This window comes from Streptomyces sp. NPDC005803 (genome assembly GCF_040630435.1).
GTDB lineage: Bacteria > Actinomycetota > Actinomycetes > Streptomycetales > Streptomycetaceae > Streptomyces.
In genome coordinates this window covers 166,437-281,779 of sequence record NZ_JBEXXO010000004.1, presented here as the reverse complement: position 1 = coordinate 281,779, position 115,343 = coordinate 166,437, and the positions used below count along the sequence as shown (strand labels likewise).

At 72.5% G+C, this 115,343-nt stretch carries 100 protein-coding genes (1 of these 100 only partly in view); 72 read left to right on the top strand and 28 right to left on the bottom strand.

Features of this window, described 5'->3' with window-relative positions; all coding sequences use genetic code 11:
- On the bottom strand, positions 1-411 hold the 5' portion of the coding sequence (locus ABZ454_RS08465; protein ID WP_356315147.1) for a carbonic anhydrase. Its footprint begins 153 nt before the window's first position; 411 of the gene's 564 nt are visible here — the first part of the coding sequence; its start codon is at positions 409-411; its stop codon lies off the left edge, out of view.
- A gap of 379 nt (positions 412-790) precedes the next feature.
- Here ABZ454_RS08465 and rsmH point away from each other — a divergent pair, with 379 nt between their 5' ends.
- From rsmH to ABZ454_RS08385, 16 genes are all read left to right on the top strand, one after another.
- On the top strand, positions 791-1,756 hold the full coding sequence (gene rsmH / locus ABZ454_RS08460) for a 16S rRNA (cytosine(1402)-N(4))-methyltransferase RsmH (RefSeq protein WP_148017733.1): 966 nt from the start codon (positions 791-793) through the stop codon (positions 1,754-1,756).
- Between the two features lie 130 nt (positions 1,757-1,886).
- The gene (locus ABZ454_RS08455; RefSeq protein ID WP_359536624.1) at positions 1,887-2,468 is read left to right on the top strand and encodes a septum formation initiator; all 582 of its coding nucleotides are present in this window, start codon (positions 1,887-1,889) and stop codon (positions 2,466-2,468) included.
- Between the two features lie 4 nt (positions 2,469-2,472).
- A complete protein-coding gene (locus ABZ454_RS08450) occupies positions 2,473-4,473 on the top strand; it encodes a penicillin-binding transpeptidase domain-containing protein (protein ID WP_356315140.1) in 2,001 nt (666 codons plus the stop codon).
- 17 nt (positions 4,474-4,490) lie between these two features.
- Positions 4,491-6,209 (top strand): UDP-N-acetylmuramoyl-L-alanyl-D-glutamate--2,6-diaminopimelate ligase, encoded by a 1,719-nt coding sequence (locus ABZ454_RS08445; RefSeq protein WP_356315137.1) that lies wholly within the window; start codon positions 4,491-4,493, stop codon positions 6,207-6,209.
- 4 nt (positions 6,210-6,213) lie between these two features.
- Entirely contained in the window at positions 6,214-7,620 is a 1,407-nt protein-coding gene (gene murF, locus ABZ454_RS08440; protein WP_359536621.1) for a UDP-N-acetylmuramoyl-tripeptide--D-alanyl-D-alanine ligase, read from the top strand.
- Entirely contained in the window at positions 7,617-8,687 is a 1,071-nt protein-coding gene (gene mraY / locus ABZ454_RS08435) for a phospho-N-acetylmuramoyl-pentapeptide-transferase (RefSeq protein ID WP_356315131.1), read from the top strand. Before murF ends, mraY begins: the two co-directional genes overlap by 4 nt.
- Positions 8,669-10,102, top strand: a complete 1,434-nt coding sequence (murD, locus tag ABZ454_RS08430; RefSeq protein ID WP_359536618.1) for a UDP-N-acetylmuramoyl-L-alanine--D-glutamate ligase — start codon at positions 8,669-8,671, stop codon at positions 10,100-10,102. The genes mraY and murD overlap by 19 nt, the downstream gene beginning before the upstream one ends.
- A 114-nt stretch (positions 10,103-10,216) precedes the next feature.
- Positions 10,217-11,659 (top strand): putative lipid II flippase FtsW, encoded by a 1,443-nt coding sequence (gene ftsW, locus ABZ454_RS08425; RefSeq protein WP_356315125.1) that lies wholly within the window; start codon positions 10,217-10,219, stop codon positions 11,657-11,659.
- A 6-nt stretch (positions 11,660-11,665) separates the two neighbouring features.
- On the top strand, positions 11,666-12,760 hold the full coding sequence (gene murG, locus ABZ454_RS08420) for an undecaprenyldiphospho-muramoylpentapeptide beta-N-acetylglucosaminyltransferase (protein ID WP_356315122.1): 1,095 nt from the start codon (positions 11,666-11,668) through the stop codon (positions 12,758-12,760).
- 50 nt (positions 12,761-12,810) lie between these two features.
- On the top strand, positions 12,811-13,605 hold the full coding sequence (locus tag ABZ454_RS08415; protein ID WP_359536615.1) for an FtsQ-type POTRA domain-containing protein: 795 nt from the start codon (positions 12,811-12,813) through the stop codon (positions 13,603-13,605).
- A gap of 276 nt (positions 13,606-13,881) precedes the next feature.
- Positions 13,882-15,096: a cell division protein FtsZ gene (gene ftsZ, locus ABZ454_RS08410; protein ID WP_359536613.1), complete on the top strand. Its 1,215-nt coding sequence runs from the start codon at positions 13,882-13,884 to the stop codon at positions 15,094-15,096.
- Positions 15,093-15,854, top strand: a complete 762-nt coding sequence (gene pgeF / locus ABZ454_RS08405; protein WP_359536611.1) for a peptidoglycan editing factor PgeF — start codon at positions 15,093-15,095, stop codon at positions 15,852-15,854. Before ftsZ ends, pgeF begins: the two co-directional genes overlap by 4 nt.
- Before the next feature lie 3 nt (positions 15,855-15,857).
- Positions 15,858-16,577, top strand: a complete 720-nt coding sequence (locus tag ABZ454_RS08400; RefSeq protein WP_359536609.1) for a YggS family pyridoxal phosphate-dependent enzyme — start codon at positions 15,858-15,860, stop codon at positions 16,575-16,577.
- A 124-nt stretch (positions 16,578-16,701) separates the two neighbouring features.
- A complete protein-coding gene (sepF, locus tag ABZ454_RS08395) occupies positions 16,702-17,313 on the top strand; it encodes a cell division protein SepF (protein ID WP_356315107.1) in 612 nt (203 codons plus the stop codon).
- Between the two features lie 71 nt (positions 17,314-17,384).
- Positions 17,385-17,669, top strand: coding sequence for a YggT family protein (locus ABZ454_RS08390; protein WP_018518688.1), 285 nt, complete (start codon positions 17,385-17,387; stop codon positions 17,667-17,669).
- A 49-nt stretch (positions 17,670-17,718) separates the two neighbouring features.
- Positions 17,719-18,858 carry a DivIVA domain-containing protein gene (locus ABZ454_RS08385; protein WP_356315103.1) on the top strand — a complete coding sequence of 380 codons (1,140 nt, stop codon included), beginning with the start codon at positions 17,719-17,721 and terminating at the stop codon, positions 18,856-18,858.
- A 775-nt stretch (positions 18,859-19,633) separates the two neighbouring features.
- Here the strand turns inward: ABZ454_RS08385 and ileS are convergent.
- Positions 19,634-22,783 carry an isoleucine--tRNA ligase gene (gene ileS / locus ABZ454_RS08380; RefSeq protein WP_359536606.1) on the bottom strand — a complete coding sequence of 1,050 codons (3,150 nt, stop codon included), beginning with the start codon at positions 22,781-22,783 and terminating at the stop codon, positions 19,634-19,636.
- Between the two features lie 546 nt (positions 22,784-23,329).
- Between ileS and ABZ454_RS08375 the strand changes: the two genes are divergently transcribed.
- The 5 genes from ABZ454_RS08375 to ABZ454_RS08355 all read left to right on the top strand — a co-directional run bounded on the left by ABZ454_RS08375 (position 23,330) and on the right by ABZ454_RS08355 (position 28,476).
- Positions 23,330-24,295 carry a TraR/DksA C4-type zinc finger protein gene (locus ABZ454_RS08375; protein ID WP_359536604.1) on the top strand — a complete coding sequence of 322 codons (966 nt, stop codon included), beginning with the start codon at positions 23,330-23,332 and terminating at the stop codon, positions 24,293-24,295.
- A gap of 222 nt (positions 24,296-24,517) precedes the next feature.
- Positions 24,518-25,162, top strand: a complete 645-nt coding sequence (gene lspA, locus ABZ454_RS08370) for a signal peptidase II (RefSeq protein ID WP_359536602.1) — start codon at positions 24,518-24,520, stop codon at positions 25,160-25,162.
- A gap of 79 nt (positions 25,163-25,241) precedes the next feature.
- Positions 25,242-26,183: an RluA family pseudouridine synthase gene (locus tag ABZ454_RS08365; protein ID WP_356315094.1), complete on the top strand. Its 942-nt coding sequence runs from the start codon at positions 25,242-25,244 to the stop codon at positions 26,181-26,183.
- Positions 26,180-26,650: a GNAT family N-acetyltransferase gene (locus ABZ454_RS08360; protein WP_359536601.1), complete on the top strand. Its 471-nt coding sequence runs from the start codon at positions 26,180-26,182 to the stop codon at positions 26,648-26,650. Before ABZ454_RS08365 ends, ABZ454_RS08360 begins: the two co-directional genes overlap by 4 nt.
- Before the next feature lie 239 nt (positions 26,651-26,889).
- Positions 26,890-28,476, top strand: coding sequence for a Na+/H+ antiporter (locus tag ABZ454_RS08355; protein ID WP_359536600.1), 1,587 nt, complete (start codon positions 26,890-26,892; stop codon positions 28,474-28,476).
- A 21-nt stretch (positions 28,477-28,497) separates the two neighbouring features.
- On the opposite strand, the gene ABZ454_RS08350 is transcribed toward ABZ454_RS08355, so the two are convergent.
- Positions 28,498-29,619 carry a mechanosensitive ion channel domain-containing protein gene (locus ABZ454_RS08350; protein ID WP_359536728.1) on the bottom strand — a complete coding sequence of 374 codons (1,122 nt, stop codon included), beginning with the start codon at positions 29,617-29,619 and terminating at the stop codon, positions 28,498-28,500.
- Between the two features lie 37 nt (positions 29,620-29,656).
- Between ABZ454_RS08350 and ABZ454_RS08345 the strand changes: the two genes are divergently transcribed.
- Positions 29,657-30,235: a dienelactone hydrolase family protein gene (locus ABZ454_RS08345; protein ID WP_359536598.1), complete on the top strand. Its 579-nt coding sequence runs from the start codon at positions 29,657-29,659 to the stop codon at positions 30,233-30,235.
- Between the two features lie 60 nt (positions 30,236-30,295).
- Here ABZ454_RS08345 and ABZ454_RS08340 read toward each other — a convergent pair whose 3' ends face one another.
- The 4 genes from ABZ454_RS08340 to ABZ454_RS08325 form a co-directional block, all read right to left on the bottom strand.
- Entirely contained in the window at positions 30,296-31,258 is a 963-nt protein-coding gene (locus ABZ454_RS08340) for a zinc metalloprotease (protein ID WP_359536597.1), read from the bottom strand.
- A 391-nt stretch (positions 31,259-31,649) separates the two neighbouring features.
- A complete protein-coding gene (locus ABZ454_RS08335; protein ID WP_356315079.1) occupies positions 31,650-32,465 on the bottom strand; it encodes a DsbA family protein in 816 nt (271 codons plus the stop codon).
- A 51-nt stretch (positions 32,466-32,516) separates the two neighbouring features.
- On the bottom strand, positions 32,517-33,248 hold the full coding sequence (locus tag ABZ454_RS08330; RefSeq protein ID WP_356315076.1) for a hypothetical protein: 732 nt from the start codon (positions 33,246-33,248) through the stop codon (positions 32,517-32,519).
- Between the two features lie 65 nt (positions 33,249-33,313).
- Entirely contained in the window at positions 33,314-34,639 is a 1,326-nt protein-coding gene (locus ABZ454_RS08325) for a DUF2252 domain-containing protein (protein WP_359536596.1), read from the bottom strand.
- Positions 34,640-34,876: 237 nt separating this feature from the next.
- On the opposite strand from ABZ454_RS08325, the gene dnaE reads away from it, so the two are divergent.
- Positions 34,877-38,413 carry a DNA polymerase III subunit alpha gene (gene dnaE / locus ABZ454_RS08320; RefSeq protein WP_356315070.1) on the top strand — a complete coding sequence of 1,179 codons (3,537 nt, stop codon included), beginning with the start codon at positions 34,877-34,879 and terminating at the stop codon, positions 38,411-38,413.
- A gap of 96 nt (positions 38,414-38,509) precedes the next feature.
- Here the strand turns inward: dnaE and ABZ454_RS08315 are convergent, their stop codons facing one another.
- Positions 38,510-38,689: a hypothetical protein gene (locus tag ABZ454_RS08315; protein WP_148017758.1), complete on the bottom strand. Its 180-nt coding sequence runs from the start codon at positions 38,687-38,689 to the stop codon at positions 38,510-38,512.
- 273 nt (positions 38,690-38,962) lie between these two features.
- On the opposite strand from ABZ454_RS08315, the gene ABZ454_RS08310 reads away from it, so the two are divergent.
- The 4 genes from ABZ454_RS08310 (at position 38,963) to ABZ454_RS08295 (ending at position 43,207) form a co-directional block, all read left to right on the top strand.
- Positions 38,963-40,294: an NYN domain-containing protein gene (locus ABZ454_RS08310; RefSeq protein WP_359536593.1), complete on the top strand. Its 1,332-nt coding sequence runs from the start codon at positions 38,963-38,965 to the stop codon at positions 40,292-40,294.
- Between the two features lie 154 nt (positions 40,295-40,448).
- The gene (locus ABZ454_RS08305) at positions 40,449-41,423 is read left to right on the top strand and encodes an ABC transporter ATP-binding protein (protein WP_356315274.1); all 975 of its coding nucleotides are present in this window, start codon (positions 40,449-40,451) and stop codon (positions 41,421-41,423) included.
- Positions 41,424-41,646: 223 nt separating this feature from the next.
- A complete protein-coding gene (locus ABZ454_RS08300) occupies positions 41,647-42,393 on the top strand; it encodes an ABC transporter permease (RefSeq protein ID WP_359536725.1) in 747 nt (248 codons plus the stop codon).
- A gap of 34 nt (positions 42,394-42,427) precedes the next feature.
- Positions 42,428-43,207 (top strand): ABC transporter permease, encoded by a 780-nt coding sequence (locus ABZ454_RS08295; RefSeq protein WP_359536592.1) that lies wholly within the window; start codon positions 42,428-42,430, stop codon positions 43,205-43,207.
- A 692-nt stretch (positions 43,208-43,899) separates the two neighbouring features.
- On the opposite strand, the gene ybaK is transcribed toward ABZ454_RS08295, so the two are convergent.
- From ybaK to ABZ454_RS08275, 4 genes are all read right to left on the bottom strand, one after another.
- Positions 43,900-44,403 carry a Cys-tRNA(Pro) deacylase gene (gene ybaK, locus ABZ454_RS08290; protein ID WP_356315060.1) on the bottom strand — a complete coding sequence of 168 codons (504 nt, stop codon included), beginning with the start codon at positions 44,401-44,403 and terminating at the stop codon, positions 43,900-43,902.
- Between the two features lie 22 nt (positions 44,404-44,425).
- Entirely contained in the window at positions 44,426-45,169 is a 744-nt protein-coding gene (locus ABZ454_RS08285; RefSeq protein WP_356315057.1) for an LON peptidase substrate-binding domain-containing protein, read from the bottom strand.
- Between the two features lie 5 nt (positions 45,170-45,174).
- Positions 45,175-46,212 carry a hypothetical protein gene (locus tag ABZ454_RS08280; RefSeq protein WP_359536589.1) on the bottom strand — a complete coding sequence of 346 codons (1,038 nt, stop codon included), beginning with the start codon at positions 46,210-46,212 and terminating at the stop codon, positions 45,175-45,177.
- 244 nt (positions 46,213-46,456) lie between these two features.
- The gene (locus tag ABZ454_RS08275; RefSeq protein WP_356315051.1) at positions 46,457-48,058 is read right to left on the bottom strand and encodes an oxidoreductase; all 1,602 of its coding nucleotides are present in this window, start codon (positions 48,056-48,058) and stop codon (positions 46,457-46,459) included.
- A gap of 146 nt (positions 48,059-48,204) precedes the next feature.
- Between ABZ454_RS08275 and hisD the strand changes: the two genes are divergently transcribed.
- The 9 genes from hisD to ABZ454_RS08230 all read left to right on the top strand — a co-directional run bounded on the left by hisD (position 48,205) and on the right by ABZ454_RS08230 (position 55,088).
- On the top strand, positions 48,205-49,527 hold the full coding sequence (hisD, locus tag ABZ454_RS08270) for a histidinol dehydrogenase (protein ID WP_359536586.1): 1,323 nt from the start codon (positions 48,205-48,207) through the stop codon (positions 49,525-49,527).
- Positions 49,524-50,681, top strand: a complete 1,158-nt coding sequence (locus ABZ454_RS08265; RefSeq protein ID WP_359536584.1) for a histidinol-phosphate transaminase — start codon at positions 49,524-49,526, stop codon at positions 50,679-50,681. The genes hisD and ABZ454_RS08265 overlap by 4 nt, the downstream gene beginning before the upstream one ends.
- The gene (gene hisB, locus ABZ454_RS08260) at positions 50,678-51,280 is read left to right on the top strand and encodes an imidazoleglycerol-phosphate dehydratase HisB (protein WP_356315042.1); all 603 of its coding nucleotides are present in this window, start codon (positions 50,678-50,680) and stop codon (positions 51,278-51,280) included. Before ABZ454_RS08265 ends, hisB begins: the two co-directional genes overlap by 4 nt.
- Positions 51,277-51,444 carry a hypothetical protein gene (locus tag ABZ454_RS08255; RefSeq protein WP_356315040.1) on the top strand — a complete coding sequence of 56 codons (168 nt, stop codon included), beginning with the start codon at positions 51,277-51,279 and terminating at the stop codon, positions 51,442-51,444. The genes hisB and ABZ454_RS08255 overlap by 4 nt, the downstream gene beginning before the upstream one ends.
- Before the next feature lie 10 nt (positions 51,445-51,454).
- Positions 51,455-52,096 carry an imidazole glycerol phosphate synthase subunit HisH gene (gene hisH / locus ABZ454_RS08250; RefSeq protein WP_359536581.1) on the top strand — a complete coding sequence of 214 codons (642 nt, stop codon included), beginning with the start codon at positions 51,455-51,457 and terminating at the stop codon, positions 52,094-52,096.
- On the top strand, positions 52,096-52,821 hold the full coding sequence (gene priA, locus ABZ454_RS08245; protein WP_356315034.1) for a bifunctional 1-(5-phosphoribosyl)-5-((5-phosphoribosylamino)methylideneamino)imidazole-4-carboxamide isomerase/phosphoribosylanthranilate isomerase PriA: 726 nt from the start codon (positions 52,096-52,098) through the stop codon (positions 52,819-52,821). Before hisH ends, priA begins: the two co-directional genes overlap by 1 nt.
- On the top strand, positions 52,818-53,216 hold the full coding sequence (locus tag ABZ454_RS08240; protein ID WP_356315031.1) for a RidA family protein: 399 nt from the start codon (positions 52,818-52,820) through the stop codon (positions 53,214-53,216). The genes priA and ABZ454_RS08240 overlap by 4 nt, the downstream gene beginning before the upstream one ends.
- Positions 53,213-53,968 (top strand): imidazole glycerol phosphate synthase subunit HisF, encoded by a 756-nt coding sequence (gene hisF, locus ABZ454_RS08235; RefSeq protein ID WP_359536578.1) that lies wholly within the window; start codon positions 53,213-53,215, stop codon positions 53,966-53,968. The genes ABZ454_RS08240 and hisF overlap by 4 nt, the downstream gene beginning before the upstream one ends.
- A gap of 235 nt (positions 53,969-54,203) precedes the next feature.
- Positions 54,204-55,088 carry an alpha/beta hydrolase gene (locus tag ABZ454_RS08230; RefSeq protein WP_356315268.1) on the top strand — a complete coding sequence of 295 codons (885 nt, stop codon included), beginning with the start codon at positions 54,204-54,206 and terminating at the stop codon, positions 55,086-55,088.
- A 123-nt stretch (positions 55,089-55,211) separates the two neighbouring features.
- Here the strand turns inward: ABZ454_RS08230 and ABZ454_RS08225 are convergent, their stop codons facing one another.
- Positions 55,212-55,988 (bottom strand): alpha/beta fold hydrolase, encoded by a 777-nt coding sequence (locus ABZ454_RS08225; RefSeq protein WP_359536576.1) that lies wholly within the window; start codon positions 55,986-55,988, stop codon positions 55,212-55,214.
- A 162-nt stretch (positions 55,989-56,150) separates the two neighbouring features.
- On the opposite strand from ABZ454_RS08225, the gene ABZ454_RS08220 reads away from it, so the two are divergent.
- From ABZ454_RS08220 to ABZ454_RS08200, 5 genes are all read left to right on the top strand, one after another.
- Entirely contained in the window at positions 56,151-59,225 is a 3,075-nt protein-coding gene (locus ABZ454_RS08220) for a LuxR family transcriptional regulator (protein WP_359536574.1), read from the top strand.
- Positions 59,226-59,446: 221 nt separating this feature from the next.
- The gene (locus tag ABZ454_RS08215) at positions 59,447-60,832 is read left to right on the top strand and encodes a helix-turn-helix domain-containing protein (RefSeq protein ID WP_359536572.1); all 1,386 of its coding nucleotides are present in this window, start codon (positions 59,447-59,449) and stop codon (positions 60,830-60,832) included.
- A gap of 498 nt (positions 60,833-61,330) precedes the next feature.
- On the top strand, positions 61,331-62,929 hold the full coding sequence (locus tag ABZ454_RS08210) for a cation acetate symporter (protein WP_359536571.1): 1,599 nt from the start codon (positions 61,331-61,333) through the stop codon (positions 62,927-62,929).
- Between the two features lie 39 nt (positions 62,930-62,968).
- Positions 62,969-63,556 carry a helix-turn-helix domain-containing protein gene (locus tag ABZ454_RS08205; RefSeq protein WP_359536569.1) on the top strand — a complete coding sequence of 196 codons (588 nt, stop codon included), beginning with the start codon at positions 62,969-62,971 and terminating at the stop codon, positions 63,554-63,556.
- A gap of 27 nt (positions 63,557-63,583) precedes the next feature.
- Positions 63,584-64,840, top strand: a complete 1,257-nt coding sequence (locus ABZ454_RS08200) for an MFS transporter (protein ID WP_359536568.1) — start codon at positions 63,584-63,586, stop codon at positions 64,838-64,840.
- A 17-nt stretch (positions 64,841-64,857) separates the two neighbouring features.
- Here the strand turns inward: ABZ454_RS08200 and ABZ454_RS08195 are convergent, their stop codons facing one another.
- A complete protein-coding gene (locus ABZ454_RS08195; RefSeq protein ID WP_356315007.1) occupies positions 64,858-65,490 on the bottom strand; it encodes a TIGR03085 family metal-binding protein in 633 nt (210 codons plus the stop codon).
- A gap of 84 nt (positions 65,491-65,574) precedes the next feature.
- Between ABZ454_RS08195 and hisI the strand changes: the two genes are divergently transcribed.
- The 11 genes from hisI to lgt all read left to right on the top strand — a co-directional run bounded on the left by hisI (position 65,575) and on the right by lgt (position 74,789).
- Positions 65,575-65,982: a phosphoribosyl-AMP cyclohydrolase gene (hisI, locus tag ABZ454_RS08190; protein WP_359536567.1), complete on the top strand. Its 408-nt coding sequence runs from the start codon at positions 65,575-65,577 to the stop codon at positions 65,980-65,982.
- 112 nt (positions 65,983-66,094) lie between these two features.
- Positions 66,095-67,618, top strand: a complete 1,524-nt coding sequence (locus ABZ454_RS08185) for an anthranilate synthase component I (RefSeq protein ID WP_359536565.1) — start codon at positions 66,095-66,097, stop codon at positions 67,616-67,618.
- Positions 67,619-67,624: 6 nt separating this feature from the next.
- Positions 67,625-68,284 carry a TIGR02234 family membrane protein gene (locus ABZ454_RS08180; protein ID WP_356314998.1) on the top strand — a complete coding sequence of 220 codons (660 nt, stop codon included), beginning with the start codon at positions 67,625-67,627 and terminating at the stop codon, positions 68,282-68,284.
- A gap of 131 nt (positions 68,285-68,415) precedes the next feature.
- Entirely contained in the window at positions 68,416-68,664 is a 249-nt protein-coding gene (locus ABZ454_RS08175; protein WP_356314995.1) for an HGxxPAAW family protein, read from the top strand.
- Between the two features lie 275 nt (positions 68,665-68,939).
- Positions 68,940-69,407: a DUF2752 domain-containing protein gene (locus ABZ454_RS08170; protein WP_356315265.1), complete on the top strand. Its 468-nt coding sequence runs from the start codon at positions 68,940-68,942 to the stop codon at positions 69,405-69,407.
- A gap of 115 nt (positions 69,408-69,522) precedes the next feature.
- On the top strand, positions 69,523-70,332 hold the full coding sequence (trpC, locus tag ABZ454_RS08165) for an indole-3-glycerol phosphate synthase TrpC (protein WP_356314992.1): 810 nt from the start codon (positions 69,523-69,525) through the stop codon (positions 70,330-70,332).
- Positions 70,333-70,379: 47 nt separating this feature from the next.
- Positions 70,380-70,556, top strand: coding sequence for a tryptophan synthase subunit(beta) (locus ABZ454_RS08160; protein WP_356315262.1), 177 nt, complete (start codon positions 70,380-70,382; stop codon positions 70,554-70,556).
- Between the two features lie 136 nt (positions 70,557-70,692).
- Positions 70,693-71,979, top strand: a complete 1,287-nt coding sequence (gene trpB, locus ABZ454_RS08155; RefSeq protein WP_356314989.1) for a tryptophan synthase subunit beta — start codon at positions 70,693-70,695, stop codon at positions 71,977-71,979.
- On the top strand, positions 71,976-72,788 hold the full coding sequence (gene trpA / locus ABZ454_RS08150) for a tryptophan synthase subunit alpha (protein WP_356314986.1): 813 nt from the start codon (positions 71,976-71,978) through the stop codon (positions 72,786-72,788). The genes trpB and trpA overlap by 4 nt, the downstream gene beginning before the upstream one ends.
- Before the next feature lie 75 nt (positions 72,789-72,863).
- The gene (locus ABZ454_RS08145) at positions 72,864-73,691 is read left to right on the top strand and encodes a thioredoxin domain-containing protein (protein WP_359536561.1); all 828 of its coding nucleotides are present in this window, start codon (positions 72,864-72,866) and stop codon (positions 73,689-73,691) included.
- Positions 73,692-73,790: 99 nt separating this feature from the next.
- Complete coding sequence (gene lgt / locus ABZ454_RS08140) at positions 73,791-74,789, top strand: prolipoprotein diacylglyceryl transferase (RefSeq protein ID WP_359536559.1); 999 nt, start codon at positions 73,791-73,793, stop codon at positions 74,787-74,789.
- A 206-nt stretch (positions 74,790-74,995) separates the two neighbouring features.
- Here the strand turns inward: lgt and ABZ454_RS08135 are convergent, their stop codons facing one another.
- Genes ABZ454_RS08135 through ABZ454_RS08105 form a run of 7 tightly spaced genes read right to left on the bottom strand, consistent with a single transcriptional unit; the run spans position 74,996 to position 82,935 of the window.
- On the bottom strand, positions 74,996-75,808 hold the full coding sequence (locus ABZ454_RS08135) for a CoA ester lyase (protein ID WP_359536558.1): 813 nt from the start codon (positions 75,806-75,808) through the stop codon (positions 74,996-74,998).
- On the bottom strand, positions 75,805-77,004 hold the full coding sequence (locus ABZ454_RS08130) for a CoA transferase (RefSeq protein WP_359536557.1): 1,200 nt from the start codon (positions 77,002-77,004) through the stop codon (positions 75,805-75,807). Before ABZ454_RS08130 ends, ABZ454_RS08135 begins: the two co-directional genes overlap by 4 nt.
- Positions 77,001-77,885, bottom strand: coding sequence for a ribokinase (rbsK, locus tag ABZ454_RS08125; RefSeq protein WP_356314972.1), 885 nt, complete (start codon positions 77,883-77,885; stop codon positions 77,001-77,003). The genes ABZ454_RS08130 and rbsK overlap by 4 nt, the downstream gene beginning before the upstream one ends.
- Positions 77,882-79,264 (bottom strand): ADP-ribosylglycohydrolase family protein, encoded by a 1,383-nt coding sequence (locus ABZ454_RS08120; RefSeq protein WP_359536554.1) that lies wholly within the window; start codon positions 79,262-79,264, stop codon positions 77,882-77,884. Before ABZ454_RS08120 ends, rbsK begins: the two co-directional genes overlap by 4 nt.
- Positions 79,261-80,463 (bottom strand): ADP-ribosylglycohydrolase family protein, encoded by a 1,203-nt coding sequence (locus tag ABZ454_RS08115; protein WP_359536552.1) that lies wholly within the window; start codon positions 80,461-80,463, stop codon positions 79,261-79,263. The genes ABZ454_RS08120 and ABZ454_RS08115 overlap by 4 nt, the downstream gene beginning before the upstream one ends.
- Positions 80,390-81,760: an ADP-ribosylglycohydrolase family protein gene (locus ABZ454_RS08110; protein WP_359536551.1), complete on the bottom strand. Its 1,371-nt coding sequence runs from the start codon at positions 81,758-81,760 to the stop codon at positions 80,390-80,392. The genes ABZ454_RS08115 and ABZ454_RS08110 overlap by 74 nt, the downstream gene beginning before the upstream one ends.
- Positions 81,757-82,935 carry an ADP-ribosylglycohydrolase family protein gene (locus ABZ454_RS08105; protein WP_359536724.1) on the bottom strand — a complete coding sequence of 393 codons (1,179 nt, stop codon included), beginning with the start codon at positions 82,933-82,935 and terminating at the stop codon, positions 81,757-81,759. The genes ABZ454_RS08110 and ABZ454_RS08105 overlap by 4 nt, the downstream gene beginning before the upstream one ends.
- A 264-nt stretch (positions 82,936-83,199) precedes the next feature.
- Here ABZ454_RS08105 and ABZ454_RS08100 point away from each other — a divergent pair, with 264 nt between their 5' ends.
- From ABZ454_RS08100 to ABZ454_RS08090, 3 genes are all read left to right on the top strand, one after another.
- Complete coding sequence (locus ABZ454_RS08100; RefSeq protein WP_356314959.1) at positions 83,200-83,934, top strand: VIT1/CCC1 transporter family protein; 735 nt, start codon at positions 83,200-83,202, stop codon at positions 83,932-83,934.
- Between the two features lie 417 nt (positions 83,935-84,351).
- Entirely contained in the window at positions 84,352-88,911 is a 4,560-nt protein-coding gene (gene gltB, locus ABZ454_RS08095) for a glutamate synthase large subunit (protein WP_359536548.1), read from the top strand.
- Complete coding sequence (locus ABZ454_RS08090; RefSeq protein ID WP_359536547.1) at positions 88,904-90,364, top strand: glutamate synthase subunit beta; 1,461 nt, start codon at positions 88,904-88,906, stop codon at positions 90,362-90,364. The genes gltB and ABZ454_RS08090 overlap by 8 nt, the downstream gene beginning before the upstream one ends.
- Positions 90,365-90,487: 123 nt before the next feature.
- On the opposite strand, the gene ABZ454_RS08085 is transcribed toward ABZ454_RS08090, so the two are convergent.
- From ABZ454_RS08085 to ABZ454_RS08075, 3 genes are all read right to left on the bottom strand, one after another.
- Complete coding sequence (locus tag ABZ454_RS08085; RefSeq protein ID WP_359536546.1) at positions 90,488-91,738, bottom strand: SLC13 family permease; 1,251 nt, start codon at positions 91,736-91,738, stop codon at positions 90,488-90,490.
- Between the two features lie 98 nt (positions 91,739-91,836).
- Positions 91,837-92,760: a rhomboid family intramembrane serine protease gene (locus tag ABZ454_RS08080; protein WP_359536544.1), complete on the bottom strand. Its 924-nt coding sequence runs from the start codon at positions 92,758-92,760 to the stop codon at positions 91,837-91,839.
- 492 nt (positions 92,761-93,252) lie between these two features.
- A complete protein-coding gene (locus ABZ454_RS08075; protein WP_359536543.1) occupies positions 93,253-93,540 on the bottom strand; it encodes a hypothetical protein in 288 nt (95 codons plus the stop codon).
- Between the two features lie 168 nt (positions 93,541-93,708).
- Between ABZ454_RS08075 and ABZ454_RS08070 the strand changes: the two genes are divergently transcribed.
- From ABZ454_RS08070 to ABZ454_RS08055, 4 genes are all read left to right on the top strand, one after another.
- Positions 93,709-94,215 (top strand): pyridoxamine 5'-phosphate oxidase family protein, encoded by a 507-nt coding sequence (locus ABZ454_RS08070; RefSeq protein ID WP_359536542.1) that lies wholly within the window; start codon positions 93,709-93,711, stop codon positions 94,213-94,215.
- 64 nt (positions 94,216-94,279) lie between these two features.
- Positions 94,280-94,891 carry a TetR/AcrR family transcriptional regulator gene (locus ABZ454_RS08065; RefSeq protein ID WP_356314938.1) on the top strand — a complete coding sequence of 204 codons (612 nt, stop codon included), beginning with the start codon at positions 94,280-94,282 and terminating at the stop codon, positions 94,889-94,891.
- 314 nt (positions 94,892-95,205) lie between these two features.
- Entirely contained in the window at positions 95,206-95,409 is a 204-nt protein-coding gene (locus ABZ454_RS08060) for a cold-shock protein (RefSeq protein ID WP_015607926.1), read from the top strand.
- Positions 95,410-95,669: 260 nt separating this feature from the next.
- Positions 95,670-97,346, top strand: coding sequence for a DEAD/DEAH box helicase (locus ABZ454_RS08055; RefSeq protein WP_356314935.1), 1,677 nt, complete (start codon positions 95,670-95,672; stop codon positions 97,344-97,346).
- Between the two features lie 279 nt (positions 97,347-97,625).
- On the opposite strand, the gene ABZ454_RS08050 is transcribed toward ABZ454_RS08055, so the two are convergent.
- The 3 genes from ABZ454_RS08050 to ABZ454_RS08040 all read right to left on the bottom strand — a co-directional run bounded on the left by ABZ454_RS08050 (position 97,626) and on the right by ABZ454_RS08040 (position 101,509).
- Positions 97,626-98,663: an ankyrin repeat domain-containing protein gene (locus tag ABZ454_RS08050; protein ID WP_359536541.1), complete on the bottom strand. Its 1,038-nt coding sequence runs from the start codon at positions 98,661-98,663 to the stop codon at positions 97,626-97,628.
- Between the two features lie 51 nt (positions 98,664-98,714).
- Positions 98,715-99,620 carry a hypothetical protein gene (locus ABZ454_RS08045; protein ID WP_356314929.1) on the bottom strand — a complete coding sequence of 302 codons (906 nt, stop codon included), beginning with the start codon at positions 99,618-99,620 and terminating at the stop codon, positions 98,715-98,717.
- An 86-nt stretch (positions 99,621-99,706) separates the two neighbouring features.
- Positions 99,707-101,509, bottom strand: a complete 1,803-nt coding sequence (locus tag ABZ454_RS08040) for a beta-galactosidase (RefSeq protein ID WP_359536540.1) — start codon at positions 101,507-101,509, stop codon at positions 99,707-99,709.
- 240 nt (positions 101,510-101,749) lie between these two features.
- Between ABZ454_RS08040 and ABZ454_RS08035 the strand changes: the two genes are divergently transcribed.
- Positions 101,750-102,628 carry an AraC family transcriptional regulator gene (locus ABZ454_RS08035; protein ID WP_359536539.1) on the top strand — a complete coding sequence of 293 codons (879 nt, stop codon included), beginning with the start codon at positions 101,750-101,752 and terminating at the stop codon, positions 102,626-102,628.
- 95 nt (positions 102,629-102,723) lie between these two features.
- On the top strand, positions 102,724-103,047 hold the full coding sequence (locus ABZ454_RS08030; protein ID WP_359536538.1) for a chorismate mutase: 324 nt from the start codon (positions 102,724-102,726) through the stop codon (positions 103,045-103,047).
- Positions 103,048-103,081: 34 nt separating this feature from the next.
- On the opposite strand, the gene ABZ454_RS08025 is transcribed toward ABZ454_RS08030, so the two are convergent.
- The gene (locus ABZ454_RS08025; RefSeq protein ID WP_359536537.1) at positions 103,082-104,512 is read right to left on the bottom strand and encodes an MFS transporter; all 1,431 of its coding nucleotides are present in this window, start codon (positions 104,510-104,512) and stop codon (positions 103,082-103,084) included.
- 334 nt (positions 104,513-104,846) lie between these two features.
- Between ABZ454_RS08025 and ABZ454_RS08020 the strand changes: the two genes are divergently transcribed.
- From ABZ454_RS08020 to ABZ454_RS07970, 11 genes are all read left to right on the top strand, one after another.
- Positions 104,847-106,328 carry an aldehyde dehydrogenase gene (locus ABZ454_RS08020; protein WP_359536536.1) on the top strand — a complete coding sequence of 494 codons (1,482 nt, stop codon included), beginning with the start codon at positions 104,847-104,849 and terminating at the stop codon, positions 106,326-106,328.
- A 41-nt stretch (positions 106,329-106,369) separates the two neighbouring features.
- Positions 106,370-107,329, top strand: a complete 960-nt coding sequence (locus tag ABZ454_RS08015) for a VOC family protein (protein WP_359536535.1) — start codon at positions 106,370-106,372, stop codon at positions 107,327-107,329.
- A complete protein-coding gene (locus ABZ454_RS08010) occupies positions 107,326-108,165 on the top strand; it encodes an aspartate dehydrogenase domain-containing protein (RefSeq protein ID WP_359536534.1) in 840 nt (279 codons plus the stop codon). Before ABZ454_RS08015 ends, ABZ454_RS08010 begins: the two co-directional genes overlap by 4 nt.
- Positions 108,162-108,959: an alpha/beta hydrolase gene (locus tag ABZ454_RS08005; RefSeq protein WP_359536533.1), complete on the top strand. Its 798-nt coding sequence runs from the start codon at positions 108,162-108,164 to the stop codon at positions 108,957-108,959. The genes ABZ454_RS08010 and ABZ454_RS08005 overlap by 4 nt, the downstream gene beginning before the upstream one ends.
- A 50-nt stretch (positions 108,960-109,009) precedes the next feature.
- Entirely contained in the window at positions 109,010-109,525 is a 516-nt protein-coding gene (locus tag ABZ454_RS08000; protein ID WP_359536723.1) for a cupin domain-containing protein, read from the top strand.
- Complete coding sequence (locus ABZ454_RS07995) at positions 109,525-110,283, top strand: SDR family oxidoreductase (RefSeq protein WP_356314902.1); 759 nt, start codon at positions 109,525-109,527, stop codon at positions 110,281-110,283. Before ABZ454_RS08000 ends, ABZ454_RS07995 begins: the two co-directional genes overlap by 1 nt.
- Positions 110,284-110,456: 173 nt before the next feature.
- On the top strand, positions 110,457-111,242 hold the full coding sequence (locus ABZ454_RS07990) for an SDR family oxidoreductase (protein ID WP_359536532.1): 786 nt from the start codon (positions 110,457-110,459) through the stop codon (positions 111,240-111,242).
- Positions 111,243-111,275: 33 nt separating this feature from the next.
- Positions 111,276-112,946, top strand: a complete 1,671-nt coding sequence (locus ABZ454_RS07985; protein ID WP_356314896.1) for a thiamine pyrophosphate-binding protein — start codon at positions 111,276-111,278, stop codon at positions 112,944-112,946.
- Positions 112,943-113,905 (top strand): PDR/VanB family oxidoreductase, encoded by a 963-nt coding sequence (locus ABZ454_RS07980; RefSeq protein ID WP_359536531.1) that lies wholly within the window; start codon positions 112,943-112,945, stop codon positions 113,903-113,905. The genes ABZ454_RS07985 and ABZ454_RS07980 overlap by 4 nt, the downstream gene beginning before the upstream one ends.
- Before the next feature lie 22 nt (positions 113,906-113,927).
- Positions 113,928-114,158 (top strand): recombinase-like helix-turn-helix domain-containing protein, encoded by a 231-nt coding sequence (locus ABZ454_RS07975; RefSeq protein ID WP_356314890.1) that lies wholly within the window; start codon positions 113,928-113,930, stop codon positions 114,156-114,158.
- Between the two features lie 7 nt (positions 114,159-114,165).
- Positions 114,166-115,230, top strand: a complete 1,065-nt coding sequence (locus ABZ454_RS07970; protein WP_356314887.1) for an aromatic ring-hydroxylating dioxygenase subunit alpha — start codon at positions 114,166-114,168, stop codon at positions 115,228-115,230.
- Positions 115,231-115,343 lie beyond the last annotated feature (113 nt).

Sequence of the window (115,343 nt, the reverse complement as noted above, 5' to 3'; positions counted from 1 at the left end):
CCAGGCCGGCCGCTGGCCGACCTCCATCTCCAGTTCCTGGCGGAACTCCTCGGTGATGGACTCCATGCCGCAGGTCGTGTGGTGGATCAGGATCACGCTGCGCGTGCCGAGGGCCCGCTGGCTGATCGACAGCGAGCGGATCACGTCGTCGGTGACCACGCCGCCCGCGTTGCGGATGGTGTGACAGTCGCCGAGCGCCAGCCCGAGCGCCTTGTGCAGGTCGAGCCGGGCGTCCATGCAGGCGACCACGGCGACGCGCAGCACCGGCTTGGCGTCCATTCCGGGATCGACGAACTCGGAGGCGTACTGGACGTTCGCCTCGACGAGTCGGTCGGTGACGGTGCCGCCGGTGCGGGCCTGGGTGGCGACGGCGGCGGAGGGCTCGGCGGGAGAGTGCGCAGAAGTCGACATGGTCACGACGTTAGCTTCCCCGGGCTGGTCCGGCGTGGTGGCGAAGCGGACAAAGAACGTCAACGTCGCTTGTTGTGAGGTAACCCACAAGCCTCACGGCCGGTCACCCGGCCGGGTGAACAAAGGGAGGCCGACGCGCTGTCGGGTTGATTGATCGGGAATCGATCGAATGGCAGGGTGGACTAAAGTGACGGGAAGTTACCGACACCCTGCACATTCCGATCTTTCCCCCGTGTGCGCGGCGTACGTACGGCCCGGCCCTCTCCCGCTCGCCGGTCGGCTGACGCCCCTTCCCCGGCGCCGGCGGGCCTCCCCTTCGCGAGCGGGCGGGGACCAGGCCGTACGTGCAGCGCCCCGGGACCTGAGCCTGAGAGGGCGCATGAGCCAGACCCGACACGTCCCGGTGATGCTCCAGCGGTGCCTGGACCTGTTGGCCCCGGCTCTGGAGGCCCCGGGCCCGCAGCCGCCCGTGGTCGTCGACTGCACCCTGGGGCTCGGCGGACACAGCGAGGCGCTGCTCTCCGCCTTCCCCACCGCCCGGCTGATCGCGCTCGACCGCGACAAGGAGGCGTTGCGCCTCTCCGGTGAACGGCTCGCCCCGTACGGCGACCGCGCCACGCTGGTGCACGCCGTCTACGACGAACTGCCCGAGGTGCTCGACCGGCTCGGCGTCCCCAAGGTCCAGGGCGTCCTGTTCGACCTCGGCGTCTCCTCCATGCAACTGGACGAGGCCGACCGCGGATTCGCGTACGCCCAGGACGCCCCGCTCGACATGCGGATGGACCAGACGACCGGCATCGGCGCGGCCGAGGTGCTCAACACCTACCCGCCGGGCGAACTGGTCAGGATCCTGCGCGCGTACGGCGAGGAGAAGCAGGCCAAGCGGATCGTCTCCGCCGTCGTGCGCGAACGCGAGAAGGAACCGTTCAGCAACAGCGCCCGGCTCGTCGAGTTGATCCGTGACTCGCTGCCGCAGGCCGCCAAGCGCACCGGCGGCAACCCGGCCAAGCGCACCTTCCAGGCTCTGCGCATCGAGGTCAACGGCGAGCTCACCGTGCTGGAGCGGGCGATCCCGGCCGCGGTCCGCAGCCTCGCCGTCGGCGGGCGCATCGCCGTCCTGTCGTACCACTCGCTGGAGGACCGCCTGGTCAAGCAGGTGTTCGCGGCGGGCGCGGCCAACACCGCACCGCCGGGTCTGCCGGTCGTCCCCGAGCGCTACCAGCCTCGGCTCAAGCTGCTGACCCGCGGCGCCGAACTGCCCACCGAGGAGGAGGTCGCCGAGAACCGGCGTGCCGCCCCCGCCCGCCTGCGCGGAGCCCAGCGGATCCGCGAGGAGGAGCGATGAGCGGCCGGTACCCGCAGGCCCCGCGAGGAGGAGCGATGAGCGGCCGGTACCCGCAGGCCCCGCGAGGAGGAGCGATGAGCGGCCGGTACCCGCAGGCTTCGCGGACCCGGCCCGAGGACGGAGTGGCGCGGTGAGCAAAACGGCCGGCCGGCTGAAAGGGCGTGCCGCGCGGCTCAGCCGGCTGATGCCGGCCGGGCCGAGCAACGCGGCCAGGGCCCCCTTCGTCCTGCTGGTCGTCCTTCTCCTGGGCGGGGGCCTGATCACCCTGCTGCTGCTGAATTCCGCGCTCAACGAAGGATCGTTCCGGCTGAGCGAGCTGAAGAAGCGGACCACGGACCTCACCGACGATCAGCAGGCCCTGCAGCGCGACGTCGACAGCGCCTCCGAACCCGACGCCCTGGCGCGCCGCGCACGGGAGCTGGGCATGGTCCCCGGCGGCAGCCCCGCCTTCCTCGACCCGAACGGCAGGGTGCGCGGCGTGCCCTCCGTCGCCAGCGCCCTGCCGACCACCGCGGAGCCGACGCCGCAGACCCCCGCTGCCGCCCTGCCCCACTCGCCCCTGCCGGGATCCGCCCCCGCGCCCACGGCGTCGGGCGCCGTCGCCGGGCCGGGCGCGTCCGCGACGGCGACCGGCGCCGCCCCGGTGGACCCGAGCCCTTCCGCGAACGCGGCTACCCCGGCAGAACAGACCTCCACGAGCCCCGGCAGGTGACGCAGTGCCTCCCCAGGAACCACCGCGCCGACGGGTGCCCGGTCCCGCGCGTCCGCGTAACGCGGCGGCCCGCTCCGGCCGCCCCCGGCCCGCCGCCCGCCCCGAGCCACGACGGCGGCCCTCGTCCGCCGCGCCGCGCGGACGAGCCCCCCGCGCCCGCTCCGGCCGGCCGCTGCGCCTGGGCAGCCCACGGCCCCGCCTGCGGCTGGTCAGCCTGGCCCTGACCCTCGTCATGATCGCGTTCGTCGTCCGGCTCCTCCAGGTGCAGGCCGTGGACGCCAACGCGTACGCGGCCAAGGCCGAGAAGAACCGCTACCTCAGCTACACCGTCGCCGCCGAGCGCGGCGAGATCACCGACCGCGGCGGCATCGCGCTGGCCACCAGCGTCGACGCGTACGACATCACCGCCGACCCCAAGATGTTCACGCCCGAGGACAGCAAGGCACCCGACGCCCCCCAGCAGGCCGCCGCGCTCCTCGCGCCCATCCTCGGCGTCGACGCGGCCGAACTGACCAAGAAGCTGGCGAAGCCCAAGAGCCGGTACACGGTGCTGGCCCGCAGGCAGACCCCGCAGGTCTGGACGCAGATCAAGGACCTCAAGTCCGTCTTCGCCGAGAAGGCCGAGAAGGACAAGGCGGCCGGCGGTTCCGGGGCCAACGTGCTGGCCGGTGTCTTCCAGGAGTCGACCACCAAGCGCGTCTACCCCAACGGGGGACTCGCCGCCGGGATACTGGGTTACGTCAACGCCGAGGGCAAGGGCGCGGGCGGACTCGAATCGCAGCTGGACAAGGAGCTCGCGGGCGAGGACGGCACCATCAAGTACGCCCAGTCCGGCGGCCGCCGGGTGCCCACCGCGGGCACCAAGGAGGTCCCGGCCGTCGCCGGCTCCGACATCGAGCTGACCATCGACCGTGACATCCAGTGGGCGGCCCAGAAGGCCATCGCCGACCAGGTCGCGAAGTCCCAGGCCGACCGCGGCTACGTCGTCGTGCAGAACACCCGCACCGGGGAGGTCCTCGCCATGGCCAACGCCCCCGGTTTCGACCCCAACGACCTCTCGCAGGCCGACGGCGCCTCGCTGGGCAACGCGGCGCTCCAGGACGTGTACGAGCCCGGTTCCACCAGCAAGGTCATGTCGATGGCCGCCGTGCTGGAGGAGGGGGTGGCCACACCCGGCACGCATGTCACGGTGCCCAACCGGCTGCACCGCGGCGACCGGCTCTTCAAGGACGACATCGACCACAAGACCTGGTACCTCACGCTCAACGGCGTACTCGCCAAGTCCAGCAACATCGGCACCATCCTGGCCACCGGCCAGCTGGGCAAGACCCAGGCCGAGTCGAACAAGGTGCTCTACTCCTACCTGCGTAAGTTCGGCATCGGCTCACCGACCGGACTCGGCTACCCGGGTGAGACCGCAGGCATCCTCGCCAAGCCGCAGGACTGGTCGACCTCGCAGCAGTACACGATCCCGTTCGGCCAGGGCCTCTCGCTCAACGCCATGCAGGCCGCCTCGGTCTACTCGACGATCGCCAACGGCGGGGTCCGGATCGAACCGACCCTCGTCCGTGGCACCAAGGGCGCCGACGGCCGCTTCACCCCGGCCCAGGCGCCCGCGCAGACGAGGGTGGTCAGCGAGAAGACCGCCAAGACGCTCGCCACCATGCTGGAGTCGGTGGTCGACGACGAGGAGGGCACCGGGACGAAGGCGAAGATCCCCGGTTACCGGGTCGCGGGCAAGACCGGCACGGCCAACCGAGTCGATCCGGTACGCGGCGGCTACCACGGCTACACCGCCTCCTTCGCCGGATTCGCCCCCGCCGACAACCCGCAGATCACCGTCTACTGCGCCATCCAGAACCCCACCAAGGGCCTCTACTTCGGCGGCCAGATCTGCGGACCCATCTACAAGCAGGTCATGGAATTCGCGCTGAAGACGCTGCAGACCGCACCCTCCGGCAGTGAGCCGGCCCGGCTGCCGGTGTCCTTCAAACCCGGCGAGTGAACTCGGGGAGACCCTCAGTGACAACCATCACCCCTGATCCGGGGAACCGGAACGGGAACCACCGCACCCCCGCCCCCTCACTTCGCGAGAGGCCGGGTGCGCCCGGTACGCTCACCGCCGTGCCCCACGCTGAACAGTCCCGAACCACCCCGAAGGACGCCCCTGTGAACTACCCGGGAGCGCCCCGCCCGGATCGGCTGCGGCCGACCTCCCTGGTTGAGCTGGCAGCCCGGCTGGGAGTCGAACCGCCGGGCAGTGGCGAAGTCACCGGCATCACCCACGACTCCCGGGCCGTGCGCCCCGGAGACGTGTACGCGGCGCTGCCGGGTGCGCGCCTGCACGGTGCCGACTTCACCGCCCAGGCCGCCGGTCTCGGAGCCGCCGCGATCCTCACCGACCCGGCGGGCGCCGAACGTGCCGCAGCCACCGGACTTCCGGTGCTGGTCACCGAGGACCCGCGCGGCCGGATGGGCGAACTCGCCGCCGAGATCTACGGACACCCCGGCGCCGGCCTGCTGCAGATCGGCATCACCGGAACGTCCGGCAAGACCACGACCGCCTACCTCGTCGAGGGCGGCTTCCGCGGCGCCGGACGCAGCACCGGCCTCATCGGCACCGTGGAGATGCGGATCGGCGACGAGCGCATCAAATCCGAACGCACCACTCCCGAAGCCACCGACCTGCAGGCCCTGTTCGCCGTCATGCGGGAACGCGGCGCGGAGGCGGTGACGATGGAGGTCTCCAGCCACGCCCTGGTGCTCGGGCGGGTCGACGGCTGCGTCTTCGACGTCGCGGTCTTCAACAACCTCAGCCCGGAGCACATGGAGTTCCACTCCGGCATGGAGGACTACTTCCAGGCCAAGGCGCGGCTGTTCACCCCGCAGCGCAGCAGGCAGGGCGTCGTCAACTACGACGACGCCTACGGCCGCCGGCTGGTCACCGAGGCGTCCGTCCCCATCACCACGTTCTCCGCCGAGGGGCACCCGGACGCCGACTGGCGGGCCGAGAACGTCGAGGTGGGCCGGCTCGGCTCCACGTTCACCGTCGTCGGGCCCAAGGGCGAGCGGGCCGCCGCGAAGGCCCCGCTGCCCGGCCCGTTCAACGTCGCCAACACCCTGGCCGCGATCGTCACCCTCGCCGTCGCCGGCATCGACCCGCAGACCGCGGCCGACGGCGTCGCCGCGGTGCCCGGGGTGCCCGGCCGGCTGGAACGGGTCGACGCCGGACAGCCGTACCTCGCACTCGTCGACTACGCGCACAAGACCGACGCCGTCGAGTCGGTCCTGCGCTCCCTGCAGAAGGTCACCGAGGGCAAGCTGCACATCGTCCTCGGCTGCGGCGGCGACCGCGACACCACCAAACGCGGCCCGATGGGCGCCGCGGCGGCCCGGCTCGCCGACACCGCCGTACTGACCTCCGACAACCCCCGCTCCGAGGACCCCCTCGGCATCCTCGCCGCCATGCTCGCGGGCGCCGCGGACGTGCCCGTGCACGAACGCGGCGACGTCCTGGTCGACGCCGACCGGGCCGCCGCCATCGAGGCCGCCGTGGGCCGCGCCCGGCCCGGCGACACCGTGCTGATCGCCGGCAAGGGCCACGAACAGGGCCAGGACGTCCACGGAGTGGTGCGCCCCTTCGACGACCGGGTCGTCCTGCGCACGGCCATCGAGCGGTCCCTGGGGCGCGAGAGCGGCACCCCCCGTGCCTCCACCCACGAGAACAACAGTCAGGGATGACCAAGTGATCGCCCTTTCCCTCGCCGAGATCACCGAAATCGTCGGCGGGCAGTCGTACGACATACCGGATCCGGCCGTCACCGTCAGCGGGCCCGTCGTCATCGACTCCCGCAAGGTGCAGCAAGGCAGCCTCTTCGTCGCCTTCAGCGGCGAACGGGTCGACGGACACGACTACGCCGGGGGTGCCGTCGAGGCGGGCGCCGTCGCCGTCCTGGCGGCCCGCCCCCTCGGCGTCCCCGCGATCGTCGTGGACGACGTGGTCGCGGCGCTCGGCGCGCTCGCCCGCGCCGTCGTGGGACGCCTCGGCACCGCCGTCGTCGCCCTCACCGGCTCCGCGGGCAAGACCTCCACCAAGGACCTGATCGCCCAGCTCCTGGAGCGCAAGGGCCCCACCGTCTACCCGGCGGGCAACCTCAACAACGAGATCGGCCTGCCGCTCACCGCCCTGCGCGCCACCGAGGAGACCCAGCACCTGGTCCTCGAAATGGGTGCCCGCTACATCGGCGACATCCGTTACCTCACCGAACTCGTCCCGCCGCGCATCGGCCTCGTCCTCAACGTCGGCAGCGCGCACATCGGCGAGTTCGGCGGCAAGGAGCAGATCGCCCAGGCCAAGGGCGAGATGGTGGAGTCCCTCCCCGAGGACGGCCTCGCCGTACTCAACGCCGACGACCCGCTCGTCCGCGCCATGACCTCCCGGACCAAGGCCCGGGTGCTGCTCTTCGGCGAAGCCGCGGATGCGGACGTACGGGGTGAGAACGTCCGGCTCACCGAGGACGGCCGCCCCGCGTTCAGGCTTCACACACCCACCGGGTGCAGCGATGTGACCATGCGCCTGTACGGTGAGCATCACGTGTCGAACGCGCTCGCCGCGGCCGCCGTCGCCCATGAGCTGGGCCTGTCCGCAGACGAGATCGCCCTGGCGCTCTCCGAGTCGGGCACCCTCTCCCGCTGGCGCATGGAGGTCACCGAGCGTCCGGACGGCGTGACGTTCGTCAATGACGCCTACAACGCCAACCCCGAATCCATGAAGGCCGCGCTGCGCGCGCTGGCCGCCATGGGGAAGGGGCGTCGTACGTGGGCGGTGCTCGGCCAGATGGCCGAGCTCGGCGACGCCTCGCTCACCGAGCACGACGCGGTCGGACGGCTCGCCGTCCGGCTCAACGTCAGCAAGCTCGTCGCGGTCGGGGGCAGAGAAGCCTCCTGGCTGCAACTGGGCGCATACAACGAGGGTTCGTGGGGTGAGGAGTCGGTGCATGTGTCCGACGCACAGGCTGCCGTCGACCTGTTGCGCAGTGAACTGCGCCCGGGAGACGTCGTGCTGGTGAAGGCGTCCCGGTCGGTAGGCCTGGAGCAGGTTGTCATGGCACTGCTGGATAACGCGTCCGAGGGCGAGGTCGCCGGCCGATGAGGCAGATCCTCTTCGCGGGGGCCATCGGGCTCTTCCTGACCCTGGTCGGTACCCCGCTGCTGATCAAGCTCCTGGCCCGCAAGGGATACGGGCAGTTCATCCGGGACGACGGCCCGCGCACCCACGGATCGAAGAAGGGCACGCCCACCATGGGCGGCATCGCCTTCATCCTGGCGACGATCATCGCGTACATCCTGGCCAAGGTGATCACCGGCGAGGACATGCGCTTCTCCGGCGTACTGGTCCTCTTCCTGATGACCGGCATGGGACTCGTCGGCTTCCTCGACGACTACATCAAGATCGTCAAGCAGCGCTCGCTGGGTCTGCGCGCCAAGGCCAAGATGGCCGGCCAGCTGATAGTCGGCATCGCCTTCGCGGTGCTCTCGCTCCAGTTCGCCGACGCCCGCGGCAACACCCCGGCCTCCACCAAGCTCTCGTTCGTCGAGGACTTCGGCTGGTCGATCGGCCCGGTGCTGTTCGTGGTCTGGGCGCTCTTCATGATCCTCGCCATGTCCAACGGCGTGAACCTGACGGACGGTCTGGACGGCCTGGCCACCGGCGCGTCGGTGATGGTCTTCGGCGCCTACACCTTCATCGGGCTCTGGCAGTTCCAGGAGTCCTGCGCCAACGCGGCCACCCTCACCAACCCGAGCGCCTGTTTCGTGGTACGAGATCCACTCGACCTGGCGGTCGTGGCCTCCGCCCTCATGGGCTCCTGCTTCGGCTTCCTGTGGTGGAACACCTCACCCGCCAAGATCTTCATGGGTGACACCGGTTCGCTGGCCCTCGGCGGCGCCCTCGCCGGTCTGGCGATCTGCTCCCGCACCGAGTTCCTGATGGCGGTGCTCGGCGGCCTCTTCGTGATGATCACGATGTCCGTCGTCATCCAGGTCGGCTCGTTCAAGATGACCGGCAAGCGCGTCTTCCGGATGGCACCCCTCCAGCACCACTTCGAACTCAAGGGGTGGTCCGAAGTCCTTGTCGTGGTCCGCTTCTGGATCATCCAGGGCATGTGCGTGATCGTCGGCCTCGGCCTCTTCTACGCAGGATGGGCAGCCAAGAAGTGAGCAACGTGGACTGGCAGGGCAAGCACGTCACGGTCGCCGGGCTCGGGGTCTCCGGCATCCCGGCGGCCCGGGTGCTGCACGGCCTCGGCGCCGTCGTCACCGTGGTCAACGACGGGGACGACGAGCGCTCCCGCGGCCAGGCCGCGGAGCTGGAGGCGCAGGGCATCACCGTGCGCCTCGGCGACGGGGCCACCCTGCCGAAGTCCACCGAGCTCATCGTCACCACCCCGGGCTGGAAGCCCGACAAGCCGCTCTTCGCCGCAGCCGCCGAGGCGGGCGTCCCCGTCTGGGGCGACGTCGAACTCGCCTGGCGGCTGCGCGGGCCGGACGCCGCGCCCTGGCTCGCGGTCACCGGCACCAACGGCAAGACCACGACCGTACGGATGCTCGCCTCGATCCTGGAGGCCGCCGGGCTGCGCACCGCCGCCGTCGGCAACATCGGGGTCTCGCTCCTGGACGCGGTCCTCGGCGAGGAGACGTACGACGTCCTGGCCGTCGAGCTCTCCAGCTACCAGCTGCACTGGTCGCCCTCGCTGCGCGCCCACTCCGCGGCCGTCCTCAACCTCGCCCCCGACCACCTCGACTGGCACGGCTCCATGGAGGCGTACGCCGCCGACAAGGGCCGGATCTACGAGGGCAACACCGTCGCCTGCGTCTACAACGTGGCGGACCCGGCCACCGAGGACCTGGTGCGCGAGGCGGACGTGGAGGAGGGCTGCCGGGCCATCGGCTTCACCCTCGGCACCCCCGGGCCCTCCCAGCTCGGGGTCGTCGACGGCATCCTCGTCGACCGCGCCTTCGTGACGAACCGGCAGAAGCAGGCCCAGGAACTCGCCGAGGTCGCGGACGTGAACCCGCCCGCCCCGCACAACATCGCCAACGCGCTGGCCGCCGCGGCGCTGGCCCGGGCCTTCGGCGTGGAGCCCGCCGCCGTGCGCGACGGGCTGCGGGCCTTCCGGCCCGACCCGCACCGCATCGAACGCGTCGCGGAGGTCGGCGGGGTCACCTACATCGACGACTCCAAGGCCACCAACACCCACGCCGCCGAAGCCTCCCTGGCGGCCTACGACCCGATCGTCTGGATCGCCGGAGGCCTGGCCAAGGGCGCCACCTTCGACGAGCTGGTGACCGGGTGCGCGGGGCGCCTGCGGGGCGTCGTGCTGATGGGCGCCGACCGGGCGCTCATCCGCGAAGCCCTCGCGCGACACGCGCCCGAGGTCCCGGTGACCGACCTCGACCGGACCGACACTGGGGCGATGTCCGAGGCGGTCCGCGAGGCGGCACGGCTCGCCCGGCCGGGAGACACCGTACTGATGGCCCCGGCCTGCGCCTCGATGGACATGTTCGTCAATTACAACAAGCGGGGCGAGGCCTTCGCGGACGCCGTCCGCGCACTCGCCGCCGAGAACGCCTGACGGCCCCGGCCTCCGCGCCGTACCGTCCCGGAGCACCCGGGTGCGTACGGCCGTGCCGGGGCCGGGCCCTCGGCACCGAAGCCCCGGGCACGAGCAGTGGAGGGGACAGGGACCATGCCGGCCGAAGAGAGCTCTGCCGCACGGGGCGGGGACCGCTCACGGGCGACCTCGGCGATCAGCCGGGCGCTCCGTCCGCCGCTCCTCGCGGCCGGGGGCGCCCCGTATCCCTCCGGCCTCGCCCTGCGCGTACGGCCCGCCGCCGGCGCCCGGCGGCCCCCTGTGGCCCGTTCCAGGACCTCCGGCGGCCCCCGCTCCCCCCGGGGCGGCGGAGTGCGGCGGCTGTACGAGCAGGCGCGCCGGGCCTGGGACCGTCCGCTGACCGCGTACTACCTGATCCTGGGCGCCGGGCTGCTCATCACCGTGCTCGGTCTCGTGATGGTCTACTCCGCCTCGATGATCAAGGCGCTGGAACTCGGCAAACCGGGTACGTACTTCTTCCGCAAGCAGTTCCTCGCCGCCGTCATCGGGGCCGGGCTGATGGCGGCCGCCGCCCGGATGCCCGTCAAACTGCACCGGGCCCTGTCCTACCCCCTGCTGATGGGCGCCGTCTTCCTGATGGTGCTGGTCCAGGTGCCGGGGATAGGGATGTCGGTCAACGGCAACCGGAACTGGCTCTACCTGGGCGGCCCCTTCCAGCTCCAGCCCAGTGAGTTCGGCAAGCTGGCCCTCGTCCTGTGGGGAGCCGACCTGCTCGCCCGCAAACAGGACAAACGGCTGCTGAACCAGTGGAAGCACATGCTCGTGCCGCTGGTCCCGGTCGCCTTCATGCTGCTCGGGCTGATCATGCTCGGGGGTGACATGGGCACTGCGATCATTCTCACGGCCGTCCTGTTCGGCCTGCTCTGGCTGGCCGGAGCGCCCACCCGGCTGTTCGCCGGAGTGCTCGCGACCGCGGGCCTGATCGCCTTCGTGCTGATCAAGACCAGCCCGAACCGGATGTCCCGCCTCGACTGCATGGGCGCCAGCGAACCGGGCCCCGGCGGCTCGTGCTGGCAGGCCGTGCACGGCATCTACGCCCTGGCGTCCGGCGGCTGGTTCGGATCCGGGCTCGGCGCCAGTGTGGAAAAATGGGGCCAACTGCCTGAACCCCACACCGACTTCATCTTCGCCATCACCGGGGAGGAACTCGGGTTGGCGGGGACGCTGTCGGTACTCGCCCTGTTCGCGGCTCTAGGCTATGCGGGTATCCGCGTGGCCGGACGCACGGAGGACCCCTTCGTGAGGTACGCAGCGGGAGGTGTGACCACCTGGATCACGGCTCAGGCCGTGATCAACATCGGTGCGGTGCTCGGCCTGCTGCCGATCGCCGGTGTCCCGCTCCCGTTGTTCTCCTACGGGGGGTCGGCCCTGCTGCCGACCATGTTCGCTGTCGGGCTGCTGATCGCGTTCGCGCGAGCGGATCCCGCAGCGAAGGCGGCCCTGGCCATGCGGAGGCCCGGGGTGAGATGGAAGACGATGAGACGGCGCGTCAAGAAGCGTCCGTCCGGAGAGCGGTGAATTTCGGTGCATGTCGTACTCGCCGGTGGGGGGACCGCCGGCCACATCGAGCCCGCGCTCGCCCTCGCGGACGCCCTGCGCAGGCAGGACCCGAGCGTGGGAATCACCGCTCTGGGCACGGAGCGCGGACTCGAGACCAGGCTCGTACCCGAGCGGGGGTACGAACTCGCCCTGATCCCGGCCGTACCGCTGCCGCGCAAACCCACCCCTGAACTCATCACCGTCCCGGGCAGGCTGCGCGGCACCATCAAGGCCGCCGAGCAGATCCTGGAGCGCACCAGGGCGGACTGCGTGGTCGGCTTCGGCGGCTACGTGGCGCTGCCCGGCTACCTCGCCGCCAAGCGCGCCGGCGTGCCGATCGTGGTGCACGAGGCCAACGCCCGGCCCGGCCTGGCCAACAAGATCGGTTCCCGGTACGCCCACGGGGTCGCCGTCTCCACCCCCGACAGCAAGCTGCGCGGCGCCCGCTACATCGGCATCCCGCTGCGCCGCACCATCGCCACCCTGGACCGCGCCCGGGTCCGTCCGGAGGCGCGTGCCGCCTTCGGCCTCGACCCCAACCTGCCGACCCTGCTGGTCTCCGGCGGCTCGCAGGGCGCCCGCCACCTCAACGAGGTGGTCCAGCGGGTCGCGCCGCTGCTCCAGCGCTCCGGCATCCAGATCCTGCACGTGGTCGGACCGAAGAACGAAATGCCGCGCGTGGACAACATGCCCGGGATGCCGCCCTACATCCCGGTACCGTACGTGGACCGGATGGACCTCGCGTACGCGGCGGCCGACATGATGCTCTGCCGCGCGGGCGCGATGACCGTCGCCGAACTCTCCGCCGTCGGGCTGCCCGCCGCCTACGTCCCGTTGCCGATCGGCAACGGCGAACAGCGGCTCAACGCCCAGCCGGTGGTCAACGCCGGCGGCGGACTGCTGGTGGACGACGCGGCGCTCACCCCCGAGTGGGTGCAGGGCAACGTCCTTCCGGTGCTGTCGGATCCGCACCGGCTGTACGAAATGTCCCGCGCCGCCGCCGAGTTCGGCCGCCGGGACGCCGACGATCTGCTGGTCGGCATGGTGTACGAGGCGATTGCCGCACGCCGAGGCGCGTGAGGCGGACGGGTCCGGGGGCGCCGCCCCCGGACCCGGCATAAGGAGCGAGCGTGGCCGGACCGACGACCGCCCAGCGCGGTGCAGGGCAACAGAAGGACACCCGGGACCGCCTGCCGCGCCCGGGGGCGCAGGGGCCCCGGATGTCCCGGGGCACGCTCCTGCTGGTGATCGTCGGGGCCGTGCTGCTGCTCGGCTCCGGGGCCGTCTGGGCGCTCTACGGGTCCTCCTGGCTCCGTGCCGAAGAGGTCCGGATCACCGGGGTCGACGTGCTGACACCGGCCGAGGTGGAGACCGCGGCGGAGGTGCCGATGGGCGACCCGCTGATCTCCGTCGACACGGACGCCATCGCCGCGAGGTTGCGCCAGAAGTTGCCTCGTGTCGACTCGGTGGATGTCGTACGGTCATGGCCGCACGGCATCGGACTTAAGGTGACCGAACGACAGCCGGTCGTTTTGCTGAAAAAGGGTGCGAAGTTCATCGAAGTGGACGCCGAGGGCGTGCGCTTCGCCACGGTGGACAAGGCTCCCGGGCGGGTACCCCTGCTGGAGCTGACGCCTGGTCAGTCCGCGAGTGTGCGCCGGTTCGGCAGCGACCGGCTGGTGCGGGAGGCGGTCCGGGTCGCGAACGATCTTCCGGACGGTGTCGCCTCGGCGACCCGGGTCGTGCGGGTCGCCTCGTACGACTCGGTCTCTCTGGAGCTCACCGGGGACCGCACGGTCGTCTGGGGGAGCAGCGAAGAAGGTGCGGTGAAGGCGAAAGTCCTCACCGCTCTCATGAAAGCCGCTCCCAAAGCGGGACACTTCGACGTGAGTGCACCCACCGCTCCGGCAGTGTCGGGTAGTTGACGCACATTTGGCCTGGCCAGCACCCTGGTTGGTCAGCGCTACGGGTGATCACATAGGGTGAAAAGAAAAACGGGAGGTTCGGCGTGTTCGTTGAACGTGCGCCACTTGTCGACTTAGTGTCCTGTTCGGAAGAGTCCATGAAGCAGACACACTGGTAACCCTAAACTTCAACGTTAGGGTTTGGGTCGGCGTTCGGACCGTCCCAATCGGCATCCGTCGTCGCGGCGGGAGTACCGCCAAGCGACGACACGTAACTCGAGGCGAGAGGCCTTCGACGTGGCAGCACCGCAGAACTACCTCGCAGTCATCAAGGTCATCGGTGTCGGCGGCGGTGGTGTCAATGCCATCAACCGAATGATCGAGGTCGGTCTCAAGGGCGTCGAGTTCATCGCGATCAACACGGATGCGCAAGCCCTGTTGATGAGCGACGCCGACGTCAAGCTCGACGTCGGCCGTGAACTCACCCGGGGCCTCGGCGCCGGGGCGAACCCGGCCGTCGGTCGCAAGGCGGCAGAGGACCACCGTGAAGAGATCGAGGAGGTCCTCAAGGGGGCCGACATGGTCTTCGTCACCGCAGGCGAAGGCGGTGGCACCGGCACCGGTGGCGCACCCGTCGTCGCCAACATCGCGCGCTCGCTAGGCGCCCTGACGATCGGTGTGGTCACCCGCCCGTTCACCTTCGAGGGCCGGCGTCGCGCGAACCAGGCGGAGGACGGCATCGCCGAACTCCGCGAAGAGGTCGACACCCTCATCGTCATTCCCAACGACCGACTGCTGTCCATCTCGGACCGCCAGGTCAGCGTGCTCGACGCGTTCAAGTCGGCCGACCAGGTCCTGCTCTCGGGTGTCCAGGGCATCACCGACCTCATCACCACCCCGGGTCTGATCAACCTCGACTTCGCCGACGTCAAGTCGGTCATGTCCGAGGCGGGATCGGCGCTCATGGGGATCGGCTCGGCCCGTGGCGACGACCGCGCGGTGGCCGCCGCGGAGATGGCGATCTCCTCGCCGCTCCTGGAGGCGTCCATCGACGGCGCCCGCGGTGTCCTGCTCTCCATCTCCGGTGGCAGCGACCTCGGTCTCTTCGAGATCAACGAGGCCGCCCAGCTGGTGAGCGAGGCGGCGCACCCCGAGGCGAACATCATTTTCGGCGCGGTCATCGACGACGCGCTGGGCGACGAGGTGCGGGTCACCGTGATCGCGGCGGGCTTCGACGGCGGACAGCCGCCGGCCCGGCGGGAGAACGTCCTGGGTGCGAGCTCCGCCAAGCGCGAGGAGCCGGCTCCGCCGGTCCGGGCCGCCGAGCCCGTGCGCCAGACGGGCGGACTGGGCTCCGTGCCCCCGCGCGAGGAGCCCCCGGTCCAGGCCGAGCCGGTTCCGGCGGCCCATGAGAGCCACCTTCCCCCGGTCTCCCCGCCGCACGTCCCGCCGGCCCGTCCCTACCAGGACTCCCAGGCCGAAGAGCTGGACGTTCCGGACTTCTTGAAGTGATAGATCCGCACCACTCGGTGAGCTCAAAGGATTCTGTTCCTTCGGACGGCGGCGCTCACTTCTCCTTCACCGACAGGTGGGGCGGGGTGAGCGCCGCTCCGTACGCGGAGCTCAACCTCGGCGGCGCGGTCGGTGACGACCCCGCTGCCGTTCTGGCCAACCGGGAACGGGCCGCCCGGGCCCGCGGGATCGATCCGGACCGGGTCGTCTGGATGAACCAGGTGCACGGGCGGGAGGTCGCCGTGGTCGAGGCGCCCTGGGGCGACGCGCGCGAGATCCCCGCCGTGGACGCGGTGGTGACCGCGCGGCGCGGGCTCCCGCTCGCCGTCCTCACCGCCGACTGCACCCCGGTCCTGCTCGCCGACCCGGCCGCCGGAGTCGTCGCGGCAGCACACGCGGGCCGCCCCGGTCTGGTCGCCGGGGTCGTGCCCGCCGCGGTCGGGGCCATGGTCGCACTCGGCGCGGACCCCGCCCGGATCGTCGCCCGCACCGGGCCCGCCGTCTGCGGCCGGTGCTACGAGGTGCCGGCCGGTATGCGGGACGAGGTCGCGGCGGTCGTCCCCGCCTCGTGGTCCGAGACCAGCTGGGGCACCCCCGCGGTGGACGTCACCGCCGGCGTCCACGCGCAACTGGCGGACCTCGGCGTGACCGACCGGCGGGCGTCGTCCTTCTGCACGCTCGAATCGGGCGATCACTTCTCGTACCGGCGCGACCGCACCACGGGGCGGCTCGCCGGATATGTCTGGCTGGACGGATAGGGCATGACGGATCGTAAGGCACAACTCGCCGCGAATCTGGCACAGGTGGAGGAACGTATTGCTTCCGCCTGCGCCGCCGCCGGTCGCCGGCGGGAGGAAGTGACCCTCATCGTGGTCACCAAGACCTACCCCGCGAGCGATGTACGGGTCCTGCACGAACTCGGTGTGCGCCATGTCGCGGAGAATCGTGACCAGGACGCGGCCCCCAAGGCCACCGAATGTGCGGATCTGTCCCTCACATGGCATTTTGTGGGTCAATTGCAGACGAACAAGGTCCGTTCCGTGGCGAGTTATGCCGATGTCGTGCAGTCTGTGGACCGTACGAAGCTGGTGACCGCCCTCTCCGCCGCCGCCGACCGCGGCGGGCGCGAACTCGGGTGTCTCCTCCAGGTCGCCCTCGACGCCGAGAGCGGCGAGCGGGGGGAGCGCGGGGGCGTCGCACCCGACGGGATCGAGGAGTTGGCCGACGCGGTCGCCGCCGCGCCCGGACTGCGGCTGGACGGTCTGATGACCGTCGCGCCGCTCGCCGGGCCGTTCGCCGGAAGGCAACGAGCGGCGTTCGACCGGCTGATGGAATTCTCATCCCGGCTGCGCGGGAACCATCCGGCTGCGAACATGGTCTCTGCAGGGATGAGTGCGGACCTCGAGGACGCCGTTGCGGCCGGAGCGACACATGTGCGCGTCGGTACTGCGGTACTCGGAGTCCGACCCGGGCTCGGGTAACGTCGCCAAGAAGTCGGACCACAGCAGAAAATATGGTCATTACCGCCTTTGGCGGGCAGACCACAGTGGATCGCGGGCACTTGGTGACAGATGCCGATCCACCACAGAGCGGAGGACTCAGAGCATGGCCGGCGCGATGCGCAAGATGGCGGTCTACCTCGGCCTCGTGGAGGACGATGGGTACGACGGTCCGGGGTTCGACCCCGACGACGAATTCGAACCCGAGCCGGAACCCGACCGCGACCGGCGGCGGCACCAGCCCGCACATCAGGTGGAGCGGGAGCGGGACGAACCGGTGCGAGTCGTGCAGCCGCCGGCGCAGCGCGAGCCGGTCCAGATCCCGGCGGAGCGAGAGCGACCCGCCCGGATCGCACCCGTGGCATCCATCACACCTGAACGCCCGAACATGGAGAAGAACGCACCGGTGATCATGCCCAAGGTCGTGTCCGAGCGGGAGCCGTACCGCATCACCACACTGCACCCCAGGACCTACAACGAGGCCCGTACCATCGGGGAACACTTCCGTGAGGGCACTCCGGTGATCATGAATCTCACGGAGATGGACGATACGGACGCAAAGCGACTTGTCGACTTTGCCGCGGGACTCGTCTTCGGTCTCCATGGCAGCATTGAGCGAGTGACACAGAAGGTGTTCCTGTTGTCGCCTGCTAACGTCGATGTCACGGCGGAGGACAAGGCCCGCATCGCAGAGGGCGGATTCTTCAACCAGAGCTGAGAACACGACACCGGGAACGACCCGGCCGCAAGGCCGGAGCTACGAGAGCCAGGGGAGAGGTACACGCGAGGATGGGCGTCGCACAAAGTGTTGTCTACATCGCGTTGATGTGTTTCCTCATCGTGCTGATCTTCCGGCTGGTCATGGACTACGTCTTCCAGTTCGCACGTTCATGGCAGCCGGGCAAGCCGATGGTGGTGGTCCTCGAGACCACTTACACGGTCACCGATCCACCGCTGAAGCTCCTGCGGCGGTTCATTCCGCCGCTGCGTCTCGGGGGCGTGGCACTCGACCTGTCCTTCTTCGTTCTGATGATCATCGTTTCCATCCTGATCAGCATCGTGACCAGGCTGTGAGCGATACGGTCCTGCCGACTGCCGACGACTACGTAGAGGTGAAGAAGAGATGCCGCTGACCCCCGAGGACGTGCGGAACAAGCAGTTCACGACGGTCCGCCTCCGAGAAGGCTACGACGAGGACGAGGTCGATGCCTTCCTCGACGAGGTCGAGTCCGAGCTGACCCGCCTGCTCCGTGAGAACGAGGACCTGCGCGCCAAGCTGGCCGCCGCCACGCGTGCCGCCGCGCAGAACCAGCAGCAGCAGGGTATGCGCAAGCCGGAGCCGCAGGACCGTCCCGGTGCACCTGTGCCCGCCGCCATATCGGGTCCGCCGGTCCAGCAGCAGCAGCCGCCGCAGATGGGTCCGCCCCAGCTGCCCGGTGGTGCTCCGCAGCTGCCCGCCGGTCCCAGCGGTCACGGCCCCCAGGGTCCGCACGGCCCCGGTCCCCAGGGCCCGCACGGCCCCGGCCCGATGCAGGGCGGTCCCATGGGTGGCCCGATGGGCGGCCCCATGGGCGGTCACAACCCGCAGCAGCAGCAGATGCAGCAGATGCAGCAGCCGCCGCAGATGCAGCAGCAGGGCCCTGGCGGCGACAGCGCCGCCCGTGTCCTGTCCCTGGCGCAGCAGACCGCCGACCAGGCGATCGCGGAGGCCCGTTCCGAGGCCAACAAGATCGTCGGCGAGGCGCGCAGCCGTGCCGAGGGCCTGGAGCGCGACGCACGCGCCAAGGCGGACGCGCTGGAGCGGGACGCGCAGGAGAAGCACCGCGTGGCGATGGGCTCGCTGGAGTCGGCCCGCGCGACGCTGGAGCGCAAGGTCGAGGACCTGCGTGGCTTCGAGCGCGAGTACCGGACCCGTCTGAAGTCCTACCTGGAGAGCCAGCTGCGTCAGCTGGAGACCCAGGCGGACGACTCGCTGGCGCCGCCGCGGACCCCCGCGGCCGCTTCGCTGCCGCCGTCGCCCTCGCTGGCTCCGGCCGGTGCGGGCGCCATGGGTCACACCATGGGCGGCAACCACGGCGGTCACGGCAGCCAGCAGATGGGCGGCAACCCGTCCATGGGCGGTGGGCCCTCCTACGGTGGCCAGCAGCAGATGTCGCCGGCGATGACCCAGCCGATGGCACCGGTGCGGCCGCAGGCGCCGCAGCCGATGCAGCAGGCGCCTTCGCCGATGCGTGGGTTCCTGATCGACGAGGACGACAACTGACCGGTACGCGCTCGGTGAGCGCGTAGCCGTCGGCAGGCTGAGGGCCGGGCCCCGGGGTTTTCCCCGGGGCCCGGCCCTTTGCCGTGGGCGGCGCGGCCGGGGTGGCGGTGTCGCCGGGGTGGTGGCGCGGCCGGGGTGGTGGTGTCGCCAGGGTGGTGGTGTCGCCGGGCCGTGGGGTCGGGGTCCGGGGGCGGGGCCGCTGCGCGGGGCGTGTTCCCCTACCCGCCCCTTCCCGTAACCGGGGCTCCGCCCCGGGCCCCGCTCCTCAATCGCCGGAGGGGCTGGGGAGGCACGCCGGAGGCGGAGAGGTGGCGGCGCGGGGCTGAGAGGTGGCCGCGCAGGGCTGGGAGGTGTCGGCGGAGGGGCTTAGAGGTGCCGGCCGGGGCTGTGTGGTCGGCGTCGGCCGTGAGTGGGGCTCCGCCCCGGGCCCCGCTCCTCAATCGCCGGAGGGGCTGGGGAGGCTCGCCGGAGGCTGAGAGGTGGCGGCGCAGGGCTGAGAGGTGGCCGCGCAGGGCTGAGAGGTGGCCGCGCAGGGCTGGGAGGTGTCGGCGGAGGGCTCAGAGGTGCCGGCCGGGGCTGTGTGGTCGGCGTCGGCCGTGAGTGGGGCTCCGCCCCGGACCCCGCTCCTCAATCGCCGGAGGGGCTGGGGAGGCACGCCGGAGGCTGAGAGGTATGGGCCTGTGAGCGGGGCTCCGCCCCGTAGCCCGCGCCCGGGGTCGGGAAAGCAACGGGCCCGGCCGGAACGTGTCCGGCCGGGCCCCTGTGGTGCTGTGGGCTACCGCTCCGTCTTGCGGAGGCGGAACGTCAGGGACAGGCCCTCGTCCTCGAACGGCTCGCCGTACGCCGTGTCCGCCTCACCCTGCGCGTAGTCGAGGGCCAGGACCTCGTCCGCGATCAGGGACGCGTGCTCGGTCAGGGCCTCGGCCGTCGCCGGTGACGTGGACGTCCAGCGGACGGCGATGCGGTCCGCCACGTCCAGGCCGCTGTTCTTGCGCGCCTCCTGGATCAGACGGATCGCGTCGCGGGCCAGGCCCGCACGCCGCAGCTCCGGGGTGATCTCCAGGTCCAGGGCGACCGTCGCGCCCGAGTCGGACGCGACCGACCAGCCCTCGCGCGGGGTCTCCGTGATGATGACCTCGTCAGGGGCGAGGGTGACCTGTTCCCCGTCGACCTCGACCGATGCCGTGCCCTCGCGCAGGGCCAGCGACAGCGCCGCCGCGTCCGCGTTCGCGACGGCCTTCGCCACCGCCTGGACGCCCTTGCCGAACCGCTTGCCCAGGGCCCGGAAGTTCGCCTTCGCCGTCGTGTCGACCAGCGAGCCGCCCACCTCGGACAGGGAGGCCAGGGAAGAGACGTTCAGCTCCTCCGTGATCTGTCCGTGCAGCTCGGGCGAGAGGGTGTCGAAGCCCGAGGCCGCGACCAGGGCGCGGGACAGCGGCTGGCGGGTCTTGACGCCCGACTCGGCACGCGTGGCGCGCCCCAGCTCGACCAGGCGGCGCACCAGCGCCATCTGCGTGGAGAGCGCCGGGTCGATCGCGGACAGGTCCGCCTTCGGCCAGGTGGACAGGTGCACCGAGGCGGGGGCGTCCGGCGTGACCGGTGCGACGAGGTCCTGCCAGACCCGCTCGGTGATGAACGGGGTCAGCGGGGCCATCAGCCGGGTGACCGTCTCGACGACGTCGTGCAGGGTGCGCAGCGCCGCCTTGTCGCCCTGCCAGAAGCGGCGGCGGGAGCGGCGGACGTACCAGTTGGACAGGTCGTCGACGAACGCCGACAGCAGCTTTCCGGCGCGCTGGGTGTCGTAACCCTCCAGCGCCTCGGTGACCTGGTCCACCAGGGCGTTCAGCTCGCTGAGCAGCCAGCGGTCCAGGACCGTGCGGTCGGCCGGTGCCGGGTCGGCGGCCGAGGGCGCCCAGTTCGACGTACGGGCGTACAGGGCCTGGAAGGCGACCGTGTTCCAGTACGTGAGGAGCGTCTTGCGGACGACCTCCTGGATCGTGCCGTGACCGACCCGGCGCGCCGCCCACGGGGAGCCGCCCGCCGCCATGAACCAGCGGACCGCGTCGGCGCCGTGCTGGTCCATGAGCGGGATCGGCTGGAGGATGTTGCCCAGGTGCTTGGACATCTTGCGGCCGTCCTCGGCGAGGATGTGGCCCAGGCAGACCACGTTCTCGTACGACGACTTGTCGAAGACCAGGGTGCCGATCGCCATCAGCGTGTAGAACCACCCGCGCGTCTGGTCGATGGCCTCCGAGATGAACTGCGCCGGGTAGCGGCTCTCGAAGAGCTCCTTGTTCTTGTACGGGTAGCCCCACTGCGCGAACGGCATCGAGCCCGAGTCGTACCAGGCGTCGATGACCTCCGGGACGCGGTAGGCCTCCAGCTGGCAGTTCTCGTGCGTGCAGGTGAACGTGATCTCGTCGATGAACGGCCGGTGCGGGTCCAGGCCGGACAGGTCGGTGCCGGTGAGCTCGGTCAGCTCGGCGCGCGAGCCCACGCAGGTGAGGTGGTCGTCCTCGCAGCGCCAGATCGGCAGCGGTGTGCCCCAGTAGCGGTTGCGGGAGAGGGCCCAGTCGACGTTGTTGTTCAGCCAGTCACCGAAGCGGCCGTTCTTGACCGACTCCGGGAACCAGTTGGTCTTCTCGTTCTCCTCGAGGAGCCGGTCCTTGACCGCGGTCGTGCGGATGTACCAGGACGGCTGCGCGTAGTAGAGCAGCGCGGTGTGGCAGCGCCAGCAGTGCGGGTAGCTGTGCTCGTACGGGACGTGCCGGAAGAGCAGGCCGCGGTCCTTGAGGTCCTCGGTGAGCGCCTCGTCGGCCTTCTTGAAGAAGACGCCGCCGACCAGCGGCACGTCCTCCTCGAAGGTGCCGTCGGGGCGGACCGGGTTGACCACCGGGAGTCCGTACGCCTTGCAGACCAGGAGGTCGTCGGCGCCGAAGGCGGGGGACTGGTGCACCAGACCCGTACCGTCCTCGGTCGTCACGTACTCGGCGTTCACGACGTAGTGCGCCTCGGCGGGGAAGTCCACCAGCGCGAACGGGCGCTCGTACGTCCAGCGCTCCATCTCGCGGCCCGTGAACGACCGGCCGGTCAGCTCCCACCCCTCGCCCAGCGCCTTCTCGACGAGCGGTCGCGCCACGACCAGCTTCTCCTCGCCGTTCGTCGCGACCACGTACTCGACCTCGGGGTGCGCGGCGACGGCCGTGTTGGAGACCAGGGTCCAGGGGGTCGTCGTCCAGACCAGGAGGGCGGCCTCGCCGGCCAGCGGGCCGGAGGTCAGCGGGAAGCGTACGAAGACCGAGGGATCGACGACCGTCTCGTACCCCTGGGCCAGCTCGTGGTCGGAGAGGCCGGTGCCGCAGCGCGGGCACCAGGGGGCGACGCGGTGGTCCTGGGTCAGCAGACCCTTGTTGAAGATCTCCTTCAGCGACCACCAGACGGACTCGACGTACTCGGGGTCCATCGTGCGGTACGCGTCGTCGAGGTCGACCCAGTAGCCCATCCGGGTCGTGAGCTCGGTGAAGGCGTCGGTGTGGCGGGTCACGGACTCGCGGCACTTGGCGTTGAACTCGGCGATGCCGTACGCCTCGATGTCCTTCTTGCCGTTGAAGCCCAGTTCCTTCTCGACCGCGAGCTCGACCGGCAGACCGTGGCAGTCCCAGCCGGCCTTCCGGCCGACGTGGTAGCCCTGCATGGTGCGGAAGCGCGGGAAGACGTCCTTGAAGACGCGGGCCTCGATGTGGTGGGCGCCCGGCATGCCGTTGGCGGTCGGCGGGCCCTCGTAGAAGACCCACTCGGGGCGGCCCTCGGACTGTTCGAGGCTTTGGTCGAAGACCTTGTTCTCGCGCCAGAAGTCGAGCACGGCGTGCTCCAGCGCGGGCAGGTCGACCTGGGCGGGTACCTGGCGGTACTGCGGCGATGTCATGTGCGGCTTCCTCCGGCGGACGTTTTCCTCTTCCGTCGGAGGGACGAGAACCGATGCCGGATCCCGCGGTACCACCCTCCTTGGCCCCGGGTGTGCGCCCGTGGCCCCCTCATTGGGGTGCGATGCCGGTTCTACTAGCCCTGCGGCGTTCTTCCGACGGCTCCGGGTGATGTTCACGACGCGCTCGCCCCCGGGCTCCCACCGTCCCCGGGTCGCTCCTGGCTGCGTACGACGCTACTCGTCCCATCCACGCCTCTCGCTGAGGCCAGTGTACGGGCCCCGGGGACGGTGGCCGACCGGTTTTCGGGCAGCCCCGGGGTGACCCGAATGGCCAGACGGGACGCGACGGGTCCCGGCGCTGCCCGGCGGGCCGCCGGAAGGCGGATTACCCGGCGGGGAGCTGGGCACAACGGTTTCAGGCGCGCGGTGATCCGGACACGGGGAGGGGCGATGCGGCGGCGTGCCCCGTTGCCGCGGGGCTGGGGTCGATTTATCGTCCCAGCACGACTCGCGAGCAAGATCACAGAGCGTGAAGGGGCCGCGGCCATGGTGGCGAAGAAGACCGCCGCAGAGAAGACGGCGTCAGCCAGATCCACGGGCGCGGCAGCCGGGGAGACGACGGGAGAGACCGGCCGGGACAGCCCTTCGGACGCGGATACGCACAGCGCGACGGAGGCCGGGCCCGAGGACCCCGCCGGGCCGCCCGCCGCGGCCGGGAACGACCCGAAGAAGGCCGGGAGGAAGGCTGCCGGGAAGTCGGCGGCCGACAAGAAGGCAGCCGGGAAGAAGACGACCAGGAAGGCGGCGGCGAAGAAGACCGCCGCGAAGAAGACCGCGGCCGGGGATCCGGCCGCGGACGGACCGGCTCCGGACGGGGCCGGCCGCGACGAGGAGCCGGCCGGGACGGCCCCGGCACCGGCGCGGACGAGCGCGGCCGGGAAGACCACGGCCGAGAAGGCTTCGAAGAAGGCCGCCGAGGCGGCCACGGAGGCGGCCGAGGCCGCCGAGCAGACAGGAGCCCACACGGTGGTAGCCAAGAAGAGCGCGGCCCGTACCCGCCCGGCCGGCGGGAGCGCGGCACCCGTGCCCCCGGCGCGGGCCGCGGCGACGGCCCCGGGGGAGCTGGCCGTACGGCCCGGAGAGGACCCCTGGACGCCTCAGGAGGTCTCGGCCGCGCACACGGAGCTGACCGGCGAGATCACGCGGCTGCGCGACGAGCTGGAGGCGTCGGGCCTGGCGCTGGCCGGGCTGATGCGGGACTCCGGCGACGGGGCGGGTGACGACGAGGCGGACACCGGCACCAAGAACATCACCCGCGAGCACGAGATGTCGCTCGCCGCGAACGCCCAGGAGATGCTGGAGCAGACCGAACGGGCACTGGCCCGGCTCGACGCGGGCACGTACGGACTCTGCGAGATCTGCGGCAACCCGATCGGCAAGGCGCGCATGCAGGCGTTCCCCCGGGCCACCCTCTGCGTCGAGGACAAACAGAAGCAGGAGCGACGCGGCTGATTCCCACCGCCGTGTCGTACCCTCGTCCCCAGAGGCTGTCGGGTGATCTGCGATCGGGCGGCCACGCCCCGGCACGCACGCCTCCCGCGATGCCCGGATGTCCTGGTAGTTCCGCTACGAGGACATCCCGGCGCCTCGCCCCCGCGTGCGCCGGACCGCGTCCGCCTTCCGATCGCAGATCACCCGACAGCCTCTCCGTCGGAACTAGGTTGAGGGACTCACGTGGCAGAGGCGGAGCGCATCATCGGTACGCCGGACATCCCCGAGGCTGAGGGGAACGAAGGAGCCGAGCCGGAGCGGACGGCCGGGGACACGTCCCCGGAGGCCGCCGAGCCGGACGCCGGGGACGGGGAAGCGCCGGTCGACCGGTCGCCGGCCACGCGCCGGCGACGGATCATCCTGCTCTTCTGCGTCGCCGTCCTCGCCTACCTGCTCGACCTGGGCAGCAAGATGCTCGTGGTGGCGAAGCTGGAGCACCAGGAGCCCATCGAGATCTTCGGCGACTGGCTCAAACTCGACGCGATCCGCAACGCGGGGGCCGCGTTCGGCCTCGGCGAGGCCTTCACGATCATCTTCACCGTCATCGCGGCGACCGTCATCGTGGTGATCGCCCGGCTCGCGCGCAAGCTGTACAGCCTGCCGTGGGCGATCGCGCTCGGTCTGCTGCTCGGCGGCGCCCTCGGCAACCTCACCGACCGCGTCTTCCGCTCGCCCGGCGTCTTCGAGGGCGCGGTGGTGGACTTCATCGCCCCCGCGCACTTCGCCGTCTTCAACCTGGCGGACTCCGCGATCGTCTGCGGAGGCATCCTGATCGTGCTGCTCTCCTTCAAGGGCCTCGACCCCGACGGCACCGTGCACAAGGATTAGGACCCGTCGGCCGGGCCACGGCCGGGGCGGCGACCGGTCCGAGGCACGGGCCCCGGGCCACGCAAGGCATACTCGACAGGTGAGTACGCAACCCGAGGTCCGCACCCTGCCCGTCCCCGATGGCCTGGAGGGCGAGCGCGTCGACGCCGCCATCTCCCGCATGTTCGGCTTCTCCCGCACCAAGGCCGCGGAGCTGGCCGCCGCCGGGAAGGTGCAGGTGGACGGTTCGGTGGTCGGGAAGTCCGAGCGGGTCCGGGGCGGCGCCTGGCTGGAAGTGGAGATGCCGCAGGCTCCCGCGCCGGTGCAGATCGTGGCCGAGCCCGTCGAGGGCATGGAGATCGTCCACGACGACGACGACATCGTCGTGATCGTGAAGCCGGTCGGCGTCGCCGCGCACCCGAGCCCCGGGTGGACCGGTACCACCGTCATCGGCGGTCTCGCCGCGGCCGGGTACCGGATCTCGACCTCGGGCGCCGCCGAGCGCCAGGGCATCGTGCACCGGCTCGACGTCGGCACCTCCGGGCTGATGGTCGTCGCCAAGTCCGAGCGCGCCTACACGCTGCTGAAGGCCCAGTTCCGCGACCGGGTCGTCGAGAAGAAGTACCACGCGCTGGTCCAGGGCCACCCGGACCCCATGAGCGGCACCATCGACGCCCCCATCGGCCGCCACCCCACCCACGACTACAAGTGGGCGGTCGTCGCCGAGGGCAAGCCCTCCGTGACGCACTACGACCTGATCGAGGCGTACCGCGCCGCCAGCCTCCTGGACATCAAGCTGGAGACGGGCCGCACGCACCAGATCCGGGTGCACATGTCCGCCCACCGCCACCCCTGCGTCGGCGACCTGACCTACGGCGCCGACCCGACCATGGCCAAGCGCCTCGGCCTGACGCGGCAGTGGCTGCACGCGGTCCGGCTCGGCTTCGAGCACCCCTCGGACGGCAGCTGGGTGGAGTTCTCCAGCACCTACCCGGACGACCTCCAGCAGGCCCTCGACAAGATCGCGGCAGAGAGCGAATGACCTCCTACACCACCCGCACGGTCACCGGCGAGCAGGACCGTGCCGCCTGCTTCCAGATCCGCAAGGACGTCTTCGTCGGCGAGCAGAACGTGCCCGAGGAGATCGAGTACGACGCCTACGACGCGGAGGCGCTGCACGTCATCGCCGTCGCCGCGGACGGCACGGCGCTCGGCACGGGGCGGCTGCTCCACGGCCCGGCCGCCGCGGCCAAAACGGGCGGCGACCTCACCGTAGGCTCGCTCGGCCGGCTCGCCGTGACCAAGGAGGCGCGCGGCCTCGGCGTCGGCGCGGCGCTGGTGCGGGCCATCGAGGACGCCGCCCGCGCGCTCGGTCTGTCCGCCGTCGACCTGCACGCACAGACGCACGCGCTCGGCTTCTACGAGCGGCTCGGGTACGTGGCCTACGGCCCCGAGTTCCCGGACGCGGGCATCGCGCACCGGGCGATGCGCCGCGCCGTGGACGCGTAGCCCTTCCTCGTCCGCGCGGCACCCCTCGCGAGTTCGCACGGCATCCCTCGCCGAGTCCGGGCGGCACCCCTGCGGCGCGTGCGGGGGGACGGCCCCCGGTGGGCGCGGGGGCGGGCCGACAGCCCGGGCGGGCTCCGGGGCGCGGGGGTGTCGGCCGGATCGCGGGGCCTGCATGGCAGGCTTGAACCCCAGGCCGGCCGGTTACCGAGGCCGGCTCGGCGCGCTCCGGAAGGCACCTCGTGGATCAAATGGCACTGCTGCTCCTGCTCCTGCTCGGAGCCGTGGTCACGGTGCCCCTCGGGGAACGGCTCCGGCTTCCCGCGCCGGTGCTGATGACGCTCGCGGGCGTCGGGATGGCCTTCCTCAGCTTCGTACCGAACGTGGACATCCCGCCCGAGATCATTCTTCCCGCGCTGCTGCCACCCCTGCTCTACGCCTCCGTGCAGCGCACCTCCTGGCGGCAGTTCGCCGCCAACAAGCGGCCGATCTTCCTGCTGGCCGTGGCGCTGGTCTTCCTGACGACGGCCGCCGTCGCCGCGGTGGCCAACGCGGTCGTCCCCGGACTGCCCCTCGCCGCGGCCGTCGCGCTCGGCGCGCTCGTCGCCCCGCCCGACCCGGTCGCGGCCACCGCCGTCGCCGGATCGGTCGGACTGCCCCGCAGGCTCGTCTCGATCCTGGAGGGCGAGGGGCTGTTCAACGACGTGACCGCGATCGTGCTCTACCACGTGGCGATCGCCGCCGCGGTCAGCGGGACCTTCTCGCTGCCCGAGGCGTTCGGACTGCTGGTCCTGTCCGCCGTCGTCGCCGTCGCGGTCGGCGTCGCGCTCGGCTGGCTCACCATCAAACTCATGGACCTGCTCGGCGATGCCACGCTGCAGGTCGGTCTCACCCTCCTGGTCCCCTTCGTCAGCTACGTGCTCGCCGAGGAGCTGATGGGCTCCGGCGTGCTCGCCGTCCTGACGACGGCCCTCTTCCTCGCGGAGCACGCCACCGACGCCGACGACGTCCTGGGCCGGCTCACGGGCCGCACCTTCTGGGAGATCGTCGACACCCTCGTCACCGGCGTGGCCTTCGGGCTGATCGGCCTCGAACTGCACAACGTCTTCGGGACCGCCGACGGGCGTGAGCTGGAGATGGCCGGCTGGGCGCTGGCCGTCGTCGCCGTCGTCGTCGGCGTACGGCTGCTCTATCTGCTCCCCGCGACCTGGCTGGCCAAGCGGCTGCACACCCGCCGCGACGTGAGCGAGGAGATCCCCACCAGCTGGCGGGAGACCGTGATCATGTGGTGGGCCGGGATGCGCGGCGTGGCCTCGGTGGCCCTCGCCCTCGCGATCCCGCTGAAGACGGACGACGGAAAGCCCTTCCCCGGCCGCGACGAGATCGTCTTCATCGCCTTCGCCGTGATCATGGTCACCCTGGTCTTCCAGGGCCTCACGCTCCCGTGGCTGGTGCGCCGGCTGGGGGTCCGGGCGGACACGGACGCCGAGGCCGCGCTGGAGCGGGACCTCGCGATCCGGGCCGCCAAGGCGGCCAAGCAGCGGCTCAAGGAGATCCAGGAGGTCGAGGAGTTCCCCGACGACGTCGTGGACCGTCTCCAGCGGCTGGCCTACGACGTCGGCGCCCGGATCAGCCCCGACATAGTCGACAACGAACGGCGCGAGGCCTACGCCCAGCGCGCCGAGCGGTTCAAGGCCGTCAGCCGCATCCAGCGCGAGATGCTCTCGGCCGCCCGCCACGCGGTGCTCTCCGCGCGCAGCGAGGCCGGCGCTGACCCCGAGGTGGTGGACCGGGTGCTGCGGCAGCTGGACGTGCGCAGCCTGCGCTGACCCGTGGCGGGGGAGTCCCGCTCAGCCGCGCCCGGTGCGCGGCGCCCCGGCCCAGCCCGCCGGCTTCTCGTCCACGATGCCCACGGCCGGCCACACGTCACCGGGCGGCAGCGCGGCGGGGGCCGTGGCGATCCTCGGCAGCGCGTACGGATGGTGGTCGCGCAGCCAGCCGATCAGCTGCTCGCGGACCGCACAGCGCACCGTCCAGATGTCGTCCGCGTCCTTCGCCGTGACGACCGCGCGCACCTGGATCGTGGAGGGCGTGGTGTCGGTCACCGCCAGCGACCAGTCCCGGCCGTCCCACGCGGCGCACTCGCCCAGGATGTCCCGCAGCTGGTCGCGCATGGCGGCGACCGGCGCGGAGTGGTCGAGGTGGAAGAAGACCGAACCGGTCATCTGGACCCCGCCGCGCGACCAGTTCTCGAAGGGCTTGCTGGTGAAGTACGAGACCGGCATCGTGATCCGCCGCTCGTCCCAGGTCCGGACCGCGAGGAAGGTCAGCGTGATCTCCTCGATCGTGCCCCACTCGCCGTCCACCACCACCGTGTCGCCGATGCGCACCATGTCGCCGAACGCGATCTGCAGCCCCGCGAAGAGGTTGCCGAGCGTGGACTGGGCGGCGACACCCGCGACGATGCCGAGGACGCCCGCCGAGGCCAGCATCGAGGTGCCGACCGTCTGCATGGCGGGGAACGTCAGGAGCATCGCGGCGACCGCGACGGTCGTCGCGATCGCGATGACCACCCGCTGGATCAGCGTCACCTGCGTCCGCACCCGGCGCACCCGCGCCGGATCCCGGGTGTTCGCCGCGTAGCGCGCGTACACCGAGTCCACCACCGCCACGGCGATCCGCACCACCAGGAAGGCCGACGCCCCGATCAGCACCAGGGTCAGCACCTGCCCGATGCCCGCCCGGTGGTCGCGGACCAGGTCGAGCCGGGTATGGGCGTAGGTGGCCCGCAGCAGCGCCGTGCCCAGCGTCAGCTGGAACGGTATCCGGCAGCGCCGCAGCAGGCCCCACAGCGGCGTCTCGTGGTGCCGTTCGTCGGTACGCCTGAGCAGCAGGTCGAGCAGCCAGCCCGCCACCAGCGTGATCACGACCGACCCGCCGAGGACGATCAGCGGGCGCAGTACGTTCTCCATGCTGTCGCTCTCCATCCGCTCGAACGTAACTGGCACCATGGGCCTCATGAACATCATGCTTTTCCACTCGACGTACGGTCTGCGCCCCGCGGTCCACGCGGCAGCCGACCGGCTGCGCGCCGCCGGGCACGAGGTGCGCGTGCCCGATCTCTTCGAGGGCCACACCTTTGATTCCGTCGAGGAGGGGCTGGCCTTCAAGGAGGAGACGGGCAAGGAGGAGCTGCTGAAACGGGCGGTGCTGGCCGCGGCGCCCTACTCCGACACCGGTCTGGTGTACGCCGGCTTCTCGCTCGGCGCGTCGGTCGCCCAGACGCTGGCGCTCGGGGACGCGAAGGCGCGCGGGCTGCTGCTCTTCCACGGCACGTCGGACATCGCGGAGAGCGCATCGGTGGACGAGCTGCCCGTCCAGCTGCACGTCGCCGACCCGGACCCGTTCGAGACGCACGACTGGCTGAACTCCTGGTACCTGCAGATGCAGCGCACCGGCGCCGATGTCGAGATCTACCGCTACCCCGGGGCGGGCCACCTGTTCACCGACGCGGAGCTGCCGGACTTCGACCAGGCCGCCGCGGAACTGGCCTGGAAGGTCGCGATCGGTTTCCTCGCCACCCTGTGAGGGACGCGAGGGGCCCCGCGCACGCGACGGCGCGGGGCCCCTCGGCGGAACGGAGCGGGATCAGCCGCGGTACGCGGTCCAGCTGTCGCTCATCCGCTGCACCTGGCCCGCGGTGAACTGGTACATGCAGGAGTCGTACGTGTAGTCCATGAAGTTGTGGATCGGGTCGACGCCGGTCTTGTTGGTGCAGGTGTCGCGCCCGGTCGGGCACTCGAACGCGGCGCTCTTCTCCGCGGGGGTGTCGGAGACGTAGTCGCCGTTGCCGTTACAGCCGCCCTGGAACGTGTGGTAGAGCCCCATCCAGTGGCCGACCTCGTGCGTCGCCGTGTCGCCCTGGTCGTAGTTGGTGGCGGAGCCGCCCGGCAGCGAGGCGTCCAGGATCACCACGCCGTCCATGGAGGGGCTGGAGTTGTAGGAGCTCGGGAAGGTCGCCCAGCCGAGCAGCCCGCCTCCGAGGTTGGCCGTGTAGACGTTGAGCGCGTTCTTGCCGCCCTTGCGCAGGGCCGTCTTCATGGCCTTCTCGGCCGACGAGCCCGAGGAGAGGTTGTACCAGGAGGCGTTGTCCGTGTAGTCGGTGCCCGCCAGGGAGAACTGGAAGCCGGTAGGGGTGTTGCCGGTGCCCTGGCCGCTGTACGCGGCGTTCAGGACGCTCATCTGGCTGCTGATGGCGCCCGCGGTGAGCTTGCCCGTGGTGCCGGAGTGGATGACGTGGAAGTAGACCGGCACGGTCGCGCCGGCGGCCAGGGTGGAGCCGGTGACCCGGCGCTCGGCGACTCTCTGCTTCAGCTGCTTGTCCATGGCCGCGGCCTGGGAGGTGGTGAGCTCGTTGGGTTCCGCGGCGTGCTGCGGGCCCGAGGGGCGCGACTGGCGGGCGGCGGCGCCGGCCGGGGCGCCGGCGCAGGCCTCGGCCGAGGGGGCGGCGGTGGCCTTGCCGGATGCGGCGGTGGCGCCGGTGGAGACGGTGAGCGGTGCCAGGGCCAGGGTTCCGGCCAGGACGGCGGTGCCGATCGCACGGTGGCGCATACGCGGGGATATACGGGCAAGAGTGCGCACAGGGTCTCCTAGCGGATGTGGTGGGGAGGGATTTCCTCACCCGCCGCCGGGAGATTACGTGGGCATGTCATATGGGCGGGAGAATCGATCCGGCCCAATCATTCCTGGAGCAAACCAGGGCAACAGGAAGAAAATCTGCTGTCTGCTCCGGAGTTTGAAAGGCGGACGTGATGTCCCCCGTCGTTCCGGTGGCCGGTGTGTCCGCATTGGATCCGTGCGTGACGGCGTCCGACGCGGGCCTGTCACCCGCCCGCAACACCTCCCGCGATGGCTGGATCTCGACGGTCCGGGCGCGCGGCGGACGCGAACGGGCAGGTGAACCCGGTGGGTCCACCTGCCCGTTCGACCGGAATCGTGCGAATCAGCCCTTCAGCGCCGCGGTGATCGCGCTGTTGAAGTCCGCCACCGACATCGGGGCGTTCTTGTTGTCCGAGCCGGTCAGCGTCTTGCCGTCCATCTTCAGCGTCGGGGTGCCCTGGACGCCGCTCTTGTCGAAGGTGGCGGACATCTTCATCGCCCAGGCGTCGTACGTGCCGTCCTTGACGTTCTTCTGGAAGGCCGCGTTGCCCTTCAGCGCGTCGACCGTCTCGGCGACCTCGATCAGGTACGAGTCGTCCTTGAACTTGTCCTCCGTCTCCTGCGGGTGGTACTTCGCGGAGTAGAGGGCGTACTTGTAGTCGAGGAAGGCCTCGGGGCTCACGTCGAGCGCCGCTCCCAGCGCGCTCAGCGCGTTCTTCGAGCCCTCGCCGTTGTCACTGTTGTCGATGAACGTGGCACCGATGTACTTGACCTTGTACTTGCCGGCGTCGACGTCCTTGTGGACGGTCTCGCCGACGGTCTGCTCGAACGTGGCGCAGATCGGGCAGCGGGAGTCCTCGTACAGCTCCAGGGTCTTCTTGGCGGTCGACTTGCCGACCACCACGGTCGTGCCGTTCTCGCCCGAGGTGTTCTTCGGGGCGGTGACGCTCTTCGCGTCGCCCGCCTCGTCCCAGTGGCCCGGCTTGTTCAGCTGCATCACGCCGTAGCTGACGCCCGCGGCGATCGCGAGGACGGCGACGATCGAGACGCCGACGACGACCTGCCGGCGCGTCTTGTCCTTCTTGGCCTGCCGCTCGCGCTCGACGCGCAGCCGCTCGCGGGCGGCGGACTTGTTGGCCTGGCTGTTGCGCTTGCTCATGATCGGTTCTCCGTGGGGTGCGTGGCGTTACGTCGTCAGGGACTTGCGTGCTCAGGCGGTGGCGCAGGCCGAGCGCGGTGGTCCCCTCCGTCCCACGGAGTGCACCAGGAGACGGGCGTGGGCCGGCAGATGCGGGCCGGGGCCGGCGGCGGGGACCTTGAGGCGTACGGAGCGGCGGGCCGCTCCCGCCACGGCCACCGCTATCAGCAGCGGCCGGAACGCCAGCAGCGCGAACGCGCCCAGCAGCCCGGCGAGCGCCAGCTCACCGCGGTGCAGCCAGGCGGCGGCGAGCAGCCCCACCGTCACGTGCGCGGCCAGCAGCAGCCACGGCACCAGCGGACCGGGCGAGGCCAGCAGCGCGGCCGCGCCGTGGCCGCCCGCGGTCACCGAGACCAGCGGCGTGCCCACCTCGCCGACGCTGCCCAGCCCCGGCGCGCCCTTCCCGACCTCGCCGCCGCCGCACAGCACATCGACACCGACCGAGCGCAGCGGCCCCGCGATCGGGCCGCCCGCCGCGCCGTAACAGAGGTGCTGGCCGGTGGTGAAGACGGTGTCCGCGGCCAGCTCCAGCGGCACCAGCAGCCCGGCGATGGCCCCGAAGCCGCGCTCCCGGCCGGCCAGCGCGTAGGCCACCGCGAAGACGGCGCCCGCCAGCACGGCCACGAGGGTCAGCGGCAGCGGGACCCGGGAGAGCAGGACATGGGAGGCAGCGGAGAGCGTCACGACGAGCGCTGTGAAAAGCGCCGCGCGTACGACTCTGAGCTGCGTTCCGGAGATGTCCATCGTCGAGGAGTGTCGCATGTGAACCTGTAGGCGACCGCTAAAGGACCCTTCCGGTGTGGGCGGGCTTACAGCCCCGGGATGCGGCCGTTGCGGAAGAGGTCCACGAAGATCTGGTGGTCCGCGCGCGCCCGGGCCCCGTAGCTGTGGGCGAAGTCCACCAGCAGATTCCCGAAGCCCTCCTCGTCCGCCGCGATCGCCGCGTCGATCGCCCGCTCGGTGGAGAACGGCACCAACGAGTGACCGCTCTCGTCGTCCGCCGCGGAGTGCATCGTCGCCGTCGCCCGGCCGAGGTCGGCGACGACCGCCGCGATCTCCTCGGGCTCGTCGATGTCGGACCAGTCCAGGTCGACCGCGTACGGCGACACCTCGGCGACCAGCTGCCCGGCCCCGTCGAGCTCGGTCCAGCCCAGCCACGGGTCGGAGTGCGCCTGCAGCGCGCGCTGCGAGATGACCGTGCGGTGCCCCTCGTGCTGGAAGTAGTTCCGCACCGCCGCGTCCGTGATGTGCCGGGAGACGGCGGGGGTCTGCGCCTGCTTGAGATAGATCACGACATCGTTCTCCAGGGCGTCGCTGTTGCCCTCCAGAAGGATGTTGTACGAGGGCAGCCCGGCCGATCCGATGCCGATCCCGCGACGGCCGACGACGTCCTTGACCCGGTAGGAGTCCGGGCGGGCCAGACTCGACTCCGGCAGCGTCTCCAGGTAGCCGTCGAACGCCGCCAGGACCTTGTAGCGCGTCGCCGCGTCGAGGTCGATCGTGCCGCCGCCCTCCGCGAAGCGGCGCTCGAAGTCACGGATCTCGGTCATCGAGTCGAGCAGCGAGAACCGGGTCAGCGAGCGGGCGACGCGCAGGGCGCCCAGCAGCGGCCCCTCGGCGGTGTCCAGCGTGAACGGCGGCACCTCGTCGTTCTTCGCGCCCGTCGCCAGCGCGTGGATGCGCTCGCGGTAGGCCGCCGCGTAGACCCGGACGAGCTCGGTGATCTGGTCGTCGCCCAGCGCCTTCGCGTAGCCGATCAGGGCCACGGAGGCGGCGAAGCGCTTGAGGTCCCAGGTGAAGGGGCCGACGTACGCCTCGTCGAAGTCGTTGACGTTGAAGACCAGGCGGCCGTTGGCGTCCATGTACGTGCCGAAGTTCTCCGCGTGCAGATCGCCGTGGATCCACACCCGGCCGGTGCGCTCGTCGAGGTACGGGCCGCCGTGCCGCTCCCGCTCCAGGTCGTTGTAGAAGAGACAGGCCGTGCCCCGGTAGAAGGCGAAGGCCGAGCCCGCCATCTTGCGGAACTTCACGCGGAAGGCGGCCGGATCGGCGGCCAGCAGCTCACCGAAAGCGGTGTCGAAGACCTCCAGGATCTGCTCCCCGCGCTGCGTCGCGCCGGTCTGCGTTTCCGACATCTCTGGGTGCCTCCTGGTACCTGGCCTGCATGACGACGTACATGACAAAAGGGACGGGCGTCCTCGCCCCTCCAACGCGCGACCGTATCGCGGAGTGCCCGTCGTCCGTCACCTCGGAGACGTAGACTTCCACGCTGTCCCCCTCAGGTCGTGTCCGCACAGGCCCGTCCGGCCCGCGACGCCGCTTCGCGGACAGTCCCAGCCCGTCATCCCCAGTTCTCCCGGAGGCACAGCGCCGTGACCAAGCCGCCCTTCACGCACCTTCACGTCCACACCCAGTACTCGCTGCTGGACGGTGCCGCGCGGCTCAAGGACATGTTCGAGGCCTGTAACGAGATGGGCATGTCCCACATCGCGATGACGGACCACGGCAACCTGCACGGGGCGTACGACTTCTTCCACTCCGCCCGGAAGGCGAACGTGACGCCGATCATCGGGATCGAGGCGTACGTCGCTCCGGAGTCGCGCAAGCACAAGCGGAAGATCCAGTGGGGCCAGCCGCACCAGAAGCGCGACGACGTCTCCGGTTCGGGCGGTTACACCCACAAGACGATCTGGGCGGCCAACGCCAAGGGGCTGCACAACCTCTTCAAGCTGTCCTCGGACGCCTACGCCGAGGGCTGGCTCCAGAAGTGGCCGCGCATGGACAAGGAGACCATCTCCCAGTGGTCCGAGGGCCTGATCGCGTCCACCGGCTGCCCCTCCGGCGAGGTGCAGACCCGGCTGCGGCTCGGACAGTTCGACGAGGCGGTCCAGGCGGCCTCCGACTACAAGGACATCTTCGGCGAGGGCAGGTACTTCCTGGAGCTGATGGACCACGGCATCGAGATCGAGCGCCGGGTCCGTGACGGGCTCCTCGAAATCGGCAGGAAGCTGAACATCCCGCCGCTCGTGACGAACGACTCGCACTACACGTACGCCAGCGAGGCCACCGCGCACGACGCGCTGCTCTGCATCCAGACCGGCAAGAACCTCTCCGACCCGGACCGCTTCCGCTTCGACGGCACCGGTTACTACCTCAAGACCACGGACGAGATGTACGGCGTCGACTCGTCGGACGCCTGGCAGGAGGGGTGCGCCAACACCCTCCTGGTGGCGCAGCAGATCGACACCACCGGGATGTTCGAGAAGCGCGACCTGATGCCGAAGTTCGACATCCCGGACGGCTACACGGAGATCACCTGGTTCCAGGAGGAGGTCCGCGCCGGGATGAACCGCCGTTTCCCGGGCGGGGTCCCCGAGGACCGGCAGAAGCAGGTCGAGTACGAGATGGACATCATCATCCAGATGGGGTTCCCCGGGTACTTCCTGGTCGTCGCCGACTTCATCATGTGGGCCAAGAACAACGGCATCGCGGTCGGCCCCGGCCGGGGCTCCGCCGCCGGTTCGATCGTGTCGTACGCGATGGGCATCACCGACCTCGACCCGATCGAGCACGGGCTGATCTTCGAGCGGTTCCTCAACCCCGAGCGCGTCTCCATGCCCGATGTCGACATCGACTTCGACGAGCGCAGGCGCGTCGAGGTGATCAGGTACGTCACGGAGAAGTACGGCGCCGACAAGGTGGCCATGATCGGCACCTACGGCAAGATCAAGGCCAAGAACGCGATCAAGGACTCCGCCCGCGTCCTCGGCTACCCGTACGCGATGGGCGACCGGCTCACCAAGGCCATGCCCGCCGACGTCCTCGGCAAGGGCATCGACCTCAACGGCATCACCGACCCCACGCACCCGCGCTACAGCGAGGCGGGCGAGATCCGGGGGATGTACGAGAACGAGCCGGACGTGAAGAAGGTCATCGACACCGCGAAGGGTGTCGAGGGCCTGGTCCGGCAGATGGGCGTGCACGCCGCCGGCGTCATCATGTCCAGCGAGCCGATCGTCGACCACGCCCCCGTCTGGGTGCGGCACACCGACGGCGTCACCATCACGCAGTGGGACTACCCGCAGTGCGAGTCCCTCGGCCTGCTGAAGATGGACTTCCTGGGACTGCGCAACCTGACGATCATGGACGACGCCATCAAGATGGTGAAGTCCAACAAGGGCATCGACCTGGAGATGCTGGCGCTGCCGCTGGACGACCCCAAGACGTACGAGCTGCTCTGCCGCGGTGACACGCTCGGGGTGTTCCAGTTCGACGGCGGGCCTATGCGTTCCCTGCTGCGCCAGATGCAGCCCGACAACTTCGAGGACATCTCCGCCGTCTCGGCCCTGTACCGGCCGGGCCCGATGGGCATGAACTCGCACACGAACTACGCCGAGCGCAAGAACGGCCGCCAGGAGATCACTCCGATCCACCCGGAGCTGGAGGAGCCGCTCAAGGAGGTCCTCGGCCTCACCTACGGCCTGATCGTGTACCAGGAGCAGGTGCAGAAGGCCGCCCAGATCGTCGCCGGGTACTCGCTCGGCGAGGCCGACATCCTGCGCCGCGTGATGGGCAAGAAGAAGGCCGACGAGCTGGCGAAGAACTTCGTCCTGTTCGAGGCCGGCGCCAAGAAGAACGGCTTCTCCGACGCCGCGATCAAGGCGCTGTGGGACGTGCTGGTCCCGTTCGCCGGGTACGCCTTCAACAAGGCGCACTCCTCCGCGTACGGCCTGGTCACCTACTGGACCGGATACCTCAAGGCCAACTACCCCGCCGAGTACATGGCGGCGCTGCTCACCTCGGTCAAGGACGACAAGGACAAGTCGGCGGTCTACCTCAACGAGTGCCGGCGCATGGGCATCAAGGTGCTCCCGCCGAACGTCAACGAGTCCGAGTCGAACTTCGCCGCCCAGGGTGACGACGTCATCCTCTTCGGACTGACGGCCATCCGTAACGTCGGCCAGAACGTCGTCGACTCGATCATCCGGTGCCGCAAGACGAAGGGGAAGTACAGCAGCTTCCCCGACTTCCTGGACAAGGTCGAGGCGGTCGTCTGCAACAAGCGGACCGTGGAGTCGCTCATCAAGGCCGGCGCCTTCGACGAGATGGGCCACACCCGCAAGGGCCTCGTCGCCCACCACGAGCCCATGATCGACAACGTGGTGCAGGTCAAGCGCAAGGAGGCCGAGGGGCAGTTCGACCTCTTCGGCGGCGGCGAGGAGGACAGCGACGAGCCGGGCTTCGGGCTCGACGTGGAGTTCTCCGACGTCGAGTGGGAGAAGTCCTACCTGCTGGCCCAGGAGCGCGAGATGCTCGGGCTCTACGTCTCCGACCACCCGCTCTTCGGCATCGAGCACGTGCTGAGCGACAAGTCCGACGCGGCGATCTCGCAGCTCACCGGCGGCGAGCACAGCGACGGCGCGATCGTCACGATCGGCGGCATCATCTCCGGCCTCCAGCGCAAGATGACCAAGCAGGGCAACGCCTGGGCCATCGCCACCGTCGAGGACCTGGCCGGTTCGATCGAGTGCATGTTCTTCCCGGCCACCTACCAGCTGGTCTCCACCCAGCTCGTCGAGGACACCGTCGTCTTCGTCAAGGGCCGGCTCGACAAGCGCGAGGACGTGCCCCGCCTGGTCGCCATGGAGATGCAGGTCCCGGACATCTCCAACGCGGGCACCAACGCCCCGGTGGTCCTGACCATCCCCACCGTCAAGATCACCCCGCCCATGGTCAGCCGGCTCGGCGAGGTGCTCAACAGCCACCGGGGCGACACCGAGGTGCGGATCAAGCTGCAGGGCCCCCGCAAGACCACGGTGCTCCGGCTCGACCGGCACCGGGTGAAGGCCGACCCGGCGCTCTTCGGTGATCTGAAGGTGCTGCTCGGCCCGTCCTGCCTGGCCGGCTGAGCCACCGCCCGCCCGCACCCGCACGTGAGGGGCGCCCCGCGCAAGCGGGTGCGCCCCTCTCGGCTGCCGGCCTGTGGCCGTACCGGAGAAGTCCGGTCAGTTGTGGCCGAAGCGCCGCTGATGCTTACGCGCAACATCGGCAGGGCTGCCCTGGGACTGCGCCTGGGGCTGGTTCTGCGACTCGAAAGCCGTGGACCGCGCCTCCTGCGCACCGCGCTCCGACTCGGACGCGCGGTCCTGCTGGCTGCCCTGCTTGCGGTTCTTGTTCTTGGCCATGGTGTTCCTCCTCAGGGGACTCTCGGGGCCAGGACCGCTGTCAGATTCACATAATTGGATAAACACCGCATGTTGGATCATTACCGTGCGTAGCTAGGGGGTATGATGCGCCGTTTTCCGGATCCGCCACGCCGATGATCGAGTTCCGGCCGTTAACCCCCGCGTGGTCGGGCAGACTCGAAGGAAACCCTGAGTAAGCGGAGCGGGTCCCCGGGCGGGCGACGCCGCCCGGCGGCCGAACCGCCGAACCCGTTCCCGAATTCCTGGAAGAGGGTGGAACGCGTGGACCGTTGCGTCGTCCTGGTGGACGCCGGCTACTTGCTGGGCGCAGCCGCGAGTCTGCTGGCCGGAGAGCCCGCCCGGTCCCGCATCACCGTCGACCACGCGGCCCTGATCCAGGGTCTGCGGGAGCGGGCCGAGGCCGACACGGAACGGCCGCTGCTGCGGATCTACTGGTTCGACGGAGCCCCCGACCGCGTACCGCAGCCCGAACACCGCAGGCTGCGCGTCATGCCGCGGGTGACGGTACGGCTGGGCGCCCTCACCCGCAGTGACGGGCGGTGGGCCCAGAAGGGCGTCGACGCCGCGATGCACGCCGAGCTCACCGAACTCGCCAGGAACCGGGCCTGCTCGGACGTCGTCCTCGTGACCGGCGACGGCGACCTGCTGCCCGGCCTGATGTCCGCCAAGGAGCACGGCGTCGCCGTCCACCTCTGGGCCGTCCAGGCCGCCGACGGCGACTACAACCAGTCGGAGGACCTGGTCGCCGAAGCCGACGAGCGGCGCGTGCTGGACCGTGCCTGGATCACCCAGGCCGTACGGGCCAAGGACACCGGCGGCACCTGCGCCCCACCCCCCGCACCGCGCCCCGAGATCGCCGCGATCCTCTCCGCGCCCCTGCCCGAGGCGGCCCTCGCGGCCTCCGCCGAGCGGGCCTCGGAGGCCCAGGCCGAAGCCGCCCGCAACGGCACGCCCGCACCGCCCGGGGAGAACACCGGCCACGCCGCGCACGGCCATGGTGGCAGGGGCGTCCCCACCCCCAAGGACCTCGCGGGCACCCTGCGCGGCCCCGGCGCCCAGGCGGAGCGGCAGCACCCCGCCCCGCCGCCCGCCAACGCGACCCTGCGCTGGTCCTCCGACCGGGGCTGGGTGGAGCGCGGCGGCCCGCTCGGCGAACCCCCCGAGACCGCCTCCCTGCCGACGCTCGCCCAGCTCACCAGCGCCGAGCAGCGCTGGGCGGACCGGGAGGAGGACATCACCACGGTCGGCGGCGATCCCTTCGAAGTGGGGCAGGTCTTCGCACGGCGCTGGATGGAACGGCTCCCGGAGACCGTCCACCTGCAGAAGCTGTCCACCATGTACCCCCGCATCCCGCACCGCATCGACGGCGAACTCCTGCGCTACGCCGCCCGCTTCGGGCTGCTCGCCCACAAGGACGACCAGATCGACGAGCACGACCGGTACGCGATCCGGGCGGGATTCTGGCGCGAGATCGACGTGCGGGCCGCGGCGGAACACACCCCGGCGGGCGAGAAGCAGACCCCGGCGGCGGACCGGACCGCTCCCGCCGCCAAACCGGAGAACGCGGCGCCGTCCGGGGGCTGAGGTCACCCCGGCGCCCGAGTCGCTCAACCCTGCCCCCGTTTGCCGCGTTGATGTCCGATCGGTGCGGCCCCGGGCGTAATGCGGCCGCCCGGACCCCGTACCCTCGTACCTCGTGAGTACGGGCACAGCACAGGCGCAGACGGCGAACGGCACCGTGTGCGCGGTGCGTGACCTGGTCAAGACCTACCCCGCCGTCCGGGGCCGGCGCGGCACTCCCGCCACACCCGAGGTGCGCGCCACCGACGGCATCAGCCTGGACATCCGCCGCGGTGAGATCTTCGGGCTGCTCGGTCCCAACGGCGCCGGCAAGTCCACCCTCGTGCGACAGCTCACCGGATTGATGCGGCCCGACTCGGGCAGCGTCGACATGCTGGGCCACGACCTCGTGCGCCACCCCGAACGGGCCTCCCGGCTGATCGGCTACCTCGGGCAGGAGTCGACCGCGCTCGACGAGCTGACCGTCGGGCTCGCCGCCGAGACCACCGGACGGCTGCGCGGCCTGCCGGTGCGCGAGGCCCGTGCCGAACGCGACGCGGTGCTCGGCGAACTCGGCCTCGGCGAGATCGCCGGCCGCCCCCTGAACAAGCTCTCCGGCGGGCAGCGACGGCTCGCCTGCGTGGCGGCCGCGCTGGTCGGGGAGCGGCCGGTGCTCATCCTCGACGAGCCGACGACCGGTATGGACCCGGTGGCCCGGCGTGCCGTCTGGGCCGCCGTGGACCGGCGGCGTGCCGAGCGCGGTGCGACGGTGCTGCTGGTCACCCACAACGTCATCGAGGCCGAGACCGTCCTCGACCGGGTCGCCGTCGTCGACCACGGAAAGGTCATCGCCTGCGACACCCCGGCCGGGCTCAAGGAGCGGGTCGCGGGCGAGGTCCGGGTGGAACTCGTGTGGCGCGAGCGCGCCCCGCTGGACGTACCCGAGGTCGCCGCGCTGCGGGCGTCCGCGCAGGAGTCCGGGCGCCGCTGGGTGCTGCGGCTCGGGCCCGACGAGGCGCGGGCGGCGGTCGCCGCCGTGACCGGCGGCGCGGCCTTCGCCGCCCTCGACGACTTCACCCTGGCGACGCCCAGCCTGGAGGATGTCTACCTGGCGCTCGGCGGGGACGCGACCAAGGGACTGGTGAAGGCATGAGCGGGAACAGGGCGGTGGCCGGAGCGGCCGGAGCGGACCGGTACGGGTGTGCGGCCGGGCAGCGACCGAACAGGAGCAGCGCCAGGTGACGAGCATCGTTCCCGCGGAAGCGGTGTCCGGCGGCCAGGCCGGGCAGACGGGCCGGCCGGGGCCGAGCGGACCCCACGGCCGGCCCGGCCCGGCCGGTGACGACGAAGGCGGGCCGCGCCCGGCCCCCGCGCCGCTGGCGCCGCGCGCCCGGCTCTTCCCGTCGCTCGCCGCGGTCTACCGCGCCCAGCTGTCCCGGGCCCGGGTCGCCCGCATCCCGCTGCTCTTCGTGGCGACCTTCCAGTCCATCGGGATCATGATCCTGATGCGGGGTGTCGTGGACGGGGGCTCCGAGGCCCGCGCGGTGGTGGCCGGGTCCAGCGTCCTGGTCGTCGCCTTCGTCGCGCTGAACCTGCTCGCCCAGTACTTCGGCCAGCTGCGGGCCGGCGGCGGACTCGACCACTACGCGACCCTGCCCGTGCCGCCCGCCGCGGTGGTGCTCGGCGCGGCCGGGGCGTACGCCTCCTTCACCGTGCCCGGCACGATCGTGACGGCCGTGACCGGCAGCGTGCTGTTCGGGCTGCCGATGACCCACCTGTGGGTGCTCATCGCCGTCGTCCCGCTCTCCGGGGCCGCCCTCTCCGGACTCGGCGCCGCCCTCGGGCTGCTCGCGCCCAGGCAGGAACTGGCCACCCTGCTGGGACAGCTCGGCATGTCCGCGGCGCTGCTGCTGGGCGTGCTCCCCGCGGCCCGGATGCCGGAGCCGATCGGCTGGGCGCGCGACCTGCTGCCGTCCACGTACGGGGTCGAGGCCCTCTCCCGGTCCTTCGACGCCCACCCCGACTGGGCCGTCGTCGGCCTCGATCTCGCCGTCTGCGCCGCCGTGGGCGTCCTCTCGCTCGCCGTGGCGACCTGGGCGTACCGCAGGGCAGCGGTCCGGTGAGGCGCGCCACAGGGACGCCTGGCACGATGGCACGGTGACAGCACCTCTGACGCCGCCGCACCAGCCCTCGCCCCACGACCCGTGGCAGAAGCCGCCGCAAGGGGGCGGCCCCGGCGGCTCCCACCTCGGAACCCTGTCGCAGTCGCCGGACAAGGCGGAACTCCGTGGCGAACTGCGCCGGGCGGTGCTGGTCGCCGTGGCCGTGACGGTCGCCGGGGTCGCGCTCGGGCTTCTCTGGCTGTGGCTGGCACCGCGGGTGCCGCTCGTCTCCGACAACACGTCCGTCTTCCTCAGCGACAGCGAGGGCGAGGAGGCGATCGGCGCCGACGGTACGTTCGCGCTCCTCGCCCTCGCCTTCGGCGCGGTGTCCGCGGGACTTGCCTTCTGGTTCCACCGCAAGGGCGGCATCGCCCTCGTGGTGGCGCTCGCGGTGGGCGGCGTACTCGGCTCGCTCCTGGCGTGGCAGCTCGGCACCCGGCTCGGCCCGACCGACGACGTGGTCGCCCACGCGCGCGAGGTCGGCAAGGGCGTGATCTTCGACGCCCCGCTGGAACTGCACGCGAAGGGGGCGCTGCTGGCGTGGGCGCTGGCGGCGATGGCCGTGCATCTGGGGCTGACGGCGTTGTTCGGGCCGCGGGATCCGGAGCCGGAGTGGGGGGTGTACCACGCGGTGCCGTCGGGGTCGGGGCCGTCGGGGGGCGGGCCCGCGCCGTCTGGGCCCGCGCCTGGGTCTGGGCCTGCGGGGCCCGGTCCTGCGCCCTCGCCCTCGCCCTCGCCCGAGGCGGGGCCGCCCGGTCCGTCCGCGGGGGCGTGAGCGGGGCCGCGGGGCTGCTGTGCGGGGCGTGAGCGGTGCCGCCGGGCTGCTATGCGGGGGCGTGAGTGGTGCTGCCGGGTCCGGCTGTGGGGCCGCTGCGCGGGGCTCGTCCCCTACCCGCCCCTTCCCGTAACCGGGGCTCCGCCCCGGACCCCGCGCCTCAAACGCCGGCGGGGCTGGAATGCGGGGCTGGCGTAGTGGGGGGTCGGGGCCCCAACCCCGCGCCTCAAGCGTCGGCGGGGCTGGAATGCGGGGCTGGGGTGGAGGGGCTCCGCCTCGGAGCCCGCGCCTCAAGCGCCGGCGGGGCTGGAATGCGGGGCTGGAGTGCGGGGCTGGGGTGGAGGGGTTTGGTTCAGGGCCCGCAACCCCCGGCCTCAAAGCGCAGGCGGGCCTGAGGTGCGCGCCCCGCCCCGGGCCCCGCAGCCCCGCGCCTCGAAGGCCGGCAGAGCCGGGCGAGGCTTCGTCCGGGCTTGTGGGGCCGTTCCCCGCGGTTTCCAGCCCGTACGGCGTTTGAGGACGGAACCGGTACGGCCGGGGCCGGTGCCCAGGCGAGGGCCGCCCCCCGGCGGCGGCCGAAACCCGCGCCCCCCATGCGGCGGCCGAAACCCACGGGCCCGCCCCGGCGGCGGCCGAAACCCGCGCCCCCGGGAGACCCGCCGCACCCCGCAGGGGCCCCGTACCCCGGCGGAAGCCTAGGCGCGGCCGATCGGGGCGAAGACCGCGTCCGTCAGCGTGGCCAGGTCCGTGGGGGACAGTTCGACCTCCAGCCCGCGGCGGCCCGCCGAGACGCAGATCGTCTCGTGGGTCCGAGCCGACTCGTCCAGCACCGTGGGCAGCCGTTTGCGCTGGCCCAGGGGGGAGATGCCGCCGCGGACGTAGCCCGTGGTGCGCTCCGCCGCCGCCGGGTCCGCCATCGTGGCGCGCTTGCCGCCGGCCGCCGAGGCCAGGGCCTTCAGGTCCAGGGAGCCCGCCACCGGGACGACCGCGACGGTCAGGTGGCCGTCCACGTCGGCGACCAGGGTCTTGAACACCCGGTCCGGGGACACGCCGAGGGCCTCGGCCGCCTCCTCGCCGTAGGAGGACGACGCCGGGTCGTGTTCGTACGCGTGCACCGTGAACTCCGTGCCCGCCGCGGTCAGCGCGACCGTCGCGGGGGTGCCGCCGGACTGGTGCTGCTTCTTCGGCTTCTTCGCCACGGGGGAGTGGCCCTCCGGTCGCTCAGTTGGGGTGGGTCGGGGCGCGGGTGAGTTCCACGGCGGGCAGCGACGGGAGGTGACGGATGACGGCGGTCTCCGAGCGCAGGAGCGTCAGCTCCTCGCGCAGCCGGGTAGCGGTGTCCGGGGCCTGCAGCAGCCGCTGCTTGGCGGGGACGTCCAGGACCGCCGCCGCGGCGACCAGGTAGGAGACGACCGACGGCTCGCCTGGCAGGTCCGCGCCGGTGGTCAGGGAGCGCTCGCTCGCCCCCGCCAGCCGCTTCTGATAGCTGCGGAAGGCGCGCAGGACGCCTTCGGTGAGCGCCTCCGCCTCCTCGCCCGCCTCTTCCGCCAGCTCTTCGAGCTCGGCGGTGAGATACGGGCCGCTCGCGTCCACGGACAGGAGCTTCACCCGGCTGGTGCCGGTGGCCAGGACCTCGAAGCTGCCGTCCGCGCGCTCCCGGATCTTCGCCGCGTCGGCGACGCAGCCGACCCGGTGGAACGTCTGGACGGGGTCGGGGCCGAAGCCGTCCGCCGGGCCGCGCTCGACGGGCGCCGTCACCGCGTCCGGCATGCCGGCGGCCGTCGGGGCGGTCTCGCGGCCGTCGCGGATGGCGACCACGGCGAAGCGGCGCGGTTCGTCCTCATCGGTCTTCAGCAACTCGCGCATCATGGCGCGATAACGCTCCTCGAAGACGTTCAGCGGCAGCACGAGGCCGGGGAACAGCACCGCGTTCAGCGGGAACAGAGGCAGGCGAGCGGTGGTCACAACGGTCAAGCGTAATGGCCGCGGGCCCGTCCCCGGTCGGCCCGGTGGCCGAGCGGGGTTCCGGAGGCCACCCGGAGCCGCGCTCCGTCCCGTGCGTCGAGGAACCTGCCGAGCGGATCGTCGGACACCGAGGACCACGGGAACGACGACGCATGGGGTCCGATCTGCCGGAACTGTTCCAGCGCCTCGCCCCAGCGCCCCCGTGCCACCAGCACGTACGCGAGCAGATTGCGCACCTCGGCCGGCCACGGGTCGCCCGGCGCGAAGGCGGCGGACAACGAGATCGCCAGATCCGCAGCGGCGTCGATCCGCTCCTCCTGCACCGAGGTGAACCGGGTCCCCGGCCCCTCGGACAGCACCGTGAACGCGGCCCGCAGCGGCAGCGCCTGCACCAGGGAGCTGGGCAGCGAGTCCTCGGCGGCCCGCTCGGCGAAGTCGAAGCACTCGCGGTGCGAGCCGTACCAGGCGGCGGAGAGGTACTGGAGCGCGGCGACATGGCAGCCGTAATGGTGCGTGGAGCGCTGTATGGCCTGCTCCCACAGCGCCTCGAACGTGGTGTGCGTGGCATGCGTGCCGCGGGCGTGGTCCAGCGCGAGGCGCCAGGGCACCGGATCGCGCGGATCACTCTCCGCCGCCGCCGTGATCATCGGTCCGACCTCGCGCAGCTGCTCGGCGCGGGCCGGTGACTCCCAGGCCCGCTCGACCGCGAGCTGGGCCTTGACGAGGACCGCGTCGCCGTCGCGCGGGACCGCGGCCAGCCAGTTGCGGAGCCAGCCGTCCCGGTTGCGGGCGAAGGCCACGAGGCGGTGCAGATAGCGGTCCCGGCTCTCCCACTCGGCGGCGTCCCGGGTCGTCGCCAGCAGCTTCGCCGCCGGCTCGTACTCCCCGAGAGCGGCCGCCACCAGCGCGGGCGAGAGCCGCTCGTCGGGGGCGTCGAGCATCACCGCATGGTCCACGGGCAACCCGGCGGACAGCTCCGGGGTGTGCCGGATCACGCGCGCGGTACGCAGCAGAGCGCGGAGGAAAGGCATGGTGCAGACCATTGAAAAGCGCTGGTCGCAGCGGCGCCAGAGGGGTGCTGTGAAGCTTTGGTGCCGAGTGGATGGGTTGTCCTCGCCGGGGACAAGAAAGAGTAAAGGAAAGCGCGGAATCTGGCCTGTTCCCGCTGCTTGGGCGGTAAGCGTTCGGTGGTGCGTCCGATTCCGGGGCGCATCCGTTCGTCCGCCGACGGGCCTGCCGGCACAAGGGGAGCGGCCCACCACGCCTTCCGGCGGGCCGCCTGCCCGGTCAGCTTCGGCGCAGCAGTCGTGAGGCGCCCGCCGCGACGGTGGTGGCCAGTATCCATCCCAGCAGGATGAGGGTCGCCGCCACCCACTGCCAGCCGCCCTCCAGCCGCCAGTACCCGTCCTGGCCCAGGTTGATCACCGGGACCAGCAGATCCAGCGCGTACAGCGCCGGATTCCACTCCGGATGCTCGCTCCCCTTGATCGACGACGGCTCGTACCGTGAGAAGGCCACCGTCCCCGCCGCCCACAGCACCGCCATCCACACCGCGGCCCGCCCCGGCCGGTAGCCGTACGCCACCGTCCAGTCCTGGACGAAGCCCCAGAGCTTCGCGGCGGGCGGCAGCGTCTCGCGCCGGCGCCGCTGCTTGGCGAGCAGCACCTCGCGGGCGTCCGCGTCCTCCCCGCTGCTGCGGAGCACGGCGGCCAGCCGTTCGTACGGCTCCGGCACGTACTCCGGGGTCGCCGCCGACACCCACTCCAGACGGCGGGAGAGCGGGAAGTGTCCGTACGGGACGAGGTTCTCGTACACGAACCCGCCCATCGCCAGGCCGCCCGGGCCCGGCCAGCTGGTCGACACGTCGATGAGGGTGACGACCTTCGCCCCGTTGAGCACCACCCGGCCGCGGGCCGGGCGCTCCGGGTTGAACCGCAACTCCGGAGCGACGATCCGGCGCAGCGACAGCTCCTCGTGCCCGGCCAGCACGAACACGGCCTTGTGCAGATCGACCGCGTCACCGAACCGGCCGTCGTCCAGCCGCACCCCGCCCCGGCACCGGAAGACCTGCGCGCGCATCCCGCGGGCGGGCGTCGGTGAGGCGGCGATGCCGTACGGGGGAGTGGTGCCCTGGTTCCCGGTGTCCACGCTGACCCAGGCCTCGCTCATGTACAGCGTCCGCTCCACACTCAGCTGCGGGGCGTTGAGCGCGCGCCGCCCCTGCGCCGCCCGCAGCCGGCTGCCGCGCAGACTCAGCGAACCGCCCACCTTCGCCCCGCGCAGGCTCAGCTCGCCGAGCGTCTCGATCATCTCGGCCTGCAGGTCCTGGGCGACCGTGAGGCCGTCACCGACGAGCGCACGCCCCTGCCGGTCGGGTCCGATGTCGATCTGGCTGATCAGCAGATCCGTACCGATCTGCGCGTCCGTGAGCCGGATCCCGCGCTCGATCCGGCACCGCGGCAGATGCAGATCGCCCTCGGTGCGCAGCCGCGCCGCCTCCAGCCGCGGCACCGCGCACCCCACCATCCGCAGCGTCGTGAAGTGGCACTCGGGCAGCAGCACCTCCTCGTCGAAGCGGCAGCCCGTCAGTTCCACGTACGGGGCGACGCGCCCGCCCGCCAGATCGAGCCGTCCGGTGATCCGCAGCCCCCGGAGCTTCAGCGCCGCCACCATGCCCGGCCGGGGCGGCGGACCGCTCAGCAGCAGCCGGGCGACGACGCGGGCCGCCACGCTGCGCTCGGGGCCCCAGACGTGCGGGGCGAAGGGATCGTCGCGCACCCCGTCACGGGCGCGCAGGTCGTAGGTGATCCCCGTCCGGAAGGACTGCCACATGCCCAGCTCTGCCGCGCTGAGGCCGTCCGGAAAATCCCCGTCGTGCGGTGTGGTCACCGACGCTCCTTCCGCTCGGAGCCGTAATCCCCTTATTCCCTCTGAGTGACCAGGTGAACGCTAATAGTCAGCCGTGACAGTGGGGACATGTATCAGCCAGTGATACGGGCGTCCGGGCGGCTGAGGCGGTCTGAGAGAATTGCGGTGTGATCTCTCGAATCGATCTGCGCGGCGATGCCCTCCCCGAGGGTGGCGCCCTGCGCGACCTGCTGCCCCGTGCCGAGTTCGACGTGGAAGCCGCCCTGGAGACGGTGCGGCCCATCTGCGAGGACGTACGCCATCGTGGCTCGGTGGCGGTCATCGACTGGGGGGAGAGGTTCGACGGGGTGCGGGTCGGCTCGATCCGCGTCCCGGCCGAGGCGATCACGGGCGCGCTGGAACAGCTCGACCCCGCCGTGCGCGCCGCCCTCGAGGAGTCGATCCGCCGCGCCCGCCTCGTCCACCGCGAACAGCGCCGCACCACGCACACCACCCAGGTCGTGCCCGGCGGAACCGTCACCGAGAAGTGGGTGCCGGTCGAGCGCGTCGGGCTGTACGTGCCGGGCGGGCGTTCGGTCTACCCGTCCTCCGTCGTGATGAACGTGGTCCCCGCCCAGGAGGCGGGCGTCGAGGGCATCGCCGTCGCGTCGCCGCCGCAGAAGGAGTTCGGCGGACTGCCGCACCCCACGATCCTGGCGGCCTGCGCCCTGCTCGGCGTGGACGAGGTCTACGCCGCCGGCGGCTCCCAGGCCGTCGCGATGTTCGCGTACGGCACCGAGGACTGCCTGCCCGTGAACCTCGTCACGGGCCCCGGCAACATCTACGTCGCCGCCGCCAAGCGCCTCCTCAAGGGCCGCGTGGGCATCGACGCCGAGGCCGGCCCCACCGAGATCGCGATCCTCGCCGACGCCACCGCCGACCCGTCCCACGTCGCCGCCGACCTGATCAGCCAGGCCGAGCACGACCCGATGGCCGCCGCGGTCCTGGTCACCGACTCCGAGGAGCTCGCCGCCGCGACCGAGGCCGAGCTGAAGCCGCAGGTCGCCGCGACCAAGCACGTGAGCGACCGGATCGAGCCCGCGCTGGCCGGGCGCCAGTCCGCGATCGTCCTGGTCAACGACCTGGAGGACGGCCTCAAGGTCGTCGACGCGTACGCCGCCGAGCACCTGGAGATCCAGACCGCCGACGCCGCGGCCGTCGCCGACCGCGTCCGCAACGCCGGCGCGATCTTCGTCGGCCCGTGGTCGCCCGTCTCCCTCGGCGACTACTGCGCCGGCTCCAACCACGTCCTGCCCACCGGCGGCTGCGCCTGCCACTCCTCGGGCCTGTCCGTGCAGTCCTTCCTGCGCGGCATCCACATCGTCGACTACACGCGCGACGCGCTCGCCGAGGTCACCCACCACGTGGTGACCCTCGCCGAGGCGGAGGACCTCCCCGCCCACGGCGCCGCGCTCAAGGCCAGGTTCGGGTGGAAGGTTCCGCAGCAGTGACGAACGACAGCACCACGGACAACGGCTCCAGCGGCAACGGCACCTCACGCAACGCCTGGGACGACCTCCCGATCCGCGACGAACTGCGCGGCCAGTCCCCGTACGGGGCGCCCCAGCTCGACGTACCCGTCCGGCTGAACACCAACGAGAACCCCTACCCGCTCCCCGACGCACTCGTCGACCGGATCGCCGAACGGGTCCGCGAAGCCGCCCGCGACCTCAACCGCTACCCCGACCGGGACGCCGTGGAGCTCCGCACCGAGCTCGCCCGCTACCTCTCCCGCACCGCCGGGCACGAGGTCACCCGCGCCCATGTGTGGGCGGCCAACGGGTCCAACGAGGTGCTCCAGCAGCTGCTCCAGACCTTCGGCGGACCCGGCCGCACCGCGATCGGCTTCGAGCCCTCGTACTCCATGCACGCCCTCATCGCCCGCGGCACCGGCACCGGCTGGATCTCCGGACCGCGCAACGAGGACTTCACCATCGACGTCGACGCGGCCCGCGCGGTCATCGCCGAGAGCCGCCCCGACGTCGTCTTCATCACCTCGCCCAACAACCCCACCGGCACCGCCGTCGACGCCGGCACCGTCCTCGCGCTGTACGAGGCCGCGCAGGCCGCGGGGCCGTCGATGGTCGTGGTCGACGAGGCGTACGGCGAGTTCAGCCACCACGCCTCGCTGCTCCCCCTGATCGAGGGCCGCCCCCACCTGGTGCTCTCCCGCACCATGTCCAAGGCGTTCGGCGCCGCCGGACTGCGCCTGGGCTACCTCGCCGCGGACCCGGCCGTCGTCGACGCGGTCCAGCTGGTGCGGCTGCCGTACCACCTGTCGTCCGTCACCCAGGCCACCGCGCTCGCCGCCCTGGAGCACACCGATACGCTCCTCGGGTACGTCGCACAGCTCAAGGGCGAGCGCGACCGGATCGTCACCGAGCTGCGCGCCCAAGGCTTCGACGTCACCGACTCGGACGCCAACTTCGTCCAGTTCGGCCGCTTCGCCGACAGCCACACCGCCTGGCAGCACATCCTCGACCGGGGCGTCCTGGTCCGTGACAACGGCGTACCGGGATGGCTGCGGGTCTCCGCGGGGACCCCGGCAGAGAACGACGCGTTCCTCGATGCGGTACGCGAACTGAAGAAGGAGCACGACGCATGACTCGCGAGGCCCGCGTAGGAAGAGTGGAGCGGACCACCAAGGAAACCTCCGTGGTCGTCGAGATCAACCTCGACGGCAGCGGCAAGGTCGATGTCGCGACCGGGGTCGGCTTCTACGACCACATGCTCGACCAGCTCGGCCGCCACGGACTGTTCGACCTCACGGTCAAGACCGACGGTGACCTGCACATCGACTCGCACCACACCATCGAGGACACCGCCCTCGCGCTCGGCGCCGCCTTCAAGCAGGCCCTCGGCGACAAGATCGGCATCTACCGCTTCGGCAACTGCACCGTCCCGCTGGACGAGTCGCTCGCCCAGGTCACCGTCGACCTCTCCGGCCGTCCGTACCTCGTGCACACCGAGCCCGAGAACATGGCGCCGATGATCGGTGCGTACGACACGACGATGACCCGGCACATCCTGGAGTCCTTCGTCGCCCAGGCGCAGATCGCCCTGCACGTCCACGTCCCGTACGGGCGCAACGCCCACCACATCGTGGAGTGCCAGTTCAAGGCGCTCGCCCGGGCCCTGCGCTACGCCAGCGAGCACGACCCGCGCGCGGCCGGCATCCTCCCCTCCACGAAGGGCGCGCTGTGACCGGCCTCAACACCGTCCTGATCCTGGTCGGCCTCTTCCTGGCCGGCGGGGTCTACTCCTTCTCGAAGCAGGGCATGCCCAAGGGCGTCGTCGTGCTGCTCGGGATCGCCTCCGTGATGTGCCTGGTGGCAGGCGTCATGCGGATCCAAGGCCTCTGGGACTGAGGAGCGACACGTGGATACGAAGAAGAAGGTCGTCGTCTTCGACTACGGCTTCGGCAACGTCCGGTCCGCCGAGCGCGCCCTCGCCCACGTCGGCGCCGACGTCGAGATCACCCGCGACTTCGACAAGGCGATGAACGCCGACGGGCTCCTGGTGCCCGGCGTCGGCGCGTTCTCCGCCTGCATGGAAGGGCTGAAGAAGGCCCGCGGCGAATGGATCATCGGGCGCCGGCTCTCCGGCGGACGCCCCGTCATGGGTATCTGCGTCGGCATGCAGATCCTCTTCGAGCGCGGCATCGAGCACGGCGTGGAGACCGAGGGCCTCGACGAGTGGCCCGGCACCGTCGGCCCGCTCCAGGCCGAGGTCGTCCCGCACATGGGGTGGAACACCGTCGAGGCCCCCGAGGACTCACGGCTGTTCGCCGGACTCGACGCCGAGGCCCGGTACTACTTCGTGCACTCCTACGCGGCGCACGACTGGTCCCTCGAAGTCACCAACGCCAAGATCCGTGCCCCCAAGGTCACCTGGGCGACCCACGGCGAACGGTTCGTGGCGGCCGTGGAGAACGGCGCGCTGTGGGCCACCCAGTTCCACCCCGAGAAGTCCGGCGATGCCGGCGCCCAGCTGCTGACCAACTGGATCGAGACGCTGTAATGCCGAAGCTTGAACTGCTCCCCGCCGTAGACGTCCGCGACGGCCAGGCGGTCCGCCTGGTGCACGGCGAGTCCGGCTCCGAGACCTCCTACGGCTCCCCGCTGGAGGCCGCGCTCGCCTGGCAGCGCTCCGGCGCCGAGTGGCTGCACCTCGTCGACCTGGACGCCGCCTTCGGCACCGGCGACAACCGGGCGCTCATCGCCGAGGTGGCCGGCGCCATGGACATCAAGGTCGAGCTCTCCGGCGGCATCCGCGACGACGCCACGCTCGCCGCCGCCCTCGCCACCGGCTGCCGCCGCGTCAACCTCGGCACCGCCGCCCTGGAGACCCCGGAGTGGGTCGCCAAGGTCATCGCCGAGCACGGCGACCAGATCGCGGTCGGCCTCGACGTGCGGGGCACCACGCTGCGCGGCCGCGGCTGGACCCGTGACGGCGGCGACCTCTACGAGACGCTCGCCCGCCTCGACTCCGAGGGCTGCGCCCGCTACGTGGTCACCGACATCGCCAAGGACGGCACGCTCCAGGGGCCCAACCTGGAACTCCTGAAGAACGTCTGCGCCGCCACCGACAAGCCCGTCGTCGCCTCCGGCGGCGTCTCCTCGCTCGACGACCTGCGGGCCATCTCCTCGCTCGTCCCCGCGGGCGTCGAGGGCGCGATCGTCGGCAAGGCGCTGTACGCGAAGGCGTTCACCCTCGAAGAGGCGCTGGAGGCGGTCTCCGTATGACCGACTCCGTACGCCGCATCTCCTCCGGCGGACCCTGGGAGGACAAGTTCGGCTACTCCCGCGCGGTGGAGCTGCCCAACGGGCTCGTCCTGGTCGCCGGCTGCACCTCGGTGGTGGGCGGCCAGATCTCCGCGGGCAGCCCCTACGAGCAGACCGTCGCCTCCTTCCAGCTGGCCTTCGACGCGCTGAAGCAGCTGGGCCTGGGCCGCGAGGACGTCGTCCGCACCCGGATGTACATCACGCACGCCCGGGACGTCGACGAGGTGGGCCGCGCCCACAAGGAGCTGTTCGACGAGGTGCGCCCCGCCGCTTCGATGCTCATCGTGGCCGGTTTCGTCGACCCGAGCCTGGTCGTCGAGGTCGAGGTCGAGGCCTACCGGGCAGGTGCGGCATGACGCTCGCTGTCCGTGTCATCCCCTGCCTCGACGTCGACCAGGGCCGCGTCGTCAAGGGCGTCAACTTCCAGAACCTGCGCGACGCCGGTGACCCCGTCGAGATGGCGAAGCTGTACGACGCCGAGGGCGCCGACGAGCTGACCTTCCTGGACATCACCGCGTCCAGCGGTGACCGGGAGACGACGTACGACGTGGTGCGCCGCACCGCCGAGCAGGTCTTCATCCCGCTCACGGTGGGCGGCGGCGTCCGCACCCCCGACGACGTCGACAAGCTCCTGCGGGCCGGCGCCGACAAGGTCGGCGTCAACACCGCGGCCATCGCCCGGCCGGAGCTGATCCGGGAGATCGCCGAGCGCTTCGGCCGCCAGGTCCTGGTGCTCTCGGTGGACGCCCGGCGCACCCCCGAGGGCACCTTCGAGGTCACCACGCACGGCGGCCGCAAGGGCACCGGCATCGACGCCGTCGAATGGGCGCACCGGGCGGCCGACCTCGGCGCGGGCGAGATCCTGCTCAACTCGATGGACGCCGACGGCACCAAGGACGGCTACGACACCGAGATGATCACGGCCGTGCGCAAGCACGTGAGCGTCCCCGTCATCGCCTCCGGCGGCGCGGGCCGGCTCGCGGACTTCGCACCGGCCGTCGACGCCGGGGCCGACGCGGTCCTCGCCGCGTCCGTCTTCCACTTCGGCGATCTGCGGATCTCCGAGGTCAAGGGCGCTCTCCGGGAGGCCGGGCACCCGGTCCGCTGACGACCGGCAGGGGCGGCACCGGCCGCGAAGACCGGTGAAGTTGCCGATGTGCGACACCGGGGTGCACCGCGAAAGTGGCGACCGCCAGAGAACAACGGCGGTTCCACGCGGTGCACCCCGAACGCCCCCGGTGACGAAGGGCTCTCGGCCCCTGCCCGGCGTGGCTCACGCCACGACCGAGAGGACCCCCCTCGTGCAGCACCTCCCCTCCGGCGACACCTCCCCGCGCCACCGGATGTCCAGGAGCCGCTCCCGCGTCGTCAAGGGCCTGCTGGCCGCCACCGTCGCCACCGCGGGCCTGTGCACCGCGCTGATGCCGGGCGCCCAGGCAGCCGGCAACCCCTACGAGCGCGGCCCGGCACCCAGCAACTCGAGCATCGAGGCGAGCCGCGGCCCGTACGCGGTCTCGCAGACCAGCGTCTCCTCACTGCGTGTCAGCGGCTTCGGCGGCGGCACGATCTACTATCCGACGTCCACCTCGGACGGCACCTTCGGCGCGGTCGCCATCTCACCCGGGTTCACCGCCTACCAGTCGAGCATCGCCTGGCTCGGACCGCGGCTCGCCTCCCAGGGCTTCGTCGTCTTCACCATCGACACCACCACCACGGTGGACCAGCCCGACAGCCGCGGCCGGCAACTCCTGGCCGCGCTGGACTACCTGACGCAGTCCAGCTCGGTGCGCAGCCGGATCGACACCACCCGGCTCGGTGTGATGGGCCACTCCATGGGCGGCGGCGGCACCCTGGAGGCCGCGAAGAGCCGCACCTCGCTGAAGGCGGCGATCCCGCTGACCGGCTGGAACCTCGACACCACCTGGCCCGAAGTCCGCACGCCCACCCTGATCTTCGGTGCGGACGGCGACACGATCGCCCCCGTCGCCACGCACTCGGAGCCGTTCTACCAGTCGCTGCCGAGCTCGCTGGACAAGGCGTACGTGGAGCTGCGCGGGGCCACGCACTTCACCCCGAACTCCTCCAACACCACGATCGCGAAGTACAGCATCTCGTGGCTGAAGCGCTTCATCGACAATGACAGCCGCTACGAGCAGTTCCTGTGCCCGCTGCCCTCGGTGAGCCTGACGGTCGCCGAGTCCCGGGGCAACTGCCCGCACACGTCGTAGGAGCGGACGCCGGTGGGCTGACGCCTGGTGCTGGGCGCGGCGCCCGCTGAAGGCCGCAGACCGGTGAAGGGCCGGACCGTGCACGTCGGTCCGGCCCTTCACCGTTTCGGTGTTCCGGTGCGTTCAGTCGTCCTCGGTGAGGAACCCGGCCACGCCGGCGGCGAAGCCGGGATCGCGGACGGCGGTCAGGTGGTCCCCGGGCAGCACTTCCAGGCGCGCGCCCGCGAGGGCGCCTGCCAGCACCTCGGGGCGGGCGGCCAGCGGATCGTCCGCCCCGGCGAGCACCAGCGTGGGTATCCGGATGCGGTCCAGCGGCAGCGGGGCCCGGTGCAGCGAGCGGATCTGTGCGGCCAGGGCCAGCCGGTCGGAGCCCGTGGCGTCGGCCAGGATCCGGAATCCCCGCGTCCGTTCGGGGGCGTCGGCCGCGTCCTCGGCCGTCAGCGCGGCCTCCACCAGCTCCGGAGGCATGGCCCGGGTGTCCAGCCCGCCCACCTCCACCGCGCCCGCGCCGATCCCGCCGACCACCAGCCGGGTGATCCGCGCGTCGTCGGCGGCCGCGAGCAGGGCCACGACCGCCCCCATCGAGTAGCCCGCCAGATGCACCTCGGCGGATCCGGTGCGGTCGATCAACTGCCGCACGTCCCGGGCCATCACCGACTCTCCGTACCACGCGTCGTCGTGCGGCTTGTCCGACGCACCGTGACCCCGGGCGTCGAGCGCGAGGACCTCGCGACCCCGGGCCACCAGGGCCTCGACCACGCCGGGGCCCTCCCAGTTCAGCCGGGCATGGGCGGCGAAACCGTGCAGCAGGAGCACCGGGGGCAGCCCGGTCCGGGACCCGCGGGACCAGGACCAGTAGCGCAGCGTCAGACCGTCGTCCGTACGGAATTCATCAGTCATGGCCCGACGTTACGGGCCGTGCGCGCGCGACGCGGTCCGCGCTGTGCGCGTGCACAGCCGATCGCGGCTCGCCTTGGGAGTGCGCCCCGCAACCGGGCGGGTGCGGGGCGGGGCCGGACGCACATCTTCCGGCGCTGTTTACGCGGAAGTAACCTGCCGGGCGTGACTCCATCGACGACCGTGCACAGTCCGCTCCGGCTGTACGGCCGCAGCGGTGAACTCGCCATCCTCGACACCCTGCTGGCCCGACTGGGCAACGGTGACGGCGGCGCGCTGGTACTGACCGCGCTGCCCGGCGTCGGCCGCACCGCGCTCCTGGACAGCGCCGTGGCCGCACACCGTGACCGGCGCACCGGCCCCGTCCTGGCCGCCACCGCGGCCCCCGCCGAGCAGGGCCTGCCGTACAGCGGGCTGCACGCCCTGCTCTGTTCCGCTCCGGGCCCGCTCCCGCTGCCGCCCGACCGGGTGCTCCGCGACGGCATCACGCCCACGGCCCTGCTCGTGCTGCTGCGGCAACTCGGCGCCCAGCGGCCCCTGTTGGTGTGCGTGGACGACGCCCACGCCTGGGACCCCGATTCGCGCGCCGCCCTCGTCTTCGCGGCCCGCAGACTCGGCGCGGGCAGCCGGGTCGCGGTGGTGATCGGCGCCGGTGACGAGACGAGCTTCGCCGGGCTGCCCGCGCTCCGGCTGGGCCCCCTCGACGACGACGCGGCGGCGGCCCTCCTGGACCGGATCACCGACGCCACCGGGGCCGCGGACCGGGTCGACCCGGTGGTCCGCGGTGAACTCCTGCGGGAGGCGGCCGGGAACCCCCGGCTGCTGCGCGGGCTGGCCGCCCGGCTCACGCCCGACCAGCTGGCCGGCCGCACCCCGCCGCCCTATCCGCTGCCCGGCGCCGAGGACGTCCTGGACGCCCACGCCGCCCGCCTCGACGGGCTGCCCGCGGACACCCGCACGCTGCTGCTGCTCGCCGCCGCGGCGCAGGAGCACGAGCCGGAGGGCGCCGGCGCGGACGTGGCCCTCCTGCTCCGCGCGGCCGCCGCCACCGGCCTCGACTCCGCCGTGCTCGACCAGGCCCTGCTCACCCCGGCGGGGACCGCCGGAGCCCTCCAGCGAGCGGGCGACCGCCTCCACTTCAGCCATCCGCTGCTGCGCCGGGCGGTCCTGCACCGCGCCTCCCCCCAGCACCGCCGGGCGGTGCACGGACTGCTCGCCACCCTGCTGGCGGCGGGCCCGGCCGCCGCCCGCGGACGCGCCCGCACGTCGCTGCGACGGGCCGGAGGAGGGGGCTTCGGCGCACCGGCTGATCGGACCGCGTCCGGTGTTCCGTACCCGGCCGGTCCGGGTTCCCGCACCGCCGACGCCCGGGCCGCCGGTTCCGTTTCCGTCCCTGCCCCCGGCCCCGTGCCGGGGCACGGCGGCGCCTTCCGGGCCGCCCCGGCCCTGGCTCCTGAGCGAGGCACGGCTCCTCAGCAGGGCACGGTGGCCCTTCCCCCTCCGCAGGGCACGTTCCGGTCCGGACCGGGGCACCCGGCGGCCGGGCCGTCCATGCTGCCCGCGCTCGTCCACCGGGCGTGCGCCGCCGGGGGGCCGGACGACGGGCTGGCCGACGCGCTGGAGGCGGCCGCCGTGGCACCCCGGCCGCACGCCGAGCGGGCGGCGGCGCTCGCCCGTGCCGCGGTGCTCTCCACCGACGAGGCGGTACGCGCCGCCCGGTACGCCGGCGCCGCCGAGCACACCCGGCTCGCGGGCGACGCCGGCCGGGCCCGGGCGCTGCTGGCCCGGGCCGGCGCCCGCCCCGCGCACGACGGCGCGCATCTCGTGCGCGGACTGCTCGCCCTGCGCGACGGACCGGCCGCAGACGCCCACGAGGCCCTCCTCGCCGCCGCGGCGCTGCTCGCGCCGCACGACCCTCGCCGCGCCCTCGACGCCCGTCTCGGCGCCGCCGAGGCCGCCTGGGCGATGGGGGACGCGCTCGCGTACCTCGACGCCATGACCCGTATCCCCGTCTCCGTATCCGATCCGGCCCTCGCCCTGTACTGCGACGGCATGAGCGCGGTGTTGTGCGGACGCATCGCCGAAGGCCAGGCGCAGCTGCGCCGCTGCCTCGACGCGGCCGGCCGTGCGCACGATCCCGCCACGCTGCTGCGCGGCGGCGTCTCGGCCCTGGTGCTGGGCGACGTGGACGCCGCCTGCCGGTTCGGGACCCGGGCCCTCGCCGTCGTACGGTCGGCCGGTCCCGAGGCCCTGCTGCCGCAGGCGCTGGAGCACCTGGCGTACGCCGAGCTCCGGTCCGGCCGCCACGCCTCCGCCCGCGCCCACGCGCTGGAGGGCCTGCACGCCGCCCGCCGCACCGGACAGCCCAACACCGCCTCCCACCTGCACGCCGTGCTCGCGCTCGCCGCTTCCGTGGAGGGCGGCACGGAGGCCTGTGCCGCCCACGCCGACGCGGCCCTCGCGGGGGCCGGGCCCCACGGGCTCGCGCAGGCCGCGACGCTGGCCACCTGGGCGCTCGCCCGCGCGGACCTGGCGGCGGGGCGCTCCGGCGAGGCCGCCGCCCGGCTCGACCCCCTCGTGCGGCCGGGCCCCCGGCGCGGGCACTTCGCCACCCGGATGCTCGCCGTACCGTGCTACGTCGAGGCGTCCGTCCTGGCCGGGCGGGCGGACCGGGGCAGGGGAGCGGACCCGGTCGCCGACGCCGTGGCGGAGTTCGCCGTCTGGGTCACACGCACCACCGACCCCCAGGCCCCCGCCCAACTGGCCCGCTGCCGCGCCCTGCTGGCGGCGCCGGCCGATGTGGCGGGACGGTACGAGGAGGCCCTCGCCCACCACGACCGCGCGGGCGGCGACTTCGAACGCGCCCGCACCCAGTTGCTGTACGGGGCGTGGCTGCGCCGGCGACGGCGCACCCGGGAGGCCAGGGGTCCGCTCCGGGACGCCCTGGTCGCCTTCGAGCGGTGCGGCGCGCGGGCCTGGACCGACCGGGCCGGCGGTGAACTGCGGGCCGCCGGTGAAGCCGTGGAGGGCCCCGCCGTGGCCGGCGGCACGGACCCGCTGGCCGCCCTGACCCCGCAGCAGCAGCGCATCGCCCGGTGCGTCGCCGAGGGCGCCACCAACCGCGAGGTGGCGTTGCGGCTCTCGGTGAGCACGCGGACCGTCGACCACCATCTGCGCAATGTGTTCGCGGCCCTGGGCGTCCGGTCCAGAACGGAGCTGGCCCGGCTGCTGGACCGCTGAGGGCCGTCCCGGGGCCCCTCGCGGGGGCCCCGACGTCGTGTCCGAGTCCGGGAGGTTGCAGGACCGTGATGAGAAGTACGCCGCAAACCCCTAGGTACCGACTGGGCGGTATGCCATTCTGCGGGCGTCAGGATGATTCGGTGTGCTCATGCCCAACGCCGGGCTGGGTGAACCGGAGCCGGCCGTTTTCCGGAGCCGGCCGAATCCCGGTGGAGGCCGCCATGCCGCAGGTCGTACGTTCACGGGTCAGGGCGTTGCACGGGCCGCCCCCCGTCGCGCCGATGCCGCGCCGCTTCCGTTCGCTGGCCGATCGCGAGGCCGTCGCCGTACTGCACCGGGCCGCCCGGGTGCTGATCGACGCCCTGCCGGAGCTGACGGACCGGCTCGTCGAGGCGCTGCGCGAGCAGGAACCCGCCTACCGCTCGGCCATCGAGGCCGACGCGGCGGAGATCTGGCAGGAGGTGCACCACTCGCTGCGGCACAACGTCGGATCGCTCATCCAGCCCCGGGAGTTCCGGGACGCCGCCCACCGCACCTCCCGGCGCATCGGCGAGGCCCGGGCCGAGCAGGGCCTGCCGCTCGACGCGGTCCTGCACGCCTTCCGGATGGGCGGGGCGATGGTCTGGCAGGAACTGGTGGACGACACCGCGCGCCGCCACCCCGAGGACATCCGGTTGCTGGTGCATGTCGCGGCGGACGTCTGGAACTTCGTGGACGAGCACTGCGGCGTCGTCGCGGAGGCCTACCGGCAGACCGAGCGCAGGCTCTCCTGGCGGCGGGAGAACCGCCAGCGCCTGATGACGGCGGCGCTGCTGGACGGCACCGCGCAGATCGCCGAACTGCCGGACGCCGCCGCGATGCTGGGGCTGCCGGAGCACGGCAGATACGCGGTGCTCGCGGTCTCCACCGCCCGCCGCGCCCCGCACGGCGCGGCGCGGCCGCCGATGACCCTGCCCGCCGGCACGGACGCGCTCTGGCACCCGGGCCCGGACGCGGAGTTCGCGATCCTGCCGCTGGCCTCGCGGGACGGGGCGGCGGCACCCGGCGCCCCGTTCGCCGAGACGGCGGCCACCGGATCCGCTTCGGCCGAGGGGGGCGACGGGCCGCCCGGCGCGCCGGCCGGTGCGGTCGACGGGGACGCGGAACTCGCCGCGCTGGCCGCAGGGTTGTCCGCCCCGCCCGGCACCCGGGTCGGCATCAGCTCCGTCGTCGACGGGCTGGCCGCCGTCGGCGACGCCCGGCGGCTCGCCGAGACCGCCCTGCGGGCCTGCCCCGCCGGGGGCGGGGTCGTCCTGCTCGACGAGCAACTGCCCGCCGCCCTGGTCGTCTCGTCCCCGGGCCTGGGCTCTGCCCTGGCCGCGCGGGTGCTGGGGCCGCTGGACCGGCTGGATCCGGCCGACCGCGACGTGATCATCGAGACGCTCACGGCCTGGCTCGACTCGGACGGCTCCGCCCAGCGGGCGGGGGCCCGGCTCTACTGCCACCGCAACACGGTTCTGAACCGGCTGCGCCGCTTCGAGCAGCTGACCGGCCGCTGCCTGACCCGCCCGTCCGACGCGGTCGAGGTCTCCCTCGCCCTGGCGGCCCGCCGCCTCCTGACCGGCTGACGACCGCCGCGCCTTCGGAACGGCTGACGACCGCCGCGCCTCCGGACCGGCTGACGACCGCCGCGCCTCCGCCGGCCCGCCCCGCCGGCGGAGGCGCGGGTGCGTGCGCCGTGCCTTCCCCCCATGGAGGGGCGTCCGTCGGCGGTCCGCGCAGGGGCGCCTCCGTCGGCAGTCCGCGCAGGCGTGCCTCCGTCGGCGGTCCGCGCAGGCGCGCCCGGGCCTTCCCCCGGGGCCCGCCCCCACCGCCCCCACCGCCCCCGCAGCCGAGCGGGTGCACCCGGCGGCACCCGTCACCGGTCGGCGATGTGCTCGCGCACAGTCCTCGCCCGTACCGCCTGTACCCGCGCAGCGCCCGCGGCCGTCCCGCTGTACGCGGACCCGGGCGGCTGATGCCGTAACCGGCATGTCTCCCGCGCCCCCGACACCTTCTGCGCCCCGCGCCCCCGCGCGCGCCCGCGCAGCCGCCGCCACCCGTGCCCCGGCCCCGGGACACGGGCGGTGAGCGGCGGCTTCGACGCCCGGTCGCTGGCCGTGGTCGTCTTCCTCGGATTCGTCGCCGTGTCGCTCCTGTTGTGCGGGCTCGCCGCAGCGGACCAGGACGACCCGGAACACTTCTACGCGGGCGGCGGCTCCGCCCTCGGCCCGGCCGGGAGCGGGCTGGCCATCGCCGGTGACTACATCTCGGCCGCCACCCTGCTCTCCACCACCGGCTCCGTCGCCCTCGCCGGCTTCGACGGCGTCCTCTTCGCCGTCGCCACGGTCGCCTCCCTGGTGCTGGTCATGCGGATCCTGGCCGAACCGATGCGCCGCAAAGGCGTGTTCACCCTCGGCGACTTCCTGGCGGACCGGCTCGGCGACCCGACCGTACGCCGCGCCCTGGGCATCACGACCCTGGTCGTCCTGACCCCCCTGCTGCTCGTGCAACTGGCCACCGCGGGCCGGGTCATGGCCTCCGTGTTCGGGCTGCCCGACGGCGCGCTCACCAGCTGCACCGTCGCCAGCGGCGCCCTGATGATCTGCTACTCGGCCGTCGGCGGCATGCGCGGCACCGGCTACATCCAGATCGTCAAGGTGGCGGTGGTACTGGCCGCGGTGACCCTGCTCGCCGGACTGGTGCTCGCCCGTTACGGCTGGAACCCGTTCACCCTCTTCGACGCCGCACAGCACGGCAGCGGTGCGGGCACGGACTACGCCCGCCCCGGCCTGCAGTTCGGCCACACCTTCGCCGGCACCCTGGACCTCCTCGGCTTCCAGCTCACCCTGGTCCTCGGCGCCGCCTGCATGCCGCACATCATGATGCGGCTGCACCCCATGCGCGACAGCTGGACCGTGCGCCGCGCCACCGTCTGGGCGGCCGCCCCGGTGGCGTTCCTGTGCGCCGGCGTCGTCGTGATCGGGCTCGGCGCGTCCGCCCTGCTCGGGCGCAAGATCATTCAGGCCGCCGACCCGGGGGGCGGCACCGCGCTGCTGCTGGTGACCGGCGCACTCGACCCGGGCGCCAAGGGGCCGCGCGAGAGCCTGCTGTTCGCCTTCGTGGCCTGCGCGGTGTTCGCCACCACCCTGGCCGCGGTCGCCGGCATCACGCTGGCCGCCGCCTCCTCCGTCGCCCGCGACTTCGCGGCGAAGGCCCGGGCCCGTACCGCCGCCCGGTCCGACCGGTCCGCCGGGCGGGAGATCCTCCGCGCCCGCCTGGCCGTCGTCCTGACCGGCGCGCTCGCCGTCTACGTGTCGACGTACACGCACGACCGCAATCCGCAGGTGCTGCTCTCGCTGTCGTTCGCCGCCGCCGCGTCCGTACTGCCGCCGGTCCTGCTGTACGCGCTGTTCCGGCCGTGGTTCAACGCGCGCGGTGTGCGCTGGACGGTCTACGGCACGCTTCCGCTCATCGTGTTCCTGATGGTGTTCTCGCCCGCGTTCTCCGGCACCCCGATCGCGCTCTTCCCCTCCCGCGACTTCCACTGGTTCCCGCTCCAGACACCGGGGCTGGTCACGATCCCGGCCGGATTCCTCCTGGGGTACCTGGGCTCCCGGACCGGCCGGGACGAGCGGACGGGGCCGGCCCGCAGGCCGAGGCGCACAACTTTTATTGCGCAATAGATATTGCGCAAGTTTTCTTTCCTACTTACCGTGGAGGGCATGGCAAGCAACGAATCACGCCGGGTGTCCGACCTCGGCACGCTCAAGGCGTTCGGACACCCCCTGCGGATGAAGCTGTACCGGGCGCTCTACATCGCCCGGCAGGCCACCGCGTCCCAGCTCGCCGAGCAGGTCGACGAGGCCGTCTCGCTCGTCAGCTACCACCTGCGCAAGCTCGCCGACCACGGCCTGATCGAGGAAGCCGAGCGGGAGGGCAAGGACGGCCGAGAGCGCTGGTGGCAGGCCGCCTCGAAGGGGCTGAGCTTCCACGACGAGGACTTCAGCGACGCGCCCGAGAAGGCCGCCACTCACACGGCCGTCAGCCGGCTCTCGTTCGACCAGCACATCGAGCTGTACCGCGGCTACCTCGACGTGAACCGGAGCTGGCCGCCGCAGTGGCGCCGAAGCTCCTTCAGCTCGGAGTACCTGGCCCGGCTGACCGCCGAGGAGCTGGCCGCGCTCGAACGCGAGCTGAACGAGGTCGTCAAGCGGTACGAGGAGCAGGGCCGGGCCCGCGACGAGGCCGGCGACACCGAGAACCGCGAGAACGTCGCACTGCATCTCTACGGCTTCCCGTTCCGGACCTGACCCGTGGCCACCCGAGAGGACGACTCCGTGACCGTCACCCTCACCACCGCCCAGGCCCCCGGACGCCCCGCCCACCGCGACGGCAACGTGCTGCGCTGGCTCGGCGCCTACACGGCGTCCACGATCGGCGACAGCGTCTACTACATGGCCCTCGCCTGGGCCGCCGCACGCACCGGCAGCGCCTCGCAGACCGGCCTGGTGCTCGCCGTGGGCTCCATACCCCGGGCCGTGCTGCTGCTCGGCGGGGGAGTGCTGGCCGACCGGTTCGGACCGCGCCGCGTCGTGGTCGCGAGCGACACGGCCCGCTGCCTCGTCATCCTGGGCCTGGCCGGCGTACTGCTCCTGACCTCGCCCACGGTGTGGATGCTGATCGCCGTCGCACTCGTCTTCGGCGCGGCCGACGCCCTCTTCCTGCCCGCCGTCGGCGCCCTGCCACCGCGGCTCACCGCCGCCTCCCAGCTCGCCCGCGTCCAGGGGATGCGAGGCCTCGCCACCCGCACCGCCACCGTCGTCGGCGCCCCGCTCGGCGGTGTCGCGGTCGCCCTCGGCGGACCGGTCCTCGCCTTCGCCGCAGCGGGCGTGCTCTTCGCCCTCTCGCTGCCGCTGCTGCTGGCCGTCCGGATGAGCCCGCTGCCGGCGGAGGCGCAGGACGGGAGCGCGGCCGAACCCGCCGGCACGGCCTGGCGAGAACTGGCGGACGGGCTGCGCCACATCCGCCGCCACCCGCTGCTCGGCCCCCTGATGCTCGTCGTCGCCGTCACCGAACTCGGCTTCGTCGGACCGCTCAACCTCGGCCTGATCCTGCTCAGCGAGGAACGCGGCTGGGGTGCCTCCGGCATGGGCTGGGTCGTGGCCGCCTTCGGTATCGGCGCGGGCGCCTCGGCCCTGCTGCTCACCGTCCGCGGCCGCGTCCCCCGGGCGGGACTCGTCATGTGCCTCACCGTGCTGGTCGGCGCCCTCGCCATCGCCGCCCTGGCGTACGCGCCCTCCGTGCCGCTCGCCGCGGGCGTCGCGCTCCTCATCGGGCTCTTCGTCGGCCTCGGCGGCGCCCTGTGCGGCGCCCTCACCCAGACCGCCGCCGACCCCGCCTACCTGGGCCGGGTCACATCGGTCTCGACGCTCTTCACCCACGCCCTCGCGCCGCTCAGCTACCCCGTCACCGGCGCCGCCGTCGCGCTCTGGGGCACCGGCCCCGTCTTCGTCGCCAGCGCCACGCTGTGCGCGGCGGGGGTGGTGACGGGCCTGTTCCTCGCCCCGCTGCGCCGCGCGGAACTCCCGGGCTGACCGCGCGGCCCGCCGGACTACATGCCGAGCTTCGCCGTCGTCATCCGGCCGATCGCCTCCGGCTCACCCTCCAGCTCCACCCGCGCCGCGTCCTGGCGCCCGAACGCGAACAGCAGCAGTTCGCCCGGCTCGCCCGTCACCGTCACCACCGGGGCCCCACGGTGCGCGACCACCGTCTGCCCGTCCGGGCGGCGCAGCACCAGCCCCACCGGGGCCTTGCGCCCCAGGACCCGCGCCGCCTTCTCGGTACGCGACCACAGGACGTCGGCGAACACCGGGTCCAGCTCCCGCGCCGACCAGTCCGGCTGCGCCCGGCGGACATCCTCCGTGTGCACGTAGAACTCGACCGTGTTGGCCACCTCGTCCAGCTGCTTCAGCCCGAACGGGGACATCTTCGGCGGACCCGTACGGATGAGCTGGATCAGTTCCTCGTACGGCTTCTCGGTGAACTCGGTCACCACCCGCTCACGCCGGTTCTTCAGCGGGCCGATGACCAGCCCGGCCGCCGCGTCCGGCCGCCGCTCCCGCACCACCACATGGGCTGCCAGATCGCGGGCCGTCCAACCGTGGCAGAGGGTCGGGGCCTCCGGGCCCACGGCCTCCAACAGGTCGGCGAGCAGGAGCCGTTCGCGCTTCGCATGAGTCGACATGCCCGCCAGCGTACGACCGCCGTCCCCCGTCCGCCCAGTGGACGCACGCCCGAACGGCCCCCACCTCCACGGCACAATGGACACATGACCAGCACGCCCACGCCCGGCACGCCCCGGCCCGCCAGCGACCTCGACCCCGCCATCGCCGCCCGCCTCAAGCGCGGCGCCGACGGACTGGTCCCGGCCATCGCCCAGCAGTACGACACCGGCGAGGTGCTCATGCTCGGGTGGATGGACGACGAGGCGCTGCACCGCACCCTCACCACCGGCCGCTGCACCTACTGGTCGCGCAGCCGCCAGGAGTACTGGGTCAAGGGGGACACCTCCGGTCACATCCAGCTGGTCAAGTCCGTGGCCCTGGACTGCGACGCCGACACGGTCCTCGTCAAGGTCGACCAGACGGGTGCCGCCTGTCACACGGGCGACCGCACCTGCTTCGACGCCGACGTCCTCCCCGCAGGAGGTCCTCGCGGCGTCGCCGGAACGTCCTGATCGCTTCCCGGTCAGGACGCCTCGGCGCCGTGCGACGCACCGCGCCGGGTGCCGCGGCCCGGTCCGACCCTGGTCGGCGAGACACCCCCCTCGGACAGTAGGGTCTGCCGCCATGGACCTCGACACGTTCCGCAAGCTGGCCGTCGACCGGCGCGTCATCCCCGTCACCCGCCGGCTCCTCGCGGACGGCGACACCCCGGTCGGTCTCTACCGCAAGCTCGCAGGGGAACGCACCGGCACCTTCCTGCTGGAATCCGCGGAGAACGGCCGCACCTGGTCGCGCTACTCCTTCATCGGCGTGCGCAGCGCCGCCACGCTCACCACCCGCGACGGCGCCGCCCACTGGCTCGGCGCCCCGCCGGTCGGCGTCCCCGTCGACGGCGACCCGCTCCAGGCGCTGCGCGCGACGATCGAGACCCTGCACACCCCGCACGACCCGGAATCCGGGCTGCCGCCCTTCACCGGCGGGATGGTCGGCTACCTCGGCTACGACATCGTGCGCCGGCTGGAGAAGATCGGCGAGAGCGGCGGCGACGACCTGAAGCTCCCCGAGCTGACGATGCTGCTCACCTCCGACCTCGCCGTCCTCGACCACTGGGACGGCAGCGTCCTGCTGATCGCCAACGCGATCAACCACAACGACCTGGCCACGGGCGTGGACGAGGCGCACGCCGACGCCGTCGCCCGGCTCGACGCCATGGAGCAGGACCTGCGCCGCCCCGTCGAGAACACCCCGGCCGCCCTGCCCCCCTCCGAACTCCCGCCCTACACCGCCCTGTGGGGCGGGAAGGCGTACCAGGACGCCGTCGAGGACGTGAAGGAGCGCATCAGGGCCGGTGAGGCCTTCCAGGTCGTCCCCTCCCAGCGCTTCGAGACCCCGTGCACGGCGAGCGCGCTGGACGTCTACCGGGTGCTCCGCGCCACCAACCCCTCGCCGTACATGTACCTCTTCCGCTTCGACGGCTTCGACGTCGCGGGCTCCAGCCCCGAGGCCCTCGTCAAGGTCGAGGACGGCCGCGCGATGCTCCACCCGATCGCCGGCACCCGGCACCGCGGCGCCACCCCGCAGGAGGACCAGGAGCTCGCCGACGAGCTCCTCGCCGACCCGAAGGAACGCGCCGAGCACCTGATGCTCGTCGACCTCGGCCGCAACGACCTGGGACGGGTCTGCGAACCAGGCAGCGTCGAGGTCGTCGACTTCATGTCGATCGAGCGGTACTCGCACGTGATGCACATCGTGTCCACCGTCACGGGCCGCGTCGCCGAGGGCCGCACCGCCTTCGACGTCCTCACCGCCTGCTTCCCGGCGGGCACCCTCTCCGGCGCCCCCAAACCGCGCGCCCTGCAGATCATCGAGGAGCTCGAACCCACCCGCCGCGGCCTGTACGGCGGCTGCGTCGGCTACCTCGACTTCGCCGGGGACTCCGACACCGCCATCGCGATCCGCACCGCACTGCTGCGGGACGGCACGGCCTACGTCCAGGCCGGCGCCGGCGTCGTCGCCGACTCCGACCCGGTCGCCGAGGACACCGAGTGCCGCAACAAGGCCGCGGCGGTGCTGCGCGCCGTGCACACCGCCAACCGGCTCGGCGGCGGCCCCGCGCGAGGGGGGCGGTCGGCCGTTCCGGGGGCGTAAGGGATAGTGGGGTACGTGAGCGCTGTCCCCGTACCCCAGCCCCGTGCCGAAGCCGCCGCCGCGCCCGACAGCGCGGGAAGCCGCCGCAGCCTGGCAGCCGGCCTGCTCCTCGGGGCGGCCGGCGCCACCGTCGTCCTGCTCGCCTCCGGGCAGATCTGGGCCGAGGGCAAGGCCGCGGCCGGCGGCGGCGCCCTGGCGCTCAGCGCCGAGGGACAGGACGTCACCGGCCTCCCCGCGGCCCTCGCCATAGTCGGCCTGGCGGCCCTCGTCGCCGTCTTCGCCGTCCGCGGCGCAGGCCGGCTGGCCGTCGCGGGACTGCTGGCCCTCAGCGGGCTCGGCGCCGCCGTGAGCGCCTACCTCGGCGCATCCGACAGCGCCGCCCTCGACGAGAAGGCCGCCCAGTCCACCGGCGACAGCTCCGCCACCATCGAGGCCCTGAGCCACACGGCCTGGCCCTACGTCACCGCGGCCGGCGGACTGCTGATCCTGCTCGCCGGGCTCCTCGCGCTGCGCTTCGGCAGCCGCTGGCCCACGATGTCAGGACGGTACGAGCGCGACGGCACCCCGCGCCCCCGCAAGCCCCGCCGCGCCGCCCCCGACCCCGACCGGCCCGAGGAGCTGTGGAAGGCCCTGGACCGCGGCGAGGACCCGACGCGCGAGGCATGACCCCCCAGCTCACGTCGTGCCCGCACGTACGGGACAATGGCCGTGAGCTCGCAGCACAGCGGCACCCACGGCGACACGGCTGCGGCGACCCCGAGCGATACCAACAGCGCAACACCAACGAGGAGCAACTCATGGCGGGCAGCAGCCACGGACACACCCCGGCCGCCTGGACCGGTGTCATCATCGCCTTCATCGGCTTCTGCGTCGCGGGCGTCTTCATGGTCGCGGCCAACCCGCTCGGCTTCTGGGCCGGTATCGCCGTCGTCTTCATCGGCGGGATCGTCGGCCTCGCGATGAAGGCCGCCGGCCTCGGCATGCCGAAGGAGTCGGCGGAGCAGGCGGCGGCCAGGGCCCGCGCCGGCCAGGCGCAGACCTCCTGAACCGGTCCCCGCACCGCACGCACGCAAGGCGCAGCCCGATCCGGGCTGCGCCTTTCCGTATCAGCGGCGACAATCACCGAGTGGACGCATCGCCTTCCCCCGCCGCGCCTTCACCGGCCGCCGCCCCGCCGCCCCCGGGCGCGCAGCCGATGACCGGCCCGCCTCCTGCGCCCGGCCACGGCCCGCAGCAGGTGGCCGGCCCGCCCCCGCAGGCCGCCACCGCGCCCCCGGGCGCGCAGCCGGTGCCGGGTGCGCATCCGGCACCCGGGCAGGGCGTGCGGGCCCCCGCCCCGCCGCCGCCCGGCCACGGGCCGCCGCCGCTCTTCCCGCCCGCCCCCGTCCCCGCCTCGCGGCTGCGACGGATCGCCACCCCGGCCGCCGTCCTCGCGGTCGTCGCCGGGGCCTTCGCGTACGTCGGCAGTGTCGACCCCAACGAGCCCGGCCACTACCCGGTCTGTCCGCTGCTCCGGCTCGCGGGCGTCTACTGCCCCGGCTGCGGGGGACTGCGCAGCGCCCACGCCGTCGCCCACGGCGACCTCGCGGCCGCCCTCGGTTCCAACGCCCTCGCCGTCATCGGCTACGCGGCCTTCGCCGTGATCTGGGTCCTCTGGATGGTCCGCGCGGCGGCCGGGCGGCCGCTGCGGATCGAACCGCGGCCGGTGCACTGGTGGGCGGTCGGATGCGTGCTGGTGGCCTTCACCGTCATCCGGAACCTGCCGTTCGGATCGGCGCTGGCTCCGTGAATGCCCAGGTAGTGGGACATCCGTCGGCCGGATGCGGGCCCATCGGCCTCCTGCGGATACCATCGGCAGGGGCAGACCTGTTCCCTTGTCAACGTCCCGGAAGGGGGCCTCTCGCGTGAGTGTGCTCGACGAGATCATCGACGGCGTTCGCGCCGACCTCGCGGAGCGGCAGGCGCGCGTCAGCCTCGACGAGCTCAAGGAACGCGCGGCCCGCGCTCCCCAGGCCAAGGACGGAGTCGCCGCCCTGCGCGGCGAGGGCGTGACCGTCATCTGCGAGGTCAAGCGCTCCAGCCCCTCCAAGGGCGCCCTTGCCGCCATCGCCGACCCGGCAGCGCTCGCCGCGGACTACGAGGCCGGCGGCGCGTCCGTCATCTCGGTCCTCACCGAGGAGCGCCGCTTCGGCGGATCGCTGGCCGACCTGGAGGCCGTCCGCGCCAAGGTCGACATCCCGATCCTGCGCAAGGACTTCATCGTCACCTCGTACCAGCTGTGGGAGGCACGCGCCTACGGCGCCGACCTCGCCCTGCTGATCGTCGCCGCCCTCGACCAGGAGGCCCTCGTCTCCCTGATCGAGCGGGCCGAGTCCATCGGCCTGACGCCGCTGGTCGAGGCGCACGACGAGGAGGAGGCGGAGCGCGCGGTGGACGCCGGCGCGAAGATCATCGGTGTCAACGCGCGCAACCTGAAGGACCTCAAGGTCGACCGCTCCACCTTCGAGCGCGTCGCCCCCGAGATCCCCGACCACATCGTCAAGGTCGCCGAGTCCGGCGTCCGCGGCCCGCACGACCTCATCGCCTACGCCAACGCCGGTGCGGACGCCGTGCTGGTCGGCGAATCCCTGGTCACCGGCCGCGACCCGCGGGGAGCCGTCGCCGACCTGGTCGCCGCCGGCGCCCACCCGGCGCTCCGGCACGGACGGAGCTGACCGCACCCGTGACCGCCGACCGTTCCGCGTCCCGTCCCCCGGCGGGCCTGCGCCCCGCCGGGGCCACGGGCCGGGACCCGCACGCGCCGCTGGCGCGCGGCTGCCGCCCCCGCGGCTGCCGCGCCCCCGCGCGCCGCGTGCACGGACGGCGGGTGCGGTACGTGATCGGTGACGAGCCCGGTCAGGTCAACGGCATGCGATGGCGCACGGGGCCCGCGCAGTAGAGCGAGCCCCGGCCGTCGCGGCCCCGCCCCCGGCGGACCCGCACGACCGCATCCGCCCGGCCACGGCCGCGGCGGCGCTCCGCTCACGGCGCACTACGGTGAACCCACCCGATGCCATGCCGAGGAGCACATCGCGATGTCGTCCGACTTCTTCATTCCGGACCCCGAGGGTCTGATTCCCAGCGCCGAGGGGTACTTCGGCGCGTACGGCGGCAAGTTCATCCCGGAGGCGCTCGTCGCCGCCGTGGACGAGGTCGCCGTCGAGTACGACAAGGCCAAGGCCGACCCGGCCTTCGCCGCGGAGCTCAACGAGCTCATGGTGAACTACACCGGCCGGCCGAGCGCCCTGACCGAGGTCCCGCGCTTCGCCGAGCACGCCGGCGGCGCGCGGATCTTCCTCAAGCGCGAGGACCTCAACCACACCGGCTCGCACAAGATCAACAACGTGCTCGGCCAGGCGCTGCTCACCCGGCGCATGGGCAAGACCCGCGTCATCGCGGAGACCGGAGCCGGCCAGCACGGTGTCGCCACCGCGACCGCCTGCGCGCTCTTCGGCCTCGAATGCACCATCTACATGGGCGAGATCGACACCGAGCGGCAGGCGCTGAACGTGGCGCGCATGCGGATGCTGGGGGCCGAGGTCATCGCCGTGAAGTCCGGCTCCCGCACGCTCAAGGACGCCATCAACGAGGCGTTCCGCGACTGGGTCGCCAACGTGGACCGCACCCACTACCTCTTCGGCACGGTCGCGGGCCCGCACCCCTTCCCCGCGATGGTCCGCGACTTCCACCGCGTGATCGGCGTCGAGGCCAGGCGGCAGATCCTGGAACGGACCGGCCGGCTGCCGGACGCCGCGGTCGCCTGCGTCGGCGGCGGCTCCAACGCCATCGGGCTCTTCCACGCCCTGATCCCGGACGCCGGCGTCCGCCTCATCGGCTGCGAGCCCGCCGGGCACGGGGTGGAGACCGGCGAGCACGCGGCGACCCTGACCGAGGGCGAGCCCGGCATCCTGCACGGCTCGCGCAGCTACGTCCTCCAGGACGACGAGGGCCAGATCACCGAGCCGTACTCCATCTCGGCCGGCCTGGACTACCCGGGCATCGGCCCGGAGCACGCCTACCTGAAGGACATCGGCCGGGGCGAGTACCGCGCGGTCACCGACGACGCGGCCATGCAGGCGCTGCGCCTGCTCTCCCGCACCGAGGGCATCATCCCGGCCATCGAGAGCGCGCACGCGCTGGCCGGCGCCCTGGAGGTCGGCAAGGAGCTCGGCAAGGACGGCCTGATCCTGGTCAACCTGTCCGGCCGCGGCGACAAGGACATGGACACGGCAGCGCGCTACTTCGGGCTGTACGACGCCGACGCGGCCGTCGAGGCCGACGCGGACAGCGACGGCGCCGAGATCGAGGGGGACGTCAAGTGAGCGGCAACATCGAGCTGCTGAACACCACTCTCGCCGCCGCCGCGGCCGAGAACCGGGCCGCGCTGATCGCGTACCTGCCCGCCGGCTTCCCGACCGTGGACGGCGCCATCGAGGCGATCAAGGCCGTGGCGGCCGGCGGCGCCGACGTCGTCGAGGTGGGGCTGCCGCACAGCGACCCCGTGCTCGACGGCCCCGTCATCCAGACGGCCGACGACATCGCCCTGCGCGGCGGTGTCCGGATCGCCGACGTGATGCGTACGGTCCGCGAGGCACACGAGGCGACCGGCATCCCGATCCTCGTCATGACCTACTGGAACCCGATCGACCGGTACGGCGTCGAGCGCTTCACCGCCGAACTCGCCGAGGCGGGCGGCGCCGGGTGCATCCTGCCCGACCTCCCGGTCCAGGAGTCCGCGCTGTGGCGCGAGCACGCCGGCAAGCACGGTCTGGCGACCGTGTTCGTCGTCGCGCCCAGCAGCAAGGACGAGCGGCTCGCCACCATCACGGAGGCCGGTTCCGGCTTCGTCTACGCGGCGTCCCTGATGGGAGTCACCGGCACCCGGGTCTCCGTCGGCGAACAGGCCCAGGACCTGGTGCGGCGCACCCGCGCCACCACCGACCTCCCGGTCTGCGTCGGTCTCGGCGTCTCCGACGCCGCCCAGGCCGCCGAGGTCGCGGGCTTCGCCGACGGCGTCATCGTCGGCTCCGCCTTCGTCAAGCGGATGCTCGACGCCCCGGACGAGGCGGCCGGTCTCGAAGCCGTCCGCTCCCTGGCGGCCGACCTCGCCGAAGGCGTGCGCAAGCGCTGACATCCGTCTCACCCGTACGGGTGGACCTCGGACCGGGGAGGCACGCGAGTGCCTCCCCGGTTCGTTGCTGCGGGTGTGAGCGAGAAGAACCCAGAGGGAAAAAGGGCCGCGCGAGACCGGCTGACCCAGCAGCGTGAGCAGGTCAGGGCGCGTGAGCGCCGCCGCCGCACGCTGATCGTCTCCGCCGCCGTGGTGGGCGTCCTGGCGCTGGCCGCCGTCGCCGGCGTGATCGCGGCGAACACCGGCGGCAAGGGCGACAAGGACAAGGCGTCGGGCCCCGCCGTCGCACCGTCCGGCGCCACCGGGAAGGACGGCCTGGCCCTCACGGTGGGAGCGGCCGACGCCCCGTCCACGCTCACGGTCTGGGAGGACTTCCGCTGCCCGGTCTGCGCCCAGTTCGAGAACGCCTTCCGCGACACGATCCACCAGATGGAGCAGAGCGGACAGCTCAAGGTCGAGTACCACTTCGCCACGCTGATCGACGGCAACCTGGGCGGCAGCGGCTCGCTCAAGGCGGCCAACGCGGCGGCCTGCGCCCAGGACGCCGGCAAGTTCCCCGCCTACCACGACGTCCTGTACAGCAACCAGCCGCCGGAGTCCGACGACGCCTTCGGCGACAACAGCAAGCTGATCGAGCTGTCCAAGAAGGTCGAGGGGCTCGACACGCCCGCTTTCCGCAGCTGTGTGGAGGACGGCGTGCACGACGCCTGGGTGCGGAAGTCCCACACCGCGTTCCAGGACGGCGGATTCCAGGGCACACCGACGGCGCTGCTCAACGGTGAGTCGATCTTCCCCAAGAAGGGAGACGAGCCCATCACCGTGGCCAACCTGAAGAAGTGGGTCGCCGAGGCCAACCAGGGCAAGAAGCCGGGCACGGTCACGCCCGCCCCCTCCGGCTCCTGAGCGGCGCGCGACCGGGGGAATCGATGACCCGCTCGTTACCCAGACGTTGTCGGGCGGGTTGCCGTACGTCCCGCCCGGCAGGGTAGCGTCGACGGTGCCATGAACCTTGCCTACATTCCCAGCCCGTCGACCGGCGTGATCGATCTCGGACCGATCCCGCTCCGCGGCTACGCGTTCTGCATCATCATCGGTGTCTTCGTCGCCGTCTGGTTCGGCAACAAGCGCTGGGTCGCCCGGGGCGGCAGAGCCGGCACCGTCGCCGACATCGCCGTCTGGGCCGTGCCCTTCGGCCTCGTCGGCGGCAGGCTCTACCACGTCATCACCGACTACCAGCTGTACTTCAGCGACGGTGAGAACTGGGTCGACGCCTTCAAGATCTGGCAGGGCGGCCTCGGCATCTGGGGTGCGATCGCGCTCGGTGCGGTCGGCGCCTGGATCGGCTGCCGCCGCCGCGGGATCCCGCTGCCCGCCTGGGCCGACGCGCTCGCCCCCGGCATCGCCCTCGCCCAGGCCTGCGGCCGCTGGGGCAACTGGTTCAACCAGGAGCTGTACGGCCGGGAGACCGACCTCCCGTGGGCGCTGAAGATCAGCGAGGGCCCCAACCGGGTCGCGGGCACCTACCACCCGACCTTCCTGTACGAGTCGCTGTGGTGCATCGGCGTGGCGCTCCTGGTGATCTGGGCGGACCGCCGCTTCAAGCTCGGGCACGGCCGCGCGTTCGCGCTGTACGTCGCGTCGTACTGCGCGGGCCGCGCCTGGATCGAGTACATGCGCGTCGACGAGGCCCACCACATCCTGGGCCTGCGTCTGAACGTGTGGACCGCGCTGATCGTGTTCGTCCTGGCCGTGACCTACATCGTGATCTCGGCGAAGGTACGCCCGGGGCGCGAGGAGATCGTCGAGCCCGAGGGGCCTCAGGCCCTGGGCGCGGCCGAGGCCGGGGATGCGGAGGCCGGGGACACGGAGGCCGGGGACACGGAGTCCGCCGAGGCCGGGAGCGGCGACGCGGGGTCCGCCGGCCCGAAGCCGGCCGAGGCCGAAGCCGAGGAAGAGGACGCGCCGAAGACGAACGGCGAGGCGGAGACGGCCAAGAGCTGACGCCGACGCACACACCAGGACGAGGGGCCGCCGGACCATTCGGCGGCCCCTCGCCCTGTCCCCGCCTCCGGCACGGCTTCCCCGAGCGCCGGACGGGATGGTTCCGCCGGTCCGGGCAGGGCGGAGATCAAGCCCGTCCGGCGCGTGAGGACATGGTGGTCAGCGGGGCGCCGCCCGCTCGCCGTTGCCCGGCCACCGCTCACCGCTCACCGCTCCCGCCCCGCCAGCGCGAGCGTGCGATGGGCCTGGGCCACCACCGCCGCGTCGACGAAACGGCCGTCCGGCAGGGCCAGCGCGCCCGCCTGCACCCGGGCCGCCTCGATGATCTCGTGCGCCGCCTCGACCTCCTGCGGCGTCGGCCGGAACGCCCGCTCGATCACCGGAAGCTGCCGGGGATGGATCGCCGCCCTGCCGAGGAAGCCGAGCGCCCTCCCATGGGCGCAGGACGCCCACAGCCCGTCCAGGTCCCGGACGTCCGGGAAGACGGACTGGGTGGGCGGGGCCAGTCCGGCCGCCCGGGCCGCGACCACCACCCGGCTGCGCGCCCAGTCGAGCCCCGCGTCGTCCCGTACCCCCAGATCCGCCCGGAGGTCGGCCTCACCGAGCGCGATGGAACGCACCTGCGGATGGGCGGCCGCGACCGTGTACGCGTGCTCGACGCCGAGTGCCGACTCCAGCAGCGGACAGAGCGCGACCCCCGGGGCCAGCGCCGCGATGTGATGGACGGACGCGGCGTGCGTGATCTTCGGCAGCCTCAGCTCGGCGAGGCCCGGCAGCCCCGCCAGGGTCAGCACGTCCGCCTCCGTGTGGACCCGGACATGGACCGGCGCGGCCGTGGGGGAGGCCGGTTCGCGGAGCAGCTCGGCGGTGGCCGACCGGGCGTACTCCTTGCGGTCGGGGGCAACCGCGTCCTCCAGGTCCACGATCACCACGTCCGCCCCCGAGTCGCGTGCCTTGCGCACCACGTCAGGCCGGTCACCGGGTACGTACAGCCAGGTCAGCGGGGTCTCGCCGGTCACAGGACACGCTCCGCCCGCAGCGCCGCGATCTCCGTGCCGCTCAGACCGAGCCGCGTGAGGATCTCCTCGGTGTCCGCCCCGTGCGGCCGCCCCGCCCAGCGAATGCCCCCGGGGGTGCGGGAGAGCCGGAAGAGGACGTTCTGCATCCGCAGCGGGCCCAGCTCCGGGTCGTCGACCTCCGTGATGGAGTCCAGCGCCCGGTACTGCGGGTCCTCCATCACGTCACGGATGTCGTGGATGGGCGCGATGGCGGCCTCCGCCTTCTCGAACGCCGAGAGCGCGTCGTCCCGGGTGTGCCGCGCGATCCAGTTGCCGACCGCCTCGTCGAGCTCCTCGCTGTGCTCGGCCCGGGTGGTCCCCGAGCCGAACCACGGCTCGTCGATCAGCTCCGCCCGCCCCACCAGGCGCATCACGCGCTCGGCGACGGACTGCGCCGAGGTGGAGACGGCCACCCACTGCCCGTCCGAGGTGCGGTAGGTGTTGCGCGGGGCGTTGTTGCGCGAACGGTTGCCGGTGCGCGGCTGGACGTAGCCGAGCTGGTCGTACCAGAGCGGCTGCGGGCCGAGCACCATGAGGATCGGTTCGATGATCGCCATGTCGACGACCTGCCCCACCCCCGTGCGGTCCCGGCCGGCCAGCGCGGCCATCACGGCGAACGACGTGGCGAGCGCCGCGATGGAGTCGGCCAGCCCGAACGGCGGCAGCGTCGGAGGACCGTCGGGCTCCCCCGTGATCGCCGCGAACCCGCTCATGGCCTCCGCGAGCGTGCCGAAGCCGGGCCGGTGCGCGTACGGGCCGAACTGGCCGAAGCCCGTGACCCGGACCAGCACCAGCCGCGGGTTGACGGCGTGCAGCTCCGCGGGCCCGAGCCCCCACCGTTCCAGGGTGCCCGGCCGGAAGTTCTCGATGATCACGTCGGTGTCGGCGGCGAGCCGCAGCAACAGATCACGGCCGCCCGGGCAGGACAGGTCGAGGGTGAGGTTGCGCTTGTTGCGGCCGAGCAGCTTCCACCACAGACCGACCCCGTCCTTCGTCGGGCCGTGCCCCCGGGACGGATCGGGCTTGCCCGGATGCTCGACCTTGATCACATCCGCGCCGTAGTCGCCGAGCATGGTGGCGCAGAGGGGGCCCGCGAACAGCGTGGCGAGGTCGATGACGCGCAACCCGGACAGGGGCGGCGCCTCCGGCGCGCTCACGCGGCGTCGATTTCGCTGCGGTACGGCATGGAGACCGAGGCGCCGGGCTTCTGGACGCAGAGCGCGGCCGCCGACGAGGCCCAGGCGATGGCCTGCGGTACCGGACGCCCCTCGCCGAGCGCCACGGCGAGCGTGCCGACGAAGGTGTCGCCGGCGCCGGTCGTGTCCACGGCGGACACCTCGGGGGCGGGGAAGGGCACGGTCCGGCTGCCCCGTGCCGCGTACAGGCAGCCCTTCGAACCGAGGGTGATGACGACCGCCGGCACCTGACTGAGCAGGATCTCGGCCGCCGCGTGCGGATCGGTGTGCCCCGACAGTTCGGCCGCCTCGTACTCGTTGGCGATCAGCAGATCGACGCAGTCGAGGAGTTCGGCCGGCAGGGGCTGTACCGGGGACGGAGTGAGAACCGTCCGCACCCCCTGGGCGTGACCGGCCCTGGCCCCCTCGATCACGGCGGACAGGGGCAGTTCCAGCTGGAGCAGCAGCAGGTCGGCCTCGGCGATGGCGGCGATCTCGCCCGGTCCGAGGGCGGTGACGGTGCCGTTGGCGCCGGGGATGACGACGATGGCATTGGAACCCCTGCCGTCGACCACGATGTGCGCGGTGCCGCTGGGCCCTTCGGCGGTGTGCAGGAGATCGGTGTCGACGCCCGAGTGCTCCAGGTTCTCCCGCATCCGGACGCCGTACTCGTCGTCGCCCACCGCGCCGATCATCATCACGTCGCCGCCCGCGCGGGCGGCGGCGACCGCCTGGTTGGCGCCCTTGCCGCCGGGAATGGTGCGGAACTCCCGTCCCGTGACGGTCTCCCCGCGCTCCGGAGCCCGGTCGACGTAGGCCACGAGATCCATATTGGTGCTGCCGAGCACCGCGACTTTGGTCATGGGCGGAGTGCCTCCTCATGGGTGAGCCGGTGGGTCAGGTCGGCGAGGGTGTCGAAGCCGACCGAGTCGAAACCGGGGACGGAAGTGGCGAGCCGGTTCTTCAGCGGGGTCGTCCACCGGTCGGGCAGCGCGTCCGGCCGCCCGGCCAGCAGCCCGGCGAGCGAACCGGCGGTCGCCCCGTTGGAGTCGGTGTCCCAGCCGCCGGACACCGCACGGCAGATCGAGCCGGTGAAGTCACCGTCGGCATGGGTGAGGGCGGCGGCCAGCAGAGCCGCGTTGGGCAGCACATGCACCCAGTGATACCTGCCGTACGCCGCGTGCAACCGGTCGACGACCGTATCGAAACGGGTCTCCTCGCGGGCCAGGACGATTCCGTCCCGTACGGCCCGCGCGAACCGCGAGCCGGGCGGGACGACCCGCAGGCCGGCGGCGAGAGCGCCGTGCACGTCCGCCTCGCCGCCGGCCGCCTCGGCGAGCGCCGCTGCGGTGAACATCGCGCCGTACACCCCGTTCCCGGTATGGGTGAGGACCGCGTCACGGTGGGCCTGTTCCGCCGCCGCGCCCGGGTCGCCGGGGTGGGTCCAGCCGTGCACGTCGGCGCGGATCTGCGCCCCGATCCACTCCCGGAACGGATTGCGGTGGCGGGCGGTGTCCGGCGGTTCGAGGCCGTCGAGCAGATTGCGGTACGCGATCCGCTCGGCGGTGAACGTCCGGCCCGCCGGAAGCTCCTCCAGCCACAGCCTCGCGAGGTCGGCGGTGGTGAAGGAACTGCCGTGGCGCTGAAGCAGCACCAGCGTGAGCAGGGGGTGGTTGAGGTCGTCGTCCTCGGGCATACCGTCGATGTTCTCGGCCAGGGAGGTGGCCGCCGAACGCCGGTTCCAGGGATAGGTGGCGGCCAGGGCGGGGGGCAGGCCCCGGGCGGTGAACCAGGTGTTCAGCGGCCAGTTGCCGGTGGCGCGGGCCAGCGCGCGGATGCCCTCCAGCGGCAGTTTCTCGACCGGCTTGCCGAGCAGACAGCCCGCGGCGCGGCCCAGCCAGGCCGCGTGCAGGCGCTCGCGCCCCACGGAGGACGGCTCCGTGCGGGGGCGCGGCCAGTGCGGGCAGGCGGCCCGGATCGCGTCGAGGGCGGTCGGCTCGTCGTCGGCCAGCGGCGACTCCAGCCGGGCGAGTTCGTCCAGCAGGCGCCCGGCGACCGCGCGCAGCCCCGAAGGGGCCGGGGGCGACGAGGCGCCCGCGCGGTCCGGGGCGGGCGAGCCGCCGGCCTCGTACCACCGGCGCTCGATGTCCCGGGCGTCGCGCCCGTCCTCGGCCGCCTGCCGCAGTTCGTGCCCGACGAGGTCCTCGGGCTGGACCCAGGTGGCCCGCACCGTCGTGGTCACGGCCTGCCCACCAGCGTGGCGAAGGCGGCCTCGTACGTGCGGCGGCGGGCGGTGTCGCGCGCGAACACCTCGCGGGCCACCTCGGTCAGGGTGCGGGCCGGGGCGCGCAGATCGAGCCGGCTGGCCTCGCCGACCGTCGTCGCCCAGTCGGCCGGGATCGTCCGCTCACCGTGCAGCGCGCCCGCGATCGCGCCGCTCATCGTGGCGATCGAGTCGCAGTCCCGCCCGTAGTTGACCGAGCCGAGCACCGTCTGCCGGTAGTCCCCGTCCGCGACCAGCAGCATCCCGAGCGCGACGGGGAGCTCCTCGATGGCGTGCAGCCGGGACGGCCTGCGGGCGCCGAGCGAGGGGGCGCGGTAGTCGGGGCCGACCGTGTCGAAGGGGGCGACGGCCTCCCGCAGCGGGGCGAGGGCCGACTCGAAGTCCCGGTGACCGACGGCGGTTTCGCAGACCGCGTCGATCGCGGCCCTGGTGCCGTCCTTGGCCAGCGCCAGACACGTCTCGACGACGCTCGAGGGCGTCGCCCCCGGCACGCACGCCGCGGCGACCGCGGCCGCGAAGACACCGGCCGCCTCCCTGCCGTAACTGGACTGATGGGCGCCCGCGACGTCCAGCGCCTCGGCGTACGCGGCCTCGGGGTGGGCGGCGTTCACCAGCCCGACCGGCGCCATGTACATCGCCGCGCCGCAGTTGACGATGTTTCCGCACCCCGCCTCGCGCGGGTCGACGTGTCCGTAGTGCAGCCGGGCGACGATCCACTTCTCGGCGAGAAAGATCCGCTGCAACGGCAGCGCCTCGGCCTCCAGCTCCGGGATCCAGCGGGGGTTCGAGATCAGTTCGGGGACCAGGTGGTCGGCGACCGCGTACGCGTCGAGATGGCCGCGGACCTTCCCGTACACCCGGACCAGCGCATGGGTCATCAAGGTGTCGTCGGTGACGTGCCCGTCGCCCTTGTGGTACGGCGCGATGGGGCGGGCGGTGCGCCATGCGTCGCCGTCCCACGGGCCGACGACACCGGTGATCCGCCCGCCGTGACGGGCCACGATCTGCTCGGGGGGCCGGCCCTCGACGGGACCGCCGAGCGCGTCGCCGACGGCGGCGCCGACGAGCGCGCCCGCGATCCGTTCATCGAGGGTGGGCGCCGTGGGCGTCGTGGGGGGTGCGGACCTCGTGGGCGCCGTGGGCGCTGTGGATGTCATGTCCGAATTGTCCACCCGGGGGCACCGGTTCCGTGTCTGCCAGCAGCCCGGCGAGTTCGATCAGATCCGTGCCCGCGAAACGGGGCAGCGCGCACCCCGCCAGGGTGCGGCACGCCTCGCGCCAGCCGTCGGGCACGGCGGTGACGGAGCCGAGCGCCCCGGTCAGTGCCCCGGCCAGCGCGGGGGCCGAGTCGGCGACCCGGGACAGGCACGCAGCCGACGGCACGGCCTGCGCGATGTCGCCCCGGGCCGCGGTGGCCAGGGCGAGGGCGACGGGGACCGTCTCGGCCGCGGCGATCCCGTAGCTGTAGACGTGGTCGACGATCTGGTGCTCCAGCACCGGTACGAGGGCGAACGCGCCGGCCCGCTCACCGGCGAAGTCGCGGGCGATGCGCACCGCGTGAGCGGCGTTGCGGGCGATCTCGGTGCCCTCGGGGAGCTGGGCGAGCGCGGCGTTCACCGCGGTGTCCACGTCCGCGCCGCCGAGCGCCTCGGCGATCGCGGCGGCCATCGCCCGCGCCCCGTGCACTCCGTCGCCGTCCTGGGTGTAGCGCGCGTCGAACTCCGCGAGAGCGGCCGCCGCCTCCGGGTCACCGGGATGGACCACCGCCAGCACGGCGGCCCGCACGCACGCCGCGTCGTCGAAGTAGTGCGGGTTGTCGTGGCCGGTGGCGGGCGGCCGGAGTCCGGCGGCCAGGTTGCCGAGCCCCGCCCTGACCGAGATGCGGGCCCGCAGCGGCAGGACCGCCGACTCGACCTCCGGCGCCCGGGCGGCGGCCGCGGCCACCTCGGCGGCCAGCGCGTTCCAGGCGGCGTCCACGGCGGCCCGCATCCGGCGCGCGGGGGGGAGGCCCTGCAGAGCGCCGGCCGCCGAGGTGAGTACGGTCCCGGCGGCGAAGGCCGCCCATTCGGCGTCGTCGGACGGGCCGAGCCGCAGGGGTTCGGGCGGCTGGTTGAGCGCGATGGGGACGGGCAGCGTGGTCGTCGCGTTCTGCTCGGCGAAGGTGTCGAGCTCACGGGTCAGGCGCCGGGTCCACTCGGGCATTCTGGCCGCCCGGTGCCGGGCGGCCGGCCACCCGGCGGCGTCCCCGGAAGCCAGCCCGAGCAGCAGCCCCTCGATGCGGGCCCGGCGCGGCGTGGCCGGCCGGGCGGGACCCGGGCCGCCCCCGGTCCGTGCGGCCTCCCGGGGCCGCTCGTCGCCCGGGTGCTCGCGTCCGTCGTCCGGGCGCGCGGCGGCGGCCGGAGATCCGGCGGCGTCCGGGTGCGCGGTGCGGGAGGCGTCCTCGGCCGTGGTCATCGCCCCACCGCCGTCGCGGGCGCGGTGGCGTGGCCGGGGCGGGGCCCCGGGCCGGGCGGCCCATGTTCGCCCTGTCCGCCTCCGCCGTCCCCGCTTCCGTCCCGCTCCTCCGCCTCGTCCGGGGTGAGCAGCTCCGCGATGTCCAGGACGTGGTAGCCGCGCATCGACGGGAGACAGCTGCCACGGACCGGGCCGATCGCGTTCGCCCAGGTGGGCGGGATGGCGGACGCGCCGTGCAGCGCTCCGGCCAGGGCGCCCGCCACCGCGGCCGTCGTGTCGGCGTCGCGCCCCATGTTGACCGCGGTCAGCACCGCCGTACGGAAGTCACCGCGCGCCGCGGCGAAGGCGCCGAAGGCCAGGCCCACCGCCTCGGGCGCCAGGTCCGTCCACGGGTACCCGCCGACGACGACGGCCGAGCGCACCGCCCGCTCCCTCGTGAGGCGGTCGGGGTAGGGGCGCTGCGCGGCCGTCACCGCCCGGCGCAGTGAGCGGGCCGTCCACGAGTCCATCGGTACGACGGAGAGCGCGGCGGCGATCACGGAGGTGACCCCGGCCCCCGTCATGGCCGCCGCCACCCCGGCCGCGACCGCCTGGCCGCCGTAGATGCCCTCCCCGTCATGGCTGACCCGGCCGTCCACCGCGACCAGCCGCGCCGCTTCCGCGGGCCGGCCCGCGGCGAAGACGCCGAAGGGCGCCGCCCGCATCGCCAGACCGTCGCTCCAGGCGTGCCGGTGCTGGGCGGAGATCGGGGCGGCCAGGCCCCGGCGCAGGTTCTCCAGCGTGCCGCGCTCGCTGAAACCGGCGCCGCGGAACGGCCCCTCGTCCAGATCGGCGATCCACAGGTGCCAGGCCCGCTCGACATGGGTGACGGTCAGCGCCGAACCGTGCCGGGCCAGCAGCAGCCCGGAGAAGATCGCGTACTCCGTGTCGTCCGTGCCCGCCGGGTCGTCGCTCACGAAGCCCTCGATCCGGCCCCAGCGGCGGCGGATCTCCGAGGGCCGCATGTTCTCCGCGGGTGCGCCCAGCGCGTCGCCGACCGCCAGGCCCAGCAGAGCGCCCCTGGCCCGGTCACCGCAGCCGCCCCGGGCCGGACCGGCCGGGCAGGGAGCCCCGCGTACCGCCGCCCGCGCGCCGCTCGTCCCCGGCCCGGCCGGATTTCCTGCGGTCAGCTCCATCGCGTCGACCCTTCGCTCGTCCCGAGCCAGTTCTCGTGCCTGTGGGATCTGTGCCACGCGGAGCCACGACAGAGGCCGATAATCCTCACAAAAGGGCCACTCGGATGACGGCCTTCGGACAGCAAGGCAAGGCGTACCTACGTGGTTACGGAGGGTGGTAAGTACGGCCTGCCTTGCTGGCGGGGGCCGTTTTTCGTGCGTATTTTCGATGATGTCGAGCGGGGGCGGGGTGAGCCGGATCCGCTGCCTGAGAAGGGGAGAGCCGTGTCCATCATCGAGACCGACGCCGTACTGCACGAGGCGCACCGGGACAACCACACCCACCGTGACGTGAACGGCGGCTGGCTGCGTCCCGCGGTGTTCGGCGCCATGGACGGGCTCGTCTCGAACCTCGCCCTGATGACCGGCGTCGCGGGCGGCGACGTCTCGCACCGCACGATCGTGATCACCGGCCTGGCCGGCCTGGCCGCGGGCGCCTTCTCGATGGCGGCCGGCGAGTACACCTCCGTCGCCTCGCAGCGCGAGCTCGTCGAGGCCGAGCTCGCCGTCGAGCGGCGGGAGCTGCGCAAGCACCCCAAGGACGAGGAGCGGGAGCTCGCCGAACTCTACGAATCCCGCGGCGTCGAGGCGGGGCTGGCCCGCGAGGTCGCCCGGCAGCTGTCCCGCGACCCCGAGCAGGCCCTGGAGATCCACGCCCGCGAGGAGCTCGGCATCGACCCGGGCGACCTGCCCTCGCCCCTCGTCGCCGCCGTGTCCTCGTTCGGCGCCTTCGCGCTCGGCGCGCTGCTGCCCGTACTGCCCTACCTGCTCGGCGCGGACGCGATGTGGCCCGCCGTGCTGCTCGCCCTGGCCGGACTCTTCGGCTGCGGCGCGGTGGTGGCCCGGGTCACGGCCCGCAGCTGGTGGTTCAGCGGGCTGCGCCAGCTGGTGCTCGGCGGTGCGGCGGCCGCGATCACCTACGGCCTGGGCGCCCTGTTCGGCGTCGCCGTCGGAGGCTGAGCCTTCGCATCCCGTACGGTCCACGGCCACGCGCACCCCCCGGTGTGCGTGGCCGTAACGTGTACGCCACCTGTGTGACGTACGTCCTGACCACCGCCACTGGGCGGATCGGCCGTACGCGACGTAAAATGAGACTCTATGCAGGACTACACATAAGTAGTCGTTACCCGGCGGTTTCGTTTGCTTTGCCGCCGGGCATGAGCCGTAGACACCGCAGGCAACGACGCCTGCTCTCTGCGGCCTCCCGGGCGCCGATCCTCCGACTGCGACCCCCTCCACCGCCACGGCGGTGTCCGTATGTTGGAACGAGCTATCCGCTTTTTGAGAAGCGTCCCATCATGTAATCTGCACGAAATTTCGCAGAGGGCCAACGTCGTCCCTCGGCACGCATATGCCACGACGACGACGGGAGAGCCGATGCGCACCGACGCCTGGTCGCCCATGGACGGTCGCCCCGCCCAGCAGGGGATGTACGACCCCCGCAACGAGCACGACGCCTGCGGTGTCGGGTTCGTAGCCACTCTGACCGGTGTGGCCGGCCACGAGATGGTCGAGCAGGCGCTGACCGTACTGCGCAACCTCGAACACCGCGGCGCCACCGGATCCGAGCCCGACTCCGGTGACGGTGCCGGAATCCTGCTCCAGGTCCCGGACGCCTTCCTGCGCGCAGAGGTCTCCTTCGACCTCCCCGAAGCCGGGGCCTACGCCGTCGGCATCGCGTTCCTGCCCGCGGACGACTCCACCGAGGCCGTCCGCGGCCTCGAGAAGATCGCCGCCGAAGAAGGCCTCAAGGTCCTCGGCTGGCGCGAGGTCCCGGTCGCCCCCGGCATCCTCGGCAACGGCGCCCGCGCCACCATGCCCGAGTTCCGCCAGCTCTTCGTCGCGGACGGCGAGAGCACCGGCATCGTCCTGGACCGCAAGGCCTTCGTCCTGCGCAAGCGCGCCGAGCGTGAGACCGGGGTCTACTTCCCGTCGCTCTCCGCCCGCACGATCGTCTACAAGGGCATGCTCACCACCGGGCAGCTGGAACCCTTCTTCCCCGACCTCTCCGACCCCCGCTTCGCCACCGCGGTCGCACTGGTCCACTCCCGCTTCTCCACCAACACCTTCCCGAGCTGGCCGCTCGCACACCCGTACCGCTTCGTCGCGCACAACGGCGAGATCAACACGGTCAAGGGCAACCGCAACTGGATGAAGGCCCGGGAGTCCCAGCTCGCCTCCAGCCTCTTCGGAGAGGCGCGGCTCGACCGGATCTTCCCCGTCTGCACCCCGGACGCCTCCGACTCGGCCTCCTTCGACGAGGTCCTGGAGCTGCTCCACCTCGGTGGCCGCTCGCTGCCGCACTCCGTCCTGATGATGGTTCCCGAGGCGTGGGAGAACCACGCCTCCATGGACCCGGCCCGGCATGCCTTCTACCAGTACCACTCCACGATGATGGAGCCCTGGGACGGCCCGGCCTGCGTCACCTTCACCGACGGCACCCAGGTCGGCGCGGTCCTCGACCGCAACGGGCTGCGCCCCGGCCGCTACTGGGTCACCGACGACGGCCTCGTCGTGCTCTCCTCCGAGGTCGGCGTCCTGGACATCGACCCCGCCAAGGTCGTCCGCAAGGGCCGCCTCCAGCCCGGCAAGATGTTCCTCGTCGACACCGCCGAACACCGCATCATCGAGGACGACGAGATCAAGGCGTCCCTGGCCGCCGAGAACCCGTACGAGGAGTGGCTGGAGACCGGCGAGATCGAGCTCGAGGACCTCCCCGAGCGCGAGCACATCGTCCACACCCACGCCTCCGTCACCCGCCGCCAGCAGACCTTCGGCTACACCGAGGAAGAGCTGCGCGTCATCCTCGCCCCGATGGCCCGCACCGCCGGCGAACCGCTGGGCTCCATGGGCACGGACTCGCCGATCGCCGCGCTCTCCGAGCGCCCCCGGCTGCTCTTCGACTACTTCACCCAGCTGTTCGCGCAGGTCACCAACCCGCCGCTGGACGCCATCCGCGAGGAGCTCGTCACCTCGCTGCGCTCCACGCTGGGCCCCCAGGGGAACATCCTGGAGCCGACCGCCGCCGCGTGCCGCGCGGTCACCCTGCCCTTCCCGGTGATCGACAACGACGAGCTGGCCAAGCTCATACACATCAACGCCGACGGCGACATGCCGGGCATGAAGGCCGCCACGCTCTCCGGCCTCTACCGGGTCGGCGGCGGCGGCGAGGCCCTCGCCGCCCGGATCGAGCAGATCACCACCGAGGTCGACGCCGCCATCGAGGACGGCGCCCGCCTGATCGTCCTGTCCGACCGGCACTCCGACGCCGAGCACGCGCCGATCCCCTCGCTGCTGCTCACCTCGGCCGTCCACCACCACCTCATCCGCACCAAGCAGCGCACCCAGGTGGGCCTGCTGGTCGAGGCCGGTGACGTCCGCGAGGTCCACCACGTCGCCCTGCTGATCGGCTACGGCGCCGCCGCGGTCAACCCCTACCTGGCCATGGAGTCCGTCGAGGACCTCGTCCGGGCCGGCACCTTCATCGAGGGCATCGAGGCCGAGCAGGCCATCCGCAACCTCATCTACGCCCTGGGCAAGGGCGTCCTGAAGGTCATGTCCAAGATGGGCATCTCCACCGTCGCCTCCTACCGCGGCGCCCAGGTCTTCGAGGCCGTCGGCCTCGACGAGGACTTCGTCGCGCAGTACTTCAACGGCACCCCCACCAAGATCGGCGGCGCCGGACTCGACGTCATCGCCAAGGAGGTCGCCGCCCGGCACGCCAAGGGCTACCCCGCCTCCGGCATCTCCGCCTCGCACCGCGCGCTGGAGATCGGCGGCGAGTACCAGTGGCGCCGCGAGGGCGAGCCGCACCTGTTCGACCCGGAGACGGTCTTCCGCCTCCAGCACGCCACCCGCAACCGCCGGTACGACATCTTCAAGAAGTACACGGACCGGGTGAACGAGCAGTCCGAGCGCCTGATGACGCTGCGCGGCCTCTTCGGCTTCGCCTCGGACCGCGAGGCCATCGACATCGACGAGGTCGAGTCCGTCTCCGACATCGTCAAGCGCTTCTCCACCGGCGCCATGTCGTACGGCTCGATCTCCCGCGAGGCGCACGAGACCCTCGCCATCGCCATGAACCAGCTGGGCGGCAAGTCCAACACCGGTGAGGGCGGCGAGGACGCCGACCGGCTCTACGACCCGGCACGCCGCTCCTCCATCAAGCAGGTCGCCTCCGGCCGCTTCGGTGTGACCAGCGAATACCTGGTCAACGCGGACGACATCCAGATCAAGATGGCGCAGGGCGCCAAGCCCGGCGAGGGCGGCCAGCTGCCCGGCCACAAGGTCTACCCGTGGGTCGCCAAGACCCGGCACTCCACCCCGGGCGTCGGTCTGATCTCGCCGCCGCCGCACCACGACATCTACTCCATCGAGGACCTGGCTCAGCTGATCCACGACCTCAAGAACGCCAACCCGGCGGCCCGCATCCACGTGAAGCTGGTCTCCGAGGTCGGCGTCGGCACGGTCGCCGCCGGTGTCTCCAAGGCGCACGCGGACGTCGTCCTCATCTCCGGCCACGACGGCGGAACCGGCGCGTCCCCGCTCACCTCGCTCAAGCACGCGGGCGGCCCCTGGGAGCTCGGCCTCGCCGAGACCCAGCAGACCCTGCTGCTCAACGGCCTGCGCGACCGCATCGTCGTGCAGACCGACGGCCAGCTCAAGACCGGCCGCGACGTCGTCATCGCCGCGCTGCTGGGCGCCGAGGAGTTCGGTTTCGCGACCGCGCCGCTCGTCGTCTCCGGCTGCGTCATGATGCGCGTCTGCCACCTCGACACCTGCCCGGTCGGCATCGCCACCCAGAACCCGGTCCTGCGTGACCGCTTCTCCGGCAAGGCCGAGTACATCGTCAACTTCTTCGAGTTCATCGCCCAGGAAGTCCGCGAGATCCTCGCCGAGCTCGGCTTCCGTACGATCGAAGAGGCCGTCGGCCACGCCGAGCTCCTCGACACCGACCGTGCGATCACGCACTGGAAGGCGCAGGGCCTCGACCTCGCCCCGCTCTTCTACGTCCCGGCCCTGGCCGACGGCGCAGTCCGTCACCAGATCGCCGAGCAGGACCACGGTCTGGCCAGGGCCCTCGACAACGAGCTCATCAAGCTCGCCGCCGACGCCCTGAAGGCCGACAGCGCCGAGGCCGCCCAGCCGGTCCGCGCGCAGATCGCGATCCGCAACATCAACCGGACCGTCGGCACGATGCTCGGCCACGAGGTCACGAAGAAGTTCGGCGGTGCGGGCCTGCCCGAGGACACCATCGACATCACCTTCACCGGCTCCGCGGGCCAGTCCTTCGGCGCCTTCCTCCCCAGCGGTGTGACGCTGCGCCTGGAGGGCGACGCCAACGACTACGTCGGCAAGGGCCTCTCCGGCGGCCGCGTCATCGTCCGCCCGGACCGCGGCGCCGACCACCTGGCCGAGTACTCCACCATCGCGGGCAACACCATCGCCTACGGCGCCACCGGCGGCGAACTGTTCCTGCGCGGCCGCACCGGTGAGCGCTTCTGCGTCCGCAACTCCGGCGCCACCGTCGTCTCGGAAGGCGTGGGCGACCACGGCTGCGAGTACATGACCGGCGGCCACGCCGTCGTCCTCGGCGAGACCGGACGCAACTTCGCGGCCGGCATGTCCGGCGGTGTCGCGTACGTCATCGACCTGGACCGCGACAACGTCAACGTCGGGAACCTCGGCGCGGTCGAGGAGCTCTCCGAGACCGACGAGCAGTGGCTGCACGACGTGGTGCGCCGCCACCAGGAGGAGACCGGATCCACGGTCGCCGAGAAGCTCCTCGCCGAGTGGACCACCGCGGTGGCCCGCTTCAGCAAGATCATCCCGTCCACCTACAAGGCAGTGCTCGCCGCCAAGGACGCCGCTGAGCTCGCCGGTCTCTCCGAGCAGGAGACCACCGAGAAGATGATGGAGGCGGCGACCAATGGCTGACCCCAAGGGCTTCCTGACCACCGGCCGCGAGGTCGCCAAGACCCGCCCCGTCGGCGAGCGCGTCAAGGACTGGAACGAGGTCTACGTTCCGGGCTCGCTGCTCCCGATCATCAGCAAGCAGGCCGGCCGCTGCATGGACTGCGGCATCCCGTTCTGCCACAACGGCTGTCCCCTCGGAAACCTCATCCCCGAGTGGAACGACTACGCCTACCGCGAGGACTGGACCGCCGCGTCCGAGCGCCTGCACGCCACGAACAACTTTCCGGAGTTCACCGGGCGGCTCTGCCCGGCCCCGTGCGAGTCGGCGTGCGTGCTCGGCATCAACCAGCCGGCCGTCACGATCAAGAACGTCGAAGTCTCGATCATCGACCAGGCGTGGGACCGCGGCGACGTCACCCCGCAGCCGCCCGAGCGCCTGTCCGGCAAGACCGTGGCCGTCATCGGCTCAGGACCGGCCGGACTCGCCGCCGCCCAGCAGCTGACCCGGGCCGGCCACACGGTCGCCGTCTACGAGCGCGCGGACCGCATCGGGGGACTCCTCCGCTACGGCATCCCCGAGTTCAAGATGGAGAAGTCGCACATCAACCGCCGCATCGAGCAGATGCGCGCGGAAGGCACCAAGTTCCGCACCGAGATCGAGGTCGGCAAGGACATCGACGCCGCGAAGCTGCGGCGCCGCTACGACGCCGTCGTCATCGCCGCCGGTGCCACCGTCTCCCGCGATCTGCCCGTCCCGGGCCGTGAGCTGAACGGCGTGCACTTCGCGATGGAGTACCTGCCGCTCGCCAACAAGGTGCAGGAGGGCGACCTGACGGTCTCCCCGATCACCGCGGAGGGCAAGCACGTCGTCGTCATCGGCGGCGGCGACACCGGTGCCGACTGCGTCGGCACCGCCCACCGCCAGGGCGCGCTCTCCGTCACCCAGCTGGAGATCATGCCCCGGCCGGGCGAGGACCGGAACGCCAACCAGCCCTGGCCGACCTTCCCCATGCTCTACAAGGTCACCTCCGCGCACGAGGAGGGCGGCGAGCGGGTCTACTCCGTCTCCACGACCCACTTCGAGGGCGACGAGGACGGCAACGTCCAGGCCCTCCACCTCGTCGAGGTGGAGTTCAAGGACGGTAAGCTGGAGCAGAAGCCCGGCACCGAGCGGAAGATCCCCGCACAGCTGGTCACCCTCGCGATGGGCTTCACCGGCACGGACCAGGCCAACGGGCTGGTCCAGCAGTTCGGTCTGGAGCTCGACGCACGGGGCAACGTCGCCCGTGACGACGACTACGCCACCAACGTCGACGGCGTGTTCGTCGCCGGAGACGCCGGCCGCGGCCAGTCCCTCATCGTGTGGGCCATCGCCGAGGGCCGCTCCGCGGCACGCGGCGTGGACCGCTTCCTGACCGGAGCCAGCGCCCTGCCGGCCCCGATCCGCCCGACGGACCGTTCCCTGACGGTCTGATCACGGCACACCAGACGTCCCGTACAACGGCGTACGGAACTGAACGCGGCGCCTGCCCGTCCCCGACCGGACGATTCGGCAGGCGCCGTGGCGCGTCCGGGGACAGTTCGCCGCACCGGCCCCTCAGGTGACCAGAGCCAGGGCGCAGGTGGCGGCGGACACCGCCGTCACCGACAGCACCAGCCCGGTCAGGACGAAGCGCCCCACGGCGATCCGCGTCCCCTGCCAGCGGCACCGCTCGAACCACAGCAGCGTCGCCAGCGACCCCCACGGCGTGACGACGGACCCCGCGTTGACCCCGATCAGCAGGGCCAGCAGCTGATGGTGGTTGTCCGCCGGGATCACCGCCTCGCCCGCCACGTACGCCGGCAGGTTGTTCAGCACATTGGACAGCCCCGCACCCACCCCGGCCGATCGCAGCATGCCCACGAAACCGTCGTCGGAGCCCAGCGCCCGCACCAGCAGCTCGTGCAGCCCGTGGGCGTTGACCGTCTGCACGACCAGGAACATCCCCGGGACCAGCACCAGCAGCCGCCATGGAACCAGCGACACCCGCAGCTCCTCCCGGCGCCGCACCGCGTAGGCCGCCACCACGACCACCATCGCGACCAGCGACGCGGACCACAGCGGCACATCGAGCAGCAGGATCGCCAGCAGGAAGCCACCGCACGCCACCGCACAGATCCGCAGCAGCACCGGATCGCCGGGCACCGGCAGGGCGGGCGGCGTGTAGCGGTCCGCCCCACGACGTCCACGGCGCCAGTAGAACACCCACAGACACAGGGCCGTCACCCCGATCGCGGCCAGCTGGGGCAGCCACATCACGGCCGCCAGACCGGCCGGGGACAGCGCCACGCGGTCCGCGGCCAGCAGGTTCGTCAGGTTCGACACCGGCAGCAGCAGACTCGCCGTGTTGGCCAGCCACACCGTCGTCATCGCCAACGGCAGGGCCGCGATGCCCACCCGGGTGCCGAGCGCCAGCATCACCGGGGTGAGCAGCACCGCGGTGGTGTCCAGGTTCAGGGTGATCGTGGTGAGCGAGGCGAACGCCACGCAGAGCGCGAAGAGCAGCGGATAACGGCCCCGTCCGGCCCGCGCCACCCAGGCCGCCACCACGTCGAAGACCTGCGCCCGGCCCGCCAGTTCTGCCAGCACGATCACGGTCGCCAGGAACGCCAGCAGGGGACCGATGCGCCGCATCTCGTCCGCCGCGGGATCCGCGGGCAGCAGCCCGGTCACGACCGCCAGCACGCCCAGCAGGAGCAGCCCGCCCGCCAGCCGGTCCAGTGGATGCAGCCGTCGGACGAAGGAAACCGCGACCGGGCCCCCGGCCCGCCCGGCACCGGGCCGCCGGGCGGAGTGATCTCTGCGCATGGGGCAATGGTGTCAGAAGGAGACCCGGGCTCCTCGCAGGTGGGCGGGGGTCCACGGCCGTACCGGACGGCCCCGGCGAGCGGGCGCGCGCCCCCGGCTCAGCCCGTCAGCGCCGACGTCTTCAGGACCACCAGCAGCACCAGCACGGCGAGCAGCACCACACACCCGGCCGCCTGCACGGGCGTACGCCGCTGCGCCGGGGCGTACGCGTAGACGACGGTGACGACCGCCCCGGTCAGCAGCCCGCCCAGGTGCCCCTGCCACGAGGTGAAGCCTGCGGAGATCACCATCCACACCAGGAACCCGGCGAGAAACCGGTTCACCGCCCGCATGTCCCGGCCCAGGCGCCGGTTGATGACGTAGAACGACGCGGCGAGACCGAAGACCGCCCCCGAGGCGCCCACCGCGCTGTCGTACGGCGCGACCAGGTAGACCAGGACCGAACCGCCCAGCGCGGACAGCAGGTACAGCGCGAGGTACCGGACCCGCCCCAGCTGCTCCTCGACGACCCGGCCGAGGTTCCACAGCGCGTACATGTTGAGGAGGATGTGCAGCACGCCGAACGGCAGGGAACCGAAGGAGGACGCGCCCGGCGGCAGGTGCAGGAAGGAACCGGTCAGCAGCCGGTACCACTCACCGTCCACCACACCGATCACTTCGAAGCCGGGGAACTCCCCGTCCACGTAGACGTAACCGGTCCCGTCGGGGCCCGTCAGCGCGGCACCCGTCATCGCGAACCGGTCGACGATGCCGGGCCGGACCAGCTCGGCCAGGTACGCCAGGACGTTGAGGCCGATCAGCACAGAGGTGACGACCGGCGCCGCCCCCCGGGACACCGCGCCGCCGAACACCGTCCGCGCCTGCCGCACGGAACGCCGCCCCTCCTTCACGCACTCCACGCAGTGATGGCCGACGGCCGCCTCGCGCATGCAGGCGGGGCAGATGAAGCGCTCACAACGGGTGCAGCTCACGTACGTCTCGTACGAGGGATGGCGATAGCACGTGGTGACGTCGGCCTCCATGGCCGGCTCCTTCATCGGTGTACGGGCGAGAGCCGGTGGGGGCGGCGGCGATCAAGATAGCGAACCCGGGGGAGCGGGACGCACCCCGGGCGGTCCTGGAGCGATGGGGATGAGGGCGGGGGAGAGGGCCGGGGCACGTACCCCCTGCGCCGGCGCAGACCGACACCACCCTCCGGCTGACGGCTCCGGAGGGTGGTGTCGGCGCCGGGCCAGGCGCCGGAGGCCGGTGCGGGTCTCGGGAACGGACACCGTTCCGCGGCTGCCGCGACGCGTCTGCCGCAGAACGGGGCGCCGGGCGCGGGGGTGCGCGGCGCCGGCCGGCTGTCGGACCAAGGGCTCTCCCGTCATCCCTGGCGGGCGCACGACGACAGCTACGGCACCTCGCCGCGTTGTCGGAACGCCCGGATCATCCAGTGTGCGGACGCTCCTCCGCCTTGCGATGCACCGCATCTGACGCCGCGCGCCGATCCACCAGGGGTTACGGGGCAGCCCTTAGGCGCCGGGAATCCAGTAGCGGTGCACCTGCGAGACCTTCGGGCGCTCGCTCGCGGCGGGCAGGCCCTGCTTCTCGGCGACCGGCATCATCACGGCGCCGAACTTGTCCATGGCCTCCTGGGACTCCCAGAGGTCGTACACCTCGATGCCCGCGTCGGTGGTGACGCAGACGTGCGCGAGGCATCCGGCGAACGTGTCGCCGGGCATCGACTGGAGTTCCCCGTTGAGCTTCTCGTACTGGTCCGTCGTCATGCCGGGCAGCGACGCCTTCATGAAGATCGCCATCTGAACTCACCTCGGAGCGGGAGCGGCCCTCCCCGCCGCCGGGACGGCGGCCCTTCGCCTCTTCCAGCACACCACGCCGGGGCCCGCACGGCATCCGTCCGGGTGGTCCGCGACCAAGCTTCGGGATACCGGACAGAGGATGTCGGGATTTCCGGCTTCGATGGAGTCATGACCTCACATTTCTGGGCGGACTTCCGGTCGGCGGAGCCGGACTTCGCCGACGCCGTGCGCCGGCGCTTCGAGCAGTACAAGCACCACGTCCTGGCCACCGTCCGCAAGGACGGCTCGCCGCGCGTGACCGGCCTCGAAGTGGAGTTCCGGCTCGACGAGCCGCTCCTCGGCATGATGCCCAACTCGCGCAAGGCACTCGACCTGCGCCGCGACCCCCGCTTCGCGGTGCAGGCCAACCCGGGCCCCGACGCCGAGATGGCCGACGGGGACGTACGGATGTCCGGACGCGCGGTCGAGGTGACCGACCCCGCCCTGCTCGCCCGCTTCATCGGCGAGGTGAAGCCGCCGGAACCCTTCCACCTCTTCCGGGTGGAGCTGACCGAGGTGGTGCGCACCGGGCTCGAGGGCGGCGACACCCTGGTCATCCAGGTCTGGCGCCCGGGCCGCCCGCTGCACACGATCCGCAGGGGGAACGACGACGGCTCGGCGGACGCGGCGACCTGACCGCTGTGGGGCCGCGGACGACGGGGGCGTCCGCGGCCGCTCCCGCCGGGCGGAGAATGGGCGGGTGCCTACCAAGAAGAAGCCCCAGGCGACCCCCTCGCCCGAGCGGCGTGGTGAACTGCTCGCCACCGCCGCCGAGGTGTTCGCCGCCCAGGGATACAACGCCACGACCGTCCGCAGGATCGCGGACGCGGCCGGAATGCTCGCGGGCAGCCTCTACTACCACTTCGATTCCAAGGAATCGATGCTCGACGAGATCCTCTCCACCTTCCTGAACGAGCTCTGGGAGGGGTACGACGCCGTCCTCGACGCCGGGCTGGGCCCCCGCGAGACCATCGAGGCACTCGTCACCGAATCCTTCCGGGAGATCGACCGGCACCGCGCCGCCGTCGCCATCTACCAGAAGGAGGCGCGGCACCTGGCCGCCCAGCCCCGGTTCCAGTACCTCGTCGACTCCCAGGAGAAGTTCGAGAAGGCCTGGCTCGGCACCCTGGAGCGCGGCGTCGCCGACCGGACCTTCCGCGCCGACCTCGACGTCCGCCTCACCTACCGGTTCGTCCGCGACACCGTCTGGGTCGCCGCGTCCTGGTACCGGCCGGGCGGACGGCACAGCCCCGAGGAGATCGCCCGTCAGTACCTCTCGATGGTCCTGGACGGCATCGCCCTGCGTCGCTGAACCGGCCCGGGACGGGTGCGGACGGCTTCTCGGACGACTTCGGGACGGCTTCGGACGCCTCCGGGCCGGACGCCCCAAGGGTTCCCCCGGACACGAGCCGGCCGGCGGCGTGGCGTGTCCCACCGCTGGTCGGCAGATCGTGCTACGGTGGTCCGGTTGCAGTTTTGGTACCCATGAACTTTATGTGCGCCTGACGGAGACGCTTCCTCAGGCGCTTTATTGTTTTCCGGCTTTCTCCGGGTGGGGCTCAATGCGGCGACTTGGAATTCGTAAAGTGCGGATTTCCGGCACTGCACCTGTTTGAGGAGATTGACATGGCTACTGGAACCGTGAAGTGGTTCAACTCGGAAAAGGGCTTCGGCTTCATCGAGCAGGACGGCGGCGGCGCCGACGTCTTCGCCCACTACTCCAACATCGCCACCCAGGGCTTCCGTGAGCTCCAGGAGGGCCAGAAGGTCTCCTTCGACGTCACGCAGGGCCAGAAGGGCCCGCAGGCGGAGAACATCGTCCCGGCCTAATTGCCGGACGCGTACCTCGCAGCCGGGGCCCGCACCGTGACGGTGCGGGTCCCGGCTTGTGCTGTCCCTGGGAAGTAGCGCAAAGACCGGGCGCCGATCGGCGCCCCCTGCACCGGGTGCGACGAAGCACCCCGGGTGTCCCGAGTGTTCCGCGCGCCGTGTTCAGCGGTTCGTCCGCACGTCCACGCAGCCCCGGAATTCTCCCGCAGTCCCCAGCAGTTCCCGTAGTTCCCAGGAATCCCCCAGGAGGGCAATTCCGTATGACCCGCTCCGAACGTCAGGACCGTCCCGCCCGCAATCGCCCGTCGAGGGGGCGTGGCACGGCCCAGGCACAGGCAACCGCACAGGGTTCCGGCAAGGGATCCGGCAAGGCGTCACCCCGTCGCAGGGCCACGCCGCCGCAGGGTGAGTTCGCCCTGCCCGAAACCATGACCCCCGCACTGCCCGCCGTCGAGGCGTTCGCCGAGCTGGACATGCCCGCCGCCCTGCTGAAAACCCTTGCCGCGCAGGGCGTCACCGACCCGTTCCCGATCCAGGGCGCCACCCTGCCGAACTCGCTCGCCGGCCGGGACATCCTCGGCCGCGGCCGCACCGGCTCCGGCAAGACCCTCGCCTTCGGTCTCGCGCTGCTGGCCCGCACCGCCGGGCGCCGCTCCGAGCCCACGGCTCCGCTGGCCCTCGTCCTCGTCCCGACCCGCGAGCTCGCCCAGCAGGTCACCGACGCGCTGACGCCGTACGCCACCGCCGTCAACCTGCGGATGGCCACCGTCGTCGGCGGCATGTCGATCAGCAAGCAGTCCGGCACCCTGCGCCGTGGCGCCGAAGTGCTCGTCGCCACGCCCGGCCGTCTCAAGGACCTCATCGAGCGCGGCGACTGCCGCCTGGACGATGTCTCCATCACGGTCCTCGACGAGGCCGACCAGATGGCCGACATGGGCTTCATGCCGCAGGTCGTCGCCCTGCTCAAGCAGGTCGAGCCGGGCGGGCAGCGGATGCTGTTCTCCGCCACCCTGGACAAGAACATCGACCGGCTGGTCAAGATGTTCCTGACCGACCCCGTCGTGCACTCGGTCGACCCGTCCGCCGGTGCCGTCACCACCATGGAGCACCACGTGCTCCACGTGATCGACGAGACCGACAAGAAGGCCGTCGCCACGAAGATCGCCGCCCGTGAGGGCCGCGTGATCATGTTCGTCGACACCAAGCGCGCCGCCGACCGCTTCGCCAAGCGGCTGCTCGCCAGCGGTGTACGGGCCGCGGCGCTGCACGGCGGGCGTTCCCAGCCGCAGCGCAACCGGACCCTGGACCAGTTCAAGAACGGCCAGGTCACCGCGCTCGTCGCGACGAACGTGGCGGCCCGCGGCATCCACGTCGACGACCTCGACCTGGTCGTCAACGTGGACCCGCCCACCGATCACAAGGACTACCTCCACCGCGGCGGACGCACGGCGCGCGCGGGCGAGTCCGGCAGCGTCGTCACGCTGGTGCTGCCCGAGGAGAAGCGGGAGATGACCCGGCTGATGCAGGACGCGGGCATCGCGCCCCGCACCACCCGGATCAAGTCCAGCGACGAGGAGCTCACCCGCATCACCGGGGCGCGCGAGCCGTCCGGCGTCGCGATCGTGATCGAGGTCCCGCAGCCGACCCAGCCGAAGCCGCGCACGCGGTCCGGCGGGAGCACGGGTACGGGCGCCGGCAACGGTGGCGGATTCCGCTCGGGCAGCCGTGGCCGGGGCCGGCGCGGTGGCGCCGGGGCAGCCGGTGGCAGCGGTGCGCAGGGCACCGGCGGCGCGGCCCGGGGCTCGGGAGCCGGTGGCACCTCGCGCGGGTCGTCGGGTACGGGTGGCGCCTCGCGCGGCACCGGTGCCGGTGGCGCGGGTCGCTCCGGCGGTTCCGGCCGGGGCGGCGCCCCGGCACGTGGCCGTCGCGCGGCCTGACAACCGAGCCGCACACGCTCAGCCCGTCCGGCGTGCGAGGACGGAGCGTCAGCCGGGTCCGCCCGGAAGGCCGCTCCCGTCCCCGGACGCCGGACGGGCTTGTCTACGGGGCCGTCAGTCGGGAGGTTGGCCCCTCGGACGGCGGACCGGCTTGTCTACGGGGCGTCCTCAGCGGGTTCGCCCTGGGGTGCTTCCCTCCGTGGATCCCGGTCGCGCCTGCTTATGGGCGTCAGCCCGGTTCGCCCTGGGGTGCTTCCCTCCGACCTCGGACGCGCCTGTTTACGGGGCGTCAGCCCAGTTCGCCCAGGAGCCGCTTCCGTCCCCGGACGCCGGACGGGCCCGGTTCGTCCCAGGGTGTCCTAGCCGTCCCAGCACGTCCGCGCCGAACGCCCGCCGCAGCGAATCCTCGCTCGCGCACCACGCCTCGGCCGCCTGACGGGTCTCCTGGTCGCCGCGGTCCCGCAGCGCCTGGGCCGGCACCCGCCAGTTGTCCAGCTCCGGGCTCCCCGCCCGCAGGGCCCGCCGCGCCAGTTCCTCGAACGAGGCCCGGACCCCCAGCTCCGCCTCCAGGACCGTGGCGATCGCCCCGTGCCCCGTCTGCTGGTCCCGGCCCGCCGACGGCCGCCCGTCACGCAGGAGTTCGACGGTCAGCGTCTCGCCGCCGTCCACGACGGTCCGGCGCGCCACGACCTCGTACGCGTCCGTGTCCCCGTACAACTCCCGCAGGCTCGCCCGCAGCTCCTGCTCCAGGTCGGTGTCCAGCATGCGCCGCGCCTCGGCGAGGGCCTCCTCGACGGCGCCCTCCAACGCCCCCGCCCCGTGCCGCAGCAGCGCCCGTACCGTCTGCGTCGACCCCCGGCGGGCGGCGAGCAGCAGCGGCGACTCGCCCTCCGGACCCGGCAGACACGGGTCGGCGCCGTACGCCAGCAGGACCTCGGCGGTCCGCGCGTGACCGAGCCCCACCGCCCACCGCAGCGCCGTGAACCCGAACTGCTCGCGCAGATCCGGCCGCGCCCCGGCCGCCAGCAGCGCCTCGACCACCTCCGTGTGCCCGCCGCACGCCGCCCCGCACAGCGGCAGATCGCCCGACTCGGGACCGCAGGCCCGGTCGGGGTCGGCGCCGGCCGCGAGGAGCAGCCGCACCACCCCCGGACGGTCCGACACGGCGGCCAGGTACAGCGCGCTCGCACCGTCCTCGTCCACCGACTCCGCGGGCACACCGGCGCGCAGCAGCCGTACGACGGCGTTCTCACTCTCGTACAACGCATCGAACAGGCTCGGGCCGCCCCCTGTCGCCGTCCTCGGATCTTCTGTCACATTTCGACTGTAATACGCCGCGCGCCAAGGCCCCTTGGCGAGAGCGGCGCCTCAGGTGGTGCAGTCCAGCACCGTCCGGCACAACGCGCACCGGGCCCGGACCCGGCCGCGGACCGGCACCCTGTTGCGCTGATGGCAGACCGGGCACGGGAACGCGACCCGCAGACCGTCCCCTCCGGCCTCGAAGGCGTACGGGGTGTCGGAGCCCGGGCCCGCGACCGCACCGGGGTGGTCCTGGGCGTACCGCCGGTCCTTGGCGTACCGGCGCCGGCCCGCCCAGCCCGCGGCCGTCAGCGGCGGCTGCGCGCTCTCGCGCAGTGCCTGCGCCCGGCCCTTGGTGTACGCGGTGTACGCCTGCGGGCTGGTGAACCACGGCGAGGGGTCCTCGTCGAACGCGAGCGCCCGCTTGGCGAGCACGTACCCGAACTCCTCCGGGGTCAGGTAGCCGAGCTTCTGGCTGGACGTGGCGTCCTCCCGGAACGCGTCCAGCAGCAGCCAGCCCGCCCCCAGATAGACCGCCGCGGTGTCGGTGAGGATCTCGTTGGCACGGGTCCCCGCGAACTCCAGCCCGAGCCGGTGCAGCAGCACATGCGTGACCTCGTGCGACAACGCGGCGCCGATGTCCCGGCGATGGGTACGGAAGCGGTCGTTCAGCTCGATGAAGTACTCCGGCCCCGCCGCGAGTTCGACACTCCCCGCATGCTCCATCGCGCGGAACGCCACGATCATCCGGGCGTCCGGCAGCCGCAGGTGCCCCACCATCGCCCGCGCCACCCGCTGCGCACCGAGATGCAGGTCGTCCGCGTCGGCGAACGCCGCGTCGACGGGGGCGAAACTGGGCGCGAAGCGGTGGACGCCGTCGTACGACAGCCGCCGGTACAGCGCGGTGATCGCCGACCGGACGGTGGCCAGGTGCGGAAAGCCGTGCACGACCGGGCTGCCGGGGTGGTCCGCCACGTCCGTACCCCCTCCGCGACGCTCAACTCCGCACCACTGTAGCGACCTGTCCCGCGGCGGACGGGCCCGTCAGGCTCCCGCGTCCGTCAGGCGCCCGCGTCCGCCGGGCCGCCCGTCCGCACGGGCACCCCCGGCCCCAGCTCCGCGAACGGCGCCCCCGCGCCCTCCACCTCCAGCACCCACACCTCGTTCACGCCGTCCCGCAGCACCGGACCCGGCACGTACAGCGTCCGCTGCGGGCCCGCCGACCAGTAGCGGCCGAGGCAGAAGCCGTTCACCCAGACGAATCCCCGCGTCCAGCCCGGCAGTTCGAGCCCCGCGTGCCCGGTTCCGGACACGTCCGCGACCTCGAACGTGCCCCGGTACAGGCCGGTTCCGCCGGATCCGTCGACCGGCACGAACGGCACCCCCGCCACCGCGCCCGGCTCGTCGAACGCGTCGAGCCGCAGCGCACGCGCCCGTACGCCGTGCAGGAACTGACGCTCGTGCAGCACGCCCCCGGTGATGCCCTTCGGTTCGCCCAGCCTCGGCCCGTAGTTGACCCGGCCCAGCGACTCCACCCAGACCTCGACCTCAGCGGGCCCGGCCACCGGCTGTGCCAGGGAGGCGTCCTCCTCGTCCCACACGCCCGCGCGGACCCCGTCGACGTACACCACCGCCCGGTCCCGCAGGCCACGGACCCCCAGGGTGTACGGGCCGCGCGGCCCCGGAAGCGCGACCCGGTAGCGCACCAGGCCGCGGTCGACCCCCAGTTCCTCGAACGTGGGCGGCACACCGGACTCCGCCGCCTCCTCGTCGCCCAGCGCCTCCAGGACGTCCGGCAGGGGCGCCCACTCGGTCAGTCCGGCCCGCACCGGCGCCAGGCCGGCGGGCTGGGGCGGCAGCGGCGGCAGCGGCCCGTCCGCGTACCGCGCGAGGACCTCCCGGAACAGCCGGAACTTCTCCGTGGGCCGCCCGTACTCGTCGACCGGCGCGTCGTAGTCGTACGACGTCACCGTCGGCCGCAGGTCCTCGTCCTGGAGCGGTCCGGAGCGGTTGGCGCCCGCCCAGCCGGCGAAGTTGGTCCCCCCGTGCGCCATGTAGATGTTCACGGAGGCGCCGCACTCCAGTATCTCCCGCAGCGCGTCGGCGGCCTGCGCCGGATCCCGCACGACCGGCGGCGCGCCCCAGTGCTCGAACCAGCCGCACCAGAACTCCATGCACATCAGCGGACCACCGGGCTGATGACGGCGCAGCACCCGGAACGCCTCGCGCGCCCCCGAACCGAAGTTGGCCGTGGCGAGCAGGCCCGGCACCGAACCGCCGGTGAGCATGTGGTCCTCCGGCCCGTCGGAGGTGAACAGCGGAACGCTCACACCACACTCACCGAGCAGGGCCGTCACCCGGCGCAGATAGACGTCGTCGGTGCCGTAACTGCCGTACTCGTTCTCCGCCTGCACCATGATCACCGGGCCGCCGCGGTCGGTCTGCCGCTCCACCACCTGCGGCAGCAGCTCGGCGAACCACCGCTCCACCGCGTCCAGGAAGCCCGCGTCCCGCGTCCGGACCCGCCGGCCGAACCGCCCCGTCACCCAGGCCGGCAGCCCGCCGTTCTCCCACTCCGCGCAGATGTACGGGCCCGGGCGGACGATCGCCCACAGGCCGGCCCGGTGCGCCGCGTCCAGGAAGCGGCCGAGTGCCGGGACGTCCCGGAATTCGCCCGGCCGCGGCTCGTGGAGGTTCCACGGCACATACGTCTCGACACAGTTCAGGCCCATCGCCCGCAGCATCGACAGCCGGTGCTCCCACTGCGCCTCGTGCACCCGGAAGTAGTGCAGGGCCCCCGACAGCAGCCGTACGGGCTTCCCGTCGATCCGGAAGTGGTCGTCGCCCACGGTGAAGTCAGCCATCGTGCTCGTTCTCTCCTGTGCGCGCGGTCCCGTGAACGCCGCGCCGCGCGGCCCGGTACGAGCGGAGCGCGGTACGGGGGGACGGAGCGGGCGGACCGGGAGGAAGGTCACGGCCCAGCCTCACCCCTGGCGTCCGGCCGGTCCATGGACAAAGATCACTGCTGATTGGACGCAGCGCGCATCACCGCAGCCCACAGCGCTGCCAACGGCACGACACGGGAACCGGGGGAGCGAAGGCCGATGTACCACACCTGGATGCGCTTCTTCACGCCGAGCCCGCTCCACCACCGCCTCGGCCTCGTCTGCCTGGGGGTGGGCCTGCAGCACGGCGCCCTGCCGACCGTCGGCCCGCGCACCCTGGACCACCACGTGGCCGTCGTCATCAACGCGGGCAGCGGCTGGTTCGCGGGGCCGGACGGGCGCCGGGTGCCCGTCACCGCGCCCAGCCTCATCTGGCTGACCCCCGGCACCCCGCACCACTACGGCGCCGATCCGGTCACCGGCTGGGACGAGAGCTTCGTCGACTTCACCGGACCCGCGACCACCACGTACACCGAACTGGGCTACATCGAACCGGAACGCCCCCTCGTCCCGCTCGCCGACACCGCAGCCCCGCGTGCCGCCGTCGGCCGGATGGTCCGGGCGGCCCGGCGCGGCAACCCGCTGCTGGAGGTGGAGACGGGAGCGGCCGTCCACGAACTCCTCGTCGCGCTCCGCCGGGCGCGCGCCGACGTCAGCCCCGACGGCGACCCGGTGCTGCAGGCCCTGGCCCGTGACGCCTTCCAGCCGTACTCCGTCGCCGAGCACGCGGCCCGGCACGGCATGACACCCGCCGAACTGCGCACGGCGGTGCGCCGGGGGGCCGGGTGCAGCCCGAAGGACTACCTCCTCGGCATCCGGCTCGGCCGCGCCAAGGAACTCCTGGCCACCAGCGACCTGCCCGTCGCCGCCGTCGCCCGCCGCGTCGGCTACGACGACCCGGCGTACTTCTCCCGCCTGTTCGCCCGCCGCGTCGGCATGGCCCCGGTCCGCTTCCGCGAACAGCAGGGCCGCAGCGTGCCGGGTGGGTGGAGCGACCGGGTCCCGGACCCGGACCACCCGCCGACGATCATCCCGTAGACCGTCTCCGCGAACTCCCGCGCAGGCCAGGCCCCCCGGCGTACGGCTGGACGCCGCGGACACGGCCGGGCCCGGAGCATCTAAGCTCGCTGACCATGACCACGAGCGACATCGACGATTCCGTAGGCGCCGAGCTGAACCGGCTGCGCGAGAGCATCGACAACATCGACGCGGCTGTTGTCCACATGCTCGCCGAGCGCTTCAAGTGCACCCAGCAGGTGGGCCACCTCAAGGCCGCCCACCACCTCCCCCCGGCCGACCCGGCCCGAGAGTCCCGCCAGATCGCCCGGCTCCGCCAGCTGGCGGAGAGCGCCCACCTGGACCCGGCGTTCGCCGAGAAGCTGTTGAACTTCATCGTCGCCGAGGTCATCCGCCACCACGAACGGATCGCGGAGGAGTCGGCGAACGGAGCCGGCTGAGGGGGGCGGTGGCCCGGACCCCCCGGCCACGCCCTCAGGGGGAGATCTCCTCCAGGGGCCGGTTCGCCGTCTCCTCCGCCAGGGTGCCCGCCACCACCGCGCCGACCACGGCCACCGCCGCGAGCATCACGAACACCGCGGTGACGCTGTCGTTCGCCGCGTAGACGACGCCGACCAGGATCGGGCCGAGGATCACGCCCAGGCGGTTGACCGCGCCCCCGACGCTGCAGCCGAGCGCGCGCATCCGGGTCGGGTACAGCTCCGGTGTGTACAGGTACAGGCAGATGTTGGAGCCGAAGAAGCCGACCGCCGACAGGGAGGTCCAGATCAGGACCTGGACGGGGGAGCCGGCGCCGAGCGCGGCCAGGGTGAGCAGGAGGGCGGCCGAGGCGCCGAGGCAGACGGCGAAGATCCGGCGGCGGCCGAGGACGTCCACCGTCAGGGCGACGATCAGGCAGCCGATCAGGCCGGCGACCGAGGTCACCGTGGAGTAGAGCAGGGCGTCGGAGAGGCTGAGTCCGTACTCGTCCTTGTAGATGCTGGGCAGCCAGGACGTCACCCCGTAGTTCACGAAGTAGCCGGTGAACCAGATCGCGCCGACGACCAGGGTGCGGCGCCGGTAGCGACCGGTGAACAGGCCCCGGACACCGGTCGCCGCGCGCTCCGCCGCGGTGGCGGTGGGCGCGGCAGCGGTGGTGGCCGGCGCCGTGGGGGCCGCCGGGGGGAGCGGCGCGCCCGTCGCCGCCGTCACCTTCGCCTCGATCTCGCTCATCACCGCTTCCGCCTCCGCGAGCCGTCCCCGCTCCGCGAGCCAGCGCGGCGACTCGGGCACCCGGCGCTGGACGAGGAAGGCCAGCAGGCCGGGCCCGGCGGCGACCGCGAACATCGTGCGCCAGCCCGCCGCCGGGACCACCCAGGCAGCGACCAGGGCGCCGACGGTGAGGCCGGCCGGGAAGACGAGTTCGTACAGCAGGACGAAGCGGCCCCGCTTGAAGCTGCGGGTGATCTCGCTGATGAAGGCCGCCGCCACGGGCACCTCGCCGCCGATCGCCAGCCCCTGGACGAAGCGCAGCGCCAGGAACGGGGTGAGCGAGGTGCAGGCGGTCAGGGCCAGGCTCACGAGGCCCGAGGCGGCCACGCAGTACGCGATCACCTTCACCCGGCCGTAGCGGTCGGCCAGCCGTCCCGAGAGCAGGGCGCCGACGAGCATGCCGGCCGAGCCGACGGTGAGGACGGCCGTGGCGTCACCCGTGCTCAGGTGCCATTCGTCGCGGAGTTCGGGCAGCGCGTAGGCGATCAGCAGCTGGTCGAAGGCCTCGAAGAAGGTGACGACACCCACGATCAGGCGGACGGTGACGTGCCAGCGGGAAGGGGGCAGCCGCTCGAAGCGGGCGGCGATGGCGGCGCGGGCGGTGCCGGCCGGCGAAGGACCCGGTGCGGCGTCCTGCGAGATGTCGGTGCTCATCCAGGGTTCCTCCTGCTCCGCGGGGGACCGGAGCGGTTGGGGAGCCAGGTGTACGGGTTTGCAGAGGGGTGTGAGTGAGCTGAGCGTACGGGTGGGGGAGCGGTACGCGCTGCCCGTGAGGCGTGACATCGCCCACGAACCTCTGTAAGCACCTAGCTTCTTAGGGCTTAAGTTCTATCCGGCGGGGGGTGGAGGCCGTCAAGACCCCGGGGGCAAAAGAGTTTTTGCCCGGGGGGCTTGCGGGGAATTACTTAAGCGCTTAGCTTTTTAGCCCTGAGGTACCCGGTCCTTGCGGCCGGCCCGAGTAACCGATCCGACCGCAGGAGGCCCACTGATGCTTGCCGACGAGGTGTTGGTCGCCGGACAGTGGCGGCAAGGCCGTGGCACCCTCATCGAGACGGTCGACCCGGCCACCGGCCAGGTCATCGCCACCGTGCACGCCGCATCCCTCGACGACGTCGAGGAAGCCGCCACCGCGGCCGCCCGGGCCGCCCACGACCCCGCCTGGCGCGAGCTCCCCGCCCACCTCCGCGCCCGGCTGCTGCACCGCATCGCCGACCTCGTCGAGCAGAGCGCCGACCGGCTCTCCGCCCTCCAGACCGCCGACACCGGCAAATGCCGCACCGAGACCCGTGCCCTCGTCCTCAGCGCCGCCGGCACCTTCCGGTACACCGCCGCCGCCCTGGAGACCGCCGAGGACGCCCTCACCCCCGCCCGCGGCCCGTACGTCACGATGAGCGTCCACGAACCCATCGGCGTCGTCGGCGCGATCACCCCCTGGAACTCGCCGATCGCCAGCGACGCCCAGAAGCTCGCCCCCGCCCTCGCCGCCGGCAACGCCGTCCTCCTCAAGCCCGCCGAGTGGACCCCCCTCGTCGCCCTCGCGCTCGGCCGGCTCGTCCACCAGGCACTCACCGAGGCCGGGCTGCCCCCCGCCCTGCTCTCCGTGCTGCCGGGCCGCGGCAGCGTCATCGGCGACGCCATCGTCCGCCACCCGGCCGTGGAGAAGATCACCTTCACCGGCGGCACGTCCACCGGCCGTACCCTCGCCCACGCCGCCGCCGACAAACTGATCCCCGTCTCCCTCGAACTCGGCGGCAAGTCCCCGACGATCGTGCTGGAGGACGCCGACCTGGAGCAGGCCCTGGCCGGTGTCATGTACGGCGTCTTCTCCTCCAGCGGCCAGAGCTGCATCGCCGGCTCCCGCCTCTTCGTCCACCGCTCCCGCTACGAGGAGTTCCTCGACGCACTCGTCTCGCGTACCGAGAAGCTGCGCGTCGGACCCGGGACCGACCCCGGCACCCAGGTCGCCCCACTCGTCCACCACCGCCACCGCGACAGCGTCGCCGCCTACGTCGACCTGGCCCGCGAGGAGGGCGCCACCGTCCGGTGCGGGGGAGCGGCCCCCGAGGGCGAGCGCTACCGCGACGGCGCCTACTACCTCCCCACCGTCCTGGACGGCCTGCCCAACTCCGCCCGCGTCTGCCAGGAGGAGATCTTCGGCCCGGTCCTCATCGCCCTGCCCTTCGACGACGAGGACGACCTCGTCGCCCAGGCCAACGACAGCGTGTACGGACTGGCCTGCGGCATCTGGACCCGCGACCACGCCAGGGCCTGGCGCCTGGCCCGCCGCATCGACGCCGGCACCGTCTGGATCAACACGTACAAACAGTTCAGCATCTCCACCCCGTTCGGCGGGCTGAAGGACAGCGGCGTCGGCACCGAGAAGGGCCGCGACCTCATCCGCGGCTACCAGCGGCAGAAGTCCCTCTACTGGGCCACCGACACCACGCCGCTGCCCTGGGCCACCCACTGACGCCGCAGCACGCGCCCCACGAACCCGAGCGGGAGAACGCCATGCCCCACGAACACCCCCCCACCCAGCCCGTCGCCCGGCTGCGCGCCCTGCGCTCCGTAGAGCTCCGCACCCCCGCCCTCACCGAGTCCGCCGACTTCTACCGCGAGGTCTGGGGCCTGGAACCCGTCGAACGGGAAGCGGACGCCACCTGGCTGCGCGGCACCGGCGAGGAACACCACGTCCTCCACCTCAGCCGCGGCGAACGCAACGGACTCGGCCGCATCACCTTCGCCGTCGCCACCCCCGCCGAGATCGACGAGGCCGCCCGCCGGCTCCTCGCCCGGGGCATCACCCCCGTGGCAGGCCCCGGCCCCCTCGACCAGGTCGGCGGCGGCTACGGACTCCGCTTCACCGACCCCGAGGGCCGGCTGATCGAACTCAGCGCCCAGACCCACGCCGTCACCCCCCGCGGCCGGGACGCCGCCGTCCCCGTCGGCGTCACCCACACCGTCCTCAACACCACGGACATCGACGCCGCCGTCGCCTTCTACACCTCGGTCCTCGGCCTGCGTGTCTCCGACTGGTCCGAGCACCAGATGGCGTTCCTGCGCTGCAACGCCGACCACCACTGCATCGCGTTCAACCAGGCCGCATGGACCTCCCTCAACCACGTCGCCTACGAGATGACGTCCATCGACCACTTCATGCGCGGTCTCGGCCGCCTGCGCCACCACGGCATCGACCCCCAGTGGGGGCCCGGCCGGCACGGCCCCGGCAACAACACCTTCTCCTACTTCACCGACCCCGCCGGACTCGTCTGCGAATACACCTCCGAGGTCGCCCAGATCGTCGAGGACGCCTGGATCGCCAAGGTCTGGCGCCGCACCCCCGACCTCTCCGACCTGTGGGGAACCGCCGGCCCGCCCTCGCCCGGCATCCGCAGCCACATGGCCGGCACCCCGGACCCGGGGCCCCTCGCCGCCACCCCCGCCGACATCACCGAAGAGGTGACCGCATGACCGCCACCCTCACCCCCCGCCCGGACACCACCGCCCGCCCCGCCCGCCCCGTGCGCCGCATCGGCCTCGTCGGCTGGGGCGCCATCGGCCGCGTCGTCGGCACCGCCCTCGCCGAAGGCCACATCCCCGGCGCCGAACTCACCTGCATCATCGACAACCGCCCCCTCGTCGACGCCCCCGCGCCCCAGCTCTCCTTCGAGGACGCCCTCACCGTCTGCGACCTCATCGTCGAAGCGGCGGGCCAGGCAGTCGTACGGGAATGGGCCGAGCGCGTCCTGACCAGCGGCGCCGACCTGCTGATCGCCTCCACCGGCGCCCTCACCGACCCGGACCTCGCCGACCGGCTGCGCGCCGCAGGACCCGGACGCGTCTACTTCACCGGGGGCGCCGTCGGCGGACTCGACCTCCTCCAGGCCGTCCGCGGACTCGGCCCCCTCACCTCAGTCACCCTCACCACCACCAAACTCCCCGCCACCCTCCACCAGCCCTGGATGGACGCGGAACTGACCGAACGCCTGCGGACCACCACCGAACCGGTCGAGGTCATGCGCGGCACCGCGACCGACGTCCCGGTGAAGTTCCCCAAGTCGACCAACGTCGCCGCGTCCGTCGCCCTCGCCACCGGCGACCCCGCCCTCGTCCAGGTCGTCGTCGTCGCCGACCCCGCCGCCGCCCTCACCCGGCACGTCATCGAAGCGGCCGGCCCGCACGGCAGCTACCGCTTCGAGGTCGCCCACCGCCCCGACGAAGCCAACCCCGCCACCAGCCAGGTCGTCCCGCACGCCGTGCTCCGCAGCCTCGGCGCCGTCGTCGGCCGGGCAGGACAGATCCTGTGACCGCGCTCCCCGCCGGGGCCGTCCACACCCGCACCGCCGGCGACCCCGACGCCCCGCTGCTGCTCTGCCTGCACGGCATCGGCTCCTCCTCCGCCGCCTTCGCCCCCCAACTCGACGGGCTCGCCGACCAGGTACGGGTCGTGGCCTGGGACGCCCCCGGCTACGCGGACTCCGCCGACCCGGACCGCGCCCCCGGCCTCGACGGCTACGCCGACACCGCCGCCGCCCTCATCCGCGCACACGGCGGCCCCGCCCACGTCCTCGGCGTCTCCTGGGGCGGCGTCATCGCCCTGCGCCTCGCCGCCCGCCACCCCGGCCTCGTCGCCTCCCTGATCGTCGCCGACTCCAGCCGCGGCTCCGGCACCCACCCCGACAAGGCGAAGGCCATGCGCCGACGGGCCGAACAGCTCGCCGCCGAAGGACCCCAGGCGTTCGCCGCCGTCCGCGGCCCCCGCCTCGTCTCGGACGCCGCGCCCCCCGCCCTCGTCGCACGCGTCGTCGCCACCATGGCCGCCTCCGTCCGCGACCCCGGGTACGGATACGCCGCCGCGTCCATGGCCGAAGCCGACCTCACCGACGACCTCGCGGCCATCACCGCACCGGCCCTCGTCCTGTGCGGCGAACAGGACACGGTCACCGGCACCGACGAGTCCCAGGCCCTCGCGGGCGGCCTCGAGAAGTCCGTCTACGTCACCCTCTCCGGCGCCGGACACCTCTCCAACCAGGAACGCCCCGAGGCCTTCAACGCCTGGGTCCGCGCCCACCTCCACGTCGTCGCCCGCGTCCCCGCGTAACGACGAAGCCCCACCCACCCCCACCACCGAACCGAGGAGCACCCGTGCCCATCGACAACACCCCGTACGAGACCGACGGCGACCTCGCGAAGTTCACCGACTCCCTCATCGCCACCAAGGACTCCCGCGAACCCGACTGGAACACCCTCTCCTTCCAGGAGAAGGCCGGCGCCCAGTACCGCCGCGCCCAGATCCGCTACGTCGGCTCCGGCGCCACCGGCAACCACGAGAACGACAACCGCATCCTGCCGTCGGGCGGCTTCACCCTCTCCAACATGCTGCTCCCGCCGGGCGCCGAAGGCCCCGAGCACACCCACCACGACGTCGAGGAGGCCTTCTTCGTCCTGGAGGGACAGGTCAGGGTCGGCATCCACCGCGGCGCCGACGAGGCCGAGTACCGCACCCTCGGCTACCGCGACATGATCGTCGTCCCCGCCGGAGTCGCCCGCTCCCTGAAGAACGAGGGCGACACCGACGCCCTGTTCTGCGTCATCATCGGCACCCGGAAGCCGCAGGTCCCCACCTACCCCGAGCACTCCCCGATGCACGGCATCACCCGCGACTGATGGCCACCGACGACACCCCCCGTACGGTCGTCGTCACCGGCGCCGGCCGCGGCCTGGGACTGGCCGCGGCCCGCCGGATCGGCAGCGACGGCCACCGCGTCGTCATCGCCGAACTCGACGGGACGACCGGCGCCCAGGCCGCCGAGGAACTGCGCGCCGAGGGCATCACCGCGGACTACCACCCCCTGGACGTCGCCGACCCCGGCTCCGTCGCCGCCCTCGCCCGCACCCTCGCCGGTGACGGCAGCCGGCTCCACGGGCTGGTCAACAACGCCGGACTCGCCAACGCGGTCGGCGGCAAACCCTTCCACGAGATCGACGTCGAGGCCTGGGACCGCATCATGACGGTCAACGCCCGCGGCCCCTGGCTCGTCGCCCGCGCCCTCCTCCCGCTCATGCGGGCCCACGGCGGCGGACGCATCGTCAACCTCGCCTCGGACGCCGCCCTGTACGGCTCGCCCCGGCTCGCCCACTACATCGCCTCCAAGGGCGCCGTGATCTCCCTGACCCGGGCCATGGCACGCGAGACCGGCGACTTCGGCATCACCGTCAACGCCGTCGCCCCCGGCCTCACCGAAGGGGAGTCCGCCGTCGACATCCCCGCCGAACGCCACGAGCTCTACCGGCTGAACCGGGCGATCTCCCGCCCCCAGCAACCGGCCGACCTGGTCGGCCTGATCGCCTTCCTCATCGGCGAGGAGTCCGGCTACATCACCGGCCAGACCTTCGCCGTCAACGGCGGCTTCACGATGCACTGACCCCCTCGGGCCGGCCACGCGAGCCCCCCGCCCCGTCGAGCCCATCCGGCCCGGCCCATACGGACACCCCCCGCCCCGTCGAGCCCGTCCGGCCCATGCGGACCCCCCGCACCAGGGCCCCGGCGCCCCCACGGCAGCGCACCGCCCCCCACCGACCGCAAGGAGCCCACCCCATGGACCTCCGCCTGAAAGGCCGCCGCGTCCTCGTCACCGGCGGCAGCTCCGGCGTCGGCCTCGCCACCGTCCGCATGCTGCTCGCCGAAGGCGCCCGCGTCGCCACCTGCGGCCGCCGCGCCGACGCCCTCACCACCGCCCTCGACGGCCTCGCCGGACCCGAAGCGCTCTACCACGCCCCCTGCGACGTGCGCGACGAAGCCGCCGTCCAGGCCTTCACCGAGAACGCGGCCGCACACCTCGGCGGCCTCGACGGACTCGTCAACAACGCCGGCGCCTCCCGGATGAAACCCTTCGCCGAGACCACCGCCGACGACTGGCGCGACGAACTCGAACTCAAGTTCTTCGGGGTCCTCAACCCCCTCAACGCCGCCCTGCCCCACCTGCGCGCCTGTGGCAACGCCTCCGTCGTCAACATCAACGCCGTCCTCGCCAAACAACCCGAGACCGCGCTGATGACCACCAGCGCCGCCCGGGCCGGCATCCTCAACCTCTCCACCTCCCTGTCCAGGGAACTCGCCCCCGACGGCATCCGCGTCAACTCCGTCTGCCTCGGCCTCGTCGACACCGGACAGTGGGAACGCCGCTACGCCGCCTCCGGCAGCCCCCTCGACTACACCGCCTGGCAGGCCCAACTCGCCGCCGACCGCGGCATCGCGCTCGGCCGCCTCGGCAACGCCGACGAAGTCGCGTACGCCGTCACCGCACTCCTGTCACCCAGGGCCTCCTACATCACCGGCACCACCGTCGACGTCTGCGGCGGCGTCAACCGCGCCGTCGCGTAACCACCCCGTCCCCCACCCCCAGGAGCACCCGACATGAACCGACCCAACGGCGGCGACCTGCTCGTCGAGACGCTGCGCGGACTCGGCGTCGACACGGTGTTCGGCATCGTCAGCGTGCACAACCTGCCGCTCGTCGAAGCCGTCGACCGCGACCTCCGCTTCGTCCCCGTCCGCCACGAAGCCGCCGCCGTCAACGCCGCCGACGGCTACGCCCGCGCCACCGGCAACCTCGGCTGCGCCCTCACCAGCACCGGCACCGGAGCGGGCAACGCGGCCGGATCCCTCATCGAGTCCCTCAGCTCCGGCACCCCCGTCCTCCACGTCACGGGACAGATCGACAGCGAGTACCTCGGCTCCGGACGCGGCTTCATCCACGAGACCAAGGACCAGCTCGGCATGCTCCGCGCGGTCTCCACCCACGCCGTGACCGTCACCGACGCCGAAAGCGCCGGCGACATCCTCCGCGAAGCCGCCGCCCGGGCGCTCACCGCCCCCCACGGCCCCGTCAGCGTCGAATGGCCCATCGACCTGCAGTTTGCCCCCCAGCAGCTCACCGGCACACCCGTGCGGACGGCCGGACTCCCCGCCCTGCCCGACCCGGCACTCCTCGACGAAGCCGCCGCCCTGCTCTCCGCCGCCCGCCGCCCCCTCGTCTGGGCCGGCGGCGGAGCGAACAGCGCCCGTCCCGAACTCGCCGCACTCCTCGACGCGCTGAACGCCGGACTCGTCACCTCCAACTCCGGCCGCGGCAGCGTCCCCGAGTCCGACCCCCGCGTCCTCGGCAACTACGCCACCGCACCCGCGGGCCGCGCCCTGCTCGCCGAAGCCGACGTCCTGCTCTCCATCGGCACCCACTTCCGCTCCAACGAGACCGCCGACTACAGCCTGCGACTGCCGCCCGTACACATCCAGCTGGACCTGGACCCGGCCGCCCCCGGCCGCGTCTACCCGGCCACCCGCGCCCTCCACGGCGACGCGGCCGCCGTCCTCGCCGCACTCCTGGGACGCGTCACCAGCGGAGCTACGGAACCGAGCTGGCCGGACCGCGTACGTAAGGCCCGCACCGACGCCCGCAGCGCGCAACGCCACGCCATCGGACCCCAGGCCGCGATCAACGACGCCATCCGCGACGCCTGCCCGCCCGGCTCCGTCATCGCCCGCGACGTCACCATCCCCTCCTCCACCTGGGGAAACCGACTCCTGGAGATCACCGACCCGGCCACCAACGTCTTCCCGCGCGGCGGCGGCATCGGACAGGGCCTCGCCATGGGCATCGGCGCCGCACTCGGCCGCCCCGGCACCCCCACCGTCGTCATCGCGGGCGACGGCGGCCTCGCCGTCCACCTCGGCGAACTCCTCACCCTCGCCCAGGAAAAGCCCGACCTCACCCTCCTCGTCTTCAACGACGGCGGCTACGGCGTCCTGCGCAACATGCAGGACAACCACTTCCCCCGCCGCTCCGGAGTCGACCTCACCACCCCCGACTTCGCCCTCCTCGCCGCCGCCGTCGGCCTCCCGTACGCACGGATCGCCGCCGAAGCCGACGCCGGACCCGTCATCAAGGAGGCCGTCACCTCCCCGGGCCCCACCCTCGTCGAGATCGACCTCACCGCCCTCGGCCCGATGAACACCCCGTTCACCCCGCCGGTCAAGCTCCCCGCCACCGCCACCGATACCCCTGGAGAAGGAGGCAACCCGTCATGACAACCGCCGAGGAACCCCGGCTCGACCTGCTCGTCCACCGCATGACCTGGGAAGCCGACGGCGTCCTGAGCATCGAACTCACCCGCCCCGACCACAGCCCCCTCCCCGCCTGGCAGCCCGGCGCCCACATCGACGTCCACACCGGCGGACACACCCGCCAGTACTCCCTGTGCTCCGACCCCGCCGACACCACCCACTGGCGCATCGGCATCCTCCGCGAACCCGCCTCCCGCGGCGGCTCCGCCCACATCCACACCCAGCTCCGCCCCGGCCAGACCCTCCACGTCCAAGGGCCCCGCAACCACTTCGCGCTCGACACCACGGGCGACGCCACCGGCTACCTCTTCATCGCCGGCGGCATCGGCATCACCCCGATCCTCGCCATGGCCCGCGAAGCGGCCCGCACCGGCACCCCGTGGCGGCTCGTCCACGGCGGCCGCACCCGCACCTCCATGGCCTTCGGCGCCGAACTCACCGCACTCGCCGAACTCCCCGGCACAAGCGTCGAATTCGTCCCCCAGGACGAACACGGCCACCTCGACCTCGACACCCTCCTCGGCGACCTGCCCCCGGGCACCCAGGTCTACTGCTGCGGCCCCGAACCCCTCCTCGCAGCCGTCGAGGAACGCTGCCCCGACGCCCGGACGGAACGCTTCGCCGCACCCACCCCAGCCTCCCGCGACGGCGAGGACACCGGCTTCGACATCGTCTGCTCACGCACCGGACGCACCGTCGAGGTCGGCCCCGGCACCTCCGCACTCGACGCACTGGAGAACGCCGGCATCCCCGTCGCCTCCTCCTGCCGCGACGGCATCTGCGGCACCTGCGAGACCAAGGTCCTCGAAGGCACCCCCGACCACCGCGACTTCCTGCTCAGCGACACCGAACGCGAAGCCGGCGCCTCGATGATGCTCTGCGTCTCCCGCGCCCGCACCCCCCGTCTCGTCCTCGACCTCTGAACCACCCCCGAAGGGAGCCGACATGGCCGGCCCGACCACCCCGCAGTACCTCGACCCGAACCAGGCACGCACCGCCGAGCCCACCCCGTACGAGAAGAAACTCGCCGCCGTGATCGAGGAGGTCTTCGGCAGCGGAGCCCACGACCTGCCCGGCCTCGTCGCCGGACTCAACGCCCGCGACCTGCCCGCCCCCGACGGCAGCCCGTGGACCGAGGACACCTTCCGCACCGAGATGCGACGCCTGGGAGCGTGAGACAACCATGACCACCGACACCACCACCCTGCCCCCGGGCACCCCCACCCGACCCTCCGAAGTCGCCCGCCCCGGCCACCGCACCGCCGACCGGCTCTTCGCCACCGGCATCCGCAACCAGTGGTACGCCGTCTGCCCCTCCGGCTTCGTCCCCGCCGGCGGAATGAAGCGCCTCACCCTCCTCGGCGAGGAATGGCTCCTCTTCCGCCGCGCCGACGGCACCCTCCACATGCTGGAGGACCGCTGCCCCCACCGCGGCGCCCGCCTCTCCCTCGGCAAACACCTCGGCGACCGCATCGCCTGCTGGTACCACGGCGTCCAGGTCGACGGCACCGGCACCGTCGCCGCCGTCCCCGGCCTCCCCGGCTGCAACCTCGAAGGCAAGCAACTCGTCGCGGCGCCCCACGTCATCGAGACCGGCGGCGCGGTCCTCGCCTACTTCGGCGACAACGAACACCCCGAACCGGCACCCCTCGTGCTCCCCGAACCCCTCACCGACCCGGACACCTCCGCGTTCCTCTGCTACGCCGAGTGGAACGTCAACTGGCGCTACGCCGTGGAGAACCTCCTCGACCCCATGCACGGCTCGTTCCTCCACCGGGACTCGCACAGCATGGCCGAGGGCCAGACCACCGCACGCTTCCGCATCCGCGAGACCGAGCGCGGCTTCTTCTTCGAGAAGACCGACCAGAGCGGCGTCAACTTCGACTGGGTCGAACTCTGCCGCACCGGCGTCGACTGGGTCGACCTCACCATCCCCTACCCGCCCACCGCCGGCCCCGGCGGACCCTTCGGCATCGTCGGCATGGCCACCCCCATCGACGAGGACCGCTGCGCCGTCTTCTTCTGGCGCTACCGCAAGGTCACGGACTGGCAGCGCGACACCTGGCGCTTCCTGTACAAGACGCTCCTGGAGGACCGGCACTGGGAGGTCCTCGAACAGGACCGCATCATGCTGGAGGACCTGCGCACCGACGCCGACCAAGCGGAGAACCTCTACCAGCACGACCTCGGCGTGGTCCGCGTCCGCCGCATGTACCGCACCGAGGCGGAAGCCCAGGCCGCGGGCTGACCACCGCTGCTGTCGAGGAGGCCTCGATCGCCGGACGGTGCTCCCGGCCGGCCCGTCGAGCCGGACACCGGAACCGCCGAGGCGCACACCGGTACCGCCGAGCCGTGCGGCGT

Excerpts from the sequence above, each read along its gene's own strand:
- ABZ454_RS08070 (WP_359536542.1), top strand. The coding sequence starts at position 93,709 with ATGACCTCACATTTCTGGGCGGACTTCCGGTCGGCGGAGCCGGACTTC.
- ABZ454_RS07995 (WP_356314902.1), top strand. The coding sequence starts at position 109,525 with ATGGCCACCGACGACACCCCCCGTACGGTCGTCGTCACCGGCGCCGGC.
- ABZ454_RS08060 (WP_015607926.1), top strand. The coding sequence starts at position 95,206 with ATGGCTACTGGAACCGTGAAGTGGTTCAACTCGGAAAAGGGCTTCGGC.
- ABZ454_RS07970 (WP_356314887.1), top strand. The coding sequence starts at position 114,166 with ATGACCACCGACACCACCACCCTGCCCCCGGGCACCCCCACCCGACCC.
- ABZ454_RS08030 (WP_359536538.1), top strand. The coding sequence starts at position 102,724 with ATGACCACGAGCGACATCGACGATTCCGTAGGCGCCGAGCTGAACCGG.
- ABZ454_RS08035 (WP_359536539.1), top strand. The coding sequence starts at position 101,750 with ATGTACCACACCTGGATGCGCTTCTTCACGCCGAGCCCGCTCCACCAC.
- ftsW (WP_356315125.1), top strand. The coding sequence starts at position 10,217 with ATGCCGGCCGAAGAGAGCTCTGCCGCACGGGGCGGGGACCGCTCACGG.
- ABZ454_RS08010 (WP_359536534.1), top strand. The coding sequence starts at position 107,326 with ATGACCGCCACCCTCACCCCCCGCCCGGACACCACCGCCCGCCCCGCC.
- ABZ454_RS08115 (WP_359536552.1), bottom strand. The coding sequence starts at position 80,463 with ATGACATCCACAGCGCCCACGGCGCCCACGAGGTCCGCACCCCCCACG.
- ABZ454_RS07975 (WP_356314890.1), top strand. The coding sequence starts at position 113,928 with ATGGCCGGCCCGACCACCCCGCAGTACCTCGACCCGAACCAGGCACGC.
- priA (WP_356315034.1), top strand. The coding sequence starts at position 52,096 with ATGCCGAAGCTTGAACTGCTCCCCGCCGTAGACGTCCGCGACGGCCAG.
- gltB (WP_359536548.1), top strand. The coding sequence starts at position 84,352 with ATGCGCACCGACGCCTGGTCGCCCATGGACGGTCGCCCCGCCCAGCAG.
- hisF (WP_359536578.1), top strand. The coding sequence starts at position 53,213 with ATGACGCTCGCTGTCCGTGTCATCCCCTGCCTCGACGTCGACCAGGGC.
- ABZ454_RS08330 (WP_356315076.1), bottom strand. The coding sequence starts at position 33,248 with ATGGACATCTCCGGAACGCAGCTCAGAGTCGTACGCGCGGCGCTTTTC.
- ABZ454_RS08020 (WP_359536536.1), top strand. The coding sequence starts at position 104,847 with ATGCTTGCCGACGAGGTGTTGGTCGCCGGACAGTGGCGGCAAGGCCGT.
- ABZ454_RS08090 (WP_359536547.1), top strand. The coding sequence starts at position 88,904 with ATGGCTGACCCCAAGGGCTTCCTGACCACCGGCCGCGAGGTCGCCAAG.
- ABZ454_RS08375 (WP_359536604.1), top strand. The coding sequence starts at position 23,330 with ATGGTGGCGAAGAAGACCGCCGCAGAGAAGACGGCGTCAGCCAGATCC.
- ABZ454_RS08175 (WP_356314995.1), top strand. The coding sequence starts at position 68,416 with ATGGCGGGCAGCAGCCACGGACACACCCCGGCCGCCTGGACCGGTGTC.
- lgt (WP_359536559.1), top strand. The coding sequence starts at position 73,791 with ATGAACCTTGCCTACATTCCCAGCCCGTCGACCGGCGTGATCGATCTC.
- ABZ454_RS07990 (WP_359536532.1), top strand. The coding sequence starts at position 110,457 with ATGGACCTCCGCCTGAAAGGCCGCCGCGTCCTCGTCACCGGCGGCAGC.
- ABZ454_RS08400 (WP_359536609.1), top strand. The coding sequence starts at position 15,858 with ATGACGGATCGTAAGGCACAACTCGCCGCGAATCTGGCACAGGTGGAG.
- rbsK (WP_356314972.1), bottom strand. The coding sequence starts at position 77,885 with ATGACCAAAGTCGCGGTGCTCGGCAGCACCAATATGGATCTCGTGGCC.
- ABZ454_RS08215 (WP_359536572.1), top strand. The coding sequence starts at position 59,447 with ATGCCGCAGGTCGTACGTTCACGGGTCAGGGCGTTGCACGGGCCGCCC.
- murD (WP_359536618.1), top strand. The coding sequence starts at position 8,669 with ATGGGCAGCCAAGAAGTGAGCAACGTGGACTGGCAGGGCAAGCACGTC.
- ABZ454_RS08240 (WP_356315031.1), top strand. The coding sequence starts at position 52,818 with ATGACCGACTCCGTACGCCGCATCTCCTCCGGCGGACCCTGGGAGGAC.
- ABZ454_RS08015 (WP_359536535.1), top strand. The coding sequence starts at position 106,370 with ATGCCCCACGAACACCCCCCCACCCAGCCCGTCGCCCGGCTGCGCGCC.
- rsmH (WP_148017733.1), top strand. The coding sequence starts at position 791 with ATGAGCCAGACCCGACACGTCCCGGTGATGCTCCAGCGGTGCCTGGAC.
- ABZ454_RS08390 (WP_018518688.1), top strand. The coding sequence starts at position 17,385 with ATGGGCGTCGCACAAAGTGTTGTCTACATCGCGTTGATGTGTTTCCTC.
- ABZ454_RS08385 (WP_356315103.1), top strand. The coding sequence starts at position 17,719 with ATGCCGCTGACCCCCGAGGACGTGCGGAACAAGCAGTTCACGACGGTC.
- ABZ454_RS08340 (WP_359536597.1), bottom strand. The coding sequence starts at position 31,258 with ATGCGCCACCGTGCGATCGGCACCGCCGTCCTGGCCGGAACCCTGGCC.
- mraY (WP_356315131.1), top strand. The coding sequence starts at position 7,617 with ATGAGGCAGATCCTCTTCGCGGGGGCCATCGGGCTCTTCCTGACCCTG.
- ABZ454_RS08040 (WP_359536540.1), bottom strand. The coding sequence starts at position 101,509 with ATGGCTGACTTCACCGTGGGCGACGACCACTTCCGGATCGACGGGAAG.
- ABZ454_RS08230 (WP_356315268.1), top strand. The coding sequence starts at position 54,204 with ATGTCCAGGAGCCGCTCCCGCGTCGTCAAGGGCCTGCTGGCCGCCACC.
- ABZ454_RS08055 (WP_356314935.1), top strand. The coding sequence starts at position 95,670 with ATGACCCGCTCCGAACGTCAGGACCGTCCCGCCCGCAATCGCCCGTCG.
- ABZ454_RS08110 (WP_359536551.1), bottom strand. The coding sequence starts at position 81,760 with ATGACCACGGCCGAGGACGCCTCCCGCACCGCGCACCCGGACGCCGCC.
- sepF (WP_356315107.1), top strand. The coding sequence starts at position 16,702 with ATGGCCGGCGCGATGCGCAAGATGGCGGTCTACCTCGGCCTCGTGGAG.
- ABZ454_RS08315 (WP_148017758.1), bottom strand. The coding sequence starts at position 38,689 with ATGGCCAAGAACAAGAACCGCAAGCAGGGCAGCCAGCAGGACCGCGCG.
- ABZ454_RS08075 (WP_359536543.1), bottom strand. The coding sequence starts at position 93,540 with ATGGCGATCTTCATGAAGGCGTCGCTGCCCGGCATGACGACGGACCAG.
- ABZ454_RS08350 (WP_359536728.1), bottom strand. The coding sequence starts at position 29,619 with ATGGAGAACGTACTGCGCCCGCTGATCGTCCTCGGCGGGTCGGTCGTG.
- ABZ454_RS08205 (WP_359536569.1), top strand. The coding sequence starts at position 62,969 with ATGGCAAGCAACGAATCACGCCGGGTGTCCGACCTCGGCACGCTCAAG.
- ileS (WP_359536606.1), bottom strand. The coding sequence starts at position 22,783 with ATGACATCGCCGCAGTACCGCCAGGTACCCGCCCAGGTCGACCTGCCC.
- hisB (WP_356315042.1), top strand. The coding sequence starts at position 50,678 with ATGACTCGCGAGGCCCGCGTAGGAAGAGTGGAGCGGACCACCAAGGAA.
- ABZ454_RS08085 (WP_359536546.1), bottom strand. The coding sequence starts at position 91,738 with ATGCGCAGAGATCACTCCGCCCGGCGGCCCGGTGCCGGGCGGGCCGGG.
- ABZ454_RS08325 (WP_359536596.1), bottom strand. The coding sequence starts at position 34,639 with ATGTCGGAAACGCAGACCGGCGCGACGCAGCGCGGGGAGCAGATCCTG.
- ABZ454_RS08195 (WP_356315007.1), bottom strand. The coding sequence starts at position 65,490 with ATGTCGACTCATGCGAAGCGCGAACGGCTCCTGCTCGCCGACCTGTTG.
- ABZ454_RS08360 (WP_359536601.1), top strand. The coding sequence starts at position 26,180 with ATGACCTCCTACACCACCCGCACGGTCACCGGCGAGCAGGACCGTGCC.
- ABZ454_RS08225 (WP_359536576.1), bottom strand. The coding sequence starts at position 55,988 with ATGACTGATGAATTCCGTACGGACGACGGTCTGACGCTGCGCTACTGG.
- ABZ454_RS08105 (WP_359536724.1), bottom strand. The coding sequence starts at position 82,935 with ATGGAGCTGACCGCAGGAAATCCGGCCGGGCCGGGGACGAGCGGCGCG.
- trpB (WP_356314989.1), top strand. The coding sequence starts at position 70,693 with ATGTCGTCCGACTTCTTCATTCCGGACCCCGAGGGTCTGATTCCCAGC.
- ABZ454_RS08185 (WP_359536565.1), top strand. The coding sequence starts at position 66,095 with ATGGACCTCGACACGTTCCGCAAGCTGGCCGTCGACCGGCGCGTCATC.
- ABZ454_RS08280 (WP_359536589.1), bottom strand. The coding sequence starts at position 46,212 with ATGGTCTGCACCATGCCTTTCCTCCGCGCTCTGCTGCGTACCGCGCGC.
- ABZ454_RS07985 (WP_356314896.1), top strand. The coding sequence starts at position 111,276 with ATGAACCGACCCAACGGCGGCGACCTGCTCGTCGAGACGCTGCGCGGA.
- ABZ454_RS08025 (WP_359536537.1), bottom strand. The coding sequence starts at position 104,512 with ATGAGCACCGACATCTCGCAGGACGCCGCACCGGGTCCTTCGCCGGCC.
- hisI (WP_359536567.1), top strand. The coding sequence starts at position 65,575 with ATGACCAGCACGCCCACGCCCGGCACGCCCCGGCCCGCCAGCGACCTC.
- ABZ454_RS08335 (WP_356315079.1), bottom strand. The coding sequence starts at position 32,465 with ATGAGCAAGCGCAACAGCCAGGCCAACAAGTCCGCCGCCCGCGAGCGG.
- ABZ454_RS08080 (WP_359536544.1), bottom strand. The coding sequence starts at position 92,760 with ATGGAGGCCGACGTCACCACGTGCTATCGCCATCCCTCGTACGAGACG.
- ABZ454_RS08345 (WP_359536598.1), top strand. The coding sequence starts at position 29,657 with ATGGGCCTCATGAACATCATGCTTTTCCACTCGACGTACGGTCTGCGC.
- ABZ454_RS07980 (WP_359536531.1), top strand. The coding sequence starts at position 112,943 with ATGACAACCGCCGAGGAACCCCGGCTCGACCTGCTCGTCCACCGCATG.